Here is a 115,343-nt window from a genome sequence, read left to right on the forward strand (position 1 = left end):
CAGCACGAGGTTGACGACCAACGGCTGCACCCAGCGAACACCTTGGAAGAGGGTTCCCCACGTCGGCTTAGGCGTGTCAATCTCGCGGTACGCCAAGCGGTAGACGATCAAACTGATAACCAAGGCTAGGATGCTCACGAGAAACGACAGGAAATTAACAGTCAGACCTGTTTCCACGCTATCGCTGTCCTGCTGAACGATACTCAGAGAAATCTGCGGAACAACCTGAACGATTCCGACCACGAAGGCACCCAGAATCCAGAGCACCGGATTCTTCAGTGCAGCACCGAAGCCCCACTTAATAGCCTCGATAGCGCTCACTGGGCCGGTGTAGGCGGGGCCTGCCTGCGGGCCGGGGCCTGCGTAGCTGCCGTCCTCACCATAGTTAGCACCAGCGTAGCCTGGCTGGCCGGTGTTGTAGGCACCGTAGCCGCCATATTCTTGGCTTGCGCCATAGGCGTTCGCGCCTGGCTGTCCCGCACCTTGAGAGTTTCCACCGAAACCCTCATTCGAGCCATAGCCGCCGTTGGCGCCGTATCCGCCAGGTTGGCCGAAACCTGCCTGGTCTTCCGGGTGGTTTGTCGGCTCATAACGCGGCAAACCACCGTTGTTTCCAGCACCGTTGTTAGCGCCGTTGCCGAAACCGTTGTTGGAGGAATTGTCCTCCGATTTAGGGTCAAAGGGATTAGTCATTGTTCGTGTCCTTTACATCTTTGGTCACACAGACAACACGAGCGTACCAACAACTTCATGAAAATCCGTGAGCGAGTAGACTTTTAGGGCGATTATGACTGCAACTCGCGATGAACTCTATAGCGCTCTCACTAACGTTTCGTTGAGTGATGAACGCGCATTCCGCCGCCGCCTCCGTAAAGCCCGCGCCCCAAAGGCCCTCGAAGCAATTGGCGCAGATATTGCCGCAGCACAACAGCGCGTGGCCGCCATCGACGCTGGAGTGCCGGACATCACGTACCCAGAGCAGCTTCCCGTTACCTCACGTCGGGAGGACCTCGCCGAGGCCATCGCGAACAACCAGGTGGTCATTATTGCCGGTGAGACTGGTTCCGGTAAGACAACCCAGATTCCAAAGATCTGTCTGGAGCTAGGCCGCGGGCGCCGTGGTCTCATTGGCCATACCCAGCCCCGCCGTCTCGCTGCCCGCACGGTCGCTGAGCGCATCGCCGACGAGCTCGGTCAATCCATCGGGGAATCTGTTGGTTACGCCATTCGCTTCGATGACAAGGTGTCTTCCACGACCGCTGTCAAACTCATGACCGACGGTATTTTGCTTGCAGAAATGCAGCGCGACCGTTTCCTCAACGCTTACGACACCATCATTATCGACGAGGCCCACGAGCGCTCCCTCAACATTGACTTCCTGTTGGGCTACCTCAAGCGGCTTCTTCCTAAACGGCCAGATCTCAAGGTCATCATCACTTCTGCCACTATTGACCCAGAGCGCTTTGCCGCACACTTCGCTGACGCCGATGGTGAACCTGCCCCTATCATCGAGGTCTCCGGACGCACCTACCCGGTAGAGATCCGTTACCGTCCGTTGGAGATTGAATCTGGTGGCAAAACCATTGATATCGATCCCTTGGACGCCCTGTGTGAGGCCATCGAAGAGCTCATGACCGAGGGCGAAGGCGATATCCTTTGTTTCTTCCCCGGTGAACGCGATATCCGCGATGCTATGGAAGCCATTGAGGGCCGCCACTGGCGCGGTGTGGAAGTCACTCCCTTATTTGGACGACTGTCCAACCAAGAGCAGCACCGAGTATTTAGCCCGCATAGCGGGCGAAGAATCGTGCTCTCCACCAACATTGCCGAAACGTCACTGACTGTTCCCGGTATCCGCTATGTCGTGGACACCGGCACCGCGCGTATTTCGCGCTACTCCACCCGCACCAAGGTCCAGCGTCTGCCTATTGAGCCTATTTCCCAGGCCAGCGCCAACCAACGCTCTGGCCGTTGTGGACGTGTGGCTGACGGCATTGCCATTCGCCTCTACAGCGAGCAGGACTTCCTCTCTCGCCCCGAGTTCACTGACCCGGAGATTTTGCGCACCAATCTGGCCAGCGTCATTCTTCAGATGATTTCGCTACGGCTAGGCGATATTTCGGAGTTTCCTTTCGTCCAGCCCCCCGAGCCTAAAGCCGTACGCGATGGTTTGCTTCTCCTGCACGAACTGGGTGCGCTCCAGCAAAAAGAAAAAGATGGCCTTCCCGTCTTGACTCACGTGGGACGAGACTTGGCGCGCATTCCAGTCGATCCGCGGATGGCCCGCATGCTCGTCGAGGCCAATACATCAGGCTGCCTTACCGACGTCATGATCATTGTCGCCGCCATGACTATCCAAGACGTGCGCGAGCGCCCCCTAGACAAGCAAACTCAAGCGGACCAGTCCCATGCCCGGTTCAAGGACAAGACCTCAGACTTCCTGTCCATGCTCAACCTCTGGGACTTTGTCCAGGAAGCCCGCGAAGAAATGAGCGGAAATGCCTTCCGCAAACGCATGAAAGCGGATTTCCTGCACTATATGCGCATCCGCGAGTGGTTCGACCTCGTGCGCCAACTGCGTGACGTGGCCAAGCAACTGGGTTGGAAAGCTCAGGAAGGCACGGAACGACGCCCAGATGACATCCATATGTCTCTGCTTTCTGGATTGCTCTCCAACATTGGCGCCCGCGACGGCAATTCCAAGGAATTTATTGGCGCGCGGAATACCCGCTTCCTCGTCTTCCCTGGCTCCGCGCTGGCGAAGAAACCTCCAGAGTTCCTCATGGCCGCTGAACTAGTCGAGACCTCTCGGCTGTGGGCGCGCGATGTCGCCGCAATTGACCCAGCTTGGGTAGAAAAGCTTGCAGAAGACCTGCTTAAGCACAACTATTCTGATCCTACGTGGTCTCGCAAACGCGGTTCCGCGGTAGCGACGCAGCGTTCGACGCTGTACGGCGTCACCGTCGTGGCGGACCGCACGGTGCCCTATCACCATGTAGATAAGGCTGCAGCTCGCGATATGTTCATTCGCAATGCGCTTGTCGACGGCGACTGGACCACCCACCACCACTTCTTCCATGACAATAAGCGCAAACTCGCTGAGGCTTCCGAGTTCGAGGAGAAGGCCCGTCGGCGTGGACTCGTCGTGGATGAAGACACGTTGTTCGATTTCTATGACCAGCGCATCCCTGAAAATGTCACCACGGCGAAGCACTTCGACTCCTGGTGGAAGAAACAGAAGAACAAGCATCTTCTTGACTTTGACCCTACAAAGCTTCTCGACGATGACCATGACGTCACGGAAGAGGCCTTCCCAGATCGCTGGCTCAAGGGCAGTATTGATTACGACCTCTCCTACAAATTCGAGCCTGGTGATCCCCTCGACGGTGTCACCCTCATGGTCCCTGTGCCGCTGCTTGCAGGCCTCGACACCGAGGGTTTCGATTGGCTCGTCCCTGGCCTGCGACTCGAACTCGTTACTGAGCTCATTCGTTCCTTGCCCAAGGCGCTGCGCCGTACTGTCGTCCCGGCACCCGAATTTGCTGAGAGAGCACTGCCCAAGCTTTTGCCCTACGAAGGGCGCATTACCGAGCAGCTCGCAGCAGTTCTACAAGAGATGGGCGGGCAGGGCATCAATGCCAGTGATTTCCGTCCTGAACAGCTGGACCCGCACTTGCGTATGAATTTCGCTGCGGTGGACAAACGCGGCAAGGTCATTGACTCCGATCGTGATCTCAAGGCGTTAGTCCAGCGACAGGCAGGTCATATTTCCTCCTCGGTATCCCGAGTGGGCCGCAAATCTGAATCCAAGGCTGTCAAAGAGTGGTCCGACGACACTTTGGGCAGCATCGATGAGGAAGTTACCACCGTGGTAGATGGCCATGAGGTCACCGCTTACCCTGCGCTGGTGGCAACCAAGGAAGGCGTCGCCCTTAAAGTGCACCCCACTAAGGCGGCTGCCGACGCCTCCATGATCACCACTACACTCACTCTTCTTCTCCGTGAGATTTCCGTGAGCACACAGCAGATGGTCAAGGGTCTACCGCTGCAACAACGAGTTGCTGTTGATGCATACCCGCATGGAGGCGCTGATGGTCTGGTTAATGACGCCCGTGTCGCTGCTGTACGCGACATCATGATGGAAAAGGGCGGCCCTGTTCGCAGTCCAGCGGAGTTCACCGCACTTCTCAACGCAGTTAAACCAGAGGTACCAAGCCGTGTACGGCAGTCAGTAGTCGCGATTGCACCGGGCCTAGCAGAGTTTTCCAACCTCTCGGCAGAACTTAAGCACTGGGAAGGCCCGGCTATCGACGACATACGCGCACAGCTCGAGTTCCTGCTGCCGCCGAATGCTCTGACGATCCACGGTATTCAGCATTTGCGTCACCTCCCCCGCTATATTCAGGCCGCACGGATCCGTCTCGAGGACATGAACCTCGATCCGGACCGTGACGCTGACCGCCAGGCCGACGTTGATGAGGCCAAGGCTTACCTAGCCAATCGTCTCCGTAATCTCCCTGCCGGGCGAGAAAAGACGCGTGAGGTCAAGGACATCTACTGGATGATAGAGGAGCTGCGCGTATCGCTTTTTGCTCAGCGCTTAGGCACTGCTCACGCAGTATCGCTGCGCCGAGTACAGAAAGCAGCCGATAAGTTGCGTTAAAAAGAGTCCCTATCCCGACGGCGCATAAGACGAATCTCCGACTCAAAGTCGTCCGCGCTTTCAAAGGACTTGTAGACCGAAGCGAAGCGAAGGTAGGCAACCTCATCAAGGTCACGCAGGGGTTCTAGGATTGCCAAACCAATGTCATTGGCATTGACTTGGGAAGAACCGTGGCTGCGGATAGTTTCCTCAACTTCCTGCGCCAGCTTCTTCAGCGAATCGTCGCTGACGTCGCGGCCCTGGCAGGCTCGCTGCACACCGCGAATAAGTTTGTCGCGACTGAAGGGTTCCGCGAGGCCACTGCGTTTGACCACCAACAGAACGGCTTTTTCAACCGTCGTAAAACGGCCTTTACACGCAGTGCACTCTCGCCGACGGCGGATCGAGGTACCGCTATCTACTACGCGAGAGTCAATAACGCGCGACTGTTCATTGTGACAGAACGGGCAATACACGGCGCGGCATCCTTCCTCGGGGTCGTACACATGTGCCGCTCCGAGTGAACTAACCCAGAAAATGGGCCGTTGATTCTCATAAAACAAGGCGCGGCATATCGCCCCGTAGTCTACTCACTGCTTAACCGACTGGGTACCTACCAGTCCCGTTGTTGGCCCCTAGTGAGAAGATGCCACTGCAGAAGGCGACGATGCCGGCACAAACGACGCCTCACTGTCGATGCTCAGCCCTCCCCACACAGTGCCGACGAATACTGCTACACCAAAGACAGCGCCAAGGACATAGTTACCTACGTTCGAGCTACCCCAGCGTCGATTCGAGTCCGAATTCAGGGTAGAAGCACGAGAGCGAAGCTTTTCCCGGCTACGCTCCTGTGTTCTATCTATCGGAGATAAAGTTCGAACATCAGGAGAGTGACGCAATGATTGACGTGGTGCGGATTGAGGTGCCGCAGGTTCCCACACCATCGCTGGCGGAACAACTGCAGGTCGAGAAATTCCTACCTCGTCACGAGAGATTCCGCGCTTGTTCGGGGTGTTAAGTACGATAGCCATATTCTTCCCTTTCAGATTGCAATAACTCGGTAGCGATGATGACTAGAGTGTAGGAAACCAGTCCGACACTTTCGAACATCTCCATCGACCAATCGTTCGATTTGGTCTGTATGTTCGATTTATAACAGCCTCTCGAAAGTTTGTCCACATTTGCGTGGCAACTGTCGAACATTTTTTCTTTCCATGCTAAAAAGGAGACAAGCATTCGATATGCCCTACCCCGTTTACCCCACCCAATAAACGCGCCCACCGCCCTTCCCCGAGTCACAAGGAGAAAACATGGCCCGCAAACCGAAGAAGAGCGATCAACCCACTCTCGAATCTCTGTCCGCTCGCCAGCGTCGCATTCTCGAAGTCATCCACGATGCCGTAATGCTTCGAGGCTACCCACCAAGCATTCGCGAGATTGGGGATGCCACCGGACTTCAATCCACCTCTTCCGTGGCCTACCAACTCAAGCAGCTGGAGGAGAAAGGCTTCCTGCGCCGCGATCCCAACAAGCCGCGCGCCGTTGATGTTCGCCACTTCCCTAGCGCTGATGAGTCCAAGAAACCTGGCCGCAAGTCCGCCGCCACCATGAGCGTCGTCGAGCCTGCAACTGGAGATGTTCCTGAAGAAGCCTCGGCGCCGACATACATCCCAGTCGTTGGACGCATCGCCGCTGGTTCCCCCATCACTGCGGAAGAAAACATTGACACCTATTTCCCGATGCCCGATGACATCGTGGGCAATGGGGAGCTTTACATGTTGCAGGTTGTGGGTGACTCCATGCAGGATGCCGGCATCCTTAATGGCGATTGGGTCATCATCCGTTCCCAGTCCGTAGCGGAAGAAGGAGAATTCGTAGCAGCCCTCCTCGACGGCGAGGAAGCCACCGTTAAAGAGTTCCACCGTGACTCTTCAGGCGTGTGGCTCCTTCCGCATAACGACGCCTACTCGCCCATCAAAGGTGACGAAGCAGAAATTATGGGCAAGGTCGTCTCGGTGTTCCGCAAGCTCTAGCTGTCGCATACCCACAACTTTCTTTCCTTCCTCCATTTCCCCCGCTCGATTTTCCCTTCGCTCCACACTCAATGTGGACATATTGAGCGGGGACTATTTATGCTCTTACCCCCTTGTGTGTGTAGATGCCCGATTTATGCCCGCTTAGCGGCCAAGATCACAGATTCCCAAATTTGCTGGACAGAGCTAGGTTTGACGTGAGATTAAGCCTTTTTAATGTGTAGGTCTATTTGTTTAGTTCCGTTTTGCCCGCACGCAATGGGAGAATGGGAACATCACAGCAACACGTGTTGCTCCATCCGCTAAGCCGCCTCGCGAATTACTCCATTCCTACTTGGCGCTGCGACCAGACCCGATGGAGCCCCTCAAAGGGAGGAACTATGTACGCCGAAGAGCGCCGTCGTCAGATTGCCTCGTTGACCGCCGTGGAGGGACGAGTCAACGTCACCGAACTCTCGGAACGTTTCGATGTCACAGCCGAAACCATCCGCCGGGACCTTGCTGTCCTCGACAGAGAAGGTGTTGTCCACCGCGTCCATGGTGGCGCTGTGGCTTCCCAGTCTTTCCAGACCGCAGAGTTCACTTTGGACACGCGTCAACGATCTGCAACTGGCGCCAAAATGGCTATCGCACGGGCCGCTCTTGATCAACTACCAGATGGCGGAAGTATCTTCCTCGATGCAGGTACAACGACTAACGCCCTCGCCGACTTGATTGGGCAACGTTTCTCCGCCGGACAGTTCAGTATTGTTTCTAACAGTCTTCCCATTGCGCTTTCTCTAGCCAGCAATGGGGTGTCTGACGTCCAGCTGCTCGGCGGTACCGTTCGTGCCATTACCCAAGCCGTTGTTGGCGATACCGCCCTTCGCACTATGGCGCTTATGCGTGCCGACGTTGCTTTTATTGGCACCAACGCACTGACCATCGATCATGGGCTCTCTACTGCCGACTCTCAAGAAGCTGCGATTAAGTCAGCATTCGTAACTAACGCTCATCGTGTTGTTGTTCTCTGCGACTCTTCCAAGTTGGGCAATGACTACCTAGTCAGCTTTGCCTCACTCGATGACATCGACGTTGTCATTACTGATGCAGCTGCACCTGAGTCCTTCATCGAGGCTCTCAAGGAGCACGGTATCGACGTCATCATTGCCAAGGACAAATAAGAGGCTTCGCTAGGTCATAGGATTTTTATCCTTCGACGAGGCTTAGGCCTCCAGTCCAGCGATAACACAATCCGCCCCCAATCCTCGACTTTAAAAGTCAAGGGCTGAGGGCGGTTTTCGTGTCGCGCTAGAGACACACTAGAGACAGAGTGCGGACATCTAGAATTCCTCTAGCAAAGCAATTACTTTCGTACGGGCCTCGGACGGTCCCTCCGCGTTAACGGCGGCTTCCGCCATCTTCTCGCACTGCTCGAAGGTGAGCTCAGCCAGCTGTGCGCCAACGCCAGCAACGGCAGTCGACGCAGCCGACAGCGAGGTCACCCCCAAACCAGTAAGAACACAGGCCAGCATCGGATCAGCTGCTGCCTCACCGCACACGCCAACCGGAACGTTGTTGTCACGGCCCACCACACAAGTGTGTTGAATAAGGCGCAGAACAGCAGGCTGCCATGGGTCGGTCAAGTAGGCCAGCTGCGGTGACAGTCGGTCTGCTGCCATCGTGTACTGCGTAAGGTCATTGGTACCGATTGACACGAAGTCCAAGTGCGGCATGATGGTGTCGGCCATGAGGGCCGCTGCAGGAACCTCAATCATGGCTCCAGCAGTGAGTCCGCGCTCACGACACAGATCTGCAAACCACTTCGCCTCCACAGCGGTGGCGACCATCGGAGCCATAACCCACGTGGTTGCCTCCTCACCACGGTTGGCTGCAGCTTGAGCAATAGCGTCAAGCTGACGGGTGAGCAGTGCCTCATTATCGCGAGCCACGCGCAGTCCGCGCACGCCCAGTGCTGGATTCTCCTCAGAATCTAGGGTGGCGTAAGAAATTGGCTTATCCGAACCTGCATCGAGGGTGCGAACAACAACCTTGGATTCAGGGAAGGCATTGAAGACCTTTCCGTAGATTCGTGCCTGCTCGTCAACTGTCGGTTCCTCGCTCGCAGAGAGGAAGGAGAGCTCTGTACGATACAGGCCAATGCCTTCTGCCTGAGAGTCCGAGGCAATACGTGCAGCGTTTCCATCGGCGACATTGGCAAGCAACTGCACGCGGTGACCATCCTTGGTCTGCGCTGGGCCACGCCACTCAGCAACACGCGCAGCCTTCTCGCGGTACTCCGCCACTGCTTGAAGAGAGCTCTCACGGTCAGCACCAAGTGCAACCGTGCCCACCGAGCCATCAACAAAGACCTGGGTGCCAGCTTCGATTGTGCGCAAATCTGCCCCGACTGCCACGATGCAAGGAATATCGAGCTGACGGGCGATGATTGCCGTGTGGCTGGTCGGACCGCCGAGCTCAGTGACGAGAGCCTTGATGTGGGAGGTATCGAGGGTAGCGGTATCAGCGGGGGCCAAGTCGTCTGCAAGCAAGACAGCCTCGCCTTCAACCATGGGCAGACCCGGTTCCTGTTCACCACGCAGCTGCGCGATCACACGATCACGCACGTCCTTCAAGTCCGTCGTGCGCTCGGCCATAACACCGCCAGCGGCTTCAAACATCGTGACAAACTTGTCCGTGGCTCCCACGGTTGCGTATTCGGCGTTCTTGCCACCACGGATTCCTTTACGCACTGCCTTGTGCCAGCCACGGTCCTTCACCATGCCGGCCGTAGCGCCGAGCACCTCGGCAGCTTGTCCTTCGGCACCAGCAGCTCGCTGCTCTAGGCGGCTGGCCACAACATCGACGGCTTCCAGAAAACGGTCGTACTCAGCATCGCGCTTGTCCTCCGCGATGGTTTCACCGGCCTTAGGTAGTTCTGGACGGGGGCGGACCCACACTGCCTCAGCATATGCAACGCCGGCGACAACTCCGGTTCCTTTGATTGTGGATGGGGATGCGGTTTCCATGACACATTTCCTTAACGGAGACGATTGTTTCTCTACCCCAGATCATCACAAGTCGGATGAAAATGCAACGAAAACCACAGTGATTCTATTGACTTTCGGACACAATCAGACAACAATCGGAATAGAAGCAACATCTATTTGTCGCTGACTGGGGCAACCCGCGTCGTGGCACCAATCGCCGCGAAGCGCGTTGGCACCCAATATACGCACACTGCGAAAGGGGACGATTGTCCAGAATGATTCTTACCTTGACCCCCAACCCCAGTATCGACGCCACGATCTCTCTGAACGATTCCATACGTCCGGGTTCCGTTCACCGCGCCGAATCTGTCTCCCATGTCGCAGGTGGCAAGGGAGTCAACGTAACCCACGCGGTAACGATGGCAGGCGTCGACAGCCTTGCCCTCTTACCAGCGGCGGCGTCCGATCACTTCCTCGCTCTAGCAGCCGCAGACTCCATCCCTGTGCACGCAGTGCCTATCGACGGCACCGTTCGCACCAACACCACCCTCACCGAACCTGACGGTCGCACAACGAAGCTCAACGGCCCGGGCCCCACACTAACGGCAGAGGACCGCAGCGCTATCGCTGCTGCGCTGAAGGAACATGCCCCACAAGCCGAGTGGCTCGTCATGTCAGGCTCTCTTCCGCGGGGAGTTCCCACCGAGTGGTACACCGAACTGATGAGCGTTGCTCGCACCGCCAACCCTGAGCTCCGCGTCGCTGTGGATACCTCCGACGCCCCCATGGCGGCCTTGGGTGAGAACCTCAGCACCGCGGCCCCAGACCTCATAAAGCCCAATGGCCTCGAGCTGGGTCAGCTTGCGGGCGTCGATGGCGAAGCGCTGGAGGCCAACGCCGAAAATGGTGACTTTAGTGGTGTGGTGGAATCCGCAAGAGTCATCGTCGAACGCGGCATCCCTGAGGTGCTCGTCACCCTCGGCGGAGCCGGCGCCGTGCTCGTCACCGCAGATGAAGCATGGGTCGCTACTCCCCCGCCAATCAGCGTGAAGTCCACAGTGGGCGCGGGTGATTCATCCCTGTCTGGATACATCCTCGCGCGCCGAAACGGTTCCTCCTACGCGGAGGCGCTGCGACAGGCTGTCGCTTATGGTTCCGCGGCCGCTTCCCTGCCTGGGACTCAACTGCCTTCCCCAGAACAACTCGATATCGATCAAACTGCAGTTTCTGCAGTGCCCGCCCTATAGCACCTGTTAGGAGTGCATAAACATGGCATCCGATCTTATTACCACCGACCTCGTGGCGCTCGATGCCGACTTCGGTGACAGCATCGAATCCGTCATTACTAACCTCGCCACACTGGTTCATGATACCGGCCGCGCTAGCAGCGTCGATGAGCTCGCCGCACCTGCCATTGCTCGTGAAACCAAGGCTGGTACAGGCGTTCCCGGCGGCGTCGCTATTCCGCACTGCCGTTCCGCAGCAGTCACCGAACCAACTCTGGCCTTTGCCCGCCTGTCTCGTGGCGTCGACTTCTCCGGCCCCGACGGTGACGCACAGCTGGTCTTCCTCATCGCCGCGCCGGAAGGCGGTGGCAAGGCACACCTGAAGATCCTTTCGAAGCTAGCCCGCGCGCTGGTGAAGAAGGACTTCCTCGAGGCCTTGCGCAACGCAGAGACCAAGGACGAAATCGTCAAGGTCGTTCTCGACGTGGTCAACGCTGAAAAGCCCAAAAAGAAGGCTGTACCAGCAGAATCTGCGGCTGCCGGCGCCACTGTTCCCGCTTCTACTTCTTCATCCGCTTCCACGGACGAGGCCAAGGGTTCGAAGAAAACGCGCATCGTCGCTGTGACTGCCTGCCCCACCGGTATCGCGCACACGTACATGGCTGCTGATGCCCTTACCCAGACCGCCGAAGAGCGCGACGATGTCGAGCTCACCGTTGAGACGCAAGGTTCCTCCAACAACACCGCTGTGTCCGCTAACGTCATCGAGAATGCTGACGCCGTCATTTTCGCCGCCGACGTCGGAGTGCGCGACCGTGAGCGCTTCGCAGGTAAGCCGGTCATCGAATCCGGAGTCAAACGCGCCATTAACGAACCGGGCGTAATGATCGACGAGGCTATTGCTGCCTCGAAGAACCCGAACGCTCACAAGGTGTCAGGCACTGCTGGTGCCGCTTCCTCGAACGCTCAAGAGGAAGGCGAGGGCCTCGGCTGGGGCAAGCGCATCCAGCAAGCCATCATGACCGGCGTGTCCTACATGGTGCCCTTCGTCGCCGCAGGCGGCCTTCTCCTGGCGCTGGGATTCTTGCTTGGCGGCTACGACGTAGCCAACGGATGGCAGGCCATCACCACCGACTACTCGCTGACGAACCTGCCTGGCCATGACGTAGTGGTCGACGGCGCAACGATGACGTTCAAGCACTCAGGCCTTGGTCTCTACCTTGGCGCCGTGCTCTTCGCCATCGGCCAAGCGGCGATGGGATTCATTGTCGCGGCTCTCTCCGGCTATATTGCCTTCGCACTGGCGGGACGCCCAGGCATTGCGCCGGGCTTTGCCGGCGGCGCCATCGCCGTCACCTTGGGCGCCGGCTTCATCGGCGGTCTGGTCACCGGTCTTATCGCTGGTTTCGTCGCCATGTGGATTGGCAAGTGGAAGGTCCCGCGCTGGGTCGGCTCCCTCATGCCGGTCGTCATCATTCCGCTTCTTGCCACCATGATTACTGGTCTGCTCATGTACCTGCTACTCGGTGCTCCATTGGCCGCCATCATGAACGGTTTGCAGAACTGGCTCGCCTCCATGTCCGGCTCCTCCGCTGTGTTGCTGGGCATCATCCTCGGTCTCATGATGTGCTCTGACCTGGGCGGTCCGGTCAACAAGGCCGCTTACCTCTTCGCCACCGCAGGTCTGTCCACCGGTGACGAAGCTTCCATGAAGATCATGGCCGCTGTCATGGCCTCCGGTATGGTCGCCCCCATCGCACTGTCTATCGCTACCTTCGTGCGCAAGAACCTCTTCACCCCGGCGGAGCAGGAGAACGGCAAATCCGCATGGCTGCTGGGCCTGTCCTTCGTCTCCGAAGGTGCTATCCCGTTCGCTGCCGCCGACCCGCTTCGCGTCATCCCGTCCATGATGCTCGGCGGTGCGGTCACCGGCGCACTGTCGATGGCGCTGGGTGTCATGTCCCGCGCTCCGCACGGCGGCATCTTCGTCATCTTCGCAATCGAGCCTGCATGGGCTTACTTCGTGGCCATCCTCGCGGGCGTGGCGGTGGCGGCCATCGCTGTCATCGCTATGAAGCAGTTCTGGCCAAATAAGACCGCGGAAGAGGCTGCTGCGAAGGCAGAAACCGCCAAGGCTGCCGCATAAACTGCGCCGTCTTTCTTAGAAGGCGCGTACACTTGTAACCACGAAAAATCTTTAAGTCGAAAGGACTATCATCATGGCTTCTAGGACCGTCAAGGTTGGTTCCTCCGTCGGATTGCACGCACGTCCGGCTTCCATCATCGCTGATGCCGCTGCTGAGTTTGATGAGGACATTTTCCTGACCCTCGTTGGTGACGATGACGAGGATGAGACCGATGCTGCTTCTTCCCTGATGATTATGGCTCTCGGCGCCGAGCAGGGGGACGAGGTCACTGTGACCTCCGACAACGAAGAGGCTGTTGAGAAGATTGCTGGCCTCATCGAGCAGGATTTGGACGCCGAATAAAAGGTCCTAAAGCTGCGGCTCGTAATCTGCAGTAATTAGCAAGGAAATCCCGTCCACGCGGCGGGATTTTTGCATCTTTAGGCGCCGGCACGCCAGTGTCTAGGGCGCATCTGCGCCACGCTCGTCCTTGTCTGGAGTTGGCAAGAAGGCAGTCGCACTCGTGCCTAAGAAGACGAGGACAAAGAGCACCCATAGCCCTGGGGGAAGGTAAGGCAGCAGCGCCCCCGGGTACGCCGAGACTGCGACATGGACGGCGACCGTGTACCAGATGCCCACTAGGAGCGCTGTCAGCATGGCAACACAGTACGGAAAGAGGATTGCCCAGAACTCTGCTCGCTGGATCGCGCCTTGGGTACGGCCCAGAAGACGCAGTGGTGAGAAGAACGCATGCAAATTGGCCCGCTTGCCCATCACAGAGACCGCGAGGACCAGGCAGATCGCCAGCAGAGTGTAGGCCGCGGTGGGGACGAAGCCGGCGGTTCCGTCGCCGTGGGGTCCGTACATGATCTGGCTATCCATATCCACGTGCCGTACCCAATCCTGCGCGGACTCCACCCGGAGATGATCCGGTGCGCTAGCCGATTCTGCGACCACGGGAAGCCCCCATTCCGGTTTAACCGGAGACTCGCTAGAGATACCGGAGAACGGCACCATGAAGTCTGGGTAGAAGGGGCTGTGAGCTTTCACCGGCGCCGCGGGCGAGAGTAGCTGCCCTATCACGTGGTCATTCGATCCGGCCAGAGAATAGTCAGACGCCTTCTCCATCGGTACGGAGGTCTCCCCCGCGGATTCGAAGTCCGAAGGCTGCCAGTAGACCACCCCACGGCAGTCGTCACCGATCTCCTCGCATACACCGTCTGCTTCCTGCGCTTCCAGCAGGCGAAAATCTTGGCCAACGACGACTGGGACCGTTTGGAAATTCTGGGAGCCTACGTAATTTGCCGCCCATAACGAGGTCTGGGCACCTGTGAAGCCTGCCAGCGGAATGGCTACGAGCGCGGTAGCAAGCCCCACCCTCGAGGTCGTCCCGACGGTTTCGGAGGAGCGGATGCCTAGCGCGGGTGCCGACCATCCGCTCACCTTTTTGATCGCCGCGGCTGCCCAGCGAGCTAGCGCCTGGGCGAAGGGGCCGGCAAGTGTGACAGCGAGGAACGGCAAGGTGAAGACGAATATCAACACGACAGGCCCTGGCGGAGTCGTCACCATGCACCAGATACCCGCGGCAATATTGACCACTGCGAGCACTAGGCCAACCAGCCTCACCAAGGATGTGGACTTACCTACTGTCGCCGCTCCCCGATCCCCGGCTTTGGCCAGCACCTTGTCGACGTTGAGAATCCCCACGCCGAGGAGGTACAGAGGGACTAAGACCAGCAGTGACGACCAGGCAACGTCAATGGGCGAGCCCCAGTGATCTGGCAGCTGCTTGTTGAGCCCTAGCAGAATCACCTTGAAAAGCGGCGTCGCCAACAACCGTCCCAACACTACCGCCGAAACGCTTGCCAGAAGCGCCAGGCACGCCCCTTGCAGGAGCAGGTGCTTGGTGAAAAACGCCCTGCCTATGCCGAGAATCCGCAGCGCTTGCACGGTATTTCGGTGGTCAGCGATAAAATTCTGATGCGCCAACCGGACCCCGGCGAATGCCGGGATGATCGCAATCAGGCTCATATTCGTCACGCCGGCCTTGAAGTCGCTGCTTCCGCCAGTCGAGAATGCGACGTAAAGGATGGTGCCGACGAGCGTGCCTATTACTACCGCAGCCAGTACGATTCCCCCGATGAAGGGGCGCGCCGTCACCGACAGCTCTCTCCGGTAGGCGGCGGTGGGAGTCATGGTCTTCATGGGCTATGCCCCCATCTGCAGCAGCGTTTCTGCCTGCCCGTCGAAAAGCTCGCGGTGGGAGCAATAGACCACTATCGCTCCCCGCTTCGCCGACTGGCGCAACAAGTCCTCGACCACGGTGACATTCGCTCCATCAAGCGCGCTGACGGGCTCATCCACGAGCACCAGGTCCGGTTGGGAAGCTAGTGCCTGGGCCACCGCAACGCGCTGGCGTTGACCCCCGGATAGCTCCGCCGGCAGAGCTTCTGTGAAAGGCTGCATGCCCAACGTGCCAAGCAGCTCTTCCCTGCCCTGTGCGTCGAGGCCTCGTCCGGCGACGTGAACTGCCAGCTCGAGGTTCTCCCGGCAGTTGAGGCTAGGCAGGAGGGTCGGTGCCTGTGGTGCGTACCCGACGTGCGCGGCCCGCCACGAGGTTAGCTTCTTGGCCGCGCCCTTTCCGAACCGTTTACCGTCGATGGTTACCCTGCCTTCACTGGGTGAGCGCAGACCAGCTAACAGATCCAGAACCGTGGATTTACCGCTTCCTGATGGGCCCCGGACTTCGTAGATACCAGGCCGTGACAACGACAGCGCGGCATCCCGCAGAATATATGGCCCATATCTCGAGTATCGAAAAGAGATTTTATTCCAAGCTATTGCAACCATCACGATTCCTATCTTGTTAGATTGGCGGATCTCGCGCGTTATTTGTGTTATCTAGAACTTTGCCGAGACACTGGACACCGCACAAAAAGAGCCAAGGAACGACACCAAATCACGGGGATGAGGCTCACCTAATTTCCAACACCAGTATATTAACGTGCGGTGTTTACCTAATACTTCGCGTTCTGCCCCTCACCAACGGACTCGTAGAGCTTCTTCATGACTGGGTACAGCACGATGATGCCTACTGATCCCCAGGCGATGCCCTCCAAGGTGACACCGAAAACGTCGAGAGTGAGGTTACCAATGCCGGCAATGAGCGCCACAGCCGCAGCGGTGAGGTTGACAGGGTTGTTGAAGTTGACCTTGTTGTCCATCCAGATGCGCACACCGAGCATGCCGATGAGCCCGTAGAGCACCAGGCAGGCACCACCCAATACACCGGTAGGGATGGTGAAAATGAGCGCGCCAAACTTCGGGATGAAAGCCAGCGCGATAGCGGTGATGGCGGCAACCCAATACGCGGCCGTGGAATAAACGCGAGTTGCAGCCATGACACCGATATTCTCAGCGTAGGTCGTGGTGCCGGAGCCACCGAAGCCACCGGCTAGGGAAGTCGCGAGGCCGTCAGCAATAAGGGCATCGCCGGCCAGATCATCGAGGTCACGCTTAGTCATTTCGGAGACGGCCTTGACGTGGCCGACGTTCTCAGCGATGAGGACGACGAGAACCGGCAGCGCCGCCAGGATGGCAGAGACATGGAACTCTGGGGCATGGAACTGCGGGAAGCCAATCCAAGCAGCCTCACGAATAGATTCCACGGCGCCCTCCCCCAGGTTGCCGGTGACGGCCGCGAAAGCCCATCCCACAACAACGCCAATGAGGATAGACAGGCGCGAGACCATGCCACGGCCGGCCACAGTAGCCAAGATGATGACTGCCAGGGTCACGGTGGCCACGAGGGGCTGGCTAGAGAAGTTGGAAGCCGCATTAGGCGCCAGGTTTAGGCCGATGAGTGCCACGATGGCGCCGGTGACCGCGGGTGGCATGACTGCGTCAAGTACCTTGCGGCCAGCGGCCTTCACAGCGAAGCCGATGAGCACGAGAACCAGGCCGGTCACGAGAACCGAACCGGCCTGCGCACCGATGCCATACTGCTGCGAGGCGGTCAGTGGTGCAATGAACGCAAAGGACGAGCCCAGGTAGGAGGGCAAGCGGTTGCGCGTGATCATGAGGAACAGAATCGTTCCCAGACCAGAGAAGAGCAGTGTGGTGTTGACCGGGAAACCGGTCAGCGTGGGCACAAGCAGCGTCGCGCCAAACATGGCCACGACATGCTGCGTACCGATGCCAATGGTGCGGCCCCAGCTCAAGCGTTCTTCGGGCGCGACAACCGCACCCGGTTTAATAGTTTTTCCGTCCCCATGGACGTCCCAGGAAAAGATACTCACGAGCTTTTATTATGGCCCACCCGCGCGCCGAATCCTAAGCGGAATCCTCCACGCGGAACTCAGCTAGCTCGGCGGCGACAGAAGCTGGAAGGCGGACGTCGACTAGCGTGCCCTCCCCCGAGTACTCCTCGCTGCGCACGGTACCTTCAGCGTGGAGGCGCGCCACCACGTCACCGCGAGTAAAGGGGATAAGCAGCTGCACGTGTTCGTCGCGGGAGTTAAGGAAAAGCTCCACGCGTGCCGTGAGCTCGTCCACGCCCTCGCCCGTCTTTGCGGATACGTAGACCACATTGTCGCGATCGAGCACGTGGCGCAGCTCTGCCAGAACGAGTGGATCGGCTTGGTCAATCTTGTTAATAACGATGATCTCCGGCGGAGCTTCCTCGCCGGTTTCCTTCACGATGTCGTAGATAACTTGGTTCACCGCTTCAATCTGCTTGAGCGGGAACGGGTCAGACCCATCGACCACGTGCAGCATGAGATCTGCGGCGAGGACTTCTTCCAGCGTGGACTTGAAGGCTTCCACCAACTGCGTCGGCAAATGGCGCACGAAGCCGACGGTGTCGGTGAAGACGACCTGGCGACCGTCGGCAAGCTCGGCTCGGCGTGTGGTGGGATCCAGCGTGGCGAACAGGGCATCCTCAACCAGCACGCCTGCGCCCGTCATCGCGTTGATGAGGGAGGACTTTCCAGCATTGGTGTAGCCGGCAATAGCGATTTGCGGCACGGTGGAGCGCTGGCGCTTCGCGCGTTTGACCTCACGGGCGGTTTTCATCGCCTTGAGTTCTTTGCGCAGCAGCGCCATTTGGGTACGGATGCGGCGACGGTCCGTCTCGATCTTGGTTTCACCAGGACCACGCAGGCCCACACCGCCGTTGGAACCGGCACGGCCACCTGCCTGGCGCGAAAGATTGCCACCCCAACCACGCGTGTGCGTGTAGAGGTACTCCAACTGTGCCAGGGAGACCTGCGCCTTGCCTTCCTTGGACTTCGCATGCTGCGCGAAGATGTCCAAAATGAGCATGGTGCGGTCAATGACCTTGGTGTTGAGAGCACGCTCGAGGGCAGAGAGCTGGCCGGGGGTGAGCTCACCATCGCAGACGACGGTATCGGCGCCGGTAGCGGCCACAATATCTTTGAGCTCTGCGGCCTTGCCTGAGCCGATATAGGTACCTGGGTCGGGCTTCTCACGTTTCTGGTAGAGCGCCTCCACCACCTCGGCGCCAGCGGTTTCCGTCAAGGCTGCCAGCTCAGCCATCGTGGCCTCCACTTCGGCCACGGTTCCCTCGGTCCACACACCAACGAGGATCACTTGCTCCAGACGGAGCTTTCGGTACTCCACCTCGTAGCCGTCAGTAGTGTCTTCGGCACGGATGGTGGTCTCACGCGTCACACGGCGGAAGGCATTGCGCTCGGCAAGGTCCAAGTCACCGATCGTCGGATCCTGCGGCGCGGGGGCAGGCTCACCAAAAGCCTGCGCGAGGAGTTCATCATGGGTCTGTTTCGTCATATGCTCCCTATTCTTGCACGTCGACGCGCCAAAACGGGAATTGCGTGAGTGCGAAGAGTGAGGTGACTTACCTTCTCAAGGCTATTTTTGACTCCTCCACGCGGCGGATACAATAGTGGACATGACCGTCAACGAGAAGACCCACCCAGAGATGCAGGCCATTGGCCTGAACTACGAGCGCTGGCAGGACGCAGTGGAGGCCGCAATCTCCACGAATCAGCTAGCAGTGACCGGCGAGGTACGCGGCGGGCAGCTTATCCAGTTTGCGGATGCTTCCGGCGCGCAGCTCAACATTTTGGCGGTCGAGCCTTTCGCCACCTTCATTGGTTTCGACTCTGTCACCCAGGGCTTTGCGCACGTTTCCATGATTAATGACGTCCTCGCCTACCTCGACATCATCGATCCTTTCGGCACCGTCCTGGCGCAGGCCACCGCCAACTTGGCCCAGGGCCCGCTGCTTGTCGAAGAAGACACGCAGCAGTGGCAACAGGTTGAGCTCACCGCGATGGGTCTCGACGTTACGCACTTCGAAAACACTGAGGCTTATGAGTCCGAGAAGGGCTCCTTCCCTGCCGCGTTCGAGTCCGAGGGCGCACAGATTGTCGCTTCTGGTTCGGGGGCTACCGCCCCTACCCCGGGCTGCACCTTTGCTGCGCGAGTCATGGAATCAGAGTGGCGCCACAACCAGCTCACCGGACAACGCTTTATGCACTTGGTCATGGATGGTGTGTTCCCGTTTGACCTGTGCCTCCCCGAGAGCTTTGGTGAACTGCCAGCCAAGGATTCTGTGCTGGCAGGCACGGCGATGCTGACCGCGTCGATTGCGATGCCGACTGGCGGCTGTGGTGGCGAGGGCGGTTGTGGCTGCGGTTCCGGCGGCTGTGGCTGCGGCGGCCACTAAGCCACCGAGAGAACTAATGCCGTAAAGTTGTTGCCATGAACTTTTCCGCATCTCAGCGTCGCAGGTTTGCCCTGCTCCTCGCCGCGGTTACGGCCGTGGTGTTGGTGGTGACGCTGAAGCTGCAGGGAGTCATCCTCGCCATTCTTGTCTGCGGTGCGCTGTGGCTTATTGCCGGCGCCCGCCCGGATGCCTCAGAGCAATCAGCTCTACGCGCATCTATCGCCTTGACGGTCGAGGACATCACCGACGTCATTCAGGATTACACGACTTTTGCCACGAGCGAGGATTCTGATGCGTTGGCGGATCGCACGCTGCACCGCCCGGCGCTTGTCGACGTTGACTGCACCAACCCCTCCATCGAGGCCTTCCACTACGAGATGCATGGAGCACAGCGATTCCTTCGTCGGCTCACTGCGCGGGTTAACGCCCCCGATGTCGAAACCAGCGAGCTGGAATCCTTGCTCAAGGTAGCCGATGAACGTGCGGCGGAACTCAAGGAATCCTGGCTGGCTGCGCGCCGCGCTGCCTTGGCGCTGGGCACAGACTACAAATAGACGCCCCGTCTTAACTACAGCGACGTCTCTCCGGTCGCCACGATGCGCGATGGCCCAGTGAGCGTGGAGCCGTCCTCGGTAATCTCCACTGTGACCTCACCACCGGGGACAATGACGCGGACGGTGCCGGTTCCCCGGGAGTCGTCGGCAAGCGCGGCACGTGCAGCCGCCACCGTGCCGGTACCGCAGGAACGGGTCTCCCCGACGCCACGCTCAAATACCCGCATGTGAACAGTGCCTGCTTCCAAGGGAGTCACGATTTCGACATTCACTCCCGCCGGAAAGAACTCGGTATCAATTACCGGCGGTTCAAGGGTCTTGTCAGCCAACGCCTCCGCGCTCAGCCCTGGGATAACTGCAGCCAAATGTGGGTTTCCCATATCCACGCCCAGGCCCGCGAACTTCTCCCCCGCCATCGAGGCGGTGGACACACCGAGCACAGTGGCCGGGCCCATCTCCACACTGACCTCAGCATCGGTCTCAGTGAAAGAGTGAACGGTCACACGTTTGGCTCCGGCACGCGTACCCACCGTGAAGGTGTCCTTGTCCACCAGCCCACGGGAGCGCACCCAGTGGGCAAAGACGCGAGTACCATTGCCACACATTTCTGCTACTGAACCATCGGCATTGCGGTAATCCATAAACCAGTCCTGCGCATCAATGCCCGGCGCGAGCTCATCGATGTCACCAGCTTCCAGCAATTCTCCGGCGCGGATGACGCGGAGCACGCCATCGCCGCCGATACCGGCGCGACGATCGCACAGCGCCTGGACTTTCTCTGGTGGAAGGGGCTGGGTTCCTTCCACAATGACAAAGTCGTTCTCAGTTCCGTGTCCCTTGGCAAAGTTCATGTTTGTAGAGTCTAACGGCTCTCCAGGACACGTAAAGCTTGATCCCGTGTTTCGCCGGCGGCATCCAACCAAGAAATGCGCTTATCCCTGTTAAACCAGGCGCGTTGCCTACGCACATAACGCCGCGTGCCGGTGATGGTGCGCTCAATGGCCTCATCCCAGGTCAGCTCCCCGCGCTGAGCATCGAGGACCTGGGCGTAGCCGATGGCCCGCCCCGCTGTGGAGTCTGCGACCAAGCCCTGAGCCTGGAGCTTTTCAACTTCCTCGACCAGGCCGTTGTCGAACATGAGACGGCTGCGCAGATCAATGCGAGGATTTAGCCATTCAGCTTCAGTGCGAAGCCCGAGGATGCGCGTGCCCCACCGCGGCGGAGCATTCTTGGGCGGCTGGCTGGCTTTGAACGGCTTGCCGGTCAGCTCGATGACTTCCAGGGCGCGCACGGTGCGACGGGGGTCTTTGTCCTCGATGATTGCTGCTGCGGCAGGATCGATCTCGGCGAGCTCCGCATGCAGAGCATCTGTGCCAATCTCCTGGCGGCGGGCTTCAAAACGAGCACGAACCGCAGGATCGGTCGGCGGGAATTGCCAATTATCCACCAGCGACTGCACATACAGCATGGAACCGCCCACCAAGATCGGGGTTTTCCCACGGGAGAGAATGTCCTCCACATCAGCGATAGCAGCAGCCTGGTAGCGAGCTACGGACGCGGTGTCCGTCACCTCCCACACATCAAGTTGATGGTGCGGAATCCCCTCACGTTCTTCCAGGCTTAGCTTCGCTGTGCCAATGTCCATGCCACGGTAAAGCTGCATGGAATCCACGTTGACGACTTCACCGTCCAGCTCATGGGCAAGGGACACACCCAGCGCAGACTTTCCGGAGGCCGTGGGCCCCACCACCGCGATGGGGGTTGGCGCAGAGGAGTTCATCAGCGCTGCCACCCCGCTACATAGCGGCCAACGCCGAGGGTGGAATCGGCTGCCCGCAGCTCCGCATAATGTGGGTGCACAGTCGCCAGCTGTGCCCACAAGTCGGTTTCCAGAACTCCCGCTGAACGCAGTTTCTCCTCATCACAGTGAACGTCAGCTCCCGACAAGACCGATTCACACCACAAATGCGCATCGCGCGCGCCGTCTACCAAGGCAAGCGGGGCGCGGTCGGTCAATCCAGCAGAGCCGTCGATGCACACCACCGTCAGCCGCCCTTCCTTGATTTCCTCAATATCGGACCGTGAGTCCATGACCTCAAAGCCCTCTGTGCCCAGTGCCTGGCTAAGGACATAGCGAGCCATGAGCTCTGGGAGGTAATGCCCGCCACCGACGTTGACCTGTGGGGCGCCCCATGCGCGCAAGCTTCCCGGAAGCTCAGTGCGCCAGCGCGGATCGCGGGAGCCCACGATGTCTACCTGCAGTGGCGAGACGCCTCCAGTAATGACGCGTGCGGCATCACAAACCAACTCGCATGCGGCACGCAGGAGTGCGCGGGAAGCATCGTCGCCCGGTGAGAGTTCTTCTGCCAGCGCCGGTGAGGCCGGCATAATCATGAGATTCTGCATCAACTCCCATCCTATAAGGTCACAAATGTGGGGTTAACACGCGGCTGCGCGGCGGAAACGGTAGTGTTGTGTCACATAAGTTCTGGCAGCCGTGTCGCGCGGCGCGATTGTACCGAAGGTGGTTTCCTACCATGTCCGCTATCCCTAGCCCTGGAGCAATGCCCCGCAAAGGCGCTCGCCCCGGCCCTAAGCCCTCCGCACCGGCAGCACGCCCCGCTCAGCCCCCGAAGAATGACCCCGCCAAGTGGGGTCGCGTCGACGCTGATGGCTCGGTGTATGTCAACGCCCCTGAGGGCGAGCGCAAAATTGGTGACTGGCAAGCCGGCACTCCGGAGGAAGGACTCGCTCACTACGGCGCACGCTACGACGACCTGTCCACGGAGATCGAGTTGCTCGAGTCGCGTCTGAATGCCCACCCGGGGGATGCTTCCTCTATCAAGACCACCGCTGCGGAACTACGCGAGTCTCTCCCTACTCAGGCCGTCATTGGCGATATCGCCGCGTTGGACAAGCGCCTCGCAGCCGTTATCGAACACTCCGTTGAGGCCGGTGAGCAGGCCCGGGCGGATAAGGCCCGTCGCCGCGAAGAAGCCATTGCGAAAAAGGAGAAGCTCGCCGCTGAGGCAGAGGACATCGCCGCGAACTCCACTGAGTGGAAGGCTGCCGGTGACCGCATCCGCGCCATTCTGGAAGAGTGGAAGCAGATCCGCGGCATCGACCGGAAGACCGATGATGCACTGTGGAAACGCTACTCCCGCGCTCGCGACTCCTTCAACCGCCGTCGCGGCTCTCACTTTGCGGAGCTGGACCGCAACCGTGCGGCTGCCCGCGCTAAGAAGGAAGAACTGGTAGAGCGCGCCGAGGCCATCAAGGAGTCCACCAACTGGGGTGAGACTGCCCGCGCGTACCGTGATCTGATGACGGAGTGGAAGGCAGCTGGCCGCGCCCCACGCGAGGTGGACGATAAGCTCTGGGCCAAGTTCCGCGCAGCCCAGGACTACTTCTTCAATGCCCGCAACGCAGTCAACGACGAGCGCGATAAGCAATTCGCTGAGAATGCCGCAGCCAAGGATGCACTTATTGAGGAGTACGACTCCCAGATTGATCCGTCCAAGTCCATCGATGGGGCCAAGGCCAAGCTGCGCGAGCTGCAGGAGAAGTGGGAAGAGATTGGTTTCGTCCCGCGCAACCAGGTTCGCGAATACGAGGCCAAGATTTCTGCGCTGGAAAAGCGCGTGAGCGAAGCTGAGGACTCCGAGTGGCGCCGCACTGATCCGGAGGCCCAGGCCCGAGTGGCCCAGTTCCAGTCCAAGGTCGATGACTTCACCGCCCAGGCAGACGCTGCAGAGGCGAAGGGAAACACTAAGAAGGCCGAGGAACTTCGCGCCCAGGCAGCTCAGTGGCAGGAGTTTGCTGACGCTGCCGCGGCTGCTGTCAACGACAAGTAAACGCCTTCATCAACCACCACTGAGGTGTTTGTTCAGATTGTCGCCCCGCCGGGCTCAGCCCATGCTGAACCGGCGGATTGTCTGCGAAGTTTCGTCTTTGATGCCAACCTTGCAGCCCAAGAAGCCAGCGGTGATCCGGCTGCAAGTGGCTCCCCGCGCCGCGTACTCCAGCGCCTCCAAGGTTCGACGGAATCCCGCACCTTGCTTTTTGGGTTGACTGATTCCGCGCTGGGTGAAGCCGGTGAGCTCGGGCTTCCTGTAATCTCCGCGGCGGAGCCCAGCCCAGAGATCGATTTCGATGGATTCATCCATATTTCCTTACCGCTGCTGGAGGAAACCGAAAACGCCGATATCGAATGTGTTCTGTCGGCGGAACTCCTGCCCCTGCCCGGGGAAGAGCTGGAGCCGGATGCCCTCGAGGTAACGCGAGTTCTAGCGCAGCAGGCCCTGCGCTTGACCCGCCAGCTCGGTCGCCGCACCGCTCAGGTGGGAATGCTGTACCCGCCGGATGCGGACTATACCTACGATCCGATGTCGCAGGCCTACCTTGAGCTGGGTTTTAAGCGTAAGCACGCCGAGCATCAGCTGTATGTCGACATCAGGCCTACTCCCCCAGTGCTCGGCGCGCAGGTGTGGGCGGACTATGACATCCCAGAGGAGTTTCTCGATGACGTCCTCCGGCTGCTTACTATCGCCTCCACCGACGCCATCTTTGGTGACCTAAGCGTGGAACCTATTTTCTGGACGCGCCAGCGCCTCGCTGAGGCGCATGCACGGCTGCGCTCTCGCGGGGCGCACACGCTGCTCGTCGGGCTCATTGAGAACGGCAGCGTCGTCGCCCTTACGGAGCTTTCCCGGCATGGCGATGCTGACCCAGAGGTCTGCGAGTGGACGCTCACGGTCACCGACCGCGAACACCGTCGCCGCGGGCTCGCCACGCGTGCCAAACAGCATGCTCAGCATGCGGTAGCGCAGCACTGGCCCGATGTGCGCCGCGCCTACTGCTCCGTCGCGGATGCCGATCCCGCCATGAATGCGCTATATGCGCGGCTAGGCGCACACGCTATTTCTGCCAGCAGCACCTACGAGCTGACCGTGTAGAAGGGATAGTCGGTATAACCGCGCTCACCGCCGGTATAGAACGTGGACTCGTCCGGTGCGGTAACTGGCCCAGCGACGCACGAGGTCTGGGTTAGAAATGACCAAACGGCCAACGGCCACAGCGTCTCCATGCTGCACGAGCGTTTCGGCTTCCTCTCGCTGGGTCACGTTGCCAAAGCCCGAATTAAGGATCACGCGAGTGCGCCCGTTAGCGCGGGTGCGTGAGCTGAGTTCGCTGATGAGCTCGCCCGTCGGGTCCGCATGCAAGAAGGACACGTAGGCCAAGCCGAGGTCCGCGGTGGCGTCGAGAAGCCCGCCATACGTAGCGAGTACGTCATCGGCGTCCCGTTCCTCGATACCTTGAATGTTGTTCTGGGGTGAGAGGCGAAGAGCAACGCGGTCTGCGCCAATCTCCCCGGCCACAGCGCGCACAATCTCCTCAACGAGCCGGTAGCGATTCTCCGGGGAGCCGCCGTAGGCGTCCTCGCGGTGATTCGAGTTTGGGGAAAGGAATTGGTGGAGAAGATAGCCGTTCGCGCCATGAATCTCCACTCCGTCCAGTCCAGCGTCAATAGCGTTGCGCGCTGCGTGTCGGAATTGCTCGACGATGCCCGGCAGTTCAGAGCTGTCGAGCGCTCGGGGCACTGGGCACTCCTTCCGAGACTCAAAGTCACGCACCGCAGTACCGGAGGCCAACGCTGATGGTGCGACAGGTTCAGCGCCATCCTGCAAGCTAGCATGGGATAGACGCCCGCCGTTCATTACTTGCATGAAGATACGTCCGCCGGCCTCGTGGACAGCATCTGCTACGCGACGCCAACCCGCGATCTGTTCCGGAGTTTCAATGCCCGCTTGGCCTGGGAAGGTACGGCAGCGCACCGCAGGAAAAACACCTTCCGTCACGATTAATCCCAGAGAGGCACGCTGTGAATAGTAGGTCTCGTGCAACTGAGTTGGGATGCCATCACGACCAGCACGCGAACGAGTCAGCGCCGCCATAGTCACGCGGTTCGGCAGGGTTAGTCGTCCAAGGTCGAGTGGTTCAAAAAGCGTAGCCATGCCGTCCACGACGAGGGAAGACGAGCAGCTATTCCACACGCCTTAGTTGTCGTCAGAGTCTTCCTGTTGACGGCGGTGGCGGGAGGCCGCTTGGGAGCGACGGTTATCGATGAGCAGCGGATTTTCTTCGGCCGGCACATCTGTTGCGGCCTCCGATTGGAGAACACCTACGTGATCCAATTGTCCAGAAACCTCGCGCACGCGTTCAGCGGCTGCGAGCTGTTCTGGGCTGCGGCGAAGCGCCACTTGGCAGTAGACGATAAAGGCTATGAACGTAGACAGCGCGCCCACGTACATGCCGATTTCGGCTCCGTCCGCTGCGCTGTGGCGGTACCAGAACCCCCAGAGGTTCGCGAAGAAGGAAACCGTAGTCATCATCCAAGCGACGAGCGCTAGAGCGGTGCGCCGCATCACGATGGTGGCGGTCGTGAGCACTCCCACGCCAAGCAATGCCAACCACGCGCTGATTGCCTCTACGAGCGAAATCTTGACCCCCTCAGAGGTTGTTCCCAGCATGAGTGCTTCCCAGCCACGAGCCTCACCGGCATACGGAAGGAGCAGATACGCTATCCACAACACCACCGAGACGATGAGCGCATAGCGGTGAGCACCGAGCTCGATAGTCTTGGCAGCACGACGCTCAGCGGCAACGGCGTCCTGCACGGCATTCAGGTCATCACTCATGTACGTGGAGCCTACTCCCCCTAGCAACCACACGCGTCGGCTGACGCGGCTGGGGCGCTAGGCTTGCCGACGCCCGGCAGACCCAACCCCACACCAATCGGTGCGGTAGTAGGCGTTTGACCAGCCGCGGACATGTCACCAGCCGTAGTGCGGCGATGCTCGGTTACTCCGGAATCGGCGACGAGGAAGAAGGAACCAGAGTCCGTCACTGTGGTGTGGACGACATCGCCAGCGCGAATGTCAGCAGAGATGTCCTTCCCCGTGGCGTCGACAGGCGCGAAGTGCACTAGGCGGCCATCGCGGGCACGGCCAGACATGCGGTGCGTTTCGTCGTTCTTGCGGCCGCCCTCGGCTTGGACCAGCAGCTCAACGTCCGTACCCACAAGCTTGGCATTCTCTTCCGCCTGAATGGAGTCTTGCAGGGCCACGAGGCGTTCGAAACGCTCCTGGACAACCTCCTTGGGGATCTGATCCTCCATCTCAGCTGCCGGGGTGCCCGGGCGAGGCGAATACTGGAACGTGAAGGCGGAGGCGAAACGCGCGCGGCGCACCACATCCATGGTGGCCTCGAAGTCCTCTTCGGTCTCCCCTGGGAAACCCACAATAATATCGGTGGTGATGGCCGCATGCGGCATCTTCTCGCGCACCTCATCGAGGATGCCGAAGAACTTCTTCGTACGGTAGGAGCGGCGCATGTCTTTCAGTACCTTGTCCGAACCCGATTGCAGCGGCATATGCAGCTGCGGACACACAGACGGGGTCTCTGCCATCGCATCAATAACATCTGAGGTGAACTCCGCTGGATGCGGCGAGGTAAAGCGCAGACGCTCCAAGCCTTCAATCTTGCCCACTTCACGCAACAGCTTGGAGAAAGCAAAACGATCACGTGGCATGTCCGGATCCGCGAAGTTTACGCCGTAGGCATTGACGTTTTGGCCAAGCAAGGTCACTTCAGATACACCCTGATCCACGAGCGCCTGGACTTCAGCGAGGATATCGCCGGGTCGGCGGTCCTCTTCCTTACCACGCAAAGAAGGCACGATGCAGAAAGTACAGGTGTTATTGCAGCCCACTGATACCGAAACCCAGCCGGCATAGGCGGACTCTCGTTTGGCCGGCAGTACGGAGGGAAAGGCCTCGAGGGAGTCAACGATCTCCACCTGGGCCTCATCATTGTGACGGGCGCGCTCCAGCAGTGTCGGCAGGGCCGCCATGTTGTGGGTACCGAATACAGCATCCACCCAGGGCGCGTGATCGAGGACCGTGTCCTTATCTTTCTGTGCCAAGCAACCACCAACGGCAATTTGCATACCCGGGTGGTTTTCCTTGGTCTTCTTCAACGCGCCGAGTGTTCCGTACAAGCGCTTATCAGCGTTTTCTCGCACCGCGCAGGTGTTAAAAACAACGAGATCCGGTTCAACGTCAGCAGGTGCGGCGATGTAGCCGGCCTCTTCAAGAAGGCCGGAAATACGCTCAGAATCATGCACGTTCATCTGGCAGCCAAAGGTGCGCACCTCATAGGTGCGGGGCTGGTGTTCAGTTACAGGGGTGCTCACGTGGGGACATTCTAACGGCCACGTCCCACTACTCATAATGCCTCGCACGCAGCCAAGCGTTATACATTCGTTACCCAAAGTTCCATCATCCCCTTTCCCCACCCCTTAATCTTCTACCTATGATTCAGTTCACTTTCACGAAGGGGGTGTGGCATGTCTGACATGAAGTGTCCCATGATTGAAATCTCCGGAGTCAACAAATACTTCGGCGATTACCATGCTCTCCGCGATATCAACTTGTCGATCGGCCGCGGAGAGGTGGTCGTCGTCCTCGGCCCCTCCGGTTCCGGAAAATCGACGCTTTGTCGCACGATCAACCGCCTCGAAACCATCGAGGAAGGGAGCATCTCCATCGACAGCGCCCAGCTCCCCGAAGAAGGCCGTGAGCTAGCCAAGCTGCGCGCCGACGTGGGCATGGTCTTCCAGCAGTTCAATCTCTTTCCGCACAAGACCATCAAGGACAACGTGACCTTGGGTCCGATAAAAGTGCGCAAGATGAAGAAATCGGAGGCTGAGGACCTCGCCATGCAGCTGCTGGAACGCGTGGGTATTGCCAATCAGGCAGAGAAATACCCCGCCCAGCTTTCTGGTGGCCAGCAGCAACGCGTGGCTATTGCACGCGCTTTGGCCATGCGCCCCAAGGTCATGTTGTTCGACGAACCTACGTCCGCGCTGGACCCAGAAATGGTCAATGAGGTCCTCGACGTCATGACTGACCTCGCTAAGGAAGGCATGACCATGGTCGTGGTCACACACGAAATGGGCTTCGCGCGCCGGGCTGCTGACCGCATCCTCTTCATGGCGGACGGAAGCATCGTCGAAGATACCGATCCTGAATCTTTCTTCACCAACCCGCAGTCGGATCGCGCCAAGGACTTCCTTGGCAAGATTCTGCAGCACTAAACGTCACTACCTCATACAACTTTCCATCTCACTCTATTCAAGGAGAATCTCATGTCCCGCACCTTTACCCGCGTCACCGCCACTGTTGCTGCCCTCGCTGCTTCGAGCTCGCTGCTCGTTGCCTGTGGTGGCGATTCCGCTGATTCCGCCGGTGGCGGTGAAGGCCTGCTTGCTCACATTGAGGCAGGTAACGTCACGCTCGGAACCAAGTTCGACCAGCCAGGTCTGGGCCTGCGCGAGGGCGATGGCTCCATGACCGGTCTCGATGTGGACATCGCGACCTATGTGGTAAACCACATCGCCGAGGCCAATGGCTGGGAAGAGCCAGAAATCGAGTGGCGTGAGACCCCGTCTGCACAGCGTGAGACCCTTATTGAGAACGGCGAGGTCGATCTCATTACCGCTACCTATTCCATCAATGCGTCACGCGCCGAGAAGGTCAACTTTGCCGGCCCATACCTCGTTACGCACCAGGCACTGCTTACCCAGGAAGATAACTCAGACATCACCGGCCTGGATGGACTCGACGGCAAGATTCTCTGCTCAGTGACCGGCTCGACTCCAGCCCAGAAGGTCAAGGAAGCCCTCCCCAGCGTTCAGCTGCAGGAGTACGACACCTACTCCTCCTGCGTGGAGGCTTTGAGCCAGGGCAACGTGGACGCCATGACGACGGATGCCACGATTCTCAATGGTTACGCGGCTCAGAACCCAGGCAAGTTCAAGGTGGTTGAGCTGGAAAAGGACGGCAAGCCGTTCACTGACGAATACTACGGTGCAGGTCTGAAGAAGGACGACCAGGAAGCTACCGACGCCGTCAATAAGGCATTGGAGGAGCTGCATTCCTCTGGTGAATTCGACAAGCTCGTGTCTGAGAATTTGGACAAGGGCGAAGGTATCGACGAAGCCACCATCGGTGACCTTTCCTTCCTCGAATCCTAAGCACTAGTCACCTACGCCTTTCCCGTAGTCTGCGCCGAGGCCACTCTGTTCCTCGGCGCAGACGTGTTCCTAGGAGAATCTTATGGACTCCATGTGGGCTGCACTTGGCCCTAATCTTTGGCCGGCCTTTTGGCTCACCATCCAACTGACTTTCTGGTCCGCCATTGGCGCGATGATTCTGGGCACCATTCTCACCGCAATGCGTGTCTCCCCGGTCAGCATCTTGCGGTGGATTGCCACTACGTACATCACAATGGTGCGCAATACCCCACTCACGCTCATTATTCTGTTCTGCTCTTTTGGTCTGTACCAGAACCTGGGGTTAGCGCTGGCGAGTAGGGACTCTGCGACATTCCTTGTGGACAATAACTTCCGCCTCGCCATCTTGGGCTTCATCCTCTATACCTCGGCTTTCGTAGCGGAGTCGCTGCGCTCCGGTATCAACACCGTGGACTTTGGTCAGGCTGAAGCAGCGCGTTCATTGGGCCTGAGCTTTACACAGACGTTCAGCACCATCATTCTCCCGCAAGCAGTCCGCGCAGCGATCGTCCCACTGGGCAACACGCTTATCGCGCTTACTAAGAACACAACTATCGCGTCAGTAATTGGCGTAGCCGAAGCGTCACTGCTCATGAAGTCCACGATTGAGATGCATGCGAGCCAGCTGTTCCTCATCTTCTTTATCTTCGCGGTCGGCTTTATCCTCCTGACCCTGCCCATGGGACTTGGACTGGGCAAGCTTTCTGAGAGTCTGGCGGTGAAGAAATAATGTCTGTACGTGCAACAGTGCTTTACGACGCCCCTGGCCCCAAAGGCAAGCGCCGCAACCTCATCTACACCATTATCACCTTCGTACTTTCTGCAGCGGTTCTTTATTGGGTGCTGTCCACCTTGCATGAGCGTGGCCAGCTCGCGTCTGAGTTATGGACCCCGTTTCTCAATAGTCAGACGTGGACGACGTACCTCATCCCTGGCTTACGGGGAACTATCTTCTCCGCAGTGGCCTCGATTGTCTTCGCCATCATCTTCGGCGTGATTTTTGGACTTGGCCGCTTGAGTGAGAACGTCATCCTCCGCACTGTGTGCGGAGTGGTCGTCGAATTCTTCCGTGCCATTCCCGTGCTGCTGCTCATGATTTTCGCCTACCAGCTTTTTGCCATTTATGACGTCGTGCCGTCTAAGTACCTAGCTTTCAGCGCCGTCGTCTTTGCTCTGACTCTGTACAACGGCTCGGTGGTGGCAGAAATTCTTCGCTCGGGCATCAAGTCCCTACCCAAGGGCCAAACGGAGGCTGCACGCGCGCTGGGCCTTTCACACAATCAAACAATGCTCACCATCCTGCTCCCGCAGGCAGTGGCCGCTATGCTGCCGGCATTGATTTCCCAGATGATCATCGCGCTCAAGGACTCTGCCTTCGGCTACCAGATTGGCTACGTCGAGGTGGTGCGCTCCGGTATCCAATCGGCGTCCTATAACAAGAACTACCTAGCCTCGCTCGTTGTCGTCGCCATCATCATGATTCTCATCAACTGGGGGCTCAGCCTTCTGGCCGAGCGCATCGAGCGCCAGCTGCGCGCTGGTCGTGCCCGCAAAAACATTGTGGCGAAGGTCCCTGAGCAGCCGGACCAAGGCCTCGATACCAAGGACAACGTCAACGTGGACTGGCACTCGAAGGGTTACACGGAAATCCGCAACCCCGCCGAGTAAACCTGTTGATCTACAGCAGTTAGCGGGGTGCGGCTCAGGCCAGTTCAGCGATGCGGGCATCCAACGCCTCGATGGATATCCGCATCGTCAGGCTGTGGCTGTAGCCGCGGCGTGCCAGCGTCCCCACTATCCGTCTGAGGAACTTATCGCGCTCATGTCGGTCCGCGGGCACCTTCTTGATCGTCCGCGCTTTCTTCTCCGCCACCTTGCGGGCAGTTGCTTCTTCCGATTCCTCGGTGATTTGTTCCAAAGCCACCGCACGGTCAGCAGCATCGACGCCTTTATCCTTGAGCTCCATGTTCAAGGCGCGTGCAGATTTGCCACGACGCACATGCCGTTGACGTACCCACTCGCGTGCGAAGCTCTCGTCATTAATAAGGCCCACACCCGCAAGGTCATCGAGGACTACATCGATAACATCCGGCTCGAACTCTGCCGCGAGGAGGCGTTCGCGTAGTTCTTCGCGCGAACGCGCTCGCTGGTCAAGAAGCCGTAGTGCTCGGGAGCGCACTGAGGCCTTTGCCTCCTCGGCCTCAGCATCAATGAGCTGTCCGCCCGCAGCACCCGATTCATAGTCTTCGAGTGCTTGGCGCAGCTTCTCTATCTTCTCCAGTGAGGGTTGGACCATCTCCGACGCGGCTTAGTCGTCGTCGAAGTCGACGTTCGGGACCAAGCCGACAGACTCATCGGTCAGCGGATCATCTGCGCCCGGAACATCCATGGCTACGTCATCCCCTGCCTCAGCAGCGGCTGGCCCTACACCAAGCTTGACGAAGATCTTCTTCTCAATCTCATCCGCCAAGTCTGGGTTTTCCTTCAAGAAGTTGCGGGCCTTCTCTTTGCCCTGCCCCAGCTGGTCACCTTCATAGGTGAACCACGAACCGGACTTCTTGATGAAACCGTGCTCGACGCCCAGATCAATGATGGAGGATTCGCGTGAAATACCTTCGCCATACATGATGTCGAATTCCGCAATCTTAAACGGCGGGGAAACCTTGTTCTTCACGATCTTGAGTTTGGTGCGGTTACCAATGGCGTCCTGGCCATCCTTTAGAGTCTGAATGCGGCGAATGTCGCAACGCACGGAGGCGTAGAACTTCAGCGCCTTACCGCCGGTGGTGGTCTCCGGCGAGCCGAACATCACGCCAATCTTCTCACGCAGCTGGTTAATGAAGATGGCGGTCGTCCCAGAGTTGTACAGTGCACCGGTCATCTTGCGCAGTGCTTGGGACATCAGGCGAGCCTGCAAGCCTACATGGCTGTCACCCATCTCGCCCTCGATCTCCGCCTTCGGCGTCAGTGCTGCTACGGAGTCAATGACGATGATGTCAATAGCGCCGGAACGCACGAGCATGTCCGCAATTTCCAGTGCCTGTTCACCCGTGTCCGGCTGAGAAACCAACAGGTTGTCTGTATCCACACCCAACAGACGTGCATACTCAGGATCGAGGGCGTGCTCAGCATCGATGAAAGCCGCGATTCCGCCTTCCTTTTGTGCGGAGGCAATAGCGTGCAGAGCCACCGTGGTTTTACCAGAGGACTCAGGGCCATAAATCTCCACGATACGTCCGCGCGGGAATCCTCCCACGCCCAAGGCAATATCGATGGCAGTGTTACCGGAAGAAATAGCCCGGATTGGCGGGCGATCATCGTCACCCAAGCGCATAACAGCGCCTTTGCCGAAATCCTTTTCAATCATGGACATTGCGGCGTCAAGGGCTTTCTGACGATCGTCACCCTTGCTTGCTGCCGAGGACTTCTTCTTCGTAGCCATTTATTTCCTCACTACTTTGTCGAGTGTTTTACGATGAGCAATAACTGGTGTGATAGCTGATTATTAATGTGGTTTTCGTGCCGCTGACGCGGGAGTCACCAATTTAGACTGCCGCACAGAGGCTTCGGTTCCCAGGTCTGTCAACAACTGCGGTTTCGCTTTTGTTTCACACCACGACGGTACTCTAACGCCCCTAGCGGACTCCCCTCACACAATACACACACAAGTGTTCGATTTGCGACTCTCCACCCTGGCATGTCGAACACTTATTGCTTCACCCAGGGGCCATCCTGTTCGGAGCGCACAAAGGTCACTTCTTCGCTTGCCGGCAGTACGGCAACGACACCGCCCATGTTTCGACACACATCAAGATCGTCTTCGGGAGCGAAAGTGGTGACATACTTGGAAAATCCCGAGCCTTCAGTGTCGCGATAAATCTCCACGGTGCCACGCGATGGCGGATACCACTCATCATCTTCATCAGAGCCTCCCTGCCAGGTTCCGCCACTCGCTTCATCAACATCGGATTCAGTGGCACCTGAGCAAATAAAAATCACGCGCTGATACTCGGTATCGAAGATATCGCCGACAGGCATCGTGACCTCTCCCACTTCACCGTCGGCCACGCCTGCAGCGGCATCGATGTTCTCAATCACGTTTGCCGAGTTAATGAGCGAACACCCCGACACCACCACCGAAGTCGCAACGATGACAGCACCGCTGCACGCGACCTTTATTGCCCGTAGTTTAGTCATGCCCAGAGAGTACCCCGTATGGGGTAGTTTCGCCGCCCAAAAGCCAAGCTTGAACGGTGTTCAAAAGTGCCCATTTGCTGCTAACTTCTCCTACTAGATAAACTTTGGCCCATGAAAAAGAATTCTGTTGCTCTCGACATCGCCTACGTCGCGGTCTTTACCGCACTCATCATCGTTTTCGCGTTTGTGTCTATCCCCACCCCAACCGCGGGCGTGCCGATCGTCATCCAGAACGCCGTCATTATTCTTGCCGGCCTCGTCCTGGGCGGTCGCCGTGGCTTCTTCGTTGGCCTCCTCTTTATGGCCCTCGGCCTGGTAGGCCTTCCTATCTTGGCCGGTGGCCGCAGCGCGCTCAGTGCCATCGCCGGCCCCACCGTGGGATACCTCGTCGGCTACATCATTGCCCCCGCCATCGCGGGTCTCATCGCCTACCGCGCACCGCGGAATAAGGGCGGCATGATTGTCACGCTCGCTATCGCCGGCATCATTGGCCTTGCTATCCAGTATCTCTGCGGCAGCCTCGGTCTCATGGTTCGCTCTGATATGTCCTTTGGCGCCGCGATTCTGGCCCAAGGACCATTCATCGTTCCGGACCTCATCAAGGTAGCCATCATGGTCGCCATCGCAGCCGGTGTCCACGCCGCTTTCCCGGATCTCATGGGGCGCCGCACTCAGAAACCACAGCTACAAGCCCAGAACTAAACTGCCGCCGTGCCTCAGATTGATTTTCAGAACGTTTCTGTTTCCTTCGACGAAAAGAAGGTCCTTGACAGTGTTTCGATGACGTTGACCGAACAGCGTATCGGCATCATCGGCGCCAATGGCGGCGGCAAATCTACCCTCGTTCGCCTCATCAACGGCCTCGGGGAGCCTACGGAAGGAAGCGTGCTGGTGGACGGGGTGGACGTCGCCAAGCACGGCAAAGACGTTCGCCGCAAGGTGGGTTTCGTCTTCTCCGATGCAGAGAACCAAATCGTCATGCCAAATGTACGGGATGACGTGGACTTTTCACTGCGCAGGCTCAAACTATCCAAGGAGGAACGAACTGCGCGGGTCGATGCTGTACTTGATCGCTTTGGATTGACCCCTCTGTCTGACCAATCTCCCCACACACTGTCGGGCGGGCAAAAGCAGCTGCTCGCCCTCGCTGCCGTCCTCGTCATGGAACCCACCGTCATCATTGCCGATGAACCCACGACATTGCTGGATTTACGTAACCGCGACCGCATTCGCCGCGAATTCGCAAGCCTCGAACAGCAACTGATTGTGGTGACGCACGACCTCGATTTTCTCTCCGACTTTGACCGCATGCTATGCATCGATAATCATCACGTCGCCGCTGATGGCCCTCCCGATGAGGTCATCCCCTTCTACACCGAACTCATGGCCTCACGCCCGCTCTAGGAATATGCCCAAGAACATCCCACTCGGCTTTTATGTCGACGCAGACACGATTATTCACCGCATCCCTGCTGCGGTGAAGTTCCTCGCCCTTATCGCTTTCATCCTCGTCACCTCGTTAGCGGTGAAAACGGTTGCGTGGGCAGCCTTAAGCCTTGCTATTCCTCTTGTGCTCTTCCCTGTCGCTCACATCCCCCTCCGGGTGGCAGTAGGTCAGCTCGCTCCCCCGCTCTATTTGTTGGTTGCGCTCGCGGCGTTTCAGTGGTGGCAAAAAGATCTCACCTCGGCTGCGATCATGTTTCTTACGGTCTATGCGGCCGTCACTGCGGCCGTGCTGCTAACCCTCACCACGAAGGTTTCGGAGATGATGGATTCCTTCGACCGCGCTCTCGCACCTCTTGGCAAACTGGGTGTGCCCGTAGAGAACATCACGCTGGCGATGTCTCTCACCATCCGCCTCCTGCCACTCATGCTTGGCACTGTCCTCGAAGTGCTTGACGCACGAAAAGCCCGGGGTGCCACGGCCTCACTGACCGCATTCGGTACCCCGGTTATCATTCGTTCTATTCGCCGCGCCCGCGCTATGGGCGAGGCCCTTCACGCACGCGGCGTCGGCGACTAGAAAATCTCAGCTCTTACTCGCCACGCAGCTCACGCAGGCGGGCCTGGACAGCATCATCGGCCGCGCTCGGCTGGGCGTTGTTCTCACCCGCACCAATAGCCTGCTGAGAGTTACCCTCCACAGCCTTGGTGCTGTTCATCTCTGCGCGAATCTGCTCGAGGCGCGAGTGGCCAGCCAGTTGCACGCCTGCCTGCTCAATTTCCTGCATGCGGTTAGATACGGAGTTCTCAGCCAGCTCTGCCTGGCCCAGCGCCTTGGAGTAACGGCGCTCGATCTTGTCGCGCACAGCATCGAGGGACGGAGAATTGCCGTTAGCGGTGAGCTCGTTCATCGAGTTCAGAGACTCGGAGACCTTCTCCTGCATCTTGGCCTGCTCCAGCTGGGACAGCAGCTTCGAGCGCTCATTGACCTTCTCACGCAAGGCCATGCCATTGCGCTCGACTGCCTTCTTAGCCTGATCTGCCTGCTGTAGTGCCTGATCGTGCAGCTTCTTCGTGTCTTCCACGGACTGTTCTGCAGTCACGAGCTGGGCGGCGAAAGCCTCAGCGGCATTCTCGTACTCCGTAGCCTTCTGTACATCGCCCTCAGCGCGGGCCTTGTCCGCGAGGTTCAGGGCATTGCGGGTATTCTGCTGCAGCTTCTCAATTTCGCTCAAGCGACGGTTGAGCTGCATCTCCAGCTGACGCTGGTTACCAATGACCGCAGCTGCCTGCTGGGACAGCTCTTGGTGCTGACGCTGCGCTTCTTCGATGGCCTGCTCGATCTGTACCTTCGGATCCGCGTTCTCCTCAATCTTGGAATCGAAGAGAGCCATCAAGTACTTCCACGCCTTTACGAATGGGTTCGCCATGACAGAAGATGCCTTTCTCAGCAGTTAGGAATGTTCACGTTGATAATTTACGCCACTCACCGAGTGGATGTTCTACCCGCCCAATAGTAGCGAAGCCAATGGAAATGCGTCGCCGATTAAATCCAGATGTGGGATAGGGCTTAAAGTTCCGATGCGGCCGGCGCAGTGGAGGCTAGCTCTTCATCCATCGACGGCAATGCCATGTATCCGGCTGCCTCAATGAGGACATCAGACACGCTGACATCAAGCGCATGGCACACCGATGCCAGAAGCTCAGAGGAAACCTCTTTGCGTCCGCGCTCCAACTCCGAAAGGTACCCCGGGGACACACGTGCCACACCTGCGAGTTCACGCAAGGTCACGCCTTTATCCGCACGGAAGGCTCGCAGCGTCAACCCCAGCGCCTCACGAAGAAGCGGCTCTGGAGCTCGCTCTGCGGTCCGCGCAACTGCCGGAGTGGGTTTTTCAAGAAGTGCAACTGAAGTGTTCATCACTCGGTATAACGGCCGAGCGCCCCTTCTTGTTCCCACAATCGCCTACTTTTCTTGAAAAGTTGATAGAAGCAGGCTCAAGGCCGCCTCCACAGCGGCCGAACGAATGGCGTTTCTTTCGCCCTCATCGAGTTCGATGAGAACGCCGCGCTTAACGACGTCCCTCCCGTACAGCCCCACATACACCGTCCCCGCGGGTTTTCCCTCCTGCAGGTCTGGCCCAGCCACGCCGGTAAGCCCGATGCCCCAGTCAGCGCCGGTTTCCATACACGCTGCGTGTGCCATCTCCACGGCCGTGTCTGCGGAGACAACTCCCTGTTCTTCGAGGCAGTCTACCGACGTGTGAAGGAAGTGCGCCTTCACCTCAGTGGCATACGTGACCAACCCGCCGCGCAAAACTGCAGACGCCCCAGGCACGCTAGCTACACTCGCCGCTGCGAGACCGGCAGTGAGGGACTCACAGAACGCCACTGTCTCCCCGCGTTCGCGAAGTACTGCGACAAGGTCGCTCTCAACGCCCATTGGCGTGCCCCGCCTTGTTTTCTTTGTAGCCGTCGACGAGGTACTGAATACCCGTGACGACGGTGACGATGACAGCGGCGATCATAACGATAAAGCTGGGGAGGTCCATCCAGCTAGGCAGCGGGCAAAGGTAGAGTGCCACCGCCAATGTCTGCAGTGCCGTCTTGAGCTTTCCACCTTGGGAAGCCGGCACGACCTTACCTTGACGCAGCAGGACAAAGCGCCAGATCGTAATGCCAAACTCACGAACGAGAATCAGAACGGTCACCCACACCGGCAACACGCCAATAATGTTGAGGCACACAAAGGCCGCGGTCATGAGCGCCTTATCCGCAATGGGATCAGCAATCTTTCCAAAGTTGGTGACAAGACCCCGCGACCGCGCAATATCACCGTCCAGCTTGTCCGTGATCATAAGAAGCACGAAACAGCCGAAGGCCCACCAGTCGTGCCCGCCAAGCACGAGCCACACGAAAAGTGGGATGAAAAGGATTCGCACACTCGTCAGGATGTTAGGCAGGTTCCAATTGGATACCTCGGGGTTAACATCCGTGGCATGAGATTGGTTTTGCGCATCCTGGGAATTCTTCACGCCCATCATCCTACCGTGAGCACCTCGTACTCAGTGCCACAACGTCACAATCGAGGTATCACGGCCTCCCCCACACACTTAACCGCCTTCTCGCGTATGCGGGGCGCACTAGCATGGACTACATGAAGTATTTCGCAGTGTCCTATGAGTACAACCCCAACAACCCGATCATCGCCCAGACCCGACCTCAGCACCGCGAGTTCATCGGCGCGTTGCAGGAGAAGGGCCAAATCTGTGGTTCCGGCCCGTTCACCGATTCCAAGGGTGGCGCACTCATCGTGCTCCAATTTGAAGATGAGTCCATCGAGGTAGCTCAGGTCATCGAGCTCATGGACCAGGATCCCTTCTACACGGAAGGCGCGGTCACCGGCCGAGCCTTCCGCGAGTGGAACCCAGTCATTAATTCCTTCTAGGTCCCACGTCGAGTCGGTCATACCTGGAGCGTCGGTCTTGGCTGACACGCCTCATTAGGGCAGCTCAGACTTCGGAAGCTCGTCCGCCTTGCCGACGAGCTCACCCTCCTTGTTGCGGACGATCTTGTTGCCAAAATCATCCCAGTCGTAGTGGTTGTGGGAAATAACCACACCACCCTGGGCTTGGTCACGCTTGTCTCTCCACACCGAAAGCAACACCGTGATGCCGAGAACTCCGACGATGACCAAAAGTGAGGTAAGAGTCGTAATCTCCGGAACCGCGCTGACGTTTTCGCCACCGTTAATGAATGGCAGGTTGTTTTCGTGCAGGGCGTGGAACAGCAGCTTGACGCCGATGAAGAGCAGGATAATACCCAGGCCATAAGGTAGGTAAACAAGGCGGTCCAACAGGCCATCAATGAGGAAGAACATCTGGCGCAGCCCCATCAGGGCAAACGCGTTGGTGGTGAATACCAGGAAGGGCTCCGACGTAATGCCATAGATGGCGGGGATGGAGTCGAAGGCAAACATGACGTCGATAAGCCCGATGGCCGCCAAGGCCACAAAGAGTGGTGTCAAGGCAAACTTGCCCTTCTTTTCACCGGACTCTTCGCGGTGAGTGAGCTTGTCGCCGTGGTAGCGCGGGGTCACGTGTACCACCTTGCGCAGCCACTTAACCACCAGCATGTCATTGGGATCGGTCTCAGGCGTGCCATTTATCTCATCAATGAGCAGCTTCACCGCTGTGTAGATGAGGAAGATTGCGAAGATGTAGAAGACATCAGACCAGGCAGCGATGATAGCCGCGCCCATCAAAATGAAGGCGAGTCGGAAGATCAGCGCCAGCACGATGCCAATGAGCAGCACCTTCTGCTGGTACCTGCGCGGGATTTTGAAGGACCCCATGATGAGAGAGAAGACAAACAGGTTGTCCACACTCAGCGCCTGTTCCGTTACCCAGCCGGTGTAGAACTGCGCTGCATGCTCGCTATCCCACAACACCCACACGACACCGCCAAAGACGACGGCCATCGCCATGTAAAACAGGGTCCAGCCGCCGGATTCCTTAATGGTCGGCTCATGTGGTGAACGAACATGACTGTAGAAATCGAAGATAAAGAAGCCCAGGATCACAGCGATGGTGATGGCCCAGACCCATAGTGGTACGTGCATAGTGCCCTATCCCTCCGGTCGGCGTGGCTACAAGGACCGGAGGTCTCCCCCGCTAGCAGCCTCCATACGGAGGCAGTGCTAGCCGACGCGACCGGGAACTGTCTCGCAGTTGCCGTGTTGACGATCAGCGCCGAAGAGTGGGGTACTCCCCTCCAAGACTTGTCCTATCCTACACGGAATCTAGAACGCACCTGCAGAGGGGTTGGCGTTGATCTGGACGGTGCGTGTGTCGTCATCGCTCGAGGCATCTGCACTATCACTGTCAGCCTCGGCGTCCTGAATCTCCTTCGGAGCCTCGGCAGGATCAGCGCCCTTGATCATCCAGATGATGGTGTCGAGCTCTTCCGGCTTCACCAGAACCTCGCGAGCCTTCGAGCCTTCCGACGGCCCCACTACTCCGCGGGATTCCATGAGGTCCATGAGGCGACCTGCCTTGGCGAAGCCGATACGCAACTTGCGCTGCAGCATAGACGTCGAGCCCAGCTGGGAGGTGACTACAAGGTCGACGGCCTCGAGGAGGTCGTCCATGTCCTTGCCGATCTCCTCGTCAATCTCCTTTTTTGCCTCGGAGGTCTTGTCGTCCGTCACGCCCTCGGTGTAGTTCGGGGTGCCCTGGGCCTTGGCGGCGTCGACAACTGCCTGCACCTCTTCGTCGGAAACGAAGGCACCCTGCATACGCACCGGGCGTCCGCCCTGCGGGATGAAGAGGCCATCGCCCATACCAATGAGCTTCTCTGCGCCTCCCTGGTCCAGGATGACGCGGGAGTCCGTAAGCGAGGAGGTTGCGAACGCCAGACGGGAGGGCACGTTGGTCTTGATAAGGCCCGTCACCACGTCCACGGACGGACGCTGCGTTGCTAGCACCAGGTGGATACCCGCCGCACGTGCCTTCTGAGTGATGCGGACGATGGAATCCTCAATCTCCTTCGGAGCCGTCATCATGAGGTCAGCCAGCTCGTCGACAACGCAGACGATGTACGGGTAGGGGCGCATCTCTCGCTGCGATCCGGCCGGCGCCTGGTACTCTCCGCTGCGAACCTTGCGGTTGAAGTCCTCAATCTTGCGCACGCGAGCTGCCTGCATATCCATGTAGCGCTGCTCCATTTCCTCCACCAGCCACTGTAGAGCGGCCGCAGCCTTCTTCGGCTGCGTAATGATCGGAGTGATGAGGTGCGGAATACCCTCGTAAGGCGTGAGCTCCACCATCTTCGGGTCAACGAGGATGAGGCGCACATCTTCCGGCGTCGCGCGCGTGAGCAACGAGACGAGCATGGAGTTCACAAATGCCGATTTACCGGAACCAGTAGCACCGGCGACAAGCAGGTGCGGCATCTTCTTCACAGAGAAGGACGTGTACTCGCCTTCGATATCCTTGCCCAAACCAATAAGCATGGGGTCGTGGTCAGCCCGCAACGCTGGGGAATCGAGCACATCGCGCAGGCGCACCATCTCGCGGTCAGCGTTCGGCACCTCGATACCGACGGCAGACTTGCCCGGGATCGGCGTCAACAGGCGCAGGTTATCTGTTGCCACGGCATAAGCCAGATTGGACTGCAGGTTCGTGATCTTGGAAACCTTCACGCCTGGGCCCAGCTCGATCTCGTAACGCGTGACTGTCGGTCCACGGCTAAAGCCAGTGACCTGGGCGTTGACCTTGAACTCCTCGAAGACCTCAGTGATGGCCTCGATAATACGGTCGTTGGCTTCGGTACGAGCCTTGGCTGGCTTTCCGGCAGTGAGCAAGTCCGTCGTCGGGACGTCGTAGCCTCCGCCGAGTGCTGTGTCTTCAGCACCGATGGGTTCTGCCGGGGTTTCCTGCTGTGCCGGCGGCTCTTCATCTACCTTGGCGCCGGTCGTTGCATCGCGTCCAGAACGCTGCTGGAAGAGGCGCACGGCTTCTGAATGCGCGTCGGAGACGACATCACCGCTAGCGGCAGCCTTTTGGGCCGCGCTTGCCGACGTCCCCGCTGCCGCCGCACCGAGCGCCGCACCGGCTGCCCCGCCGACATCCACACGCGGACGCTTCTTGGGAGCAGGCTTCGGTGCCGGAGCCGGTTGAGGTTCTGGCTCCGGAACAGCAGGGAACTCATCAGTGTCATCAATCTGAGCCGTGCGCTCAGAGTCGAAGGACGGACGACCGTGTTGGATTGGCTCTTGCTGAACCGGCTCGTTCTGCACCGGCTTTGCGGACGCCGCGGAATCGAAGGGCACCGTGGCATTCTCGTCCGGCTCCGCTACTGGATAAGCCTGTGCGGGGCGCGGACGCGGTCGAGGACGCGGAGTATAAGACTGGCGTTCGGGGCGCTCGCGCCCCTCGGCAATCGCATCGATGTCATCGGTGACGTAGCCGTAATCATCCTCGGGGACGTCGTCAAGCAGCTCCTCTTCCCTGCCCTGCTTGCGGTTACGAACACCATCGACTAGGCCGGAGAACTGCGCTGCCACGAAGTCATAGGCTTCACGCAGAGTAATGCCGGTGACGTTGAGCGCTCCATACACGATGAGCAGGAACAACAAAGGCACGGCTACATAGCTGGAAAAGGCCGCGACGAGCAGCTCACCGATTCCGAAGCCGATGGCGCCACCTGCTTCACCGGCCGCATTATTCTTCCAGGTTAGGTCAGGGAGGCCAGCGAAAATATGAATCAGGCTCAGCATGCACACGATGATGAGCGACGTTCCGCCCACGACACGCGGCTTAAAATGTCCGGCAGGGCCTGAAAAATCCATCATGAGCGCGATGGCGACCGCCAGGAGGCCCACAGGCAGGACATACGCACCCGCGCCAATGACGTAGCGCACGGCATCGGTCAGGTATTCACCGATGATGCCCGCGACCTGGAACCACGTGGCACAGGCCAGAATGATGGCGATGCCGATGAGCACTAGAGCCACAGCATCTGGGTTTGAGATGCGGATGCTCTTCTCCGTTGACGTCGGGCGATCCATGACAGTGGTAGCTGCGTCCCCATCAACGTCGCGCGCGCGGGTCACTTTGCTCTTCTTCGACGCTGCCTTAGCCGCTGCTTCATGTGTGGTGTTCGTAGCCTTCTTGTTTTTCGCGCGCCCAGAAATTGCCCCTGACTCCCTCAACTCGTCGTAATCCTCGTACGCTTCTGCTTCATAAGCGTCATAGGCATCATAGTCACCGTCGTAGACATTCTCGTCTCGATCACTGTATTCAGCCGGTTTCAAACCAGCCAAGCCATGGCCGACGCCTCTCGCCATGCCACCCATTCCGCGGGCGGTTGCGCCAAAAACGGTTCCTAAGCCTCGCCCTACGGCACGAAAGGCGCTGCCGGTCCTCTCTTCGGAGGTCTCAGCAGCGCGAGTTGCAGACGTCAGCGAGTAACTGCTTCGGCCGGACGGCCGCGAGCGATCGGCGGCACGACCTCGACCGGAAGCGCGAGACGGAGCGTTTTTGACAGACATGTCTGCCACTCTAGTAGCAAATGCACCATTAACAACATAAGCCACACGCGTGTGGCGAAATTTCCAGGAGGTTCAGCCTAGAGACTTGACCTGGTGATGGCGCTCTTCTCCCCCACAATCTCGACGTGCGCAGCATCGCGCCCAAACGCCCACAACAAGATTTCGGACACGGTGCCACGCACACGAACGACAGCGTCGCCCTGCTCCGCGACACCATGTTTATCCGCTGCCACGATGGGCGGAAAACCACTCGGTTCTAGTACCACGGGAAGACTCGACTTTGATAGCAACCCTGCCCCCATCGTCTTCAAGGTAAGAAGCAGTTCTTTCTGCGCAGCATGGGAAAACTCACGCGCTTCGGTGCGTCCATTCGCGCGGCGAATGTCCTCGTGATGCACAAAGTGCTCAGCCGAGTTAACGAGCTTGTCGGCGTAGCGGAAAGGGTTAAGTTTGCTTGCCCCACTCCCCCAGTCATCCACCAGCTCGTCAAAATCGCGTTTTAGCGCTTCCTCCGTCGCCTTCTCAAGGCGCGAAGAGAGAGCCGGAACGAAGAGCCCAGCGGAAGCATCAAGACGGTTTTCGCGCACCCACAAGTGTGCAGCGAGATCACGGGTAGTCCACCCTTCACACAGCGTGGGCACGTCGGGGCCTAACTCATGAAACAGCGCCACCATCTTGGCGCGCTCAGCAGATGAAAACGACATGCGCCCCAGCATACCTACCGATGGCAGGAACGCTGGGGCGCAGTTGTAGCTGTTTTAGAGCGACTCGCGGGAGGCGAGCACCTCGTCGTCGTCCGGCAACAGGATGTCCGAGTTGGTCGGAACGATCGTCGGCAGGATAACCGGCTCACGCTTGTACTTCGAAGACATGAGCTTCGCTACCTTGCGGCGAATCTTCTGCACCATACGGTAGGTATCATTCTCGCCCTCTGCGGCGAGATCGTTCATGGTATTCTCCACCATCTCTGCGACCTCCGGCACGATGCCACGGTCGTCATCAGAGAAACCGGTAGTGGATACCGTCGGGTGCTCGAGCAGACGCGAGGTGCGGTTGTCGATGACACAGGTAATCGACACCACGCCTCCTGCACCCAAGTTGGTGCGGTCTGCCAAGGTGTCCGCGTCGACGTCACCCATGGACACGCCATCGACGTAAAGGTTGCCCACCTGGATCTGGCCGACGACCTCGGCGCGGCCATTGCGCAAGTCAACCACGACACCGTTCTGGGCAAGGACTACGCGATCACGGGCAACACCCGTGGAGATTGCGAGCTCCTTGTTCGCGCGCAAGTGGCGCCATTCGCCGTGAACCGGCATGGCATTCTTCGGGCGTGCTGCGTTGTACAGGAACAGCAGCTCACCACCGTAGCCGTGGCCGGAGGCGTGAACCTTGGCTTCCTTGTTGGTGATAACTTCAGCACCAATCTGGGACAGCATGTTGATGACACCGAATACTGCCTCCTCATTACCCGGAATGAGCGAGGAGGAGAAGATGATGAGGTCACCATCACGGACCGTGATCTGACGGTGCTCGCGACGGGCCATGCGGGACAAAGCAGCCATCGGCTCGCCCTGGGTACCCGTGGTGATGAGCAGAACCTTGTGCGGAGCCATCTTGGCTGCCTCATCGATCGGAATGATGGTGCCGCGCGGAACCTTGAGGAAGCCCATCTTTTCCGCGATTTCCATGTTGCGCATCATGGAACGCCCGTTGAAGGCCACCTTTCGGCCGGCAGCCACGGCAGCGTCGATAGCCGCCTGCACGCGGTACACGTTCGACGCGAAGGACGCGATGATCACGCGCTGCTTGGCTCCAGAAACCAAACGCTTAAAGGTCGCCGGAATGTCACCTTCAGAGGCAGAAACACCCGGGATGTTGGCGTTGGTGGAGTCACACAGCATGAGGTCCACGCCCTCATCACCGTAGCGCGACAGTGCCGGGAGGTCAGTCGGGCGGTTATCCAGCGGGGTCTGGTCCAGCTTGATATCACCGGTGTGAATGATATTGCCTGCCGGAGTACCAAGCATGACACCAAGTGCATCCGGGACCGAGTGGTTCACCGCCCAGAAGCGGCAGCGGAACGGGCCGTAGTTCACATCAGACTTCTCGTTGACTTCCACGAACTTCGGCTTCTGGCGGTGCTCCTTACACTTTGCAGCGATGAGCGCGATGGTGAAGCGCGATGCCACGATCGGGATATCCGGGCGCAGCTTCAAAAGCCACGGGATAGCGCCAATGTGATCCTCGTGCGCGTGAGTCACCACGAGGGCCTTGACCTTGTGAATCTTCTTCTCAATCGGACCAAAGTCCGGCAGGATAAGATCCACGCCCGGCTCACCGGAGGACGGGAAAAGCACACCGCAGTCGATGATGAGCAGTTCATCTTGGTACTCAAAGACGGTCATGTTGCGACCGATCTCAGAGATACCACCCAGAGCGTAAATGCGCAGGGCATCCTTTTGCTGCTTTGGAGGTTCCGGCAAACGCTTGGTCAGGTCCGCGCCCTGCATGGATTTAGGCACATTGCGGCGACCACGGTTGTTATTCCGGTTGCGGCCGTTGTTGCGACCACCATTGTTATTGCCGTTGTTACCGTTGTTGTTAGCGCCGCCATTGCCACCGCGGTCGCGGCCACGGCCGCCGCGGGAACCACGGGAGCGGGAGCGGCGGTTGCCGTCCTCAGAATTTGAGTTATTCGAGTTATCAGACTCGTTCGAATTAGTGCCAGTCGCAGCCGATTCATTCGGCGCTTGGAAAACCGGCGAAGCCGCCTCATTCGAGGCGGTCTCAGTCTCCGCAGGCGGGCCCGCCTTGCGGGTTACCTTGCGGGAGCGGTTACGGGATTCAGTCATTCTTAAAGGACTCCAGCCTTCTCCAAATCGTGGCGGAGAGCCTCAACCTCCTCCGCGTCAGCCGCGGATACCGGAAGGCGAGGGTCCCCTACTTCAATACCCTGCAGACGCAGGGCAGCCTTAACAAGAGTTGCTCCGCCCAGACGGCCTTGCGCCTGGATGAGCGGGGTTAAAGTTTTCGCGTTAATCTCTCGTGCACGTGCGATATCACCTTCATCGAAGGCCACGTAGAGATCAGCCAGGGCGCGCGGTGCGAGGTGACCAATCACGGAAATGACACCCGATGCGCCAAGGGCTAGCCAGGGCAGGTTGAGGCCATCATCCCCGGAGTACCATGCCAAACCGGTCTCCTGGATAAGCGGTGCGGCCGCAACAAGGTCGCCCTTAGCGTCCTTGACGGCCTGAATGTTCGGCACCTCCGCGAGACGGAGAATCGTCTCCGTTTCGATCGGGATGCCCGAGCGGCCAGGAATGTCGTACAGACAAATCGGAAGATCCACGGCGTTAGCCACGGCAGTGAAGTGCGCGTACACACCGGCCTGGGAGGGCTTGGAGTAGTACGGGGTAACCACCAAAAGGCTATCCGCACCTGCATCAGCAAAGGCGCGTGCCGCCTCGACGCTGGTAGCGGTGTTGTTGGTTCCCGCACCAGCACAGAGGGTGGCTCGGTCCCCTACCTCTTCCTTCACAGCCGCAAACAGCTCCAGCTTTTCATCCAACGACGTCGTAGGTGACTCGCCCGTAGTACCCGACAGGATCAGCGAGTCGACGCCGTTATCAACGAGATGAGCTGCTAGGCGACGCCCCGCAGACACGTCTAGCGCACCGTCCTGGTCAAACGGGGTGACCATCGCTACGCCCACGCGTCCGAAAGTGTCGACGCCTGTCTGTGCTGTCATACCTGTGCTCATAGGCGTCAAGATTACCCGCTTTGCACCTTCTTAGCTGAATCGGGGCGTTGCGCGAGTCTTAAATTTCTCCTTAGGCGTAAGGACTCGACGCCATTTCGGTGCCATCGCTCAGGGTGGTGATATTGAAATCGTCGAAAAGCACCGGCGATTGCTTCCTCAACAGCTTCAGACATGCCACCGCTAGCTGCCGCATCTCCGTATCCGCCTGTTCCGTCGCCCGCGCGCCGATAAAGTGACGCCACGCCCGGTAGTTGCCGGTCACGACGATGCGAGACTCCGTCAGGTTGGGTAGCACTGCACGGGCGGCCTGGCGTGCCTGCTTCTTGCGCAGCAATGCATTCGGTTCCTGCTCGAGCTTCGATTCAAGAGCATCGAGGAGCTCTTCATAGACAAAACGAGCATCGTCCGCCGCCTGCAGAGTCAGGCGTGTGAGCTGTTCATCCTCCGCGATGAGTTTCGGCAGCACCACTTCAGCCTCTTCAGAATGAACAAAGCGCTGCGAGAGTTGCGAAAAAGAGAAATGTCGGTGGCGAACTAGCTCGTGTGTTGCGGAACGCGACAAACCACGGATATACAGCGTCGCGGTTGCGTGCTCGAGCAGTGCATCATGCCCAACCTCGAGGATGTGATGCAGATAAGCCTGGTTCGAAGCAGTTCGTGGGTTCGGCTTATCGAAGGACTCGTAACAAGCTCGCCCAGCGAACTCGACAAGAGCCTCGCTTTCCGACGCCTCCCCGTCCACCTCCCAGTCCACTCCCTGCGGCGCGTGGAAAACAGTGGCCGCGATGAGCTGGACATCAAGCTCAGTGACCTTAGCCATTACAGCTCCAAGTACTTTTCCAGGCCCACGGTAAGCCCCGGGTGGGACGCGATTTCCCGCACACCCATGAGCACGCCTGGAGTGAAAGAGGAACGGTCATAAGAATCTTGACGGATCGTCAGCGACTGGCCCTGGGTACCGAAGATAACTTCTTCATGCGCCACCATTCCTTGCATGCGGACTGCGTGAACATGGACGCCGTCAACATCCGCGCCGCGTGCTCCGTCGAGGGACTGCTCGGTCTTGTCCGGCATGGCATCAAGACCTGCTTCCTTGCGTGCATTCGCAATACCTTGTGCGGTGTGAACTGCGGTGCCGGACGGCGCATCGAGCTTGTTCGGGTGGTGATACTCAACCACCTCAGCGCTGTCGAAGAATTTCGCAGCTTGCGCCGCGAAGACCATGGTCAGCACAGCCGAAATAGCAAAGTTGGGAGCGATCAACACGTGGCCCGCACCGTCCTCCTTCGTCCATTCCTCCACTTGCGCCAGACGCTCGGCGTCGAAGCCCGTGGTCCCCACGACGGCGTGAATGCCATGCTGAGTACAGAATTCAAGGTTGCCCATAACGGAAGCAGGCTGGGTGAAGTCAACGGCTACCTGCGCGCCAGCTTCGACTAGCTTCTCAAGCGGAGTATCGCGATCGATTTCAGCAACAAGCTCCAGATCCTCTGCAGTGTTGACGCCCTCCACGATTGCTTGTCCCACGCGGCCCTTAGCGCCGAGGACACCCACCTTGATAGTCATTCACAATCCCTTCATCTGTGTTCGTTCTGTTAGCCATGACCAGTCTATCCCTGTCGACATCCAGGGCTCAGAACGGGGCACGCGGCGCTAACTCCCCTCGCCTACACCATTCACCTACCCCCGTTGTTGTGTATGAGTAAAACCTATACCCCCAGTTCGGTAAGAGTCGAACACACAACCTAAAGCACTGCTTGACACCCCCACGTATCTTGATTTGTGAAGTTTATCCCCGCAGGCTATAGACCTCGAAATGCGTTGGCACTAGGATTGGGTTTAGAACACTTCTTCTAACTAGATTATTTTCGGGGATACGTCAATGAGCACCACCACCATCCTGCCGGACGCCTTCTTTAGTATTACCAACCCTCATAACCCACACGCCGTTGCCCGCAGCATTGCCAGGAAAGCCACCTACCAGGCCTGGCTTAGTGGTAAACCACAGCTTGAAGACGATATCGACACCACAGCACTGAGCCTCGTCAACGCCTGGGCACTAACCGAAGGACACATCAAAGCAGGCCTTAGAGCCCTCCACCGGCTGGATACCCTGCCGAAGGTCAAGGCCGTGCAAGAAGAGCACTATGTGCTTGATATCGAATCGCTTATCGCTATTGACCAACCCATGTCAGCCCTTGCCGGGCCTACTACTGCCACATTTACGCTCATTGATGGCATGCTGGCAGACTATTTCACCCCCACCAAACCCAACCAGGCTTTTCCTACCCGCGCCCAAATAAGACGCAAAGTCCGCGACTTATGCAAAGCACTCGATGACACCATCGCCTATCGGGACACCCGCCCGAAAGATACCTACACGTTTTACTCCAATGGCACTACTGCGTGGCTTGAACTTGGAGTCGATGAGAATACCGGCATCAAACTCGATGCCTTCATCCGTAAAACCGCCGCCCATAAAGGCCTAAGCCTTACCGAGGCCGTAAAGAAACTTCTCAGCGGTGAAATCACCCCACCGGCAACCGTTATCCTCAATACTTATAGAGCCTGCGATGTTGACAACGCCCCAACCTATGTTGAGGGTTTTGGGTGGAAAGCCACCCCCATGCCACACGATAAACAACGCGACCTTTCTAAACCTAGTGAGGAAACAGATTCCTATCGCCCGGGTGTGGGAATGCGCAAAGAAGTCGAAGGCAGAGACGGCACCTGCCGCATCGACGGATGCACTGAACCAGCCCACCACACTCAGCTTGACCACCGGCACAACTATGCCGATGGTGGTGCCACTCACCCCAGTAACTTGGCGTGTTTGTGCCAGAAGCATCACAACATGAAAACTGATGGCACTCTTCACTACCTTCTGGACCCAAATAGCGGGGATATTATCTGGCTATTTCAAGACGGCACCTGGTGTATCACCGAGCCAGAAGGACCCCTAGCACCTAAACAAAAACGCTGGGCCCAAACCGTTGGCCAACACATCACCACCACCCGCAAGCGCATTAGAGAAGAAGCTCAAAGACTCAAACAAGCTCTCGACGACTACCACCAACAACAAACCCAAGCAGAAGAAACAGAAGCTCAAACCGGCGAAAACACTGACACCACCGACGACATCCCCTTCTAAACCCCAGCCGTCGAATGAAACGACGAAGACAATCCGAGAACTTGCTCAATAGCTCAGGACTCGAAAAAGTCTCGTCGAATCAAACGACGAAGGGTCGCGGGAGCCGAGGGCCGGAGGGAGATAGAGAAAAGCCTCCCTAACGGTAAAAAGTCGGCGCAGATTCTTGGGCGGAACTTTTAAGAGTTAGGGAGGCTAGCCGGCCGGAGAATGCCCGGCGGGATGTTAAGCAGGGATGCCTACGTGCTGCTGCTCATTATGATGGTCTAGGAAGCTGGATCCTACTGTCACAGCTGAAGGGAAAATATGACTCGCTCTATTGCACCGACCACCGTCATCGGGGTCATCATTGCCGGATGTGCGTTGACCATCACCGCATGCTCTGATGGTGGTTCGGACACCACAAATTCACCTGCCTTTAGTTCGGTTGAATCCAGTCCGCGAGTTGCTGAAGCTCCAGCCAGTGAAAAAGTGACCCCAGAGGACTCGGGAGCGCAAAGCAGCTCGCAGGCAACGACTTCAGCACAGTTTGCGGGCATGGGTACAGCAGCGCTGGAAAATCAGCATCACATGCCCGAACGCCTGGGAGATCTCACGCCTACTAATGTGCGTGTGGGTGCCCACGATGGGTTTACCCGCGTAGTCATTGATCTCGAAGGAAACGGCGAACCGGGCTGGTTTACCACCTACACAGACAGCCCAACTCAACAGGCCTCCGGTTACCCGGTTGAGGCAGAAGGAAATGCTTTTCTCGACGTCGGAATCGAGGGAACTCCTTGGCCATCTACGCCTGAACTCGAGGAACGGCATATTCAGCAGGGAACTACTCCTGGAACTGGAGTCGTGAGCGAAGTGGTCTACACCACCTCATTTGAGTCACAATCGCAATTCATCATTGGTCTGCAGAAGAGGACTCCGTACTCGGTGACATTTCTCGAGGACCCCAAACGACTTGTACTTGATTTCCAGGACTAGCAGCTAGCACCCAACAAGCTAAGAGCCCCGCCATCGCAGCCCATGAACGAGCTGGAGAGCGGGGCTCTGGCTTATGAGGTTTGGGAATTAGTCTTCCTCAACCGGGACCAGGGAAATCTTGCCGCGGTTATCGATGTCCGCGATCTCGACCTGGATCTTGTCGCCGACGTTGACCACGTCTTCGACCTTTTCGATACGCTCATCGCCGCCCAGCTTCGAGATGTGCACCAAGCCGTCGCGGCCCGGGGTCAGGGATACGAAGGCGCCGAAGGCCACGGTCTTCACCACGGTGCCGAGGAAACGCTCGCCGACCTTGGGTAGCTGCGGATTGGCAATGCTGTTGACGCGCTCGATGGCGGCCTCAGCAGCCTCGCCGGTAGCAGCGGAGACGTAAACGGTGCCGTCTTCCTCGATAGAGACATCAGCGCCGGTTTCCTCGGTAATGGTGTTGATGGTCTTACCCTTCGGACCGATGAGCTCACCAATCTTGTTGACCGGGATGGTCACCGAGGTGATACGCGGGGCAAGGCCAGACATCTCGTCCGGTCCTTCGATAACCTCAGCCATGGTTTCGAGGATGGCGGAGCGGGCATCGCGGGCTTGCTCGAGGGCGTCGGCAAGCACGTGCGATGGAATGCCATCCAGCTTGGTGTCCAGCTGCAGAGCGGTGATGAATTCGGAGGTACCTGCGACCTTAAAGTCCATGTCGCCGAAAGCGTCCTCGGCGCCGAGGATATCGGTCAGCGCAACGAACTTCTCCTTACCTTTAACCTCACCGGAGACAAGGCCCATGGCGATGCCCGCCACCGGAGCCTTGAGCGGAACACCTGCGTTGTACAGGGACAAGGTGGAGGCACACACCGAACCCATGGAAGTTGAACCGTTGGAACCCAGAGCCTCGGAGACCTGGCGGATAGCGTACGGGAAGTCCTCACGGGACGGGATAACCGGCAGCAAAGCACGCTCAGCCAGCGCACCATGACCAATCTCGCGGCGCTTCGGGGAACCCACGCGGCCGGTCTCACCCGTGGAGTATGGCGGGAAGTTGTAGTGGTGCATGTAGCGCTTGGACTCCACCGGGGTCAGGGAGTCAATCTGCTGCTCCATCTTGAGCATGTCCAGGGTGGTGACACCTAGGATCTGAGTCTCGCCACGCTCAAATAGGGAGGAGCCGTGGGCACGCGGGATGAGATCCACCTCCACGCCGAGGTCACGCAGGTCAGTAACACCACGACCATCAATGCGGAAGCCTTCAGTGAGGATCTTGTTACGGACGATATCCTTCATCACAGCGTTGAAGGCGTTACGGATCTGCTTGGAGGCATCCGCCTCCTCAAGGTCATCGAACTCGTCAAGGAGATCGGCTTCAACCTGCTCCATGTACTCGTTCGTTGCATCATCACGGTCCTGCTTACCCGGAATGGTGAGCAGCTTCTGCAGCTTCTTGGAGGCTGCCTTCTCCACTGCCTCGTATACATCCTCGCTGTAGGCCGGGAAGAGCGAGAACTCCTGGGTCTCCTTCGCGGCGCGCTCAGCCAAACCTGCCTGAGCCTCACACAGCGTCTTAATGAAGGGCTTGGCAGCTTCCAAGCCCTCGGCCACGGTGGATTCCTGGGGTGCCGGGGCGCCTTCCTTGATGCGTTCAGCCACGTTCACGCCGGCGCCTGCCTCCACCATCATGATGGCGACATCGTCCTTGTTGCCCTTCTTGACAATGCGGCCGGCAACGACCATCTCAAACAGGGCGCGCTCATGCTGCTCGTTGTTCGGGAAGGCTACCCACTGGCCCTTCGGGTGCTTGTCATCAGCAATGAGTGCCATGCGCACACCTCCCACAGGACCGGAGACCGGCAGGCCGGAGAGCTGGGTAGAGGCAGAAGCACCATTGATGGCAACCACGTCGTAGTACTCTTCCGGGTCCATGGAGAGAACCGTGACGACAACCTGAACCTCGTTGCGCAGGCCCTTCACAAAGGTCGGACGCAACGGGCGGTCAATGAGGCGGCATGCCAGGATAGCCTCAGTGGAGGGGCGGCCCTCCCGGCGGAAGAAGGAGCCTGGGATCTTGCCTGCTGCGTACATGCGCTCCTCGACGTCCACGGTCAGCGGGAAGAAGTCGAAACCTTCGCGCGGCTGGTTGGAAGCCGTGGTGGTGGACAGGAGCATGGTGTCCTCATCCAGGTACGTGGTTACGGAACCACCGGCCTGACGGGCGAGCTGGCCCGTCTCAAAGCGAATGGTGCGGGTTCCAAAGTCGCCATTGTCCAGTGTGGCGATGGCTTCGGTAATGCCATAGTCATCGTCGATAGCGAATTCGACGGTGTTGTTGGCAGTGTGCTTGGTGTTTTTAGCGTTTCTAGCGCTCATGTTTGTGACTCTCCTTGGAGGTGTCCTGGCGATCTTCGGTGCCGCCTCTTCGATTCGGTATTTCTGACAACGCCCAAGGATTTTACCAGATGGCATAAGAAAACCCCCGCAGGGAGTGCGGGGGTTGAACTGGTGCGTGCTTAGCGACGCAGACCCAGACGAGAAATCAGGTCACGGTAACGATCAACGTCGTTGGACTCCAGGTACTTCAGGAGGCCGCGACGACGACCCACCATGAGCAGCAGGCCACGACGGGAGTGGTGGTCGTGCTTGTGGCCCTTGAGGTGCTCGGTCAGGTTGTTGATGCGGGAGGTCAGCAGGGCAACCTGTGCCTCGGTGGAACCGGTATCGGTCTCGTGCAGGCCGAACTCCTTGAGGATTTCTGCCTTCTTCTCGGTGGTCAAAGCCATGGAAAAATCTCCTATTGTATTTCAGTCCACATGAAATAATGCGCAATCAAGCGCTGCTAGTGACTACTGTGGACCGCAGTCAGCAAGCCGAAGTAGAAGTATAGAGGCTGGTGAGCTTCGACATCAAATCATCAACGAAGCGCGGAGCATCCACGCCAACCGCGACACGTGTCGTCGCAGGAGCAGATAGGCGTTCGGGGTCGCCGATAGTGCGCCCATTCTCCTCGCACCGAAGGTTGAGATCGATGCATTCAACGATTGACGGATCAGCGGCGACAGCTACGGCAAGGGGGTCGTGGAGCCCACAGCCACCTAAGTGCGGCGATGTCGTGGCATAGGCACCGATGTAATAGTCCACGATGTCGGCATATACCCGCCCTACATGGGTAGTGCGCCACTGCGCGGTGTGTTCTGTAGTGAGAAGCGTGCGCAGCGTGACGTCGAGCCCCACCATGGTGAGGTCCTGTGCATGACGGAACACATAATCTGTGGCCTGCGGATCTTGGAAGACGTTGGCCTCCGCGAAGGGAGTGACATTGCCCGGCACGGTAAGCGCTCCGCCCATCATGACAATGCGAGCGTTGCGCGCGAAATCCGGGTCCTGCTGCATAGCAGCCGCAATGCTTGTCGACGGCCCCGTGGGCACAATCACCAGCTCTTCCCCATGTTCCCGGACGGATTGGATGAGGAAATCCACAGCGTCGCCCTGTGCGGTACGCCGCGGCGGGGGCAGCAGGATCTCACCGAGGCCATTATGTCCGTGGATAAAGGCGGAAATCGGCGCTACGGTGAATCCCTCCCGCGTTGGTCCGGTGTAGACGGGGACGTCGTCAGCACCGAGCAGCTCCAAGAGGGCAAGTGCGTTGCGCACGCCAAGCTCTACAGGCACATTGCCATAGGTTCCGGTAATACCGATGAGGTCGAGGTCGGGGTGCGCTAGGGCATACGCCAAGGCCAAGGCGTCATCAATGCCGGTGTCGAGGTCAAGGATGATCTTCATTTAGGACTCCTGGGCAAGAATCTCACGCACACGTGCGACGTCGCGCTTCATGGCGGTGAGCAGCTCATCAACAGAGTTGAACTTTTCCATGTCACGTACATGATCCACGAAGTGGACGGTGGCCTCGTGCCCGTATAGGTCAGCATCACGGTCGAGGACGAAGGACTCGACAGAGCGCTCTTCATCTCCAAAGGTAGGATTCGTGCCCACAGAAATAGCTGCCGGGTAGGGCACGCCTGGCTCCATATCGCCTTCAACGGGTGCATCGGTGGGCTCAATGACAAACCAACCCGCGTAGACACCATCGGCTGGAATGGCAACGGACTCCGGGAAGTACTGGTTGGCCGTCGGAAAGCCCAGCTCCTTGCCACCACGCCCGGCGCCGCGGACGACAGGACCGGTCACCGAGAAGTGGCGCCCCAATGCCCAATTCGCGCGGGAAATATCGCCACGATCAAGTGCGGCACGAATATTCGTAGAGCAGATGCGCTCGCCGTCGTCATTCAGCAGCGGCACGATATCGACATCGAATCCGAACTCAGCGCCAAACTCTGCCAGAGCACTCGCCGTCCCCGCAGCCCCGGCACCAAAAGTGAAGTTCTCCCCCACCACAATATGCTTCGAATGCAGGTCGCCAACGAGCAAGTCTTCCACGTACTGACGGGGCTCAACGCCGCGCAACTCCTGGGTGAAGTCGATAACGAGCACAGCGTCGATGCCCATCTCTTCAGCCAACTGCATCCGGCGCTCAAAAGTAACCACGGCCAGCGGTGCACGTTCTGGGAGGAAAACCGACACCGGGTGCGGATCGAAGGTCACCATTACTGCACGGTAGTCATTGGCACGCGCATGGTCGACGGCCCTAGTAATGAGCTGCTGGTGGCCGCGGTGCACGCCGTCGAAGACGCCGATGGTCACCGTGGTCGGCCCGAGGTCCGCGGGGATGTTATCGATTCCGTACCAAATATCCACGAGCACCATGCTATCCCACAACTGCCTGTGGCTTAGACTACAGGGCATGACTGATCCGCTCGCACGTTCCGGCCTCGTGGTCGTCGATAAGCCTGCAGGTATGACCTCCCACGATGTGGTGGGAAAACTCCGCCGCTATTTCCACACACGCAAAGTTGGTCATGCGGGCACGCTCGACCCCATGGCCACCGGCGTTCTGGTGGTGGGGTTGGAGCGCGGTACCAAATTCCTGGCCCACCTGGTGGCCTCGACGAAGGCGTATGACGCGACGATCCGCCTGGGCATGGCCACCCACACCGACGATGCGGAAGGAGACCGCACCTGGGGTGAATCAGCAGGGAACCTGAGCGAGGAAAGCATTATCCAGGAGATCAGCAATCTCACTGGTGACATCATGCAGCGCCCCGCCGCCGTCTCTGCCATCAAGATTGATGGCAAACGCGCGCATGAGAGAGTACGTGCCGGCGAGGATGTGGAGATCCCCGCTCGCCCAGTGACTGTCAGCCGCTTCGATGTCACGGAACTGCGCCGCGAGGGGGACTTCGTTGACCTCGACGTGTCTGTGTCGTGTTCCTCGGGAACCTACATTCGTTCCCTCGCCCGCGACCTCGGTGAGGCCCTCGGTGTGGGCGGTCACCTTACCGCGCTGCGCCGCACGGAGGTCGGACCTTTTACGCTTGACGACGCCCTCCCCCTCCCCACCCTTGAAGAAAACCCCGTATTGTCCTTGTCTCTCGATGAAGCGCTGGCTCGCAGCTACCCAGTCCTCGACGTCACTGAGGACGAAGCTCGCGCCCTTGCTATGGGTAAGTGGCTTCAGCCGCGTGGGTTGAAAGGAACCTTTGCCGCCGTCGATCCAGAAGGCCGTTCCATCGCGCTGGTAAAGGAAAAGGGCAAGCGCTTGGCCACGGTGTTTGTCGCACGTCCTTCGACGCTTTAAGCTACCCCGCTACTTATCGAAGTTGAGCGCGGGCACCGAGGTGGCCACGATGACATAGCCTTCCCGGATAATCCAGCGACCAGTGATAAACGGCACTGGGGTGGGTCGTGCCAGGATATAGGAGATGAGCGTGCCATCAAGGCGCAGATCGATTTCGGCTTGGTCGAAGTCGAGCCAGCGCCGCGTCATGGGGAACCACGTCTTATACGTGGCCTCTTTGGCGCAGAACAACAGCCGGTCAGGGCACGTGACGCCAGCCTCCTGCAGCCGGGTTAACTGCGGCATCTCCCCTGCCCGGGCAATCATGGTCAAAACATGTTCCGGCAGCGGCTCAGCAGGTTCGGCATCGAGGCCCATCGAGCGCACATGGGTCGTAGGTGCAGCTACCGCAGCGCGTAGGCCCTCTGTATGCGTCATCGAACCTGTAAATCCTTCGGGCCATAACGGCATGCCACGCTCCCCGCGGAGAATGGGTTCGCCACGGGTGTAGTTCAATTCCTCAAGGGCTCGGTGTGCGCACCAGCGGGCATCACCGAATTCGGCCTTGCGGATATCAACGGCTTGGGAAACCACCGAGCGCTCCTCTGGGGAGAGGTGGTTGTAGTTGAGCAGGTCCGTAAACGAGTCATCGGTACGCACGTAGCAGTAGCGGGCGGCTTCTGGGAACAGGAAAGGCTCAAGCATGGTCTGCCCTCCCCGTCTTTTCATCAATCGCTAATACTGGATACGGCCAGGGCTGTAGCCCTCCGTGCGCTTGCCATTCACGTGGATACCCTAACGACACCTCAATGTGATCAACACCGTCAATGTTGGTGCGGTTCGGCATATGGAGGTGGCCGTAAATAACAGCTTTGGCATTGTAGCGCCGCGGCCACGCCCTCGTGTGGCGGGTACCGCACCACAAGGCCACCTCTGGCCAGCGCATGTACAGCGTTGGTTCCTGAACCAAAGGCCAATGATTAACCAGAACGGTTTCTCCCTCCACGCGTGAGAGTCGCTTAATGGAATAGGCCAAGCGGTCCCAGCACCATGCGCGGACATCCACAAAAGGTGCGATGGCGAATTCGTCTGTCATAACAATCTGTTTTTGCTTGGCGCTAGCCAGTGCGTGTTCCACCGTGGTTCCGGGTGGACGGAAGCTGTAATCGTAGAGAGTAAACAGTGGAACTACGGTGACCCCGCCAAAAATTGGGAAAGGATCCTCTGGTGTGATGACACCAATTTCACGGCACCCTTCAACGAGGCGGTCGTATTTATCTCGGCCCTTATAAAGGTCTTGTCCCCGGGAAAACAGCTCATGGTTACCGGGAGCCCAAATAACGGTGGCATAGCGGTTCTTCAGGCGAGCGAGGGTGCTGAGAACCAAGTCGATTCGCTCGGCAACGTCGCCCGCCACGATTAACCAGTCACGGGGATCAGGAGGAACCAGTTCATCGATGCGGTCGCCGTTAACGCGTACAGCGGCATGGAGATCGGAGACGGCCCATAGGGTGGTCATGGCGCCTCCTTCACATAAATATTCCCTCTACTTTTACCACAGGGTTAGACCCGTGCCCACCGCATCGAGTAGAAGCGCCACATCACGCCCACCATGCGGATAAGGATAAATGCTGCAATACCGCCCCAGACCCCAGCCAAACCGGCATTGAGGGCATAGGCCAACCACACTCCAGGTAGGAAGCCCAAGAGTACAGACGCCAGTGTCAGCGTGCGAAGGAAGGCGGCATCCCCCGCGCCCAAGAGCACACCATCGAGAGCGAAGACCACTCCGCCGATCACGACAAGGAAGGTCATGACCCACCAAGGGCCAGAAATAACGTCAAGAACTTCTGGACTGGTGGTGAAAATACGCGGGATAACACCGGAACCCAATGCCAGGATCGTGGCAAGAGCAAGGGAGAAAGTCGTGGAGTACACCGTCACCTTCGTGCCCACCGTGCGGGCATAGCGCGCGGAACCGGCACCCAAGGCAGCGCCAGTTAGCGCTTGGGCCGCAATGGCAAGAGAGTCCAGCACGAGGGCGAGGAAGTTCCACATCTGCATCATGATCTGATGTGCGGCAAGTTGCGCAGTGCCAATTCGGGAAGCCACCGCCGCTGCGGAAAGAAAAGCCACTTGGAAGCTCATTGAGCGCACAATGAGGTCGCGGCCAAGGACCAATTGGCGGCGCACGACGTGCCACTTCACCTCCCATGAGCCTGTGTGCTCACGGCGCAGTTCCCACAGGAAGAAGGCAGCAATGATGCCCATTCCCATCACCGTGGCAGCGGCAGAGCCCGGCAACCCCCACAAATGAACGAAAATGGGTACCGCGATGGCACCCGGGATCATGCCAGCGAGGGTGAAGTACAGAGGCTTGCGAGTATCTTGCACGCCTCGCATCCAACCATTGCCCGCCATCTCAACGAGCGTGAGAGGAATAGCGAAAGCCGCAATGCGCAACCACTGGGCTGTTCCTTGTGCAGTTTCCGGATTACCAGTCAGCCAGGTTGCAAAGACACCCGCGAAGAGCCACATGATGGTCGCCAAAATCATTCCGGCGCCCACTGCGACCCACGTGGCCTGTACGCCTTCGGCCACGGCCTCTTCGCGTTTGCCTGCGCCGAACAGGCGTGACGACCGCGCGGTCGTGCCATAAGAAAGGAAGGTGAGCTGGGTAGTGACTACCGAATGCAGAGTGGCCGCCGCGCCTAACGACGCCAATTGGGAGGCACCAAGGCGTCCCACGACCGCAGTATCAAGCAGAAGGTACAGCGGCATAGCCGCGAGAACACCGAGTGCGGGAATGGCGAGGCGAAAAACCTCGCCGGCGGTTACCTTGACTGGTTGCTCTGGCTCCATTTAGGTCAGTGCACCTACCAGCTGCGCAGTGACCTCCTCAGGAGTTCCGTGCGCGGTGTAGCCGGCTGCCGGGACGTGCCCTCCACCGCCGAACGTGAGGGCCACATCGGCACAGTTAACGGCGGACGATCGCAGGGACACCGCCCACACCTGGGGGGCCTGTTCCTTAAAGACGACGCCGATATCGGTGCCTTTCAAGGCACGGACGTAATCCACGAAGGATTCAATGGCAGAATCTGCGTGGGAGATGACTTCCTCGTAGGGCACGAAAAGCACGGCGAGGCGGTGCTCGCCTGCTTCCTTGATGGTAAGCCCAGAAAGCACACGGCCGATCATCTGGAGGTCGTCGGCAGTATTGGAGTCCATGAGCTCAAGCGCGATGTTCTTGGTATCAAGCCCGTAGAGCATAAGGCGCGCAGCAATGTCATGCATGGCGGGGCGCCCCCAGCGGAAGTTTCCGGTATCGGTCACAAGCCCCGCATACAGGCAGTGCGCAATGACCCGATCAATCTGGACGGAGATTCTATCGAGGATATCGAGCAAAACGACCGTCGTGGACTCGCACACCGGATCCACCACGTTAATCGAGCCGAAGCCCTCGTTCGAGGAGTGGTGGTCGATACACAGAACACGGCCGGCTGCGGCCAACTCTGCGATGCTGTCCGCTACCGAGCCTGTACGGTCCAACGAGCCACAGTCCAGGGTGACGTACAGGTCATAGCCCGTAGGAAGCTCATCTACCAACTCGATCTCATCCACGGTCGGAATAGAAAACAGGTTGGCGGAAATATCACGACGCTGACCAATGACCGTGCGGGTTTGCTTCCCGCGTTGGCGCAGGGCCAGAGTCAGCGCCGCTGCCGAACCTACTGCATCAGCATCGGGCCGCAGATGTGTAATGATGCAGACGCTGCTGGCTTGGACCAGCGCATCTACTGCAGCTTCGTAGTTGGTCCGTGACACTTAGTCCTCTTCCCTGTCCGAGGTCTTGTACGGGTTAGCATCACCGGCCGGCTTCGCATTCTCCTTCAACTTCGCCAGCTCCTCGTCTCGTGCGCGGGCGCGAGCAAGGAGGTCCTCCATGTGCGCCGAAGCCTCCGGAACGGTATCAAGCTCGAAGGACAGTGTCGGAGTAAACCGTACTGAGAGCTGGTCGCCCACAATCTTGCGAAGCTGGCCCTTGGCTCGGTTGAGGGCTTCAGCAGCTTGGTCGAAGTCAGGCTCCGCGTCAATATCCTTACCGCGGACGGTGTAGAACACGGTGGCATCATGCAGGTCACCGGTAACGCGGGCGTCGGTGATAGTCACCAATTCAAGGCGGCGATCTTTAATCTGGCGTTCGATAGCACTGGCCACGATGGCCTGGATGCGCTTGGCCATGCGGGCAGCACGTGCGTGATCAACCATGGTGATGCTCCTTTGAGTTCTGTTCGTGATAACTAGTCTAGGATACCGATCCGACACGGCCTGCCGAAACCGCACCGAAAGAACGACGAAGCCCAGCCAGAAATACTGGCTGGGCTTCAATCACAGACGAGCTTGTTGCACGCGATTAGTCGCGTGGGACCTCGACCTCTTCGTAGGCCTGGATGATATCGCCTACCTGGATGTCCGGGTAGGACAGGACCATACCGCACTCGTAGCCGGCATTGATCTCGTTGGCATCATCCTTTTCGTGACGTAGCGACTCAATCTTCGCATCGCTGGTGACGACGTTGCCGTCACGCACGAGGCGAACCTTGCCGTTGCGCTTGACCTTGCCCTCGGTAACCATGCAACCAGCGATGGTGCCGACAGCGGAGGACTTGAACAGTGCGCGGATCTCTGCGGAACCGGTATCGCGCTCCTCGTAGATGGGCTTAAGCATGCCCTTGAGAGCAGCCTCGACCTCTTCGATAGCGCGGTAAATCACCGTGTAGTAGCGCACATCAACGCCCTCGGCGTTTGCTTCCTCGGTGGCCTTACCCTCAGCGCGGACGTTGAAGGCAATAATGACGGCGTCGGAAGCGGCTGCCAAGGAAACGTTGGTCTGAGTGACGGCACCAACACCACGGTCGATGATGTTGAGCTGTACCTCGTCGTCGACGTCGATCTCCAGAAGCGCATCCTCGAGGGCTTCGACCGAACCGGCGTTGTCGCCCTTGAGAATAAGGTTGAGCGTCGACGTTTCCTTGAGCACTGCATCCAGATCCTCGAGGGACACACGCTTGCGCGCCTTTGCCTGGAGTGCAGAACGCTTACGGGCGTCGCGCTGTGCTGCGATCTGTCGTGCCACGCGGTCGTCTTCAACGACAAGCAGGTTGTCACCAGCTCCCGGCACGCCGTTAAGGCCCTGAACCTGAACCGGACGGGACGGGCCGGCCTCTTCGACGTCGTGACCAAACTCATCAAGCATGCGGCGTACACGGCCGTGCGAGTCACCGACGACGATGGAGTCACCGATGCGCAGCGTACCGCGCTGAATGATGACAGTAGCCACTGGGCCACGGCCGCGGTCGAGGTGTGCCTCGATAGCAGCACCCTGGGCGTCCATGTCTGGGTTCGCGGTAAGCTCCAGCGCAGCATCAGCAGTCAGGATGACAGCTTCCAACAACTCATCAATGTTGATGTTGTTCTTGGCAGAGATGTCCACGAACATGGTGTCGCCACCGTACTCTTCCGGTACGAGGCCGTACTCGGTGAGCTGACCACGAATCTTGTCCGGGGATGCCTCTGGCTTATCAATCTTGTTCACTGCCACCACAACCGGGATATCTGCGGCCTTGGCGTGGTTGATTGCCTCAATGGTCTGCGGCATCACGCCGTCATCAGCAGCAACCACCAGGATGGCCAAGTCGGTGGACTTGGCACCGCGGGCACGCATAGCCGTGAAGGCCTCGTGACCAGGGGTATCCAGGAAGGTAATGGTGCGCTCGCCATCCTCAAGGTCGACGGTGGTCTGGTAAGCACCAATGCCCTGGGTAATGCCGCCAGCCTCATCCGCACCTTCGTTGGTCTTACGGATGGTATCGAGCAGGCGGGTCTTACCGTGGTCAACGTGACCCATAACGGTCACGACCGGCGGACGCTTCTCCAAAGCCTCTTCGCCGCCCTCGTCCTCACCAAACTGGAGGTCGAAGGACTCGAGCAACTCACGGTCCTCGTCCTCTGGGGAGACGACCTGAACCTCGTAGTTGATCTCAGAGCCAAGCAGCTGCAAGGTGTCCTCGGACACGGAGGCCGTTGCGGTCACCATTTCTCCAAGGTTGAACAGTGCCTGTACCAATGCCGCCGGATCGGCACCGATCTTCTCAGCGAAGTCCGCCAGGGAAGCACCGCGACGCAGGCGTACAACCTTGCCGCCACCGTCAGGCAGGCGTACGCCGCCTACCTCGTGCTTCTGCTGCTCTTCAAACTCATGGCGCTTCTGACGCTTCGACTTCTTGCCACGACGAGGAGCGCCACCAGGACGGCCGAACGCACCGGCAGTGCCGCCGCGACGACCGCCGCGACCACCACGGAAGCCACCAGGGCCGCCGCCGGGTCCACCGTGGCCCGGGCCACCGCGACCACCACGACCACGACCGCCGCCACCGCCACCAGGTGCCTTCGACGGCATGCTGGCCGGGTTCGGGTGAGACGGCATCATGGCCGGCGACGGACGGCGACCTCCGCCACCCTTGTTTCCTTCACCCTGCGGGCGTCCGCCGCCCTTGCCACCGCGGGTATCGCCCGGCTTAGCGCCCGGACGCTGACCCTTAGAGCCACCCGGACGGGGTCCCGGGCTGGGGCGATCGCTGGAGCCGCCCGTGGAGAACGGGTTGTTGGCTACGCGGCGAGTACCGCCCGGCTTCGGCATAGAACGCGGCGTAGCGCGTTCGCCGCTCTTAGCCGAGCTCTTCTGCTGAGCGCCCGGCTTCGGAGCACCACCCGGCTTGGGTGCGTTTGCTCCCGGCTTCGGGGTTCCGCCTGGCTTCGGGGCAGCTGCACCCGGCTTCGGAGCACCGCCTGGCTTCGGGGCATGAGATCCCGGCTTCGGAGCACCGCCTGGCTTCGGCGCGGACGTAGCAGATTGGTTGGCTGCCGGCTTCTTCGCGGCAGGCTTCTTCGCACTCGAGCCGGATGCGGCGGGCTTATCCTTCTTCTCCCCGCCCTGGTCTTCCTTAGCTTCGTAGTGCGCACGCATCTTCTTAACCACCGGCGGTTCGATGGTCGAGGACGCGGTTTTAACGAACTCGCCCTGTTCCTTCAGCGTGGCGAGTAGTTCCTTGCTGGTTACACCGAGCTGCTTTGCCAGCTCGTGTACACGTAGCTTTCCGGGCACTTGTCTCCTCTTTAATCGTCCTAGGAGCCAAGACCGCGGAAATACGGCTTGACCCCTAGTTAATGGCTATGGACTTTCATCGCTGATGCTGCTTCATGGTTGTGCGCTCATCAGTGTTCGGTCTTCCTTTTTAACTCTGGGCCGCACGGGCTAACACCCGCCGACTGCACCTGCTGCTGTGCAGCAAGGTACTCACGTACGTGACCTGTGTCCACATCAGTGGACAATCGGAGCGCGCGCCTGAAGGCACGTGTTCGCTCCGCCAGCGCTACTGCTTCCAGATTCGGCGTAATCCACGCTCCCCTTCCGGGAAGCCTGCGACGCGGGTCTGGAACAACACGGCGACCTTCAGGATCGTTCCTATCGGCAACAACTCTGAGCAGTTCCGTGTCGGGATGCTTCTGGCGCGTGGCGATACAAGTACGGAGTCGTTGTCCCTGAGACATCCAACTCCTTACGTTGCGCCGCCACTGTTACTACGCCACAGCATTCCTGCATGTGGGCCGTTGTCTAGTCTACGCGAAAACGGGCCAAACCTTTAATTCCGGCGCGGTTTAATCGCGTGCAGCGTCCGAGTGAATATCGATCTTCCATCCGGTCAGACGCGCTGCGAGGCGGGCGTTCTGGCCTTCCTTGCCGATGGCCAGCGAAAGCTGGTAGTCCGGCACGGTGACTTTAGCCACCTGCGCCTCTTGATCGAGGACCTCCACGCGGACAACTTTGGACGGTGCCAAGGCATTGCCGACGTAAATGGCAGGGTCCTCATTGAAATCGATAATGTCGATCTTCTCGCCGCCAATTTCCCGCATGATGTTGCTCACGCGTGCACCTTTCGGTCCGATGCACGCACCTTTGGCGTTGAGCCCCTTAGCGTGTCCCACAACGGACACCTTGGAACGGTGTCCTGCCTCGCGAGCGATGGCGATAAGTTCTACGGCGCCGTCAGCAACTTCTGGGATCTCCAGCTCGAAGAGGCCACGCACCAGTTCTGGGTGCGTACGCGACAACGTGATCTGAACCTTGGCACCATTACGGTTGACACCCACAACATAGGCCTTCACGCGGTCGCCGTGCTCGAGTTTTTCACCCGGCAGCTGTTCAGCTGGCAGCAAAATAGCGTCCTGCGAATCATGCTCGGTGCCCAATTGCACCACGACGACGCCTCGTTTATTGGCGTGGATATCGCGCTGCACCACGCCCGATACGACGGTTCCGATGAGCTCAGAGTAGGAGTCGTAGGTCCGCTCAGCCTCGTCCTCGCGCAGTTTACGCAGGATGGCATCACGCACTGCCTGGGCACCGATGCGGCCGAAATTCTCCGGGGTGTCATCGTATTCGCTGATGACCTCACCAGTCTCCGGATCGCTCTCTGTGACGATGACGGCCACGGCGCCACTGTCAGCATCGATGTCCACGCGGGACTTCGTGCCGGCCGCCTTGGTCTCGGCAGACTCAGTGCGGTAATCCAGATAGGAATACAAAAGGGCACCCGCGATGGCTTCGAGCAGGTCCTTGACGGGGACGCCACGCTCGCGCTGAATTGTACGGAGTGCCTCTAGGTCAATATTCACTTATTAATCCTCTCGGGTTGCCGAGTTCTGCTCGGCGAAGTCAAACGTCTGCATAGCCGCCTCCAGCTCCTGTGCTGAAGGTTGAGCAAATTCAATTTCTACCACCGCGCGGGTGATGTTTTCCAATCGCTGGGTCTGGTACTGCACCTCCTTCTTCACAGTCGTGATGAGCGCCACTGATTCTTCATCGTCGGATACGGCGCCGATGCGGGCGACGTGGGTGGTATCGGGGGCGTCGACAAGCGCAAAGCCCACGAGACGCTGACGGTTTCGGCGCCAATGCCGGGCAGCAGTGAGTGGGAAATCCACGCCTGGAGTTGAGACCTCAAGGGTGTATCCAGCACCAAAGTTGAGCTCGCCGGCCTCTTCCTTCGCATCGAACAAGGCAGAAATGTCCTGCGACAGCTCCTCAATGACATCCGAGCTTGGGCGCTCGTCACCGTCGACACGGATGATGACCTGTGATTTCTTTCCTGCCCGCGTGGTCTTCACGTCCTCGACGTCAAGGCCACGACGCGCGGCGACCGGCTGCAGGATGTCAGTAAGTTGTGCGGGTGTTGGGAATGCCATGCGCTCTAGACTAGGCCACACGGGTAGGGTCTATCGCGTGAACCGCCGAGTAGTAGTACCTGCCTTGTTCCTCTGTGCCGCGCCATGGCTGAGTGGCTGCCAAGCCACCGATGCCGTCGTCGATTATTTTGGGCCGCACGCTGACCCAGCCTTGGCCTCGCTGGCGCAGGCAGCAAGCGCTGATGCTGAGGCACTAAAGGAGCTCGATGTCGATGCCGCCTCGCTGCGCGCGCAGCAGGCTGAGGAGCTCTACGCGGAGATTGATCGTCTATGTGGCCGCAATGAGGAGGGCGAGGCCCCGCGCTCTTGCGAGGTCGACCACGATGTCGAGCCGCGGGAAGCTGCAGATGTTTCGGCCGTGCTGGGCGACGCCTCCGCTGCCACCGAGGAGCAGCTCGACCACGTCGCACCTGAGTCCCGAGCACTCGTCGTGGCACAAGCCATTGCGCTCGAAGCGCGGAACGGCAAGGAACCGGGGGACGCGCCTGAGCTCACCACCGCGGAGCAGGATCAGGCGGCGGAGCTACTCGAGTGGGAATACCAGCAGGTATATGCCCTTGACTTCGCGCGCTCCTACGCCGCACCAGACCTGGAGGAGACTATCGACGAACGCCTCACCGTGCATGAGCACCGCGTCCTAGAGCTGCAGACAGCCTTAGAAAAGCTCGGCGCCGTACCTCAGCCCGCGGCGGCCTATGATTCTCCTGATGGTGCATTACCTCACGATGGCGACTCAGCACGCGACTTCATCGACATCATAGCCCACAATGACACTCTGAAGTGGACCGATGCTGCCACGCGGGCCGCGGCGACTGCAGAAAGCGATAGCAAGGCTGAAGCCACATCCGCCTGGCGGCGGTGGCTTATCGCGGTTGCGGCGCAATCGCACCGCTTCCACACCGCCTAAGCGCGTGGCCTAGTTCTTGTCCGCGTACAGCGACCAGGCGTAGCGCATAACAGGAATCTGCAGCGGCAAGCGCACCGCGTGATAGATCTTCTTGCCAGTGGACGCCTTGCCACTCGAAAGATCCTTGTACGCCTGATAGAAGTTCGCAGGCCACACCGCTGCCAGCAAAGCAAAGGCGGACAGGCCACCAAGCTTGCGCGTCGAGGGGTTGGCCAGCAGCCCACCGGTCACCACCTCCCAAGCACCAGAGGTGAAGTTGTAGAAGCGAGCCGACCCCGGCAACTGCGGCGGAATGATCGACTCGAAAGGCTCCGGCTTAGCGAAGTGCATGATGCCCATGGCGGAGAGTGCTCCGGCCATCGGGTACGTCAGTGCGGGTTTGTGTGAACTCATGCCCGCAAGCGTACGCTTCCTGTCAGCTAGCCGCGGATGAGCTTGGTGAGCGTATCCACGATCTCGTCCGCCGGAACCTCGCGGGTCTCTCCACCGCGAATGCGCAGCTCAATGATGCCGTCGGCGAAGGAGCGACCAAGGATTGCAATAAAGGGCATGCCGAGTAGTTCGGCGTCCTTGAACTTCACGCCTGGGGAGACCTTGGGGCGGTCGTCGAAAAGCACCTCGATGCCCGCACGGTCCAAATCCTCCACAAGCTTCTGACCGGCTTCCATGGCGGCAGCGTCCTTATTAGCCACAGCCACGTGTACCTGGTACGGGGCTACGGCCACAGGCCAGTTGAGGCCCTTCTCATCGTGGCGCTGCTCTGCCAAAACAGCGAGCATTCGGGTCACGCCGATGCCGTAGGAGCCCATGGTGGGAACGGCGCGCTTGCCGTTCTCATCGAGAATCTGCACGTCAAAGGCTTCGGTGTACTTGCGACCCAACTGGAAAATGTGGCCCAGCTCAATGCCGCGCTCCAGGGTCAGCGTGCCCTGGCCATTCGGGGCAGGGTCGCCTTCCTTGACCTCGGCGGCCTCAATGAACTCGTCCACGGTGAAGTCACGGCCAGCCACGCAGCCGACGACGTGGCGGTTCGGGGCATCTGCGCCGGTAATCCAGGACGTACCAGAAACCACGCGCGGATCAGCATAAACCTTGACGCCGTTGGCGTTGAGCGCGCGCGGGCCAACGTAGCCCTTGACCAGGAAGGAATTCTTCTTGAAGTCTTCCTCCCCTGCGAGCTCGAACTCAGCCGGCTCGAGTGCAGCCTCAAGGCGCTTCTCATCGAGACCACGGTCACCCGGGATAAGAACGGCAGCTAGCTCCCATTCCTTCTCTTCTTCCGTGGCCGCGGGGCCGGCTACCTTGATCATCATGCACTTGAGGGTGTCCGCTGCGGTGACCTCGTGGTCGCCGACAGTAATGCCAGCACCCTGTGCCCACTCCACCAGAGACTCAATGGTCTCAGCGTCCGGGGTGTCATGCTCCTGTGCTTCCGGCACACCATCGAAGGGGATTTCTTCCGGCGCCTGGGTTACTACTGCTTCCACGTTGGCGGCGTAGCCGCCTTCGGTAGAGCGCACGAAAGTATCTTCGCCAACCTCGGAGACAGCCAAAAATTCCTCAGAAGCCGAGCCACCCATCGCACCAGAGGTGGCCTTACAGATCGCGTAGTCGATCTCTAGTCGGTCGAAGATATTCTGGTAGGCCTTGCGGTGACGGGCATAAGACTCATCGAGCCCCTCGTCCGTCATGTCGAAGGAATAGGAATCCTTCATGGTGAACTCTCGTCCGCGAAGCACGCCGGCACGGGGGCGCTCCTCATCGCGGTACTTCGTCTGAATTTGGTAAAGCGTGACTGGGAAATCCTTGTAGGAGGAGTACATGTCCTTCACTGCGGTGGTGAACATCTCCTCATGTGTGGGGCCTAGCAGCATGTCCGCACCTTTGCGGTCCTTGAGACGGAAGAGATTATCGCCGTATTCCGTCCAACGGTTGGAGGCCTCATAAGGATCACGCGGCAACAGGGCTGGGAAGAGAACTTCTTGACCGCCGATGGCGTTCATCTCCTCACGGATAACGTCCTCAATCTTGCGCATGGCGCGAAGACCAAGCGGCAGCCACGTGTACACGCCCGGCGCGACGCGGCGCACGTAACCTGCACGGACGAGAAGCTTGTGGCTGGGTACTTCGGCATCAGCCGGATCCTCACGAAGAGTACGGAGGAAAAGCTCAGAAAGACGTGTCATCATGGTTGCTCAGTCTACATCGCTAGCATGTAGCCATGCTGATCATCCTCCCTCCTTCTGAGACAAAGGCCCACGGCGGCAACGGCGCCGCCCTCAACTGGGATGGGCTCTCCTTCCCAGCGCTTAATCCCATCCGGCGTGAGATTGCCGCAGAGCTTCAGTCTCTCGACGTTGATGAAGCCCTCGAGGTACTGAAGATTTCGGAGAAATTACGCGCGGAGGCCGAATCTAACCGCCAGTTGGAGAACTCGCCCACCATGCCTGCATTGGAGCGCTTTACCGGAGTGCTGTACGACGCCCTCGATGCCCCTTCCCTTCCCCCAGAAGCGCGGCGCTACCTCGCCGTGGGCGATGCATTATTTGGTCTGGTGCACGCCGATGACCTCATCCCGCACTACCGGCTCTCCGGCGGCACGAAATTGGGTGGGAGGACTCTCAAGTCACGGTGGGGCACTGCCATTAGCGACGAGCTGCGCGCGCTTGCCGAAGACGAACTTGTCATCGACATGCGTTCTGGCACCTACCAGCAGCTGGGCAAGCTCAAGGAGGCAGCTACAGTCCGGGTGGAGTCCGTCCAAGAAGACGGCTCACGCAAGGTGGTCTCCCACTTCAACAAGCACTACAAGGGGAAACTTGCCCAAGTACTCGCGCTCCACGGCAGCGAGGTGGAGTCCATCGACGATGCGGCACGGGTTGCTAAGGCTGCTGGTATGAGCACTGAGCTTCGTGGCAGTGAGCTAGTCCTCGTGGTCTGACTTATCCATTTATCCATTTATCCAGCCCCTGCAATTTATCCATTTATCCATTTATCCAGCTGGGGTATCATTAGCCACATGACTGGAAACCCGTTTCGTCCTACATTCGGCGCCAGCCCCCTAAAATGGGCTGGCCGCAACGCGGTGCTCGATGACTTTCGAGCAGGGCTCAATGGCGGCGTGGGAAACCCAAATCGCGCCATGCTCATCAGCGGCCACCGCGGGATGGGAAAGACTGTTTTGCTTACCGAACTCGAGGATATCGCCGCACAGCAGGGTTGGGTCATCATCAGAGTGAGCGGACGCAGCGACGCTATCAAGGAACTTGTCGAATCCATTATTCCCTCCAAAATCCAAGAACTTACTTCCCCTTCAACTCGCCGTATCAAAGAAATTCGTATCGCAGGCGTCGGCGGTATAGGCACCGAAGAAACGAGTGTTCCACCAGTGCCAACGCTCGAATCGAAGCTCAGAGAACTATCCGGCCACCTTCATGAAAGCGGCATCCTCATCACTATGGACGAGGTTCAAGACGCTGATCCATCAGATCTCGAGCGCATCGCCGTAGCCTTTCAGCACCTCGTACGCGACGAATTCACCGTGGCTATAGTCATGGCGGGTCTCACTGCTGGCGTGGACCAACTCTTACACTTGCCCGGAACTACATTTTTGCGCCGCGCCCGACGTTTCCGGCTAGGACCAGTAAACTCTACTGCCACGCTTGCCGCATTCACGGACACTTCTGCCCTTACGCATATCCACTTCGATGCCGACGCAGCTGTAACCGCCTCCAACGCCAGCCACGGCTACCCTTTCCTCATCCAGCTCATTGGCTATCTAGCGTGGAAGTCAGCAGCAACTGCCAACCATGCTGTGATCACCACATCGACGGTGAAGGATATTATCCCTGAAGCAGTCTCGATGATGGGCGAGCAAGTTCATGACCCCGCAGTACGCGCACTAACACCTCGGCAAATGGACTATCTTTACGCTTTAGCACGCGTGGCAGACAACGCGGGGGAAGCCCTATCCCGAGCGGTGGCTGAAGAATTGGAGTCTTCAACGACGTCGACTAGCGAAGTGAGGGCTCGCCTCCTAGAACAGGGGCTTATCGATGCTCCTCGCCACGGCACGGTCGCACTGGGGCTGCCCTATCTGCGTGAGTATTTAAGCTCTGGTGGTGAGCAAACGCTCGTAGATTGACGCGCTACACCAACGGGTTATAGCGCAAACTGTTGCGCTTAAGCTCGCACTCCGTGGCAATGGCAATGCCGGAAGCAATTTCGCCTCGTTCGCGCAGGCGGAATAGCGCATCCACGACTCGGTCACGCAGACCCCAAGGATCGATGGTGTTGATATAGACCTTGGTGCCGCCCTCAAATCCGGCGAGTGTGGATACGCGCAGCTTGATCATGACGCGCCACGGCTGTGGCAAGTCCACACTAGGTGGGCGGTGGTGCCACTCTTCGTTGCAGGCCACGTCTGGTCCGACTGCCGCATGGGCAGCGTGGATGAGATCCGACATGCCGCGAACCTCTCCTGGAGTTTGTTCCCATGGCTCACAGCGCGGCGACTTGGAAAATATTTCCAGAGTGGGATAACGGTGACCAAAACCTGCGAAGAGCACTGCATACTCATTTTCCGCAATAACGAGATTGCGCTTAGCGGCGTAGCCTACTGCCCAGTCGTTGTACATGTTTGGGTGCCCGCGCAAGATCGCGTTCTCCTGGTTAGCGGCCATGCCTAGTGCGTCGATAGCCACAAGCTGCTTGTGCAAGTGGTCAAAGGACGCGCCGGCCGGGGCTAGCCAGTTCTGGAAGACAGCCACGTAGGCAGCGTAACGGTTACGTTGGTAGAGCTCACGGGTCGAATCAGCAGTAAAGGTCGTAAGCAAAAAGTGCTCATCAGGACTCAGCGTGCCCGAGGAGGCCAGCTGGCTATCGTCCGTGGCGCCGTCGACGAAGTGGCGCGAGCCGATAATGACGTCGTGGCAGCCGCCAAAGAAGCCGTCGGCGAGGGCGAGCAGGGATTCGTCGTCAAGCTCGGCGTCCTTTCCCGCCGCCGTGAGCTTTGTGCGCACCACGTTCAGCACGTGCGCACGCCCCGCTTCATCGGCCTCATAGCGTTCCTTATGTCGCGCCAAGTCGTCATCCATGGTGAAACCATAATTGTCATGCCAATAGTCGTAGGAGACGATTTCAAACAAGTTCGGAACGCGTCTGAAGGCGGGACATGAACTATCGAGCTCATGGGGCAAAAGGCCGCGTTGAATCTCCCCGGAGGGAAGAATGCGGGACTTCTCAGGAGGGGTATCCAGCATGCGGCCGGAGCAAAAGGCACAGGTGTGAGAAAAAGCGTCACCGGTCAACGGTTGCGGGTCTTTCGCTGGGCGCGTGAACGGGCGGTTACCGCGACCTGGCACCGTCCACACCTCAGTTCCGGAAAAGGGGTTGACCTGTTTTACAGTGCCATCCGCCATGGTCTGGATTGGCTCGACGCGGCTAAAGAGTGCTTGGCTCATGCAGCCCAGCGTAGACCTCCGCAGATATCCGTGCGACTAGACTGGGAGCCTATGCAGCACCGATTCTTCGAAGTAGATGTCTTTGCCACCGGCCCATTCAGTGGCAACCCGTTGGCCGTCATTGCTGATGCAGATGGCTTAAGTACCGAAGAGATGCAGCGCATCGCGCACTGGACCAACTTCTCAGAAACCACCTTCCTGTGCTCACCCACCGATCCGGCTGCCGATTACCTTGTCAGGATCTTCACTCCCTACGAGGAATTCCCTTTTGCTGGTCATCCGACGCTGGGCAGCGCACGCGTCGCGGCGGAGCTCTCCGGCAAGAGTGGAACCTTGATACAAGAATGCGGAGTGGGCCTGGTGACTGTTCGCCAGGAAGAAGGCCGCTTTGCCTTCGCTACCCCACCTCTCGTGCGGGAGGGAGCGTTGTCAGAAAAGGAACTAGGCGAGGCAGTGTCGGCATTGGGTATCTCCACAGACGAGGTGGTTGATTCCGGGTGGGTCGACAACGGCCCCGGCTGGCGCCTTGTCCAACTCGCCTCCGCTGACGCCGTGAGAGCTCTTACCCCCACGCCGACCCCAGGCGTCAAGGTTGGTGTCGTGGGGCTTAGCTCCAGCACCGATAAGGCCGAGGGCCCAGCCTATGAGGTCCGCGCCATCACTGCCCAGTTCGAGGACCCCGTCACCGGTTTCTTCAACGGCGGTGCAGCGCAGTTCTTGCGTGCGAAGGACGCCGTTCCCGCGCAGTACACGGCGACCCAGGGTAGCCAGGTGGGCCGCGATGGCCGCGTCTTCATCGAGGACGACGGCACGAGTATCTGGGTTGGCGGCGAAGCCCACGTGCGGGTGCGCGGAACACTGGAGTCCTAGAATGCCTGACTCAACTCTCCCCATTGAGCTCCACCATGATTTCGCCGCCCACCTGCCCAGTATGGTTGCCGCTGCCCGCGGCGAAGAACAGCCTGCGGCACGTCTCATAGCACTCAATGAGGAGCTCGCCGTCGAGCTGGGCCTCGACCCCGACTGGCTGCGCAGCGAACAGGGCCTCGAATTCCTTCTTGGGCGAGGCCCAGACACTGCCCATGCCATGGCTTATGCTGGGTTCCAGTTTGGCCAGTACAACCCCTCCATGGGTGATGGTCGCGCGCTTCTTCTCGGCGAAATCAGCGGGCCCACTGCCCCACAGAACCCAGCCGGCCTATGGGACCTCCACGCCAAGGGAACCGGCGTTACCCCTTACTCGCGCTACGGTTCCGACGGCCGCGGCACCCTGCGCTCCATGTTGCGCGAGTACCTCTTCTCTGAAGCTATGCATGCGCTCGGTGTGCCAACGACGCGGTCATTAGCTGTTATTGCTACTGGGCGGCCCATCCAGCGCCAGACTGTTGAGGAAGCCGGCGTGCTCGTGCGCGTCGCATCGAGCCACATTCGCGTCGGTTCCTTCCACTTTGCTGCCCACTCCCAGCAGCCTGGGTTGCTGCAAAAGCTCGCGGATTACACAATTGCACGCCACTACCCCGGTGCGGGTTATCGTGAACTCTTCACTCGCGTCATGGATGCGCAAGCAGCCACCGTGGCTGGTTGGATGCAGTTAGGCTTCATCCACGGTGTCATGAATACCGATAACACCACGCTCTCTGGTGAAACTATCGACTATGGCCCCTGCGCCTTCATCGAAAACTACGACCTCAACGAGTGTTTTAGTTCCATTGATACGCAGGGCCGCTATCGTTTTGGCCGCCAGCCGGACATGGTGGGCTGGAACCTAGCGCGTCTGGCAGAGTCGCTGCTGCCGCTTTTCGACGACTCCCCCGACACCTCCCTCACGTGGGCGCAGGAAGCTATCAACTCCTTTGGCAAGCGCTATGAACAGGCACGCCGGGAGGAAGCCTCACAACGGCTACAGTTGCCGGACGCGCTTTTCACCGACTACACCACTGCGCTCACCACCGCTGGGCCCGACCTCACGCTTGCGCACCGCGCCCTCGTGGCTGCCGCCACTGGTTACCACGCAGCGGCGTACGAGCTCTTTGGGGACGAGGGGTTCGTCGATCGGTACTGCGCTAGCTCCCCCGGTGTCGCGACGCTCGAAGGGTCCGTTCCGCGCGTGGTTCCTCGCCCGCGATTCGTGGAAAAAGCGCTCACTGACAGGGCCGAGTTTTCCCGCTTCTATCACGCCGCAACCCACCCCTATGATGCGACACCTGAGTATGAAAAGCCTGGTGGTACCGAAGGCTATCTCACGTTCTGCGGCACGTAGAAACACACCAACGCCCCGAGGTCTCCGCAGGAAAGGGAACGGAGTCTCTCGGGGCGCCGGTGCGTCTCTATCTCTCACTGCCACGCTCCCGGTCGGTTTCTCAGGCCGACCGCCCCGCGTGGCTGGGGTTCTCTCTATCTCTCGCATGCGCTCTCTCAAACGCACAACATAAGTATGGAGCTTGTGCCTTGAGGAAGCATTCCATCGCACTGAACGCTTCCTGCGAGTTACTGAGAGTTAGCTGAACACCTAGTTTTGCTCAAGCTGCAGGGTCTTCTGGGTGTACTCCCACATCTCGTTGTAGAGCTTCTTGTCCTTGGAGAGCTTGACGCCGTAGGACGGGATCATTTCCTGAATCTTGTCGCCCCACTGGATCATGCGCTCGCCGAAGCAGCGCTCGAGCAGCTCGACCATCACGGCCGGAGTAATCGACGCACCCGGGGATGCGCCGAGCAGACCGGCGATATTGCCCTCCGGGTTGTTGATAAGAGTAGTACCGAACTCGAGGGATCCGAACTGCGGTGCACCGGCCGGCTTAATGACCTGAACGCGCTGACCAGCAACGACGGTCTCCCAATCGTTCGGATCCGCATTCGGAACATATTCCTTGAGGGTTTCGACGCGCTTGTCGAAGTCTTTGAGAACCTCCGACACGAGGTACTTCGTCAAACCGAACTCCTGTGCAGCAACACCCAGGTAGGAGGTCAGGTTGTCAGGACGGATGGACTTGAACAGGTCCAGGTACGAGCCCTTCTTGAGGAACTTCGGGGACCAGCCACCATATGGACCAAACAGCAGACCCTTTTCGCCGTCGATGACGCGGGTGTCCAGGTGCGGCACGGACATCGGCGGAGCGCCGACAGCAGCCTTGCCGTATACCTTGGCGTTGTGCTGCTCCACCAGTTCCGGGTTCTTGGAGCGCAGCCACAAACCAGACACAGGGAAACCAGCGAAGCCGGAGACCTCACGCACGCCTGCCTTGCGCAACAGGTCCAGAGCGTAACCGCCAGCACCCACGAAAACGAACTTGGCGTGGACAGCCTCGTAGTCGCCGGTGTGCAGGTTCTTGGCCGTCACGCGCCACTTGGAGCCATCACGCTTGATGTCAACCACCTCGTGGCCGTAGCGGATCTCAGTACCAGCGGCTTTCGCGGCGGTAAAGAACTGCTTAGCAAGTGCGCCAAAGTTGACGTCGGTACCAGCATCGGTCCACGAAATAGCCACCTTCTGTGCATTGAAGTCACGGCCCTCAGACATGAGCGGCAGATTCTCCTGGAAGGTGGCATCATCATCACTAAACTGCATGTTCGGGAACATGTGGTTGTCCTTGAGCGCATCGAAGCGGCGCTTGAGGTAATCCACCTGAATGGAGCCCTGCGCAAAGGACACATGCGGAACCTGGTTGATGAACGCACGCGGGTCCGTAAGAATACCGTTGTTGAGCTGGTGAGACCAGAACTGGCGAGAAATCTGGAACTTCTCGTTAATGTTCATAGCCTTGGAAACGTCAATGCGGCCGTTCTTCTCTGGGGTGTAATTCAACTCGCACAGTGCAGAGTGACCGGTACCAGCGTTGTTCCACGGGGAGGACGACTCAAGCGCGGGACCATCGAGGCGCTCAAAGACCATCTGGGTCCAGCTCGGCTCAAGTTCACGGAGCATGGCTCCGAGGGTGGCGCTCATAATACCCGCGCCGATGAGGGCAACCTCAACCTCGTCTACTACTTGTGCTGTCTTCTTGTCGGAGGACACTGTACTTATTACCTCTTTGAGTCGATATATTCGATGTGGTCAAGTGCCCTGAGCAGGAACTACACAGGGCGGGGTGCAAAAGCGCTCGACGATGCTAGAAACCAAGCTGGCACGCAGGTCCACACATGGTAGACCCGTCAAGCATTACCTTCACCTTACGCCCCCTGTGATGAAATAGGCATTCCTAAGGAAAGAAATGCCCGATCCGCTGCGAGTTACCCCTTTTGTGGTGCATGCCATAAGCCTTCGTGAACACAGCCCACAGCACCAAGTTAGTTTCACGCCCTATTATGTGGGCCATGACTATTAATAATCGCGCATGGACCGACGACATACTTGGACCGGATTTCCAATCCACCCCACTTGAGCTCGGCGTTGACCCCGATGGTGAGGGGGACGTGCGCGCTACGCTGGTGCGCTACTGCCCTGGCGGCGAGGAATCTGCCGCTCACGATGATCGCCCAGCCATCGTGTGGGTCCACGGCATGACGGATTATTTCTTTCACACCCACGTCGCCGAATACTTCTATGAGCTGGGCTATGCCTTTTATGCCGTGGATCTGCGCAAGTGCGGACGCTCCCGGCAGGAAGGCCAAGCCTGGCATTACATTAGCGACCTCCGGTATTACGACGCCGACCTGAACGCAGCGCTCGATGCCCTCCCCAACCCCTCCGTGGTTATTCTGGGCCACTCAACGGCAGGCACGATTGTCGCCTTGTGGCTCGACCGACTGCGCCGTACCGACTCCGCGCGGTTCGCGCGTATTGCGGGCGTTATTCTTAACAGCCCTTGGTTGGCCATGATGGGAATTTCGGATACTGCCTATGAAGCTGCCAAGCACGTGGTTTACGCTGGCGCGAGAATTGCTCCGCGATTCGCCATTCCCGGCGGCGACCTCACTGCGTATGGCGAATCGGTACATGCGAGCCACCATGGCGACTGGGATTATGACCTGACGCTGAAGCCCCTAGGTGGGCACGAGAAATACCTCGGCTGGCTGGCAGCCGTCTTCCGTGGTTTCGATGCTATCCACTCCGGCCACGTCAACATTGGCGTGCCGCTGCTGACGATGACCTCTCACAGGTCGGAATTGGGCAAGGAGTATTCGGAATCGTCGAATACGGCAGACACGGTCGTCGATACGCGCCAGAGCCAGCGCTGGGCCAAGGAATTAAGTCCTCACTACTCCCTCCACGTGGTCCGCAACGGCCGTCACGACCTCTTCCTCTCCCGCCCCGAACCGCTTGACGACGCCTTCTCCGCCTCCGCCGAGTGGCTGCGTACCGTCGTGCCGGCTGAGTAGTGAGCGGTTGCCTAGAATGGCGCCATGACTTCCGCACAACACTTCGACCTCGTCATCATCGGTACCGGATCGGGAAATTCCATCCCTTCTCCAGAATTTGATGACAAGAGCATTGCCATCATCGAGAAGGGAACCTTCGGCGGTACCTGCCTCAACGTCGGGTGCATTCCCACCAAAATGTACGTGTACGCCGCCGACGTGGCTCTAACTGCACGTGAAAGCGAACGCCTCGGGGTCAGCGCGCATGTGGACTCTGTGGATTGGGACGCTATTGTCTCCCGCGTCTTCCACAACCGTATCGACCAGATTGCCCAAGGCGGCGAGGCCTACCGCCGTGGCGAGGAGACGCCGAATATTACGGTCTTTGACCAACATGCCCGGTTTATTGGCCCGAAGACGCTGCGCTGCGGCGAGGACACTATTACCGGCGATCAGATTGTCATTGCCACCGGTTCACGCCCAGTTCTCCCCGAGCCCTACGCCAGCGCCGATGTCCCCGTTCACACCAACGAGGACATCATGCGTTTGGAGCAGCAGCCGCAGAGCCTCATCGTTGTGGGCGGCGGATATATCGCCATGGAGTTTGCCCACGTCTTTGATGGCTTGGGCACCAAGGTCACCGTGGTCAACCGTTCTGAGAAGCTCCTTCGCTTCCTCGATGAGGATCTGAGCACGCGGTTCAATGACATTGCCCGTAAGCGTTTCGATGTCCGCATCGGCACCGGCACAGCTCTCGAATCTACAGAGAACGGCGTGCGACTCACGCTTGATGACGGCACCGTACTGGAAGCAGAGGCCATTCTCGTCGCCACCGGGCGAAAGCCCAATGGCGACCAGATGGATCTGTCCACCAGCAACATTGAGATGCATGAGGATGGGCGCATCAAGGTCGATGACTTCGGCCGCACCACGTGCGACGGCGTGTGGGCACTGGGTGATGTTTCCTCGCCCTACATGCTCAAGCACGTCGCTAATGCTGAACAGCGCGCAGTGCAACACAACCTCCTTCACCCAGAGGACTTGCAGCATATGCCGCACGAGCACGTTCCCTCCGCTATCTTTACCCATCCTCAGATAGCCACGGTGGGCCTTACCGAGGCCCAGGCACGCGACAACGGCTTCGACGTCGCTGTCAAGGTCCAGAACTTCGGAGATGTCGCTTATGGCTGGGCCATGGAGGACTCCACGGGAGTCTGCAAGCTCGTGGCCGACCGGGCGACCGGAAAGCTTCTTGGCGCGCACCTCATGGGCCCGCAGGCCTCTACGCTAATCCAGCAACTCATCACTGCGATGGCTTATGACATCGATCTGCGCGACTTTGCTCGCTCGCAGTATTGGATCCATCCGGCTCTACCAGAAGTCGTGGAAAATGCTGTTTTAGGTCTGGAATGGTAATTAGATTCACGGATGTGACGCATTTCACTTTTGATGCAGCGCCGCCCGGCACAATCAGCTAAACCGCACCGTAAGGGACTCTTTACACGGACAACATCTCACAGCTTGCATCCAGCTGCCTACTTATTTTGGGGGTAGTCTCCCCGCGAAGGAGTAGGAATATCACAACCGGCGTGCATTTTGAGTGGCCGTTGGCTACGTTTTATACAGACACCGGAATGAGTCGATGCTCTCACCGGCTCAGTGTGTTTTGGGGATACCAAACCAATCCCTATTCCAGTGAATCAAGGCTCCTCTGTTTGGATGCCTTGCACGTACGACATTAAGGACATTTGATATGCGTATCCGCAATGCAGCCCTCGCCGGCGCTACCGCTCTCGCAGTTGTTTTCGGCGGCACCACCGTTGCCACCGCAGCCACCTTCGACGGCTCCAACACCACCGAAGCTGTCGAAGACGCAAAGGGCGGTCAGCCTTACGACAAGGAGGGCGGTTCCCTGTCCTCCAAGGTCGGCGGTTGGTTCAACATCGATGAGGACGACAACATCGGCACCGAGGCTGACGGCCGTGCCATCTTCGGTTCTTCCAAGACCGACTACAACAAGGACAACGCTGACGAGAACGGCGAGCTCGAGACCTTGGAAGGTCAGCCAACCTGGGCCAAGACCTTCTACGGCGTGGGCATCGCCAGCGCTGTGGCTTCCGTAGCCGGCCTCATCGGCATTGTTTACAACTTCTTCGTCCACGGCCCGTCCTTCTAAGCCGTCTCCCTCACACACTTTTCCGAAAGGTTTTAACTTCATGCGTAACTTCCGCACCGCCGCCGTTGCTGCTGCAACCGCCGCTTCCGTTGCTTTCGCTGGCACCTCTGTAGCTTTCGCTGCTGAGACCGAGGAGACCACCCTCTCCTCCGAGCTGTCCTCCGCTAACGACGAGGTCAAGGAGAACGACAGCGACCAGACCCTGTCCTCCAAGTGGGGCGACGCTACCGGCGCTGACAAGAAGGTCGCCGGCGCCGACCTCTTCGGCGAGAACACCGCTGATGGCACCACCAACGAGACTTGGGCCGAGATCTGGCGCGAGGGCACCTACGCTGCCCTGGGCACCGCAATTGCAGGCGCCTTGGCCGCTGCCTACAACTTCGCTGTGTACAACCACATCGTTCCGGCACACGTTCTGGATCCGTTCTTCCGCCGCTAATTCCTTAGCGCCGTAAAAGCGCCCCACTCCATTCAGGAGTGGGGCGCTTTTACTCTTCAAGGCCCAAAGTAAGGGCCCTCTGACGCAGATCTTGAACTCGCCGCCAAAATCTAGCGGATCTGCGTCAGTTAGGGCCCTTGGGTTACTTAATTGGTTTGGTGTGCCAGCGGTTAGCTCTTAGTCAAGCTCCCCCGGCAGGGTGAGGATCTCGTTACCGTCCTCAGTGATGACGATGGTGTGCTCGAACTGTGCCGTGAACTTGCCATCGGTGTTTTGTACGGTCCAGCCGTTATCCCAGATTTCATAGTCAAGGGAGCCAAGGTTGATCATCGGCTCAATGGTCAAGGTCATGCCCGGCTCCAGGATGTCGCGGTAGGTCATGGAGTCGTAGTGCAGGACGACGAGTCCGTTGTGGAAGGTCGGGCCCACGCCATGGCCGGTAAAATCCGTTACCACGTTGTACCCAAAGCGCTTGGCGTAGGACTCAATGACGCGGCCAATAACGTTAATCTCACGGCCTGCCTTCGCCACCTTGATGCCGCGCATCATGGCTTCCTTGGTGCGCTCCACAAGCAGCTTGTGCTCCTCAGAAACGTTGCCAGCCAAGAAAGTGGCGTTCGTATCACCATGGACTCCGTTCTTGAAGGCGGTGACATCAATATTGACGATGTCACCGTCCTCAATCACCGTCGTATCCGGGATACCGTGACAGACAATCTCGTTGAGCGACACACAGCACGACTTCGGGAAACCCAAGTAGCCCAGCGTGGAAGGGTAGGCGCCATGGTCACACATATACTCGTGGGCCACGCGATCCACCTCATCCGTGGTAACACCAGGCGCCACGGCCTTGCCAGCTTCCTGGAGGGCGTTGGCCGCGATGCGTGATGCCTCACGCATCGCCTCGATGACCTCCGGGGTCTGAATGAAGGGCTCGCCTTGAGCCTCCTGTACGGTGTCCTTCCACACGTACTCAGGACGCTCGATGTCCTTCGGAACTGTGCGGATAGGAGTATCTTTTTCTTGCTTCAGCTTCGCGCGCGTAGTCATGACTACCCATGGTAGCCCTCTGTCCTCAAGGCTCACAAAGGCGGCTGCTGTTCCCCGGCCACGGGTACGTCGCCGTGGCCTTCAGCGCGATACTCATCAAGACGCTGGAGGAAATTATCCGTGATGTTGACCGAAATAGTTGAGCCACCGCCCAGCACTACCAGCGTGGCGAACGCGATGTCATCGTCACGGTATCCGGTGAACCACGCGTGTGATCCTTCGTTAATTTCCGCCTCACCGGTCTTGCCGTAGATAGTGCCCCCGGCTTGCATACCCGCAGCTGTACCGCCCACAACCACTTGGCGCATCATGTCGCGTACTTGGTTAATCGTTTCTGGACTGGGTGGTTCTACCTGTTCCGAGGTCTTTGTCTTGTGAGACTCAATAAGGGTCGGCGTAGGCGTCTTGCCCGCCGCCACGGTAGAGGATACGAGCGCCATACCGAAGGGAGAAGCAAGGTCTAGGCCCTGGCCGTAACCGGCCTCGGTACGATCCAGAGGAGTCTCCCCTTCTGGAATGGAACCCGTCATTGTCGACAGGCCAGGAATCTCATAGTCGATGCCCAGACCATACTGCTTGCCAACCTTCTGCAGCTCGCCCTTATCCATGTTCGTTGAGATTTCGGCGAAGGTCGTGTTGCACGATTGAGCAAAGGCTTGGCGCAGCGGCACCGAACCCAGCGAGAAACCGTTGTAGTTCGTCACAACGCGCCCGTACAGGTCCATGGTTCCGGGACACGGCACGATGGAGTCGGGGTTGAGCCCGTGCTTATCGACGCCCGCCGCGGCCGTAATAATCTTAAACACCGAGCCCGGGGGGAACTGGCCCTGCAGGGCGATATCGCCCTTCTTATCAGCTTCAGGAGTTTGGGCCACAGCGAGAATCTCGCCGGTCGAGGGACGCATGGCCACGATCATCGCTTCATACTCAGAACGCAGATTTACTGCTTCTTGGGCTGCGCGCTGCACGTCATAGTCCAGCGATACCTTGATAGACGGGGCGGCCTCGGGTTCGTGATATTCGACATCAGACAGCGCTGCGCCATGTTCATTGACCACGGAAACGGACCACCCGTTGGTGCCATTGACCTCCTCGGAGACCAAGGAACGGACACGGGAGAGAATGTCTGGCGCGAGACCAGTATCGCGGGTGATGAGTGCCGGCTCTTCATTGAAGCGAATGCCTTTTTGATTCTCTAACGCCGAACGCACGCGGTCTACTTGGGCATCAGTGAGCATGGCAACGGAGTAGGAACCGTCGACCCCTTCCAGCTTTTTGCTGAGCTCACCTGCATCGATTTCGGGAATCGAATCATCATCACGGTGGGCTTGGCTCAAAGCACTCGAGATCTTGGCCGCGACTGGGCGCACATCACCCGCCGCATCAGTGTCGACAACCAAGCGGTACTGCAGTCCCGGAGACATAAGTTCCACACCGTCGGAGGAGACCACGCCTGCCCGCTTCGGGGCTATAGAGCGCAGCTCAAGGTGCTGGTGAGCACCCAAATCGGGATGCACAATGCTGGGCTGCCAGCGCACCGTCCATTCCTTATCCTTGCGAGTCAAGGCCATGGACGTGTCATAGCGCAAAGTACGGTCACGCGGCAGAGTCCATGTCACGGAATAATGAGCGGTGGCGCGGGCATCCTCTTGTTCCACACCAGTCAGCTCCACGTCGAGCCCCTCTGCTTGGAGGCCAGCGAAGGTGGCATCGAGGGTTGAGGTGGCGGTCGAGGGTTCGTCGATAAGCGCGGCGAGTTCCTCGTTGTTGCGGGTCTCCATGTCCTCGAGGAACTGCTCGGCCACAGGCTCCGCCGAGACCGGCTTCGGGGTGCAGGCAACCACTGAGGACGCCGCGATACTTGCTGCGCCCAGCAGCGCCACCAACCTCTTCATGTTTGGGCAGCGTAGCAGGTGGAGGCGACACGACGGTCGCCCCACACCGCGAAAGGTGCCTACTGCGTGACGCGAACCTCAGCCTTAGCGCCCTTGACGGCTTCAAGGCCCTGTTCCTCTGCGAGGCGCATTGCTTCCTCAATGAGGGTTTCTACAATCTTGGACTCGGGCACGGTCTTAATGACCTCGCCCTTGACGAAGATTTGGCCCTTACCGTTGCCGGAGGCCACACCAAGGTCGGCGTCGCGCGCCTCACCTGGGCCGTTAACCACGCAGCCCATGACGGCCACGCGCAGCGGGAACTCCATACCGTCAAGGCCCTCAGTCACCTCGTTGGCCAGCTTGTACACGTCTACCTGGGCACGGCCACACGACGGGCAGGAAACAATCTCCAGTTTGCGGGGGCGCAGGTTCAGCGACTGCAGAATCTGATCGCCGACCTTGATCTCCTCGACCGGGTCAGCGGACAGGGATACGCGGATAGTGTCACCGATGCCTTCCGCCAACAAAGCGCCGAAGGCAACAGAGGACTTGATGGTGCCCTGGAAGGCCGGGCCCGCCTCAGTGACACCGAGGTGCAGCGGATAGTCGCACTGAGCGGCCAGCTGGCGGTAAGCCTCCACCATGATGACAGGGTCATTGTGCTTAACGGAGATAGCGATGTCACCGTAGCCGTGCTCCTCAAAGAGGCTAGCTTCCCACAGAGCGGACTCGACAAGTGCCTCCGGGGTGGCCTTACCGTATTTGTCCATGATGCGCTTATCCAGCGAACCGGCATTCACGCCGATGCGAATCGGGATTCCTGCATCACCGGCAGCTTTGGCTACTTCCTTAACGCGGCCATCAAATTCCTTGATGTTGCCCGGATTAACGCGAACCGCGGCACATCCGGCGTCAATCGCGGCGAAAATGTACTTGGGCTGGAAGTGGATATCGGCAATAACCGGGATGGGAGACTTCTTCGCAATCGCTGGCAAGGCATCAGCATCCACTGTCTTCGGGCAGGCGACGCGAACAATGTCACAGCCGCTGGCGGTAAGCTGCGCGATCTGCTGCAGGGTGGCGTTAACGTCGTGTGTCTTCGTCGTCGTCATCGACTGCACCGAGATGGGGTGCTCTGAGCCCACGCCTACCTGGCCGACCATCAGCTGGCGCGTCTTACGGCGCGGCGCCAAGGTGGGAGGTGGGCCGTCAGGGATTCCAAGACCGATGGGGGTCGACATGTGCGCTCCTTGGATAATCGAGGTTTAACGCCCCCACTCTAGCACCGAGTGCGCCTAGCCAAAGAGGCGTACCGGGTTCACCACATCCGCGACAATGATGAGCGCACCTACCGCCATTAGAAGGAACGCGAGCGCGTAAGTAATCGGCATGAGTTTGGTGTAATCCGCCGGACCCTTCGGTTCCTTTCCCATGAGGCGGCGAATTCCGTCACGCAGCTTTTCGTACAGGATGACGGCGATGTGTCCACCGTCGAAGGGCGGAAGCGGGATGAGGTTGAACAAGGCAAGGAAGAAATTCAGCGAGGCCAGCATCATGAAGAAGAACGACCATAGGCTGCGCTCCACGAGCTCGCCGCCCACACGCGAAGCACCGACGACAGACATCGGACCATTAACATCGCGTTCCTGTCCAAAGATGGAGGCGACCACGCCTGGGATTTTGGCCGGGAATTGTGCGATGCCTTGCACCGTCGCGTCGAGCACGAAGCTGGTATAGCGCGCCGTTGCTGGGAAGGCTTCTACAAAGGAGTAGGTCTCCACGATGTCAATGAGCTGGTTGGTCATGCCAATAGCACCAACGCTGACGAGCTCACCTTCCGCGTTGAGGCGAGTCACCGTGGCGAGAGGGATCTCAAAGGAACGTTGAGCGCCATCACGTTCCACTTCGAGTGTCACGGTCTCACCTGGATGCTGCATAACGGTATCCCGCAGCTGCGCAAAGGAGTCCACAGCCTCGCCATTGAGGGCCAGCACGATATCGCCTGGTTCCACGCCCGCCTCCCCTGCTGGGCCCAAGCCTTGGCAGGGTTCGAGTTCACCATCGGCTTTTTGATCAGACGTGCAGGATACTTCGCCCACGCGCGGGCGCACATCCGCATCCGGATTCGGCAAACCCGTAGTCATGGCGATGATGAGCAGGATAATAAAGCCCAGAAGCAGGTTGACCGTGATGCCGCCAGCCAACACGATGATGCGCTGCCACCATGGCTTCTTATACATGGCATGCGGTTCCTCTTCTTCAGTGAGGAACTCATCCTGGGCAGTCATACCGGCAATATCGCAAAAGCCGCCCACGGGGAAGGCTGCGAGACCGTATTCGGTATGCCCGCGGCTTACTGAGGCCACTTTAGGGCCAAAACCGATAAAGAAACGGCGCACACGCATGCCAAAGGCGCGGGCAGTGAACATGTGTCCGGCTTCGTGCAGGGCAACAGTAATGCCGATTCCTAGAGCGAAGAGAATAATGCCCAGGACATTTGCCATAGGTGAAGGGGCTTTCTATCGAGCGAGTGAATCCACCAGCGCGTTCGCGCGGCGGCGGGCCTCACCTTCCACGGCGAGGACGTCATCGACGGTAGAGGGTACACCAGCGAACTGCGTCGCTTCACCCAAGACGTGGCTAACCACGTCAACAATCTCCGGAAAGTGGATACGCCCCGCCAAAAATGCAGCGGCTGCCTCCTCGTTGGCCGCGTTGTACACCGCAGCATGGGTACCGCCCGCGGCGGCCGCCTCGCGCGCTAGCCGCACCGCAGGAAACGCAACATCGTCGAGGGGCTCAAAGCGCCATTCGTGAGCAGTCGAAAAGTCCAAGGCCGGTTGGGCGCCTGGCACTCGGTGCGGCCAATCCAATGCCAAGGAAATGGGCAGCTTCATCGACGGTGGGGAGCACTGCGCCATCGTGCAGCCGTCCGTGAAGGTTGCCATGGAATGCACGATGGATTGGGGGTGAACGGTGACCTCAATGCTTTCCGGTGGAACGTCGAAAAGCAGGGTCGCTTCAATCAATTCAAGGCCCTTGTTGATCAGCGTGGCCGAGTTGAGCGTGTTCATCTGACCCATGGACCAGGTGGGGTGTTGGGCTGCTTGCTGCGGGGTCACCTCCCACATTTCTTCGCGCGTCCACCCTCGGAAGGGGCCACCCGAGGCGGTGAGTACGAGGTGATCGAGCTCAGCGTCACTTCCTCCGCGCAGACACTGCGCCATGGCAGAGTGCTCAGAATCCACGGGCACGATCTGCCCCTCCGACGCCAACCTGGTAACAATTGATCCACCGGCCACGAGGGATTCCTTGTTGGCCAGCGCCAGTACTTCACCCATCTCCAACGTTGCAATGGTGGAGGCTAGCCCCATGGACCCGACAAGGGCATTGAGCACCTTATCTGCTTGCACTGCGCGAACGAGCTGTTCGGCTGAATCCGGGCCGGAGAGCACAGTACCGCCGAGTGCTTCGGAGACCTCTCGTGCCGCCTCAGGCTTGGCGACGGCCACGTGGTCAAACGAAAGATTGAGGGCGCGGGCCTGCTCAATAACCAGCTGGGGGTTCGAACCGCCGGCAGCAATGCCGACGACGGTGAATTTCTCCGGGTTATCTGCGATAACCTCCAGTGCCTGGGTGCCGATAGAGCCAGTAGATCCGAGGATAAGAATGCGTTGGGTACTCACTCTGTTAACCCTAGTCGGAGTCGCGCGCACAGCGACGACAAGGTTGCGGGGGTGTTTAATCGCGGTTAACGTCGGGATGCTTTAAACTACTACACAGAATAACTGGCATTTTCGTGCGCTCACGCAGGTGAGCTGCGTGTACAGACAAAGGAGAGCAAGTGTCTTCCCACAAGCCGGCATCGCAGGTTTTCGACGGCGTATCCACCGATGACGTCCCGTCCGCAGGTTTCGGTTGGTCCCGCATCAGCCGCTCGGGTGTTCAGATCGCTGGCTGGACTTCCGTCCTGTTCCTGCTGGCCTACAACTTCGGTAACCACAAGGGCCACGTGGAGACCGTCTGGCTCATCGCCCTCGCTATCCTCATTGCCCTCGGTTTGGTGATTTACGCACTGCAGCCGAAGCTCTCCCAGGTACGTACCCTGACTGCCCGTAACAAGCCGGTAGGCCACCAGGAGCCGGACTGGGCCTATGAGCAGAAGACCGTTCACAACGTCTACGCTGAGCTGACTGATGATGAGCTGCGCGCCCTCAACATTGAGCCGTCCCGCATCGCTCACCTGCGTGGCGCTACCACCGCAGGCGTCAACGCTACCCCGGTCACTGGCCGCCACGCTGCCAAGCCGGTGTCCAACTAAGGCTTTAGGCCTCTTCACCAGCTTTAAAGCTCCCCGCTCCACATGCAGTGGACACGGGGAGCTTTGTTATTTGTGCTTGCAGGAAGGGATACACAAGCCCACACGCACGGAGTGTGCGGGCTAGCTGACGTAACGGTCAACCTTGGCGTAGATTTCGGGGGCGTGCGTATCAGCGTAGTTTCCGGCACTGCGCCAGACCACGGCGTACACCGCCGCGGGTAGCAATAGCGATACCAGAGGTCCGATAACCAGCGGCCAACCGTGGTCATAGGCCATCCAGGAGACGATGATGCCGGGCACCACTGGCATCCATGAGAGAAGTAGACCAGCAAAGGCAGCGACAAAGGCAGCGCCCGAGTAACCAGATTTGTCGTTCCAGCGGCTGGCACCAGGCTCCGACAATGGATAAGGATTCAGCACGGTTAGTCCCATGCTGATGGCGCAGGTAGCAATGAACATACCCACGCTTGCGCTGACGGCCAGGACTGCTACCTGAGTGTCCTCCGCAAAGATAATGACGATGAGCGCCAGCACAAGGTAGCCCACGAAAGGAACCACCAAGTGAGCTAGATGCCGGGCATGCAGAATCACACGCGGGGGAACAGGAGCAACCATGCTGACCCAGTTGGATGGGCCGTCAAAGCCGTAATCATTGGACAGAGCGGAGGACATCATGACCGCGCTGAAACACAACATGAAATAAGCCACGAAGTCATCGCCGCGCCACAGCTGATAGATAACGAGCACCGCGAACATGGGCATCGCCAACAGTAAGCCCATCAGGCGCTTATCGCGACGAATATAACGCAGAGCGCGAGTGAATTCCATGGCGGCCGGGCTCGAGTAGGACCAGGAACCGATCTCGAATGCGGTAACCCCCTCCCCTGTTACCTCCGCTGCGTGATTCTTCCCGGCATCAGGGTTGCGCATAGCCTGGGCTACCTGGTGCATCCACAGCCACATCACTGCCGCAGCGGTGAGAAGGGCGATGAGAAGTTGGGCTAGGGCGGTGACAAAGTGGCCGGCGGCAAGCGAAAGTGCCCATCCCACCGCGGCACCAAACGGCGACCACGCGGCGATCGAACCCATGGCCCCCACCGACGGTAGATTCTCCAGCACTGACTGCAACTGAAGGACGCCGAAAACAAGCAATCCCAGGACAATCATGACGGCTGCCTGCGCGCCGGACTTTTCGGAATTAGCGATGGCAGTGCCGAGGAACCCGACGCACTCCCCCAAGACGATGGTGGTCAGGCACGCCACAACCATCCCGAGTACGAAAGGCACCGCGTAGATGCCGGCGCCCTGAAGCGAAAGAATGATGGTCCCGGCTACCGCGTAGATGGTGGAGAAAAGTACCGACAAGATGGCGCGTGTGGTGAGCATACTGGACCACAACAGGCCGGGGTACACCTCTTGTGGCGTTAAAGGAAGTGCACCCAATGTCGAGGGTGAAAGCTGGTTCTCCCCCGCCGGCATGAAGATGGCGAGCATGACATAAATAAGCATGCCGCCGGCAACGCCCAGCGTGAGGGACTGAAAGCCGTGCCCAGGCTGTTCAATATCCGCCCACGCCATAAAAAGGAGGCTGACAAGACCGCCGAAGCCGTACAAGGCCATGAGAAGTGCCGTCAAAATGGACGAGGCGTTGGAAGCCACGCTACGCCGCCACAAGGTGCGGTGAAGGCGGAACAGTGTTGAGGTCATTACTCAGCACCTTCCGTGCCCAGCGATCCCTCTGCCGAGGTTCGCAACCAGCCAAACTTCGACGCATCCAAGTCTCGCCCACCCACGGCTGCAATGAAAAGATCGGAGAGGCTTTGTCCCTGGCGCACATCATCGACGTGGCCAGAGGTGATCACCTGGCCGCCGTTAATGATGGCAACGTGATCGCAGAGGCCCTCAACGAGCTCCATGACGTGAGAAGACAAAATGACAGTGCCACCACGCGAGGCATAAGCGCGCAGCAGCTGTTGAATGAGGCGTCCAGAAACCGGGTCCACGGCCTCCAGCGGCTCGTCGAGAATGAGCACCTCCGGATTGTGGAGGACAGCACCGGCCAGCAAAATCTTCTTCGTCATGCCGGCGGAATAGTCCACGATGCGTTTGTTGGCGGCGTCGGTAAGCGAGAGGGCGTCGAGAAGCTCCTGCGCACGACGCAACGACTCCCCACGGTCTAGCCGCCGCAGCGCGCCCAGGTAGTGGAGGTACTCAGCGCCAGTCAGCCGGTCAAAGACCGGCGCACCGTCCATGAGCAACCCCATGGATTGCTTGGCCGGAATGGGATCCGCCCACACATCGTGCCCAGCGATGAAGCTCTGCCCAGAATCAGGGCGCTGCAGACCACACGCCATGGTGAGCATCGTGGTCTTACCTGCGCCGTTGGGCCCCACGACACCATAAATGGTGCCTCGGGGGACATCCAGGTTGAGATGGTCAACAGCAGTCTGGTTACCAAAGGTCTTGCACAAGCCGCGCACGGCCAAGGCCTGGGTGCGCGGGTCCGGTGCAAGCGCCTCACGATAAGGATGAGTCATAACTGTTAACGGTATCAAGACCCGTTAACACTGGAAGAACGCTCACGCCTGCCGGGAAAAGATTGTTAGGAAACTGTAAGCGGTCTGCTAAGCAGTTTCGCGCTCATCAGCGGCGAGCTGGCCACAGGCCGCGGCAATCTCATCGCCCTTGGTGTCGCGCACCGTGCACGGCACACCTTGAGCAATGACGCGGCGCACGAACTCGTCCTGGCGGGCCTTAGGCGCTGCGTCCCACTCGGAGCCAGGCGTGGGGTTAAGCGGAATGACATTGACGTGGACCTTGGAACCGAGCGCTGCGTGCAGCTTCTGTCCCAGCATGTCTGCGCGGAAATCCTGGTCATTCTTGTCCCGAATAAGCGCGTACTCGATAGACACGCGGCGGCCAGATTTATCGGCGTAGTAGCGGGCAGCGTCGAGCACGTCATCGACCGGCCAGCGGTTATTGACCGGCACGAGGGTATCGCGCAATTCATCATCCGGGGTATGCAGGGAAACTGCCAGAGTGCAGGAGAGATCCTCATCCGCCAGCTTGCGAATAGCTGGAGCCAGGCCCACGGTGGAGACGGTGACGTTGCGCTGGGACAGGCCGAAGCCAGTCAAGTCCTGTCCGGTGATCTGACGGACTGCCTGGACGACGCGCTTGTAGTTCGCCAGCGGCTCTCCCATGCCCATAAACACGACGTTGCTCAGGCGGCCGCCTTCTGCCTCCATGAGGCGTGCGGCGTGGCGGAACTGCTCCACAATCTCCGCCGTGGACAGGTTACGGTCAAGGCCGCCCTGGCCGGTGGCGCAGAACGGGCACGCCATGCCGCAACCGGCCTGGGAAGAAATGCACAGCGTAGCGCGGCCCGGGTAGCGCATCAGGACCGACTCCAACAGCGTGCCATCGTGCAGGCGCCATAGGGACTTGGTGGTCTCGCCATCATCCGTGGAAGTCTGGCGGATAGGCGTCATAAGCTCCGGGAAGAGCTTTTCCTGGACAGCATCGCGGGAAGCAGCCGGGATGTCGGTCATCTCGGAAACGTCGGCGGTGTAGTGAACGTAGTAGTGCTTGGCCAGCTGCTTTGCTCGGAACTTGGGCAGGCCAAGTTCGGCGAGCGCTTCAATGCGCTCGTCCTCGGTCAAGTCCGCGAAGTGCTTCGGGGGTAGCCCGCGACGCGGAGCGGAGAAGTTCAATTTCAGTGGTTCAGCCATGGTGAGGCCCATTTTTCCACGTTTTTGGCCACATTATCCAATCGAAGCTCCGCTGGAGTGGCGAAAGTGACATGTTGACCTATTTAATAGGTGTATGACGAATCCAGAACATAGCTCTGAAAATCTCCACTCAACCTCCGGCCCTTTCGCTGACAACGAACCGAGCACAAACTTCGACGCGCAGCCTGACAACACTGCCTACGAGACCACCCCGGATACCACGGGGGCTGTCGAACCCGCCGGCACGACGACTGATAGCACTACTACGGGGACTTCCCCGGCAGCGACCACGGACAAGAACAACGGCAAGGTTAAGGGCTCTTTTGCCGCCAGCACCTGGATCGCCCTCATCGTGGGCTTCTTGCTGCTGATTGTGCTCATCATCTTCATTCTGCAGAACCAGCACGAAGTACCGCTCAACTTCCTCAACTGGTCTGTCGAATTCCCGGCCGGCGTTACCTACCTCATCTGCGCCATTGCCGGTGCACTCATCATGGCGCTCGTCGGCGGCTGGCGTATGTTTGAGCTGCGCCGCCAGGTGCGCAAGCAGGCTCGACGCTAGGCGTCCGAGCACTCCCTAGGGGGTAAGGGTGGCCAGGAAACTCATGGCCACCCAGGTCACCATTGCTGACGGCAACATGCCGTCGAGTCGGTCCATAAGGCCGCCGTGGCCCGGCAACAGGTCCGACATATCCTTGATACCCAGCTCGCGTTTGAATTGTGATTCCACGAGGTCACCCAGCGTGGCACAGAATACGAGTCCAAGGCCCATCAGTGCGCCAACCCACGGGGTATGGTGAAGCAAGAAAGCAAAGCACAGCGCGCCAGTGACGGTGCCGAACACGACAGAGCCAGCGAAGCCTTCCCAGGACTTCTTCGGGCTCACGGCAGGGGCCATGGGGTGCGAACCAAACATGACGCCCGCGATGAAGCCACCGGTATCTGACGCCACCACGCAGAGCATGAAAACAACAATGGACGCCGCTCCGGATGCAAAAGGCGTCTCAACACGGGAGAGCATCGCCGCGAACGTACCGAAAAGCGGAATCCACGTCAGAACGAAGATGCCCACGGACATATCGCGCAGATAGTTAATCGGCGGGCGATGTCGACCATTGTGGAACAGACGCCCAAACATGAGGGCTAGCACGGCCACGACATAGACCGCTACGAGTCCCGGAGCGTTCAGGAACCACGAAACCCACACCATCGCTTGCCCCAAGACGATAAGCAGCGTGCGTGGCACGTAATAAGAGTGCTCGCGCAGGCGTGTCAGCACCTCCCACATGGCCACGCCAAGCGCTGCTGCGACCACCAAGTACCACACAAAAGGCCCTGCCCACACGGCGAAGACAACCAGCGCACCAAGTCCAACACCCACGCCAATGGCAGCGGGCAGATCTCTGCCCGCATTGTTCTTCGGCTTAGGCATCCGGCGAGTGTGCCGTGAGTGCTCAGTGGTCACGCTAACTCCTTCACACGTAATGGAATGTCATCGTGGGGTCCTACACAGAAAAATGCCGCCGTGCTGGTCGGTGCCCTTGGCGCGGCGGCGGTTCGGAGTTCATAGCAGGAGGCTAGACCTCCATGAGCTCCTCTTCCTTGTTGGCGACGAGCTTGTCTACCTGCTCGATGTAGCCGGAAGTAATCTTTTCCATTTCCTTCTCAGCGGCGATAACCTCATCCTCGCCCGCGTCGCCATCCTTCTGCAGTTTCTTGAGCTGCTCCATCGCCTTGCGGCGAATGTTGCGGATAGCAATCTTGCCATCTTCGCCCTTGCTCTTAGCCATCTTGACCATGTCGCGACGGCGCTCCTCCGTGAGCTGCGGAACAGTCACGCGCAATACCTGACCGTCATTGGTCGGGTTTACGCCGAGATCCGAGTTGCGGATAGCGTTCTCAATCTCACCAATCATGGACTGCTCGTAGGGCTTGATAAGCAGCATGCGCGGCTCCGGGACAGAGATAGTGGACATCTGCGTAATCGGAGTCGGCACACCGTAGTAATCCGCGACCAAGCCGTTGAACATGGACGGGTTCGCGCGGCCGGTACGGATGGTGAGGAGCTGCTCGCGGGCATGCTCCACTGAGGCGGTCATGTGCTCTTCTGCTTCGAGCTGGATCTCGTCGATCATGAGGGTTTACAACTCCCTTGCAATAGTTAAAAGTTCTGGGAAAGAATCTAGCAGGTCGCGGCCGGTTTGTACTAAGACTGGACCAGCGTGCCGATCTTCTCACCATTAACGGCACGCTTAATGTTGCCGTCGGTCAGGAGGTTAAACACCAAGATCGGCATGTTGTTGTCCATGCACAGGCTGAATGCGGTGGCATCTGCTACCTTCAGGCCCTTCTCAATGACCTCACGCGGGGTGATTTCGGAGTACAGCTCAGCATCCGGGTTGGTGCGCGGGTCAGCGGAATATACGCCGTCCACGGCCTTGGCCAAGAAGAGCACCTCCGCCCCAATTTCGAGCGCGCGTTGTGCGGCAGTGGTGTCGGTGGAAAAGTACGGCATACCCATACCTGCGCCGAAGATGACGACGCGACCCTTCTCCAAGTGGCGGTCTGCACGCAGCGGCAGGTACGGCTCTGCTATCTGGGCCATGTTGATGGAGGTCTGCACGCGGCAGTCAATGCCTTGCTGCTTGAGGAAGTCCTGCAGCGCCAAGGAGTTCATGACGGTGCCCAGCATGCCCATGTAGTCAGAGCGTGCGCGGTCCATGCCGCGCTGGGAGAGCTCAGCACCACGGAAGAAGTTGCCACCGCCGATGACCACGGCAATTTCAGTACCCTGGTTAGCCACCTCGGCGATCTGACGTGCGACGTTTTCCACTACATCCGGGTCGATGCCAACCTTGCCTCCGCCAAACATCTCACCGCCCAGCTTCAGCATGACTCGCTTGTATCCGGTTCGCTTCGGTCCAGGGGTCGTCACGGCCTTCATCGTCTCCTTCACGCATGGCGGTGCTCCACATTGAGCATCCGAGTTGAGCACTTCACTTTTTCTGTTCCATCTTAACCATAGCCGCGTCCGTCATAAATATTCACCCACGGCTGTGCGTGAGCAGTGCTTGACGACGTCCCCAAAACGCAAACGTCCCCCTCTCCTACCCCTGTACATCGTGGGGAGGGAGAGGGGGACGGTGAGTCAGCGCGTCGCGCCCAAATGGCGTTTAGGCGCCTACCTCGTAGCGAACGAAGTTGGTGATGGTGGTGCCAGCCTCGTCAGCCACCTGCTTGACGGTCTTCTTGGAGTCAGACAGGGAAGCCTGCTCAAGCAGGACGACGGACTTGTAGAAGCCATTGAGGCGGCCTTCCACAATCTTCGGCAGCGCAGCCTCCGGCTTGCCCTCCTCGCGGGTGGTAGCCTCAGCGATTTCGCGCTCCTTCTCGACGACCTCAGCCGGAACATCCTCGCGAGTGAGGTACTCGGCGTTCATGGCAGCAATCTGCAGGGCTACTGCGTGTGCGCCCTCAGCGTTGCCCTCGTAGGACACGAGAACGCCCACTGCCGGCGGCAGATCAGCGGAACGCTGGTGCAGGTAGACAGCAACGTTGTCGCCCTCGATGGTGACTGCGCGGCGTGCCTGCAGCTTCTCACCGGTCTTTGCGGACTCTTCGTCGACGACCTCAGAAACCTTCTTGCCATCGATCTCGAGGTTGTTGAGCTCCTCGCCGGAGTTAACCTTGGCCTCGCCAGCAGCCTCAGCAATCTTGGCAGCGAAGGACTTGAAGGCCTCGTTCTTAGCCACGAAGTCGGTCTCGCAGTTGATCTCGACCATGGTGTTGCCGGACACGGCAATCAGACCCTCGGTAGCCTCGCGCTCAGCACGCTTGGACACGTTCTTTGCACCCTTGATGCGCAGGTACTCGACAGCCTTGTCGTAGTCACCCTGGGACTCGTCGAGAGCCTTCTTGCAATCGAGCATGCCGGCGCCGGTGGCCTCACGCAGTGCCTTAACGTCTGCAGCAGTGTAGTTCGCCATAGTTGGAGCGTTCCTCCTTGGAAGTAAACGGTATTCGATGAAACAGCGTAGCTGAATCGCTTCCACCACGTCGCGTTGAGGGGGTGTTAGTGATTCTCAACTCCCCCGCGAGGGTAACGCGCACGACACCGCGGTGCCCGTTGACGGCGTGGTGGCGTGTCACACGCCATGATGTGGCGCGTGAGAAAAAGCCCCCATCGCCGCGGGTCTGTATGTACCGCGCGGTGCGGGGGCTTTTGGGCAGTGCAGATTACTCTGCGGACTTCTCGGCGTCCTCAGCCTTCTCGGCGGAAGCCGGGTCGGAAGCAGCGGCAGCCTCAGCGGCGTCGCGAGCGTCCTTCTCAGCAGAATCGCCGGCAGCTTCCTTAGCCTGAGCAAGCTGGCGTTCTTCGCGAGCTTTCTTGCCCTCTTCCACTGCGGTGGCAATGATGCCGGAGAGCAGCTTGGTGGCGCGGATAGCATCGTCGTTGCCCGGGATCGGGAAGTTGACCTCATCCGGGTCGCAGTTGGTATCCAGAATGGCTACAACCGGGATGTTGAGCTTGTGAGCTTCCTTGACCGCGATGTGCTCCTTGTTGGTGTCAACGATCCACAGTGCGGACGGAGCCTTGGTCATGTCGGAGATGCCGCCCAGGACGCGCTCGAGCTTAACGCGCTCGCGGGTAAGCATGAGGACTTCCTTCTTGGTACGGCCCTTGTAGCCGTCCTCTGCAGCGTCCATAGCCTGCAGTTCCTTCATGCGCTTCAGGCGCTTGGACACGGTCTGGAAGTTGGTGAGCATACCGCCCAGCCAGCGGTGGTTGACGTACGGCATGCCAACGCGGGTTGCCTCTTCGGCAACAGCTTCCTGAGCCTGCTTCTTGGTACCAACGAAGAGGATGGTGCCGCCGTGTGCGACGGTCTCCTTAACAAACTCGAAGGCCTCATCGATGTAGGTCAGCGTCTGCTGCAGGTCAATGATGTAGATGCCGTTACGGTCGGTGAAGATGTAGCGCTTCATCTTCGGGTTCCAGCGACGGGTCTGGTGACCGAAGTGGACACCAGCGTCGAGGAGCTCGCGCATGGTTACAACTGCCATGATTCGCTCGCTTTCTATACGTTGTTTCGGTTTTGCAAAAATTGTGCGGTATTTTATCCCGCACCCTAGCAACGAAGGCCCAGGTCAACACCCCGACTCAACGGGGACCGCGTTAACCACAGACTGTCTCTTCCTTAACCCAGGAAGCGACGACTTCGCCGCGCGTAGTCAATCCAGAGTTCCACTCTTCATGCACCTCGGACAGGGAGCCCGAAGGACAACACAAGAGCAGTGAACACAGACTGCTGACGGCCAGCTTAGTACTGCACGCGCGAGGATTCCAAAACGACAGACCCTAAACTCACAGGGACTTTGTTGACATCCTCACCTAGCTTCCCCACGGCTGAAACATACGTTTCTTCTTTAACAGGTTATCCACACCTCACTTTCTCCCCCTTCCCACGACAATCTCAAGCATCAATGCTGGAATCATGCAGCACCGCCCTCACATCACCACCGTTCTTGCGACCGTCGCCGTCCTGGCTCACGTTGCCGTAGTCACTGTTCCGCAGGCCCTGTCTTACGTCGATCCGACGACCGGTTTTCCCACAGCTACTCAGGTATTGCGGGGATTCGAGCCTCCCGAGCAGCGCTGGCTCTCCGGTCATCGCGGTGTTGACTTAGCCCTGCCAGTAGGCGGCTCTGTGCGCGCGGCCGGGGATGGAGTGGTGCACTTCGCGGGTTCGGTCGCTGGTAAACCCGTGGTATCCATCAAGCATGACGACGGGATTCGCACGACCTATCAACCTGTCTTTGCGAGAGTCAAAAAAGGTGACCACGTCACAGAGGGAGACATCATTGGCACGCTGGCGCCGTCCGTCGACGGCTATCCGGGACTCCACTGGGGTGCCGTGGAAGGACGTGAGGACTACATCGACCCATTAGGGCTGTTGGGCGAACCCGTCATCCGGCTCAAGCCCGTGGGTGGGAACGCGCGTAGACGTCCTTAAGCCTCTGCGCTGAGACGTGGGTATAGACCTGCGTGGTCTGCAGCGAAGAGTGTCCTAATAGCTCTTGGACCATACGAAGGTCAGCGCCGCCTTCTAGAAGATGTGTGGCGGCCGAGTGCCGGAGGCCGTGTGGGGTCAGGCCCGACTCCCCTGTCACTTGTGCGGCGCGCTCCACAACTCGTCGCACCTGGCGGGCATCAATACGGCTGCCACGAGTCCCCACAAATACAGCCTCAGTGTCACCCGCTAGCTGGCCGCGCCCAGAACTCAACCACGCCTCCAGCGCCTCTGCTGCTGCTGCCCCAAAAGGCACTACGCGTTGCTTATTTCCTTTACCGGTGACGCGTGCGGTTCGGCGCGCGAGGTCAACATCGCCGATATCCAGCCCAACCAGTTCCGCGACACGCACGCCGGTGGCGTAGAGGAATTCCAGCATGGCGCTATCACGCAGGAAGTGAACCTCATCAGTGGAGACTGCATTGCCCATCAGCTCACCAGCGGCAGAGGGCGACATGACCGTGGGCAGGTGCTTGCCCACCTTCGGCGTCACCAGACGTTGAGCCACATCCGTGGTGAGATAACCTTCACGTGCTGCCCAGGCTGAGAACGCGCGCAGTGAGGCGGTGCGCCGCGCCAGCGTGGACCGAGACTTCCCTTCCTCGACTGCGCGGGCCAACCATGCGCGCAGCGCAGTCAACGTGAAGGAGGCAAAGTCAGGCACGCTGTCACTCAGCAAGCGCAGGTCTGAGCAGTATCCGCGAACGGTGGCGGATGAGCGGCCACGGACAACACGCTGGTGTTCAGCGAAGTCCTCTATTGCTTCCTCCAGCTGCGCCCCAACGCGCCGCCCACCATTTTCACTTGCGCCACTCATAACTCAAGAGTGTACTCACGTACGCTGCCATAGCGATCCGGTACGGCTTATCACCCCCATCTTCTGCATCGCCACCAGCAGGTGCACTGTCAAGGCCACGCGCATGCCTGCCGCCGCGGCAATGTCTTCGGCGCTCGCTCCTTCCTCCGCGGTTTCAGGAGGCGTGGAGTCATACACCTTGAGCTCGTTTCGAGAAAGCCGCTGGACCGCCGTGGGCTGGAACTCCAACTCGTATTGTCCCGCCGCGTCCACGGCACCGACTTGGCCAACCAAACCTCGTACCTCATCAGCAGAAGCCACCAATTGCGCGCGACCCTCCTGGATGCGCTGGTGACAGCCCAATGAACCCGACGTTGTTATTGGCCCCGGAACCGCCATAGCTACCCTGCCCAGAGCTTCCGCCCAATTCAACGTGTTAAGCGCACCCGATCTGAAACCAGCCTCCACAACCACGGTGCCCGCCGTCATCGCTGCCACCAGCCGGTTACGAGAAAGAAATCGAAAGCGCTGCGGCCGGGTTCCCGGCGCGAACTCCGAAACAACGCAGCCTGACGCGGCAATCTTCTCAAAGAGCTGTGCGTTGCGCGCCGGATAGGAAATGTCGATGCCGCAGGCGGCCACCGCCACTGTCTGGCCGCCTGCGTCCAAGGCGCTTTCGTGAACAGCAGTGTCCACACCAACCGCGCCGCCAGAGACAATTGTCCACTGGTGGGTAGCTAAGCCGCCTGCTAATAACCGGCTTGCTTCCCAGCCGTAGCGGCTAACTGCACGAGTGCCGACCAGAGCAACAGACTGCGCTACGGCCTCACGCAGATTACCGCCGCGTACCCACAAACTATGGGGAGGGACGGCTTGGTCATCGAAGGTGGCGGGTGCATCGACAAGCCCCTGTTGATAGAAACCGAAAGCACTGGAGAACTCCTCGCCCGGCCACTCATTGTCGTCTGGGGTAATCAACCTCGCCCCAACTGCTTCCGCGGCAGCTAGGTCTTCGTCTTGACGCAACCAATCACGCCGCGAAGCCGTGGACTGGCGCAACGGACCGATCCAGTCCTCTCCCCTATAAATGCCGTGAGCAATCTCTTCTGCGGGGTAGTGAGTGAGCAATCCATGCAGCTCAGGTGAGGGTCCCTCCACCACGCGGTTGAGATAGGCCCAGGTGTGCTGGGGTGTCGATAGATTGAGCTCACTCATGCCGCCAACCTTTCGATTGTCCCCGCGCCACGCAGGTCAAGTGCCCGGCTGACGTGGTCGAGGTCTGGGCGGGCTGCGCCATCAAGATCCGCCAGCGTCCAGGCCAATCGCAAGACTCGGTCCACGCCACGTTGGCTGAGCTCTCCTTCAGCCAAGTAGGCTGCCAGCATGATCATGGCGGATTCAGCTGCGGGACGATGACGCCGCAGATACGAGGCCGAAACAGCACCGTTATTCACCACGCCTAGACCGTCGTTCTCCCATCGAGTGGTCATGCGTTCACGGGCTTCGGCTACGCGCTGCGCAATAACAGCTGAGGTTTCCTCGCCTTCGGCATTGAGCACTGCGGACTGGCCGGACAAGGAGATGATAATGTCGAGGCGATCACGCAAGGGGCCCGAAAGGTTGGAGAGGTAGTTCATCCGGTCCACCGACCTGCATTCACAGCGTGCTGGATCTTCTGTGCCGCAGCGGCAGGGGTTCGCCGCGAGCACCAGCTGAAAACGTGCAGGGAATGTAACCTCCCGGCGCGCCCGGGCCAAACGCACCTGCCCTTCTTCCAACGGTGCGCGAAGGCCGTCCAACACCTGGGCAGGTACCTCACTAACTTCATCCAGGAAGAGAACTCCGTGGTGAGCTAGGCTCACAGCGCCCGGCCGCGGGCGGCCCGAGCCACCACCGATAAGCGCGGCTCTGGTCACTGAGGCATGCGGGGCGATAAAGGGGGCCCGGGAAATGACTGTCCCCACTGAGCCTGCCACCGAATGAATAGCGGTAGCTTCAACTGATTGGTCGGTAGTCAACCGCGGCAGAATGCTGGGCAAGCGGGAGGCAATCATGGACTTTCCAGACCCAGGTGGGCCGACCATCATGACGTGATGCCCGCCGGCTGCCGCGACCTCTGCTGCCCACTTAGCTTCCTTCTGGCCGGCCACTTCGCTGAAGTCGGCTGGCTCTTCGCGCAACGCTACGACGTCGCGTGCAACAAGCTCCGCTGCGGCAAGACAATCGCTGCCACAAGCCCAGGCAAAAGCATCCCACAGTGTCTCGGCGACAAGGACCCGCATTCCCGGCACGAGAGCTGCTTCCGCGGCATTGCCCGGCGGGATGATGAGAGTGTCATAGCCCTGGGAGCGTGCTGCCAGAAGCGCGGGGATGATGCCAGATACCGGCCGAACGCGGCCATCAAGCCCTAGTTCGCCCAACACGATTGTCCCGTCAAGACGGCTATTGCCCGCCTGCCCCGCCGCCAGAATGGCAAGTGCCATGGGCAAGTCGAAATGGGCTCCAGCCTTGGGCAGCGACGCCGGGGACATCGACACCACGACTTTGGTCTTGGGCCAGGGCAAGTGAGAGTTGCTCACCGCTGTGCGGATGCGGTCGCGCGACTCAGAAATCGCGGCATCGCCCAAGCCCACCACGTGTACTCCCGGGAGTCCTGGCCCGACGTTGGCCTCCACCTCAACGACTTTGGCAAGTACACCGTCGAGCGCAATCGTGTCGCACCTACCGAGCGCCATGTTCCACCCCCTGGAAGTACTCCACATCGAAGTCGGCGCCAGATTGTACGAGGCCGAGGACGTCAAAGCGGACCTCGGAAAGCGGTTTGCCATCCAGCCAGTAGGCGGCAGCCTTGCGCAGGCGCTGCAGTTTGCGCTTCGTCACCGCCTCTGCGACGCCGTAATTGCGCGTGGCGCGGGTCTTGACCTCGACGAAGACAATTGTCCCATCCCGCTCGCGTACAACGAGATCTATCTCCCCCACGGAGTACTGCACATTCGCAGCTATTACCTGGCTGCCGCGTGCCCGGTAGAAGTCGGCGGCGAATTGTTCACCCGCTCGCCCTAAAGCGTCTTGGGGGCGGATGGTCTGGCCCGCGGCGGGCGAGTTCAGGGTCCCTGTTCGAGTAGACGTTGCTGAAGTTCTGGTCATGGAGGTGCTCCTTGGACTGGTCGTGTTCTCTACACGCCGCAAGCACGACACAAGCCCAGTCCTTGTGCCGTAGACCTCACGGCACTATCCAGAACACCCCAGGCACCTATCTCCTGGCGAGGGGCCCACAGCCCCACACGGCATATCTGTGGATAACGAGTCCGGGGTCACCCCACACCCTCGGGGTTATCCACAGCCTGGGCTAGTCCGGAAGCACGAAGTCCGGCTTGTCCAGCTCCTCAATGTTGACGTCCTTGTAGGTGATGACGCGAACGTAGCGCACGAAACGTGCGGAGCGGTACATGTCCCACACCCACGCATCCGACATGCGCACCTCGTAATAGACATCAGGTCCGGACGTGTGCGGGATAAGTTCGACGGCGTTGGCCAGGTAAAACCTGCGTTCGGTCTCCACCACATAGGAGAATTGGCTGACCACATCGCGGTACTCGCGGTACAGCGACAGCTCGACTTCAGCCTCGTAGTTATCGAGTTCCTCAGCGCTCACGGTGTGCTTCTCCTTCGCTCACGTCTCCGGTGGTTGTCACGTGTTGTGACAGAACGTGCCTCAGCTTACTTCCCGCACAGCGTTGAAGCGCTCAGGCGCGCGCGAGGAAATCCGCATGGGCGCCAGCAACATTGCGATAACTCATCCGGTGTTCCGGTGTTGCCCCCAAAAGAGCAATAGCCTCCTGGTGCGCGACGGTGCCATATCCCTTGTGACTGCTCAGCCCGTAGCCCGGGTAGCGCTGCTCAAGTTCCGCCATGAGACGATCCCGGGAAACCTTGGCCAAGATACTCGCTGCTGCAATACACCGCGCGGCGGCATCGCCACCGATGATCGGCAGCTGCGGGGAAGGGATACCGGGGACTGGGAGTGCGTCGGTAAGCACATAGCCCGGACGGACCTCCAACTGCGCCACCGCGCGGCGCATGCCGGACACATTGGCGTGTTGGATTCCAAAGGTGTCGATTTCTCGAGCCTCAATGTGCACCACGGACCAGGCGAGAGCTCGCCGTTTAATGATCGGTTCCAACTGGGCACGTGCAACAGGGCTCAGTTTCTTGGAATCATCAAGGCGCTCAAGCCCCGGGAGGATACGTTCCGGAAGGATGCAGGCAGCAATGGTCACCGGGCCACAGCAGGCCCCTCGCCCAGCTTCATCCACGCCCGCCACCGGCCCCAGACCCGCCTTTGACAACGCCACCTCATACGTGCGCTTTTGCTTCAGCCGCCTCATAGTTCTGGATGGTCGATCGGGTGCGCGCGGCTGACCGGCAGGACCACGGCTTCGACTTTGCCTCGCACATTCTCGACGGGGATGGTGCCCTGCAGCTTATCGCCCAGATGCGCGCGGGAGTCGAGGGAATTGGTGCGGTTATCCCCCATGACCCACAGGTGACCGTCCGGTACCGTGACCGGACCAAAGTAGGCACCGCCGCACGCTTGTGAGGCCCCGCTACTATCGATGGGAATCTCGGGAGGGTCAAGGACAAAATCCTGGCTCGTTGCATGCCCGTCCACCATGATGGCAGGATCGCCTTCCTCGCAGGACACGGTCTGCCCGCCTGTGGCGATGACACGTTTGACCAGGATGTTGTCACCGTTGGGCACCAGCCCCACCACAGCGCCTAGGTTTTGCAGCCCGCGCACAACAACGTTGCGGGAACGTGCGACGTCAAACGAGGTATTCCACGAATCTGGTCCGGAAAAGACCACGACGTCTCCCGGCTGCGGGTCAGAGAAATAGTAGCTGACCTTCTGCACGACGATGCGGTCGTTCGCGCACCCAGGGCAGCCATGCAGGGTCGGTTCCATCGAGGACGATGGAATAAGGTACATCCGCCCCACAAAGGCTTGGATGAGAGCCAACACAGCAAAGGTCACCGCAAGCGCCCACACCACGTCGCGTGTGCGCAGGCGTGCGGCTTCCTGGCTGCGTTTAGGACTGGATGTCCGGGTCATCGACCCCACCGATGCGGTTGAAGGGGAAGAACACGAACATGACCTTGCCACGCACGTTCTCCAGGGGGATGGTGCCCTGGTACTCATCCTGCATGTGGTAGCGCGAGTCCGCCGATGCCGTGCGGTTATCACCCATCACCCAGATATTGCCTTCCGGTACGGTCACCGGACCAAAGTAAGCACCGCCGCAGGCATAGGAACCGGTAGTTTCGTCCACCTGGTAGGTGGGCGGGTCCTGAACATAGTCCTGCTCAATGGGCTTGCCATCTACCATGACGGCTGGGTCGCCCTCCTGGCAGGACACAGTCTGCCCACCGGTAGCGATAACTCGCTTGACCAGGGTGTTTTCATCCGGCGGGGTAAGCGAGACATAGCTCAAAGCATCCTGAATGCGGTGAATCACCGGGTTATCCGAGCGCGGGGATTGCCAGTTGGTATCCCAATCCTCGGTGCCCTTGAAGACGACAACATCACCCGGCTCTGGGTTCTTGTCGCCGTAATACGAGACCTTCTCGGTGAAAATACGGTCATTGTTGCAGCCGGCACAGCCATGCAGGGTCGGCTCCATCGAACCCGAAGGGATGACGTACTGGCGGCCCACAAAGTTCTGGAACACACCGACCACCGCGAGTACGCAGACCACGACGATGACGGTCTCCAGGAACCACGGCATCTGCTTCTTTTCTTTCTCCTGCTCCTTCGCAGACAATGCAGTGCTTGGCGACGTCCCCCCTACCGCCGCATCCACGTTCTTCTCTGCGCCCCGCTCACCGCTGGTGACACCGTCGGCGAGGTTCTCAGAGACACCTTTAGTCATGTCCTTGTCTTTATCCACGTGCTAAATCCTAGCAATGTGCAACGACATCCTCGGTATGTGGCTCGGCAGGAGCAGCGTTGTAAAGCACAAAGCCCTCCGCCTTTCCCACCAGGAAAGGTGGGAAGCGGAGGGCTGAGCAGAGCAGCTAGAACTAGCGACGCTCCTTGATGCGGGCCTTCTTGCCGCGCAGGTCGCGCAGGTAGTACAGCTTGGCGCGGCGAACGCGGCCACGACGAACTACCTCGATGGAGGCGATGTTCGGGGAGTGAACCGGGAAGGTACGCTCCACGCCGATGCCGAAGGAGACCTTACGGACAGTGAAGGTCTCGCGGATGCCGTCGCCCTGGCGGCGAATGCAGACGCCCTTGAAAAGCTGGGTACGCTCGGTGCTGCCCTCGATAACCTTGACGTTGACGTCGAGGGTGTCACCCGGGCGGAAGGACGGGATATCGTCACGCAGCTGTGTTGCGTCAACCTTGTCAATGAGGTTTGCCATTGAATGTTTTCCTTTTCAGTTTAAGACAGAGGACCCTAGCGCCACCTTTCGGTAGCTGACCGGTTCGTGCCTGTTACATAGAACAACGTCATCTTTCCATATCCCACCCCCACCGGCCAAATTGTTCCAAACGCCTGACATGGCTGGGATTTACCCTCTATGGTGGGAAACGCACTGATACCCCACGGGTGCCCGCAGGAAGTGGGCTGAGAGTGGCGCTGACACCGCGCCTGCACCGTTCGAACCTGTCTGGTTAGCACCAGCGAAGGAAGAGAGGAGCAGCCATGACGGCTACCCATAACCCTATCCAGTCCTCCGTCTCCGGAGAGATCCACCCCAAGCACTCCTACTCCCCCATCCGGGAGAAGGGCCTCGAGGTGCCTGAGACGGAAATCCAGCTGGATGATTCCCCCACCGGCCCCAACGAGCCTTTCCGCGTATACCGCACCCGTGGCCCGGAGTGTGAGCCTGAGGTGGGCCTGCCGGCGCTGCGTGCAGAGTGGATTGCCGAGCGCGGCGATGTAGAGGCCTACGAAGGCCGTGCCCGCAACCTGGCCGATGACGGCCGCTCCGCCGAGCGCCGCGGTGCGGCTTCCCAGGAGTGGAAGGGGGAGCGTCGCCAGCCGCTGCGTTCGAAAGAAGGCAAGCGTGTGACCCAGATGCACTATGCGCGCCAGGGCATCATCACCAAGGAGATGGAGTTCGTGGCCCTGCGCGAGCACTGCGACCCGGAGTTTGTACGCTCCGAAATTGCCCGCGGCCGCGCCATCCTGCCCAATAACGTGAACCATCCGGAATCGGAGCCGATGATCATCGGGCGGAAGTTTCTCACCAAAATCAACGCCAACATCGGCAACTCCGCGGTGACCTCCTCCATTGCTGAGGAAGTCTCCAAGCTGCGCTGGGCCACGCGCTGGGGCGCGGATACCGTCATGGATCTCTCCACAGGCGATGACATCCACACCACCCGCGAGTGGATCCTGCGCAACTCACCGGTCCCGATCGGAACCGTGCCCATCTACCAGGCCCTGGAGAAGGTAAACGGCGTGGCGGAGGACCTCACCTGGGAAATTTTCCGCGATACCGTCATCGAACAGTGCGAGCAAGGCGTGGACTACATGACTATCCATGCCGGCGTACTGCTGCCCTACGTGCCGCTCACTACGGACCGCGTGACGGGCATTGTCTCCCGTGGTGGTTCCATCATGGCGGGCTGGTGCCTGGCGCACCACAAGGAGTCCTTCCTCTATGAAAACTTCGATGAGCTCTGCGAGATTTTCGCGCGCTACGACGTCGCTTTCTCCCTGGGTGATGGTCTGCGTCCCGGCTCGCTGGCGGACGCCAACGACACCGCACAATTCGCTGAGCTCAAGACTATCGGCGAGCTCACCCGGCGCGCCTGGGAGTACGACGTTCAGGTCATGGTGGAAGGCCCCGGCCACGTGCCGCTCAACATGATTCAGGAGAACAACGAGCTTGAGCAGGACTGGGCCTCAGATGCCCCCTTCTACACGCTGGGCCCGCTGGTTACCGATATCGCGCCGGGTTATGACCACATCACCTCCGCCATCGGTGCGGCGAACATCGCCATGGGTGGCACGGCCATGCTGTGCTACGTCACCCCGAAGGAGCACTTAGGACTACCCAATCGCGATGATGTGAAGACCGGCGTTATCACCTATAAGCTCGCAGCCCATGCAGCCGACGTGGCCAAGGGCCACCCGGGTGCACGCGCTTGGGACGATGCGATGAGCAAGGCCCGCTTCGAGTTCCGCTGGCACGATCAGTTTGCACTCTCCCTCGACCCGGATACCGCGCAGGCCTACCACGATGAGACTCTGCCCGCCGAGCCAGCGAAGACGGCGCACTTCTGCTCGATGTGCGGCCCGAAATTCTGCTCGATGCGCATCAGTCAGGATATTCGCGATACGTTCTCCGATTCCCTCGGCATGCCCAGCTTCCCGGGCCAAGGCTCCGTCGATCCTGACGTTATCGCTGCTGCCCGCGCAGGTGAGGAGCGCAAATCGAAGGAGTTTAAGGCACAGGGTTCGCAGCTCTATCACGAGGAAGACGGCGTCAATGCCTGATCTTCGCTGTTACTTCGTCACGGGCGCGGGCTCGCATGCGGACGTCGTGCGCATCGCGGCTGCCGCAGCGCGCGGCGGGGCGGGGGTCGTGCAGGTACGTTCTAAGCCGATTTCTGCCCACGACCTCTACCTGCTGGGCCGCGACGTGGCGCGTGCGGTGGCAGAGGCCAACCCAGAAACGCGTGTGCTTATCGACGACCGCGTGGACGTCGCCGCTGCCCTCCGCCGTGACGGCGAAGCAATCCACGGAGTGCACCTTGGTCAAGACGATCTGCCCGTGGCAGCCGCCCGCGCACTGTTAGGGCCAGAGGCGATCATCGGGCTAACCACGGGCACCCGCGAGCTTGTCGCGGCCGCCAACGAGGTGGCTGAGTATATTGACTACATCGGTTGCGGCCCCTTCCGTGCCACCCCAACGAAGAACTCCGGCCGCCCGCCGCTGGGTCTGGGCGCCTACCCGGAACTGGTAAAGCTCTCCCGCGTTCCCCTCGTGGCCATCGGGGATGTCACCGCTAACGATGCTGCGGACTTGGCTGCGACCGGCGTGGCCGGCCTAGCTGTCGTGCGCGGCATCATGCATGCCGAAAACCCAGAAGCCTACTGCCGCGAGCTGTTGTCCGGCTTCGATGAAGGTACGCGATGAGTACCGCCACTGATTCTTCCGTCATCATTGTCGGCGCAGGTGTAGTGGGCCTAGCCACCGCAGTGGAGCTGGCTTCCCGGGGTCACGAGATCACCGTGCTCGATCCCGCGCCGGCATCCGGTGCCACGCACTTCGCCGGAGGGATGCTCGCCCCCACCGCTGAGGTGGTGTATCAGCAGGATCCGCTCTTTCCCTTGATGCGAGCCTCCGGCGAGTGGTACCCGGAACTTATCGATCTGGTGGCATCCCACACGGAGGTTCCCACCGGCTACCGTGATGAAGGCACCTTCGTCGTCGCCGCTGACCGGGCGGATGCCCAGCACCTTACTGAGTTAACTGACTATCAATCTCTCCACGGCATGGAGGTCGAGCGCGTGCCCGTGCGCGAGGCCCGCCGCGCCGAACCGCTTCTTTCCCCGCGTCTCGCCGCTGCCGTGAGCATCCCCGGTGATACCCAGGTTTTTCCCCGCCAGTGGGCCGCTTCGCTGCTGAGCGCAGCCCAAGAACTCGGCGTGCGTTTCTTTCGTACGGCAGCGCAGTCGGTTGATGCCGCTAGAGGCGTGGTCAGCACTCCCGCTGGTAACTTCCACGCCGATGACGTCGTTCTGGCTGCTGGCCTGGGCGCCCGCGACGTCGACTGGGCACGCTCGGCGGGATTAGAACGCTCTCCCCTCCAACTACGCCCGGTGTACGGCGACATCGTGCGCCTGCGCGTGCCAGAGCACCTGCAGCCGCTGCTTAACCGGGTCGTCCGCGGCTTCGTGGAGGACCGCCCCATCTACCTCATCCCTCGAGCCGATGGCACCTTGGCCGTTGGCGCTACCTCCCGCGAGGATACTCTCACCACGGCCCAGGCCGGCGGGGTCTACGCACTGCTTCGCGACGCCATCCGCATCCTCCCCGCCGTCGAGGAGTGCGAGTTCCTCGAGGCCAGCGCAGGTGCTCGTCCCGGCACACCGGATGACCTGCCTTATCTTGGCCGCGTCAGCGACCGGCTCGTCATCTCTACCGGCTATTTCCGCCACGGCATCCTGCTCACGGCCCTGGCCGCGCGCTGTACCCGCGAGCTCATCGAAGGCACTGATCCCAGCATCGATCTCACTGCCTGTCATCCCCTGCGACACCTCAAGGAGCACCAATGATCCTCACTCTCAACGGCCAGCCCTATGACACGGCGGCCAGCACCGTTGCCCAACTGCTGGAGGAAAAAGGCATTGCTGCCGACGGCACCGCGGTAGCCGTCGCCGAACAGGTCGTGCCCCGCTCACAATGGCAAGACACCCCACTGACCGAAGGTGCGGACGTGGAAATCCTCACCGCAGTACAGGGAGGCTAGAAGCTACATGCTCACTATTGCCAATACCACCTTTTCCTCGCACCTCATCATGGGCACCGGTGGGGCCACCAGCCACGAGGCCCTTGAGCGAGCACTCATCGCCTCCGGAACCGAGTTGACCACCGTGGCCATGCGCCGCCACGCCGGCACCAGTGACGGTGAAAGTATCTTTGAACTGCTGCGCCGCCTCAACATCGCGCCGTTGCCCAATACCGCCGGCTGCCGCACCGCGCGCGAGGCCGTTCTCACCGCCCGCATGGCCCGCGAGGCGCTGGGCACCTCGTGGGTGAAGGTAGAGGTCATCGCCGATGAACACACGCTACTACCCGATGTCGTAGAGACCCTCGACGCCACCGAGCTGCTCAGCGCCGAAGGATTTACCGTGCTGGCCTATACCAGCGACGACCCCGTGGCAGCCCAGCGCCTCGAGGATGCAGGCGCCGCGGCAGTCATGCCGCTCGGCGCCCCCATCGGCACCGGCTTGGGCATCCTCAACCCGCACAACCTCGAGCTCATCTGTTCGCGCGCCTCGGTGCCCGTGCTTGTCGACGCCGGCATCGGCACCGCCTCCGATGCCACCCTCGCCATGGAGCTGGGCTGCTCCGGCGTGCTGCTGGCCAGCGCGGTCAACCGTTGCCAGAACCCGGAAGCCATGGCCACCGCCATGCGCCACGCCGTCGAAGCAGGCCGCCTTGCACGCAGCGCCGGGCGCATCCCCCAGCGCGAACACGCCCAGGCCTCCTCCACCTTCGAGGGTCTGGCCAACTGGGCTGATCAGGTCCTGTAGCCCACCACCGCCCCTTGTAGAAGGACTGCCATCATGCTCAGCGAGACCGAACTCGCCCGGACCGCGCGCCAACGCCTCTTGCCCGGCTTCGGCGACGTCGCCCAAGAACGACTCAATTCCGCGCACGTGCTCGTCGTGGGCGCCGGCGGGCTCGGTTGCCCCGCCCTTCAGCAGCTGGCCGCCGCAGGAATTGGCCGCATCACGCTCATTGATTCCGATACCGTCGACATCAGTAACCTGCACAGGCAGGTGTTGTTTGGCGCGGGGGACGTCGGCAAGCCCAAGGCGGAGGTCGCAGCCGCACGCGCCCGTGAACTCGCCCCCGAGCTCACCATCACCGCGCTTCAGCAGCGCCTCGAATCTTCCAACGTCCTCGAGTTATGTGCTGCCGCTGACCTCGTCCTCGATGGCTCCGATACCTTCGACACGAAATACCTCGTCGCCGATGCCTGCGAAATCACCTCCACCCCACTGGCCTGGGGAACCGTGCTGCGCTATGGCGGGCAGTCCGCCCTGTGGCACTCCGGCCACAACTGTGACGACGGGCGCGGGGTGGGCCTGCGCGATCTTTTCCCCGCCCCGCCCACCGGTGAATCCCTCGAGTGCTCCACAGCTGGCGTTCTCGGGGCCACGACGTCGGTGGTTGCAGGGCTGATGGCCACCGCGGCGCTAGGCTGGCTGGGCAAGCTGCCGCACTACGAGGAGCTTCTTGGCCGTGTAACCTCCTACGACGCTCTCCCCGGCAGCTTCCGCTCGCTGCGCGTGGGCGCCGACTCAGACCGTCCACTCGTAACTGCATTGTCCGGCCAGCCCACCTTGCCGCCAGAGCTTCGCGACGGCCACGCCGCGCTCCTCGACATCTCCGAACACCCCACCCCTTCTGCTGGTGCGGTGTCACTTCCCTGGCATACCGTCATAGATGAGGACTCTGTGCGCCGCGCACTCGCCTCCTGCAACTCAGACTTGGTGTACGTGGCCTGCCCCTCCGGCGGGCGCAGCACCGGATTTGCCTTGCGCTACGCGGACCTCGCCGCCGACATGGGCATCGAGCTGCGCAACCTCCCCGGCGGGCTCAATGCCTACAGCTTCTAGGCGCTCGCCGCGACCTTCGAGCGGAAGAGGTGCTCATCCAGGATGCGAGCCGTGCCGTGGTGGCGGGCTCGGAACACCACGCAGGAGGCCACCAGTGCCAAAGCGGTCACGATGAACAGAACGGCGATACCCGCCCAAAAGGTTCCATCGTGGATACCGTCCGTAGCTCGGGTAAAGGCATTCTTCGCATACGACATCGGGTGGAATGGATGCAGCAGACTCAGCGGGCGTGGAATGGCAGCTACCGGCCACACACCTCCAAAGACCATGATCCCGAGGGCAAAGGCGCCGACGGAAAAGATTGCTCCAATTTTGCGGCCGAACGTGACCAGGAAGAACTGGTACGTCGCCGCACCGACCGCGGCGATCGCAGCAATAACGAGAAGCATCATCGGCCAGCTGGCTGGGGACCACCCCACCGTGGCTGACATGAAAGCCATGAAGCCCAGAACCAGGAAGTTGAGACCTGCCACCACACCGAACGCTGCCAGGACGCCACGAACCGGGCTGGACGCGGCCCCACTGCGCCGCCCCAGATAGTACGGCAGCGTCATCGCTAGAAGCAGCATTACGAGGAAGCCAAAGACCAGCACGAAGAGCATCGATGCTCCGCCCGTAATGTTCTTGTGCGTCGGGTCGATCGGGTTAACCACAGTCTGCACCGGGTGAACATTGGATGAGGTGAAGTTGATGGGCACCGCCATGTTTTGTGCAGAGGTATCTGGTTGGCTGATGGAGGGAGCCTTCGCTGCGCCATCGGCCAACTTGGTGGCAAGTTCGTTGGAACCTTCCTTGAGTTGGTCCATACCTGCCTTCAACTCTGTGCCACCGGACGTCAACTGGCTTGTTCCATCTTTGAGCGTGCCTGTGCCCTCATGAAGACGAGAAGCACCATCGTGGAGCTGGACGGCACCACTGCTGAGCTCACCCACACCGTTGCGCAGTTCTTGAGTTCCTCCGGCCAGACGGTGGGCGCCGTCGTTGAGCGCCGTCATGCCGCCCAGGTATTCCGAGTTCGGGTCAGACAAGTTGTAATAAAGCTGGCCAGTTCCGGCGGACAACTTTTCTAATTGGGCCACCATATTGCCGCTCGTTGCCGGGTCAAGTTTGGAGACCAAAGAGTACAGCTGCTCGGCCTGCTCGGTCATGTTGAGGTTTCGAAGGACGTCGACAAGCTGCAGCAGCGCAGGTACAACAGCCTGAGCCTGCTTGAGAATTGGGATAAGCATGCCTGTGAGCTGATTAACACCGCCATCAATCTGGCCTGCACCATCAGCAAGGCGCTCGGTGCCAGCGAGCAGTTTATCCGAGCCGTCTGCAAGCTGAGCAGCACCATTATCCAGTTGGGCGGCGCCAGCACTCAGACGCCCGACACCATCGTTAAGTCGCGTCGTGCCATCCAGAAGCTGACCCGTACCGTTATTGAGCTCAGTCGCACCGGAGTCAAGTTTGGCAATGCCCTCAACCGCGCGGGCACCGCCGTCTTGGAGCTTGCCCGCACCCTCGTCCAAGCGCCCAGCGCCTTGCGCCGCCGTTCCCAAGCCATCACTAAGCTTGTTGAGTCCCTCAATGACCTGGTCGGCATATTTCTTGGAAATTGCATTCTCCACACTGGTTTGTACCTGCGGGATGAGGCTCGACGAAATCACCGAGCCATTCGTGCCGTAATAGTCATTGGTGGCGAAGTGAATCTCCGGCTTTACCGGCTTCTCACTAATAATCGTCACGGCCTGCTCGGAGAAGTTCTTCGGAATGGTCACGACCATGAGGTACTTGCCCTTAAGCAGCCCCTCATCCCCGTCGCCCTTGCTGACCTCGGCGAAATTGAGATACTCCGTTTCCATGAGGCCCTCGACGACCTGATCACCGTAGTTGGTGTACTTGCCTTGCTTCTCGACGCCCACATCCTCATTCACCACCGCCAAGTCAATATTGCGCATGTACTTGGAGGGATCCCACATGGCCCACATCATGGTGCCAGCGACGACGATGGGGGCGACGAGCAGAAAGACAATTAATACTCGCGACAGTGTGCTCCTCGGCCGCCAGTCCAGAACGCGGTGCCACCCCATCGCCTCGCTACTGTCAGCTCTCCCGTCCGACTTTGTCGGCGAAGCATCATTCGCTGCATACGCAGTACTCGTTTTAGTCGCTTGGCTCATGCCCGTCTCCTCATAGTGATAGTTCAGGTCCGCTTGCAGCCGTCCTTCCAGGAATTTCCACCCAAAGGGCAAACGTGAGCGAGGCCACTATGTCGTTTGTTTCAACAAACATACCACCACTTGAGTTACTGGCGTACACTTACAGTCATTCGCATTCCGTGTGTCCCGCACTCCCCTTCCGGTTGCGGGGTTGGGTGGGGTGCTTTAGTGTTCTGGGTCATGGGGGATTTAGAAACCTATTTCTCCTACCGCAACTCGGGGATCACACTGGTGGAGCAAGCGGTAGGAGGCGAGAAACGTTTACGCGCACTCGGCGCTTCGCCTGCCGATGCCGCCGAGCTGGCACGCCTGAACCACATTTACTTCGGCGCCACGAAATTCACGGGTAAACAACGACAAGCTCGCCACCGGGCCGCAGAGCAAGGCCACGACTTAGCCACGCTCAGCCTGATTGAGTCCTACACCGCCAAGCTGAAAAATCAGCTGCATGCCTGGAACCTACGCCTCAAGCTTGCCGGCACGCCCGCCCACAGCATCCCCGCCGTGGCGGCCAAACGGCTCAAAGAGCTCAAGCCCAAACGTGTCCCCACACCCGGGGTGCGCATGACCTACCGTGCAGACGGGCCACACTCGCTAACAATTACCGATGATCCCATGACCGTCACCGAGATGCGTGGCGTGCTGGAATCCATCAATAAGGACAACCTGCTCGACGCCTCCCGGCACGTTTTCTTCAATAAATCTCACGGCGGTACCAAACCTGCTGTTCTCACCAGCGTGGTGGTGACCTTGGATAAGCTCGACAAGATTGTTAGCGGCGACGGTGATGACATCGTGCTGGAGCTCACCAACGGTGGCCGTATGACTGGCACGCAGTTTTTGAACTACAAGTTTGCCGAGATCGGCTACGTCACCCTGGTCCATCCCACGATTGGGCCGGTGTGGCTGCACCGCATGAAACGCTTAGCCGGGTTTGAACAACGCATGATGGCTAGTGCTGAGCACCCCACCTGTGCCAGGAAGGGATGTAATAAACCGGCTGATTATGCCCACGTGCATCACCTGGTGCCATGGAAGGCCGGTGGTACCACCGACCCGCCGAATCTAACAATGCTGTGTGCCTATCACAACGGGGTTAATGATGATGACCCGGAGAAACCCACCGGAGCCGGCTACGTCTTCCGATCACGCGGAGAGGTGGACTACATTCCACCCTGGGCAGAACCAATCACCGCCCAAGCTGCCTACCAACAAGCCCAACAAGCTACCGCACGAGGACCAGACAAACCCGACTAAACCCCAGCCACGCCACGCGGACGCCCACCACCGGGCCTCCGCGACATCGGCGATCCCACATCCAGGTTGGACGCTAAAACGGGTAAACCCCCAGACCGTTTGATCGATCGGGGGTGGTTAAGCCTGATTAGAAGCCGGCTTTCTTCAGAGCGTCAGCCATCGAGCCGCCGCCGCGGTCGGCGCGGCCGCGGTCGGAGCGCCCGCTGCTACGAGCGGAAGTGCGGCGCGAGTTCTTTCCACCCGAGCGGCCACCATCGTTATTCCCATTTCGGCGCTTGGGGGCGGGCTGGCCGGGTTCGTCGTCAAGCCGCAGCGACAAGCCAATGCGCTGGCGCTCCACGTCGACTTCCATGACCTTCACCTTGACAACCTGGCCCGAACGAACCACATCGTGCGGGTCGGAAACAAACTTGCGGCTCATGGCGGAGACGTGGACGAG

Annotated in this window: 106 protein-coding genes, 2 pseudogenes and 1 riboswitch (2 of these 109 cut by a window edge); of the genes and pseudogenes, 40 read left to right on the forward strand and 68 right to left on the reverse strand. The window is 59.4% G+C overall.

Annotated features, from left to right (window positions below):
- Window positions 1-693 carry the 5' portion of a hypothetical protein gene (locus tag NX84_RS08335; protein ID WP_039675774.1) on the reverse strand. Its footprint begins 432 nt before the window's first position, so only the first 693 of its 1,125 coding nucleotides appear in the window; it begins with the start codon at window positions 691-693; the stop codon falls past the left edge of the window.
- Window positions 694-787: 94 nt separating this feature from the next.
- Here NX84_RS08335 and hrpA point away from each other — a divergent pair, with 94 nt between their 5' ends.
- A complete protein-coding gene (hrpA, locus tag NX84_RS08340; RefSeq protein WP_039675776.1) occupies window positions 788-4,663 on the forward strand; it encodes an ATP-dependent RNA helicase HrpA in 3,876 nt (1,291 codons plus the stop codon).
- On the opposite strand, the gene nrdR is transcribed toward hrpA, so the two are convergent.
- Window positions 4,660-5,118: a transcriptional regulator NrdR gene (nrdR, locus tag NX84_RS08345; protein ID WP_039675778.1), complete on the reverse strand. Its 459-nt coding sequence runs from the start codon at window positions 5,116-5,118 to the stop codon at window positions 4,660-4,662. The genes hrpA and nrdR overlap by 4 nt on opposite strands.
- A gap of 834 nt (window positions 5,119-5,952) precedes the next feature.
- On the opposite strand from nrdR, the gene lexA reads away from it, so the two are divergent.
- Complete coding sequence (gene lexA / locus NX84_RS08355) at window positions 5,953-6,675, forward strand: transcriptional repressor LexA (protein WP_039675782.1); 723 nt, start codon at window positions 5,953-5,955, stop codon at window positions 6,673-6,675.
- 380 nt (window positions 6,676-7,055) lie between these two features.
- Window positions 7,056-7,838: a DeoR/GlpR family DNA-binding transcription regulator gene (locus NX84_RS08360; protein WP_039675784.1), complete on the forward strand. Its 783-nt coding sequence runs from the start codon at window positions 7,056-7,058 to the stop codon at window positions 7,836-7,838.
- Between the two features lie 159 nt (window positions 7,839-7,997).
- On the opposite strand, the gene ptsP is transcribed toward NX84_RS08360, so the two are convergent.
- Window positions 7,998-9,683, reverse strand: a complete 1,686-nt coding sequence (gene ptsP, locus NX84_RS08365; RefSeq protein WP_039675785.1) for a phosphoenolpyruvate--protein phosphotransferase — start codon at window positions 9,681-9,683, stop codon at window positions 7,998-8,000.
- Between the two features lie 236 nt (window positions 9,684-9,919).
- On the opposite strand from ptsP, the gene NX84_RS08370 reads away from it, so the two are divergent.
- The 3 genes from NX84_RS08370 (at window position 9,920) to NX84_RS08380 (ending at window position 13,359) form a co-directional block, all read left to right on the forward strand.
- Window positions 9,920-10,891 (forward strand): 1-phosphofructokinase family hexose kinase, encoded by a 972-nt coding sequence (locus NX84_RS08370; protein WP_039675787.1) that lies wholly within the window; start codon window positions 9,920-9,922, stop codon window positions 10,889-10,891.
- Between the two features lie 22 nt (window positions 10,892-10,913).
- The gene (locus NX84_RS08375; protein WP_039675789.1) at window positions 10,914-13,016 is read left to right on the forward strand and encodes a PTS fructose transporter subunit IIABC; all 2,103 of its coding nucleotides are present in this window, start codon (window positions 10,914-10,916) and stop codon (window positions 13,014-13,016) included.
- A 73-nt stretch (window positions 13,017-13,089) separates the two neighbouring features.
- The gene (locus NX84_RS08380; protein ID WP_039675791.1) at window positions 13,090-13,359 is read left to right on the forward strand and encodes an HPr family phosphocarrier protein; all 270 of its coding nucleotides are present in this window, start codon (window positions 13,090-13,092) and stop codon (window positions 13,357-13,359) included.
- 99 nt (window positions 13,360-13,458) lie between these two features.
- Here the strand turns inward: NX84_RS08380 and NX84_RS08385 are convergent, their stop codons facing one another.
- From NX84_RS08385 to hflX, 4 genes are all read right to left on the reverse strand, one after another.
- Window positions 13,459-15,201 carry an FtsX-like permease family protein gene (locus tag NX84_RS08385; RefSeq protein ID WP_039675793.1) on the reverse strand — a complete coding sequence of 581 codons (1,743 nt, stop codon included), beginning with the start codon at window positions 15,199-15,201 and terminating at the stop codon, window positions 13,459-13,461.
- Between the two features lie 3 nt (window positions 15,202-15,204).
- Window positions 15,205-15,846: an ATP-binding cassette domain-containing protein gene (locus NX84_RS08390; RefSeq protein WP_052319725.1), complete on the reverse strand. Its 642-nt coding sequence runs from the start codon at window positions 15,844-15,846 to the stop codon at window positions 15,205-15,207.
- 167 nt (window positions 15,847-16,013) lie between these two features.
- Window positions 16,014-17,294, reverse strand: coding sequence for a uracil-xanthine permease family protein (locus NX84_RS08395; protein WP_039675795.1), 1,281 nt, complete (start codon window positions 17,292-17,294; stop codon window positions 16,014-16,016).
- Window positions 17,295-17,328: 34 nt separating this feature from the next.
- Window positions 17,329-18,804 (reverse strand): GTPase HflX, encoded by a 1,476-nt coding sequence (gene hflX / locus NX84_RS08400; RefSeq protein WP_039675797.1) that lies wholly within the window; start codon window positions 18,802-18,804, stop codon window positions 17,329-17,331.
- Window positions 18,805-18,925: 121 nt separating this feature from the next.
- Here hflX and NX84_RS08405 point away from each other — a divergent pair, with 121 nt between their 5' ends.
- Complete coding sequence (locus tag NX84_RS08405; RefSeq protein ID WP_039675799.1) at window positions 18,926-19,705, forward strand: hypothetical protein; 780 nt, start codon at window positions 18,926-18,928, stop codon at window positions 19,703-19,705.
- Window positions 19,706-19,740: 35 nt separating this feature from the next.
- Window positions 19,741-20,259 carry a hypothetical protein gene (locus NX84_RS08410; protein WP_039675801.1) on the forward strand — a complete coding sequence of 173 codons (519 nt, stop codon included), beginning with the start codon at window positions 19,741-19,743 and terminating at the stop codon, window positions 20,257-20,259.
- 14 nt (window positions 20,260-20,273) lie between these two features.
- Here NX84_RS08410 and dapF read toward each other — a convergent pair whose 3' ends face one another.
- The 3 genes from dapF to NX84_RS08425 are packed head-to-tail and all read right to left on the reverse strand — an operon-like array spanning window position 20,274 to window position 22,665.
- Window positions 20,274-21,110 (reverse strand): diaminopimelate epimerase, encoded by an 837-nt coding sequence (dapF, locus tag NX84_RS08415; RefSeq protein ID WP_039675803.1) that lies wholly within the window; start codon window positions 21,108-21,110, stop codon window positions 20,274-20,276.
- An 11-nt stretch (window positions 21,111-21,121) separates the two neighbouring features.
- Window positions 21,122-22,039 (reverse strand): tRNA (adenosine(37)-N6)-dimethylallyltransferase MiaA, encoded by a 918-nt coding sequence (gene miaA / locus NX84_RS08420; RefSeq protein ID WP_039675805.1) that lies wholly within the window; start codon window positions 22,037-22,039, stop codon window positions 21,122-21,124.
- The gene (locus tag NX84_RS08425; protein ID WP_039675807.1) at window positions 22,039-22,665 is read right to left on the reverse strand and encodes a hypothetical protein; all 627 of its coding nucleotides are present in this window, start codon (window positions 22,663-22,665) and stop codon (window positions 22,039-22,041) included. Before NX84_RS08425 ends, miaA begins: the two co-directional genes overlap by 1 nt.
- Before the next feature lie 131 nt (window positions 22,666-22,796).
- On the opposite strand from NX84_RS08425, the gene NX84_RS08430 reads away from it, so the two are divergent.
- Both NX84_RS08430 and NX84_RS08435 read left to right on the forward strand, forming a co-directional pair.
- Window positions 22,797-24,113, forward strand: coding sequence for a DUF349 domain-containing protein (locus NX84_RS08430; protein ID WP_039675809.1), 1,317 nt, complete (start codon window positions 22,797-22,799; stop codon window positions 24,111-24,113).
- Window positions 24,114-24,137: 24 nt separating this feature from the next.
- Window positions 24,138-25,214, forward strand: coding sequence for a GNAT family N-acetyltransferase (locus tag NX84_RS08435; protein ID WP_039675811.1), 1,077 nt, complete (start codon window positions 24,138-24,140; stop codon window positions 25,212-25,214).
- Here the strand turns inward: NX84_RS08435 and NX84_RS08440 are convergent.
- The 3 genes and pseudogenes from NX84_RS08440 to miaB form a co-directional block, all read right to left on the reverse strand.
- Window positions 25,196-26,273: pseudogene (locus tag NX84_RS08440) on the reverse strand (alkene reductase). The gene NX84_RS08435 and the pseudogene NX84_RS08440 overlap by 19 nt on opposite strands.
- Window positions 26,274-26,315: 42 nt before the next feature.
- Window positions 26,316-26,957, reverse strand: a complete 642-nt coding sequence (locus NX84_RS08445) for an Rv2732c family membrane protein (RefSeq protein WP_039675813.1) — start codon at window positions 26,955-26,957, stop codon at window positions 26,316-26,318.
- Window positions 26,958-26,977: 20 nt separating this feature from the next.
- Window positions 26,978-28,549 (reverse strand): tRNA (N6-isopentenyl adenosine(37)-C2)-methylthiotransferase MiaB, encoded by a 1,572-nt coding sequence (gene miaB, locus NX84_RS08450; RefSeq protein WP_082013940.1) that lies wholly within the window; start codon window positions 28,547-28,549, stop codon window positions 26,978-26,980.
- Window positions 28,550-28,687: 138 nt separating this feature from the next.
- Between miaB and gluA the strand changes: the two genes are divergently transcribed.
- The 4 genes from gluA to NX84_RS08470 all read left to right on the forward strand — a co-directional run bounded on the left by gluA (window position 28,688) and on the right by NX84_RS08470 (window position 32,062).
- Window positions 28,688-29,416 (forward strand): glutamate ABC transporter ATP-binding protein GluA, encoded by a 729-nt coding sequence (gluA, locus tag NX84_RS08455; protein ID WP_039676249.1) that lies wholly within the window; start codon window positions 28,688-28,690, stop codon window positions 29,414-29,416.
- 51 nt (window positions 29,417-29,467) lie between these two features.
- Window positions 29,468-30,355 (forward strand): glutamate ABC transporter substrate-binding protein, encoded by an 888-nt coding sequence (locus NX84_RS08460; protein ID WP_039675815.1) that lies wholly within the window; start codon window positions 29,468-29,470, stop codon window positions 30,353-30,355.
- An 82-nt stretch (window positions 30,356-30,437) separates the two neighbouring features.
- Window positions 30,438-31,124, forward strand: a complete 687-nt coding sequence (gene gluC, locus NX84_RS08465) for a glutamate ABC transporter permease GluC (RefSeq protein WP_039675817.1) — start codon at window positions 30,438-30,440, stop codon at window positions 31,122-31,124.
- The gene (locus tag NX84_RS08470; RefSeq protein WP_039675819.1) at window positions 31,124-32,062 is read left to right on the forward strand and encodes an amino acid ABC transporter permease; all 939 of its coding nucleotides are present in this window, start codon (window positions 31,124-31,126) and stop codon (window positions 32,060-32,062) included. The genes gluC and NX84_RS08470 overlap by 1 nt, the downstream gene beginning before the upstream one ends.
- A gap of 34 nt (window positions 32,063-32,096) precedes the next feature.
- Here NX84_RS08470 and recX read toward each other — a convergent pair whose 3' ends face one another.
- The 3 genes from recX to NX84_RS08485 all read right to left on the reverse strand — a co-directional run bounded on the left by recX (window position 32,097) and on the right by NX84_RS08485 (window position 34,591).
- Entirely contained in the window at window positions 32,097-32,690 is a 594-nt protein-coding gene (gene recX / locus NX84_RS08475; RefSeq protein WP_039675821.1) for a recombination regulator RecX, read from the reverse strand.
- A 12-nt stretch (window positions 32,691-32,702) separates the two neighbouring features.
- Window positions 32,703-33,836, reverse strand: a complete 1,134-nt coding sequence (gene recA, locus NX84_RS08480; RefSeq protein ID WP_039675824.1) for a recombinase RecA — start codon at window positions 33,834-33,836, stop codon at window positions 32,703-32,705.
- A gap of 266 nt (window positions 33,837-34,102) precedes the next feature.
- Complete coding sequence (locus tag NX84_RS08485) at window positions 34,103-34,591, reverse strand: hypothetical protein (protein WP_126297612.1); 489 nt, start codon at window positions 34,589-34,591, stop codon at window positions 34,103-34,105.
- 111 nt (window positions 34,592-34,702) lie between these two features.
- Between NX84_RS08485 and NX84_RS08490 the strand changes: the two genes are divergently transcribed.
- The 3 genes from NX84_RS08490 to NX84_RS08500 are packed head-to-tail and all read left to right on the forward strand — an operon-like array spanning window position 34,703 to window position 36,614.
- A complete protein-coding gene (locus tag NX84_RS08490; protein ID WP_039675827.1) occupies window positions 34,703-35,293 on the forward strand; it encodes a biotin transporter BioY in 591 nt (196 codons plus the stop codon).
- Window positions 35,294-35,302: 9 nt separating this feature from the next.
- The gene (locus tag NX84_RS08495) at window positions 35,303-35,995 is read left to right on the forward strand and encodes an energy-coupling factor ABC transporter ATP-binding protein (protein ID WP_039675829.1); all 693 of its coding nucleotides are present in this window, start codon (window positions 35,303-35,305) and stop codon (window positions 35,993-35,995) included.
- Window positions 35,996-35,999: 4 nt separating this feature from the next.
- Window positions 36,000-36,614 carry an energy-coupling factor transporter transmembrane component T family protein gene (locus NX84_RS08500; protein ID WP_039675831.1) on the forward strand — a complete coding sequence of 205 codons (615 nt, stop codon included), beginning with the start codon at window positions 36,000-36,002 and terminating at the stop codon, window positions 36,612-36,614.
- Between the two features lie 13 nt (window positions 36,615-36,627).
- Here NX84_RS08500 and NX84_RS08505 read toward each other — a convergent pair whose 3' ends face one another.
- The 4 genes from NX84_RS08505 to pgsA form a co-directional block, all read right to left on the reverse strand.
- Entirely contained in the window at window positions 36,628-37,464 is an 837-nt protein-coding gene (locus NX84_RS08505; RefSeq protein WP_039675832.1) for a PspA/IM30 family protein, read from the reverse strand.
- Between the two features lie 140 nt (window positions 37,465-37,604).
- Entirely contained in the window at window positions 37,605-37,955 is a 351-nt protein-coding gene (locus NX84_RS08510; RefSeq protein ID WP_039675834.1) for a helix-turn-helix domain-containing protein, read from the reverse strand.
- A gap of 45 nt (window positions 37,956-38,000) precedes the next feature.
- Window positions 38,001-38,477 (reverse strand): CinA family protein, encoded by a 477-nt coding sequence (locus tag NX84_RS08515; protein WP_039675836.1) that lies wholly within the window; start codon window positions 38,475-38,477, stop codon window positions 38,001-38,003.
- Complete coding sequence (pgsA, locus tag NX84_RS08520) at window positions 38,467-39,075, reverse strand: CDP-diacylglycerol--glycerol-3-phosphate 3-phosphatidyltransferase (RefSeq protein ID WP_169744713.1); 609 nt, start codon at window positions 39,073-39,075, stop codon at window positions 38,467-38,469. Before pgsA ends, NX84_RS08515 begins: the two co-directional genes overlap by 11 nt.
- 116 nt (window positions 39,076-39,191) lie before the next feature.
- Between pgsA and NX84_RS08525 the strand changes: the two genes are divergently transcribed.
- A complete protein-coding gene (locus tag NX84_RS08525; protein ID WP_039675838.1) occupies window positions 39,192-39,482 on the forward strand; it encodes a YciI family protein in 291 nt (96 codons plus the stop codon).
- Between the two features lie 54 nt (window positions 39,483-39,536).
- Here the strand turns inward: NX84_RS08525 and NX84_RS08530 are convergent, their stop codons facing one another.
- The 7 genes from NX84_RS08530 to dapB form a co-directional block, all read right to left on the reverse strand.
- Window positions 39,537-40,655, reverse strand: coding sequence for a TerC family protein (locus NX84_RS08530; RefSeq protein WP_039675840.1), 1,119 nt, complete (start codon window positions 40,653-40,655; stop codon window positions 39,537-39,539).
- Window positions 40,656-40,835: 180 nt separating this feature from the next.
- Window positions 40,836-44,087: a DNA translocase FtsK gene (locus NX84_RS08535; RefSeq protein WP_039675842.1), complete on the reverse strand. Its 3,252-nt coding sequence runs from the start codon at window positions 44,085-44,087 to the stop codon at window positions 40,836-40,838.
- 77 nt (window positions 44,088-44,164) lie between these two features.
- The gene (locus NX84_RS08540) at window positions 44,165-44,803 is read right to left on the reverse strand and encodes a TIGR03085 family metal-binding protein (protein ID WP_039675844.1); all 639 of its coding nucleotides are present in this window, start codon (window positions 44,801-44,803) and stop codon (window positions 44,165-44,167) included.
- Between the two features lie 42 nt (window positions 44,804-44,845).
- Window positions 44,846-46,942: a ribonuclease J gene (locus tag NX84_RS08545; protein ID WP_082013941.1), complete on the reverse strand. Its 2,097-nt coding sequence runs from the start codon at window positions 46,940-46,942 to the stop codon at window positions 44,846-44,848.
- A 2-nt stretch (window positions 46,943-46,944) separates the two neighbouring features.
- On the reverse strand, window positions 46,945-47,853 hold the full coding sequence (gene dapA, locus NX84_RS08550; protein WP_039675845.1) for a 4-hydroxy-tetrahydrodipicolinate synthase: 909 nt from the start codon (window positions 47,851-47,853) through the stop codon (window positions 46,945-46,947).
- Between the two features lie 70 nt (window positions 47,854-47,923).
- Complete coding sequence (gene thyX, locus NX84_RS08555; RefSeq protein ID WP_039675847.1) at window positions 47,924-48,673, reverse strand: FAD-dependent thymidylate synthase; 750 nt, start codon at window positions 48,671-48,673, stop codon at window positions 47,924-47,926.
- Window positions 48,673-49,419: a 4-hydroxy-tetrahydrodipicolinate reductase gene (gene dapB / locus NX84_RS08560; RefSeq protein WP_039675849.1), complete on the reverse strand. Its 747-nt coding sequence runs from the start codon at window positions 49,417-49,419 to the stop codon at window positions 48,673-48,675. Before dapB ends, thyX begins: the two co-directional genes overlap by 1 nt.
- A gap of 316 nt (window positions 49,420-49,735) precedes the next feature.
- Here dapB and NX84_RS08565 point away from each other — a divergent pair, with 316 nt between their 5' ends.
- Both NX84_RS08565 and NX84_RS08570 read left to right on the forward strand, forming a co-directional pair.
- Window positions 49,736-51,004: an HNH endonuclease signature motif containing protein gene (locus tag NX84_RS08565; RefSeq protein WP_039675851.1), complete on the forward strand. Its 1,269-nt coding sequence runs from the start codon at window positions 49,736-49,738 to the stop codon at window positions 51,002-51,004.
- Between the two features lie 303 nt (window positions 51,005-51,307).
- Window positions 51,308-51,976 (forward strand): AMIN-like domain-containing (lipo)protein, encoded by a 669-nt coding sequence (locus tag NX84_RS08570; protein ID WP_174519866.1) that lies wholly within the window; start codon window positions 51,308-51,310, stop codon window positions 51,974-51,976.
- Window positions 51,977-52,063: 87 nt separating this feature from the next.
- Here NX84_RS08570 and NX84_RS08575 read toward each other — a convergent pair whose 3' ends face one another.
- The 4 genes from NX84_RS08575 to NX84_RS08590 all read right to left on the reverse strand — a co-directional run bounded on the left by NX84_RS08575 (window position 52,064) and on the right by NX84_RS08590 (window position 56,734).
- Window positions 52,064-54,343, reverse strand: coding sequence for a polyribonucleotide nucleotidyltransferase (locus NX84_RS08575; protein ID WP_039675853.1), 2,280 nt, complete (start codon window positions 54,341-54,343; stop codon window positions 52,064-52,066).
- Window positions 54,344-54,483: 140 nt separating this feature from the next.
- A complete protein-coding gene (gene rpsO, locus NX84_RS08580) occupies window positions 54,484-54,753 on the reverse strand; it encodes a 30S ribosomal protein S15 (protein WP_039675855.1) in 270 nt (89 codons plus the stop codon).
- Window positions 54,754-54,832: 79 nt separating this feature from the next.
- A complete protein-coding gene (locus tag NX84_RS08585; RefSeq protein WP_039675856.1) occupies window positions 54,833-55,753 on the reverse strand; it encodes a nucleoside hydrolase in 921 nt (306 codons plus the stop codon).
- Window positions 55,754-56,734, reverse strand: a complete 981-nt coding sequence (locus NX84_RS08590; protein ID WP_039675857.1) for a bifunctional riboflavin kinase/FAD synthetase — start codon at window positions 56,732-56,734, stop codon at window positions 55,754-55,756.
- A gap of 37 nt (window positions 56,735-56,771) precedes the next feature.
- Between NX84_RS08590 and truB the strand changes: the two genes are divergently transcribed.
- Window positions 56,772-57,665, forward strand: a complete 894-nt coding sequence (gene truB, locus NX84_RS08595; RefSeq protein WP_039675858.1) for a tRNA pseudouridine(55) synthase TruB — start codon at window positions 56,772-56,774, stop codon at window positions 57,663-57,665.
- Window positions 57,666-57,674: 9 nt separating this feature from the next.
- On the opposite strand, the gene NX84_RS08600 is transcribed toward truB, so the two are convergent.
- The 9 genes from NX84_RS08600 to rimP all read right to left on the reverse strand — a co-directional run bounded on the left by NX84_RS08600 (window position 57,675) and on the right by rimP (window position 66,950).
- On the reverse strand, window positions 57,675-58,349 hold the full coding sequence (locus tag NX84_RS08600; protein ID WP_039675860.1) for a 4'-phosphopantetheinyl transferase family protein: 675 nt from the start codon (window positions 58,347-58,349) through the stop codon (window positions 57,675-57,677).
- The gene (locus tag NX84_RS08605) at window positions 58,342-59,163 is read right to left on the reverse strand and encodes a metallophosphoesterase family protein (RefSeq protein ID WP_039675862.1); all 822 of its coding nucleotides are present in this window, start codon (window positions 59,161-59,163) and stop codon (window positions 58,342-58,344) included. The genes NX84_RS08600 and NX84_RS08605 overlap by 8 nt, the downstream gene beginning before the upstream one ends.
- 44 nt (window positions 59,164-59,207) lie before the next feature.
- The gene (locus NX84_RS08610) at window positions 59,208-60,506 is read right to left on the reverse strand and encodes an MATE family efflux transporter (RefSeq protein ID WP_039675865.1); all 1,299 of its coding nucleotides are present in this window, start codon (window positions 60,504-60,506) and stop codon (window positions 59,208-59,210) included.
- Window positions 60,507-61,469 carry a DHH family phosphoesterase gene (locus tag NX84_RS08615; protein WP_039675868.1) on the reverse strand — a complete coding sequence of 321 codons (963 nt, stop codon included), beginning with the start codon at window positions 61,467-61,469 and terminating at the stop codon, window positions 60,507-60,509.
- Window positions 61,470-61,913: a 30S ribosome-binding factor RbfA gene (rbfA, locus tag NX84_RS08620; protein ID WP_039675870.1), complete on the reverse strand. Its 444-nt coding sequence runs from the start codon at window positions 61,911-61,913 to the stop codon at window positions 61,470-61,472.
- Between the two features lie 145 nt (window positions 61,914-62,058).
- Window positions 62,059-64,809, reverse strand: coding sequence for a translation initiation factor IF-2 (infB, locus tag NX84_RS08625; protein WP_039675872.1), 2,751 nt, complete (start codon window positions 64,807-64,809; stop codon window positions 62,059-62,061).
- Between the two features lie 110 nt (window positions 64,810-64,919).
- Entirely contained in the window at window positions 64,920-65,255 is a 336-nt protein-coding gene (locus NX84_RS12665; RefSeq protein ID WP_082013942.1) for a YlxR family protein, read from the reverse strand.
- 108 nt (window positions 65,256-65,363) lie between these two features.
- A complete protein-coding gene (gene nusA, locus NX84_RS08630) occupies window positions 65,364-66,380 on the reverse strand; it encodes a transcription termination factor NusA (RefSeq protein ID WP_039675875.1) in 1,017 nt (338 codons plus the stop codon).
- Between the two features lie 3 nt (window positions 66,381-66,383).
- Complete coding sequence (gene rimP, locus NX84_RS08635) at window positions 66,384-66,950, reverse strand: ribosome maturation factor RimP (protein ID WP_039675877.1); 567 nt, start codon at window positions 66,948-66,950, stop codon at window positions 66,384-66,386.
- A 37-nt stretch (window positions 66,951-66,987) separates the two neighbouring features.
- Here rimP and NX84_RS08640 point away from each other — a divergent pair, with 37 nt between their 5' ends.
- Window positions 66,988-67,857: a hypothetical protein gene (locus NX84_RS08640; RefSeq protein ID WP_039675879.1), complete on the forward strand. Its 870-nt coding sequence runs from the start codon at window positions 66,988-66,990 to the stop codon at window positions 67,855-67,857.
- A gap of 9 nt (window positions 67,858-67,866) precedes the next feature.
- On the opposite strand, the gene NX84_RS08645 is transcribed toward NX84_RS08640, so the two are convergent.
- Window positions 67,867-68,250, reverse strand: coding sequence for a DoxX family protein (locus NX84_RS08645; RefSeq protein WP_039675881.1), 384 nt, complete (start codon window positions 68,248-68,250; stop codon window positions 67,867-67,869).
- A 26-nt stretch (window positions 68,251-68,276) separates the two neighbouring features.
- A complete protein-coding gene (locus NX84_RS08650; RefSeq protein WP_039675883.1) occupies window positions 68,277-70,046 on the reverse strand; it encodes a proline--tRNA ligase in 1,770 nt (589 codons plus the stop codon).
- Window positions 70,047-70,078: 32 nt separating this feature from the next.
- On the opposite strand from NX84_RS08650, the gene yaaA reads away from it, so the two are divergent.
- On the forward strand, window positions 70,079-70,798 hold the full coding sequence (yaaA, locus tag NX84_RS08655; protein WP_039675885.1) for a peroxide stress protein YaaA: 720 nt from the start codon (window positions 70,079-70,081) through the stop codon (window positions 70,796-70,798).
- Between the two features lie 78 nt (window positions 70,799-70,876).
- Window positions 70,877-72,001 (forward strand): ATP-binding protein, encoded by a 1,125-nt coding sequence (locus tag NX84_RS08660; protein WP_039675887.1) that lies wholly within the window; start codon window positions 70,877-70,879, stop codon window positions 71,999-72,001.
- A gap of 4 nt (window positions 72,002-72,005) precedes the next feature.
- Here the strand turns inward: NX84_RS08660 and NX84_RS08665 are convergent, their stop codons facing one another.
- The gene (locus NX84_RS08665; protein ID WP_174519865.1) at window positions 72,006-73,319 is read right to left on the reverse strand and encodes a DUF4921 family protein; all 1,314 of its coding nucleotides are present in this window, start codon (window positions 73,317-73,319) and stop codon (window positions 72,006-72,008) included.
- A gap of 51 nt (window positions 73,320-73,370) precedes the next feature.
- Here NX84_RS08665 and NX84_RS08670 point away from each other — a divergent pair, with 51 nt between their 5' ends.
- Both NX84_RS08670 and NX84_RS08675 read left to right on the forward strand, forming a co-directional pair.
- Complete coding sequence (locus NX84_RS08670; protein WP_039675889.1) at window positions 73,371-74,189, forward strand: PhzF family phenazine biosynthesis protein; 819 nt, start codon at window positions 73,371-73,373, stop codon at window positions 74,187-74,189.
- Between the two features lies 1 nt (window position 74,190).
- A complete protein-coding gene (locus tag NX84_RS08675) occupies window positions 74,191-75,579 on the forward strand; it encodes a protein adenylyltransferase SelO family protein (RefSeq protein ID WP_039675891.1) in 1,389 nt (462 codons plus the stop codon).
- Window positions 75,580-75,828: 249 nt separating this feature from the next.
- Here the strand turns inward: NX84_RS08675 and mqo are convergent, their stop codons facing one another.
- Window positions 75,829-77,331, reverse strand: coding sequence for a malate dehydrogenase (quinone) (gene mqo / locus NX84_RS08680; RefSeq protein ID WP_039675893.1), 1,503 nt, complete (start codon window positions 77,329-77,331; stop codon window positions 75,829-75,831).
- Between the two features lie 299 nt (window positions 77,332-77,630).
- Between mqo and NX84_RS08685 the strand changes: the two genes are divergently transcribed.
- From NX84_RS08685 to NX84_RS08700, 4 genes are all read left to right on the forward strand, one after another.
- The gene (locus tag NX84_RS08685) at window positions 77,631-78,635 is read left to right on the forward strand and encodes an alpha/beta hydrolase (protein WP_039675895.1); all 1,005 of its coding nucleotides are present in this window, start codon (window positions 77,631-77,633) and stop codon (window positions 78,633-78,635) included.
- Window positions 78,636-78,659: 24 nt separating this feature from the next.
- The gene (mtr, locus tag NX84_RS08690) at window positions 78,660-80,030 is read left to right on the forward strand and encodes a mycothione reductase (RefSeq protein ID WP_039675898.1); all 1,371 of its coding nucleotides are present in this window, start codon (window positions 78,660-78,662) and stop codon (window positions 80,028-80,030) included.
- A gap of 337 nt (window positions 80,031-80,367) precedes the next feature.
- Entirely contained in the window at window positions 80,368-80,790 is a 423-nt protein-coding gene (locus tag NX84_RS08695) for a hypothetical protein (protein ID WP_039675899.1), read from the forward strand.
- A gap of 40 nt (window positions 80,791-80,830) precedes the next feature.
- A complete protein-coding gene (locus tag NX84_RS08700) occupies window positions 80,831-81,229 on the forward strand; it encodes a hypothetical protein (RefSeq protein WP_039675900.1) in 399 nt (132 codons plus the stop codon).
- Between the two features lie 177 nt (window positions 81,230-81,406).
- On the opposite strand, the gene map is transcribed toward NX84_RS08700, so the two are convergent.
- The 5 genes from map to dxr are packed head-to-tail and all read right to left on the reverse strand — an operon-like array spanning window position 81,407 to window position 87,842.
- The gene (gene map / locus NX84_RS08705) at window positions 81,407-82,279 is read right to left on the reverse strand and encodes a type I methionyl aminopeptidase (protein ID WP_039675901.1); all 873 of its coding nucleotides are present in this window, start codon (window positions 82,277-82,279) and stop codon (window positions 81,407-81,409) included.
- 32 nt (window positions 82,280-82,311) lie between these two features.
- Window positions 82,312-84,174, reverse strand: a complete 1,863-nt coding sequence (locus tag NX84_RS08710; RefSeq protein WP_039675902.1) for a penicillin-binding transpeptidase domain-containing protein — start codon at window positions 84,172-84,174, stop codon at window positions 82,312-82,314.
- A 59-nt stretch (window positions 84,175-84,233) separates the two neighbouring features.
- Window positions 84,234-85,397, reverse strand: coding sequence for a flavodoxin-dependent (E)-4-hydroxy-3-methylbut-2-enyl-diphosphate synthase (ispG, locus tag NX84_RS08715; protein WP_039675904.1), 1,164 nt, complete (start codon window positions 85,395-85,397; stop codon window positions 84,234-84,236).
- A 54-nt stretch (window positions 85,398-85,451) separates the two neighbouring features.
- Window positions 85,452-86,660 (reverse strand): M50 family metallopeptidase, encoded by a 1,209-nt coding sequence (locus tag NX84_RS08720; RefSeq protein WP_039675906.1) that lies wholly within the window; start codon window positions 86,658-86,660, stop codon window positions 85,452-85,454.
- Window positions 86,661-86,675: 15 nt separating this feature from the next.
- On the reverse strand, window positions 86,676-87,842 hold the full coding sequence (gene dxr, locus NX84_RS08725) for a 1-deoxy-D-xylulose-5-phosphate reductoisomerase (protein WP_039675909.1): 1,167 nt from the start codon (window positions 87,840-87,842) through the stop codon (window positions 86,676-86,678).
- A 158-nt stretch (window positions 87,843-88,000) separates the two neighbouring features.
- Here dxr and NX84_RS08730 point away from each other — a divergent pair, with 158 nt between their 5' ends.
- Window positions 88,001-88,477 carry a DUF2631 domain-containing protein gene (locus NX84_RS08730; protein WP_039675911.1) on the forward strand — a complete coding sequence of 159 codons (477 nt, stop codon included), beginning with the start codon at window positions 88,001-88,003 and terminating at the stop codon, window positions 88,475-88,477.
- A 120-nt stretch (window positions 88,478-88,597) separates the two neighbouring features.
- Here the strand turns inward: NX84_RS08730 and NX84_RS08735 are convergent, their stop codons facing one another.
- The 3 genes from NX84_RS08735 to rlmN form a co-directional block, all read right to left on the reverse strand.
- Window positions 88,598-90,184, reverse strand: coding sequence for a hypothetical protein (locus tag NX84_RS08735; protein WP_039675913.1), 1,587 nt, complete (start codon window positions 90,182-90,184; stop codon window positions 88,598-88,600).
- A complete protein-coding gene (locus NX84_RS08740) occupies window positions 90,184-91,014 on the reverse strand; it encodes an ABC transporter ATP-binding protein (RefSeq protein WP_039675915.1) in 831 nt (276 codons plus the stop codon). The genes NX84_RS08735 and NX84_RS08740 overlap by 1 nt, the downstream gene beginning before the upstream one ends.
- Window positions 91,015-91,101: 87 nt before the next feature.
- On the reverse strand, window positions 91,102-92,208 hold the full coding sequence (gene rlmN / locus NX84_RS08745; RefSeq protein WP_039676256.1) for a dual-specificity RNA methyltransferase RlmN: 1,107 nt from the start codon (window positions 92,206-92,208) through the stop codon (window positions 91,102-91,104).
- 94 nt (window positions 92,209-92,302) lie between these two features.
- Between rlmN and NX84_RS08750 the strand changes: the two genes are divergently transcribed.
- Window positions 92,303-92,770, forward strand: coding sequence for a LapA family protein (locus NX84_RS08750; protein ID WP_039675917.1), 468 nt, complete (start codon window positions 92,303-92,305; stop codon window positions 92,768-92,770).
- Between the two features lie 15 nt (window positions 92,771-92,785).
- On the opposite strand, the gene NX84_RS08755 is transcribed toward NX84_RS08750, so the two are convergent.
- The 5 genes from NX84_RS08755 to rpsB all read right to left on the reverse strand — a co-directional run bounded on the left by NX84_RS08755 (window position 92,786) and on the right by rpsB (window position 97,272).
- Window positions 92,786-93,640 carry a phosphatidate cytidylyltransferase gene (locus NX84_RS08755; protein WP_174519867.1) on the reverse strand — a complete coding sequence of 285 codons (855 nt, stop codon included), beginning with the start codon at window positions 93,638-93,640 and terminating at the stop codon, window positions 92,786-92,788.
- 145 nt (window positions 93,641-93,785) lie between these two features.
- Complete coding sequence (frr, locus tag NX84_RS08760) at window positions 93,786-94,343, reverse strand: ribosome recycling factor (protein WP_039675919.1); 558 nt, start codon at window positions 94,341-94,343, stop codon at window positions 93,786-93,788.
- 71 nt (window positions 94,344-94,414) lie between these two features.
- The gene (gene pyrH / locus NX84_RS08765; RefSeq protein WP_039675921.1) at window positions 94,415-95,152 is read right to left on the reverse strand and encodes a UMP kinase; all 738 of its coding nucleotides are present in this window, start codon (window positions 95,150-95,152) and stop codon (window positions 94,415-94,417) included.
- Between the two features lie 229 nt (window positions 95,153-95,381).
- Window positions 95,382-96,194 carry a translation elongation factor Ts gene (tsf, locus tag NX84_RS08770; protein WP_039675923.1) on the reverse strand — a complete coding sequence of 271 codons (813 nt, stop codon included), beginning with the start codon at window positions 96,192-96,194 and terminating at the stop codon, window positions 95,382-95,384.
- Window positions 96,195-96,444: 250 nt separating this feature from the next.
- On the reverse strand, window positions 96,445-97,272 hold the full coding sequence (gene rpsB, locus NX84_RS08775; protein ID WP_039675925.1) for a 30S ribosomal protein S2: 828 nt from the start codon (window positions 97,270-97,272) through the stop codon (window positions 96,445-96,447).
- Window positions 97,273-97,703: 431 nt separating this feature from the next.
- Between rpsB and NX84_RS08780 the strand changes: the two genes are divergently transcribed.
- Entirely contained in the window at window positions 97,704-98,222 is a 519-nt protein-coding gene (locus tag NX84_RS08780) for a M23 family metallopeptidase (protein ID WP_039675927.1), read from the forward strand.
- Here NX84_RS08780 and NX84_RS08785 read toward each other — a convergent pair.
- From NX84_RS08785 to rplS, 9 genes are all read right to left on the reverse strand, one after another.
- Window positions 98,185-99,096, reverse strand: coding sequence for a tyrosine recombinase XerC (locus NX84_RS08785; protein WP_039675929.1), 912 nt, complete (start codon window positions 99,094-99,096; stop codon window positions 98,185-98,187). The genes NX84_RS08780 and NX84_RS08785 overlap by 38 nt on opposite strands.
- A gap of 15 nt (window positions 99,097-99,111) precedes the next feature.
- On the reverse strand, window positions 99,112-100,290 hold the full coding sequence (gene dprA, locus NX84_RS08790; RefSeq protein ID WP_039675931.1) for a DNA-processing protein DprA: 1,179 nt from the start codon (window positions 100,288-100,290) through the stop codon (window positions 99,112-99,114).
- Window positions 100,287-101,810, reverse strand: a complete 1,524-nt coding sequence (locus NX84_RS08795) for a YifB family Mg chelatase-like AAA ATPase (RefSeq protein ID WP_039675933.1) — start codon at window positions 101,808-101,810, stop codon at window positions 100,287-100,289. Before NX84_RS08795 ends, dprA begins: the two co-directional genes overlap by 4 nt.
- Window positions 101,797-102,222 (reverse strand): YraN family protein, encoded by a 426-nt coding sequence (locus tag NX84_RS08800; RefSeq protein WP_039675935.1) that lies wholly within the window; start codon window positions 102,220-102,222, stop codon window positions 101,797-101,799. Before NX84_RS08800 ends, NX84_RS08795 begins: the two co-directional genes overlap by 14 nt.
- A 202-nt stretch (window positions 102,223-102,424) precedes the next feature.
- Window positions 102,425-102,730 (reverse strand): DUF2469 domain-containing protein, encoded by a 306-nt coding sequence (locus tag NX84_RS08805; protein WP_039675937.1) that lies wholly within the window; start codon window positions 102,728-102,730, stop codon window positions 102,425-102,427.
- Between the two features lie 91 nt (window positions 102,731-102,821).
- Window positions 102,822-103,463: a ribonuclease HII gene (locus tag NX84_RS08810; protein ID WP_039675939.1), complete on the reverse strand. Its 642-nt coding sequence runs from the start codon at window positions 103,461-103,463 to the stop codon at window positions 102,822-102,824.
- Complete coding sequence (gene lepB / locus NX84_RS08815) at window positions 103,460-104,188, reverse strand: signal peptidase I (protein WP_039675941.1); 729 nt, start codon at window positions 104,186-104,188, stop codon at window positions 103,460-103,462. The genes NX84_RS08810 and lepB (NX84_RS08815) overlap by 4 nt, the downstream gene beginning before the upstream one ends.
- Window positions 104,166-104,861 carry a signal peptidase I gene (gene lepB / locus NX84_RS08820; protein ID WP_111689415.1) on the reverse strand — a complete coding sequence of 232 codons (696 nt, stop codon included), beginning with the start codon at window positions 104,859-104,861 and terminating at the stop codon, window positions 104,166-104,168. Before lepB (NX84_RS08820) ends, lepB (NX84_RS08815) begins: the two co-directional genes overlap by 23 nt.
- 295 nt (window positions 104,862-105,156) lie before the next feature.
- Window positions 105,157-105,501 (reverse strand): 50S ribosomal protein L19, encoded by a 345-nt coding sequence (rplS, locus tag NX84_RS08825; RefSeq protein WP_039675943.1) that lies wholly within the window; start codon window positions 105,499-105,501, stop codon window positions 105,157-105,159.
- Between the two features lie 174 nt (window positions 105,502-105,675).
- Window positions 105,676-105,790, forward strand: a riboswitch (TPP riboswitch).
- On the opposite strand from rplS, the pseudogene thiC reads away from it, so the two are divergent.
- From thiC to NX84_RS08855, 6 genes and pseudogenes are all read left to right on the forward strand, one after another.
- A pseudogene (gene thiC / locus NX84_RS08830) lies at window positions 105,786-107,442 on the forward strand (phosphomethylpyrimidine synthase ThiC); the annotation flags it as partial. Its footprint overlaps the riboswitch before it by 5 nt.
- A 138-nt stretch (window positions 107,443-107,580) precedes the next feature.
- The gene (locus tag NX84_RS08835; protein WP_039675945.1) at window positions 107,581-108,231 is read left to right on the forward strand and encodes a thiamine phosphate synthase; all 651 of its coding nucleotides are present in this window, start codon (window positions 107,581-107,583) and stop codon (window positions 108,229-108,231) included.
- Window positions 108,228-109,373: a glycine oxidase ThiO gene (thiO, locus tag NX84_RS08840; RefSeq protein ID WP_039675946.1), complete on the forward strand. Its 1,146-nt coding sequence runs from the start codon at window positions 108,228-108,230 to the stop codon at window positions 109,371-109,373. Before NX84_RS08835 ends, thiO begins: the two co-directional genes overlap by 4 nt.
- Entirely contained in the window at window positions 109,370-109,567 is a 198-nt protein-coding gene (gene thiS / locus NX84_RS08845; RefSeq protein ID WP_039675948.1) for a sulfur carrier protein ThiS, read from the forward strand. The genes thiO and thiS overlap by 4 nt, the downstream gene beginning before the upstream one ends.
- 7 nt (window positions 109,568-109,574) lie before the next feature.
- Entirely contained in the window at window positions 109,575-110,354 is a 780-nt protein-coding gene (locus NX84_RS08850; protein WP_039675950.1) for a thiazole synthase, read from the forward strand.
- Window positions 110,355-110,387: 33 nt separating this feature from the next.
- Window positions 110,388-111,446, forward strand: a complete 1,059-nt coding sequence (locus NX84_RS08855; protein WP_039675952.1) for a ThiF family adenylyltransferase — start codon at window positions 110,388-110,390, stop codon at window positions 111,444-111,446.
- Here NX84_RS08855 and NX84_RS08860 read toward each other — a convergent pair.
- Entirely contained in the window at window positions 111,443-113,608 is a 2,166-nt protein-coding gene (locus NX84_RS08860; RefSeq protein ID WP_039675953.1) for a YhgE/Pip domain-containing protein, read from the reverse strand. The two genes, NX84_RS08855 and NX84_RS08860, sit on opposite strands and share 4 nt — an antisense overlap.
- A gap of 219 nt (window positions 113,609-113,827) precedes the next feature.
- On the opposite strand from NX84_RS08860, the gene NX84_RS08865 reads away from it, so the two are divergent.
- Entirely contained in the window at window positions 113,828-114,904 is a 1,077-nt protein-coding gene (locus NX84_RS08865; RefSeq protein ID WP_231913811.1) for an HNH endonuclease signature motif containing protein, read from the forward strand.
- A 127-nt stretch (window positions 114,905-115,031) separates the two neighbouring features.
- Here the strand turns inward: NX84_RS08865 and NX84_RS08870 are convergent, their stop codons facing one another.
- Window positions 115,032-115,343: the 3' portion of a Tex family protein gene (locus tag NX84_RS08870; RefSeq protein ID WP_039675955.1), read on the reverse strand. Its footprint extends 1,998 nt past the window's final position; the window shows 312 of its 2,310 coding nt (coding positions 1,999-2,310); the start codon falls outside the window, past its right edge; it ends in the stop codon at window positions 115,032-115,034.

Origin of the sequence: Corynebacterium minutissimum (genome assembly GCF_000805675.1) — a bacterium.
In the GTDB taxonomy this organism is placed as follows: Bacteria; Actinomycetota; Actinomycetes; order Mycobacteriales; family Mycobacteriaceae; genus Corynebacterium; species Corynebacterium minutissimum.

Coding starts and splice junctions, on each gene's coding strand:
- hrpA (WP_039675776.1), top strand. CDS start 788: ATGACTGCAACTCGCGATGAACTCTATAGCGCTCTCACTAACGTTTCG.
- lexA (WP_039675782.1), top strand. CDS start 5,953: ATGGCCCGCAAACCGAAGAAGAGCGATCAACCCACTCTCGAATCTCTG.
- NX84_RS08360 (WP_039675784.1), top strand. CDS start 7,056: ATGTACGCCGAAGAGCGCCGTCGTCAGATTGCCTCGTTGACCGCCGTG.
- ptsP (WP_039675785.1), bottom strand. CDS start 9,683: ATGGAAACCGCATCCCCATCCACAATCAAAGGAACCGGAGTTGTCGCC.
- NX84_RS08370 (WP_039675787.1), top strand. CDS start 9,920: ATGATTCTTACCTTGACCCCCAACCCCAGTATCGACGCCACGATCTCT.
- NX84_RS08375 (WP_039675789.1), top strand. CDS start 10,914: ATGGCATCCGATCTTATTACCACCGACCTCGTGGCGCTCGATGCCGAC.
- NX84_RS08380 (WP_039675791.1), top strand. CDS start 13,090: ATGGCTTCTAGGACCGTCAAGGTTGGTTCCTCCGTCGGATTGCACGCA.
- NX84_RS08385 (WP_039675793.1), bottom strand. CDS start 15,201: ATGAAGACCATGACTCCCACCGCCGCCTACCGGAGAGAGCTGTCGGTG.
- NX84_RS08390 (WP_052319725.1), bottom strand. CDS start 15,846: ATGGTTGCAATAGCTTGGAATAAAATCTCTTTTCGATACTCGAGATAT.
- hflX (WP_039675797.1), bottom strand. CDS start 18,804: ATGACGAAACAGACCCATGATGAACTCCTCGCGCAGGCTTTTGGTGAG.
- NX84_RS08405 (WP_039675799.1), top strand. CDS start 18,926: ATGACCGTCAACGAGAAGACCCACCCAGAGATGCAGGCCATTGGCCTG.
- NX84_RS08410 (WP_039675801.1), top strand. CDS start 19,741: ATGAACTTTTCCGCATCTCAGCGTCGCAGGTTTGCCCTGCTCCTCGCC.
- dapF (WP_039675803.1), bottom strand. CDS start 21,110: ATGAACTTTGCCAAGGGACACGGAACTGAGAACGACTTTGTCATTGTG.
- miaA (WP_039675805.1), bottom strand. CDS start 22,039: ATGAACTCCTCTGCGCCAACCCCCATCGCGGTGGTGGGGCCCACGGCC.
- NX84_RS08425 (WP_039675807.1), bottom strand. CDS start 22,665: ATGCAGAATCTCATGATTATGCCGGCCTCACCGGCGCTGGCAGAAGAA.
- NX84_RS08430 (WP_039675809.1), top strand. CDS start 22,797: ATGTCCGCTATCCCTAGCCCTGGAGCAATGCCCCGCAAAGGCGCTCGC.
- NX84_RS08445 (WP_039675813.1), bottom strand. CDS start 26,957: ATGAGTGATGACCTGAATGCCGTGCAGGACGCCGTTGCCGCTGAGCGT.
- miaB (WP_082013940.1), bottom strand. CDS start 28,549: ATGAGTAGTGGGACGTGGCCGTTAGAATGTCCCCACGTGAGCACCCCT.
- gluA (WP_039676249.1), top strand. CDS start 28,688: ATGATTGAAATCTCCGGAGTCAACAAATACTTCGGCGATTACCATGCT.
- NX84_RS08460 (WP_039675815.1), top strand. CDS start 29,468: ATGTCCCGCACCTTTACCCGCGTCACCGCCACTGTTGCTGCCCTCGCT.
- gluC (WP_039675817.1), top strand. CDS start 30,438: ATGGACTCCATGTGGGCTGCACTTGGCCCTAATCTTTGGCCGGCCTTT.
- NX84_RS08470 (WP_039675819.1), top strand. CDS start 31,124: ATGTCTGTACGTGCAACAGTGCTTTACGACGCCCCTGGCCCCAAAGGC.
- recX (WP_039675821.1), bottom strand. CDS start 32,690: ATGGTCCAACCCTCACTGGAGAAGATAGAGAAGCTGCGCCAAGCACTC.
- recA (WP_039675824.1), bottom strand. CDS start 33,836: ATGGCTACGAAGAAGAAGTCCTCGGCAGCAAGCAAGGGTGACGATCGT.
- NX84_RS08485 (WP_126297612.1), bottom strand. CDS start 34,591: ATGACTAAACTACGGGCAATAAAGGTCGCGTGCAGCGGTGCTGTCATC.
- NX84_RS08490 (WP_039675827.1), top strand. CDS start 34,703: ATGAAAAAGAATTCTGTTGCTCTCGACATCGCCTACGTCGCGGTCTTT.
- NX84_RS08500 (WP_039675831.1), top strand. CDS start 36,000: ATGCCCAAGAACATCCCACTCGGCTTTTATGTCGACGCAGACACGATT.
- NX84_RS08505 (WP_039675832.1), bottom strand. CDS start 37,464: ATGGCGAACCCATTCGTAAAGGCGTGGAAGTACTTGATGGCTCTCTTC.
- NX84_RS08510 (WP_039675834.1), bottom strand. CDS start 37,955: ATGAACACTTCAGTTGCACTTCTTGAAAAACCCACTCCGGCAGTTGCG.
- NX84_RS08515 (WP_039675836.1), bottom strand. CDS start 38,477: ATGGGCGTTGAGAGCGACCTTGTCGCAGTACTTCGCGAACGCGGGGAG.
- pgsA (WP_169744713.1), bottom strand. CDS start 39,075: ATGGGCGTGAAGAATTCCCAGGATGCGCAAAACCAATCTCATGCCACG.
- NX84_RS08525 (WP_039675838.1), top strand. CDS start 39,192: ATGAAGTATTTCGCAGTGTCCTATGAGTACAACCCCAACAACCCGATC.
- NX84_RS08530 (WP_039675840.1), bottom strand. CDS start 40,655: ATGCACGTACCACTATGGGTCTGGGCCATCACCATCGCTGTGATCCTG.
- NX84_RS08535 (WP_039675842.1), bottom strand. CDS start 44,087: ATGTCTGTCAAAAACGCTCCGTCTCGCGCTTCCGGTCGAGGTCGTGCC.
- NX84_RS08540 (WP_039675844.1), bottom strand. CDS start 44,803: ATGCTGGGGCGCATGTCGTTTTCATCTGCTGAGCGCGCCAAGATGGTG.
- NX84_RS08545 (WP_082013941.1), bottom strand. CDS start 46,942: ATGACTGAATCCCGTAACCGCTCCCGCAAGGTAACCCGCAAGGCGGGC.
- dapA (WP_039675845.1), bottom strand. CDS start 47,853: ATGAGCACAGGTATGACAGCACAGACAGGCGTCGACACTTTCGGACGC.
- thyX (WP_039675847.1), bottom strand. CDS start 48,673: ATGGCTAAGGTCACTGAGCTTGATGTCCAGCTCATCGCGGCCACTGTT.
- dapB (WP_039675849.1), bottom strand. CDS start 49,419: ATGACTATCAAGGTGGGTGTCCTCGGCGCTAAGGGCCGCGTGGGACAA.
- NX84_RS08565 (WP_039675851.1), top strand. CDS start 49,736: ATGAGCACCACCACCATCCTGCCGGACGCCTTCTTTAGTATTACCAAC.
- NX84_RS08570 (WP_174519866.1), top strand. CDS start 51,308: ATGACTCGCTCTATTGCACCGACCACCGTCATCGGGGTCATCATTGCC.
- NX84_RS08575 (WP_039675853.1), bottom strand. CDS start 54,343: ATGAGCGCTAGAAACGCTAAAAACACCAAGCACACTGCCAACAACACC.
- rpsO (WP_039675855.1), bottom strand. CDS start 54,753: ATGGCTTTGACCACCGAGAAGAAGGCAGAAATCCTCAAGGAGTTCGGC.
- NX84_RS08585 (WP_039675856.1), bottom strand. CDS start 55,753: ATGAAGATCATCCTTGACCTCGACACCGGCATTGATGACGCCTTGGCC.
- NX84_RS08590 (WP_039675857.1), bottom strand. CDS start 56,734: ATGGTGCTCGTGGATATTTGGTACGGAATCGATAACATCCCCGCGGAC.
- truB (WP_039675858.1), top strand. CDS start 56,772: ATGACTGATCCGCTCGCACGTTCCGGCCTCGTGGTCGTCGATAAGCCT.
- NX84_RS08600 (WP_039675860.1), bottom strand. CDS start 58,349: ATGCTTGAGCCTTTCCTGTTCCCAGAAGCCGCCCGCTACTGCTACGTG.
- NX84_RS08605 (WP_039675862.1), bottom strand. CDS start 59,163: ATGACCACCCTATGGGCCGTCTCCGATCTCCATGCCGCTGTACGCGTT.
- NX84_RS08610 (WP_039675865.1), bottom strand. CDS start 60,506: ATGGAGCCAGAGCAACCAGTCAAGGTAACCGCCGGCGAGGTTTTTCGC.
- rbfA (WP_039675870.1), bottom strand. CDS start 61,913: ATGGTTGATCACGCACGTGCTGCCCGCATGGCCAAGCGCATCCAGGCC.
- NX84_RS12665 (WP_082013942.1), bottom strand. CDS start 65,255: ATGTCTCAGGGACAACGACTCCGTACTTGTATCGCCACGCGCCAGAAG.
- rimP (WP_039675877.1), bottom strand. CDS start 66,950: ATGGCATTCCCAACACCCGCACAACTTACTGACATCCTGCAGCCGGTC.
- NX84_RS08645 (WP_039675881.1), bottom strand. CDS start 68,250: ATGAGTTCACACAAACCCGCACTGACGTACCCGATGGCCGGAGCACTC.
- NX84_RS08650 (WP_039675883.1), bottom strand. CDS start 70,046: ATGATGACACGTCTTTCTGAGCTTTTCCTCCGTACTCTTCGTGAGGAT.
- yaaA (WP_039675885.1), top strand. CDS start 70,079: ATGCTGATCATCCTCCCTCCTTCTGAGACAAAGGCCCACGGCGGCAAC.
- NX84_RS08660 (WP_039675887.1), top strand. CDS start 70,877: ATGACTGGAAACCCGTTTCGTCCTACATTCGGCGCCAGCCCCCTAAAA.
- NX84_RS08665 (WP_174519865.1), bottom strand. CDS start 73,319: ATGAGCCAAGCACTCTTTAGCCGCGTCGAGCCAATCCAGACCATGGCG.
- NX84_RS08670 (WP_039675889.1), top strand. CDS start 73,371: ATGCAGCACCGATTCTTCGAAGTAGATGTCTTTGCCACCGGCCCATTC.
- NX84_RS08675 (WP_039675891.1), top strand. CDS start 74,191: ATGCCTGACTCAACTCTCCCCATTGAGCTCCACCATGATTTCGCCGCC.
- NX84_RS08685 (WP_039675895.1), top strand. CDS start 77,631: ATGACTATTAATAATCGCGCATGGACCGACGACATACTTGGACCGGAT.
- mtr (WP_039675898.1), top strand. CDS start 78,660: ATGACTTCCGCACAACACTTCGACCTCGTCATCATCGGTACCGGATCG.
- NX84_RS08695 (WP_039675899.1), top strand. CDS start 80,368: ATGCGTATCCGCAATGCAGCCCTCGCCGGCGCTACCGCTCTCGCAGTT.
- NX84_RS08700 (WP_039675900.1), top strand. CDS start 80,831: ATGCGTAACTTCCGCACCGCCGCCGTTGCTGCTGCAACCGCCGCTTCC.
- map (WP_039675901.1), bottom strand. CDS start 82,279: ATGACTACGCGCGCGAAGCTGAAGCAAGAAAAAGATACTCCTATCCGC.
- NX84_RS08710 (WP_039675902.1), bottom strand. CDS start 84,174: ATGAAGAGGTTGGTGGCGCTGCTGGGCGCAGCAAGTATCGCGGCGTCC.
- ispG (WP_039675904.1), bottom strand. CDS start 85,397: ATGTCGACCCCCATCGGTCTTGGAATCCCTGACGGCCCACCTCCCACC.
- NX84_RS08720 (WP_039675906.1), bottom strand. CDS start 86,660: ATGGCAAATGTCCTGGGCATTATTCTCTTCGCTCTAGGAATCGGCATT.
- NX84_RS08735 (WP_039675913.1), bottom strand. CDS start 90,184: ATGACCTCAACACTGTTCCGCCTTCACCGCACCTTGTGGCGGCGTAGC.
- NX84_RS08740 (WP_039675915.1), bottom strand. CDS start 91,014: ATGACTCATCCTTATCGTGAGGCGCTTGCACCGGACCCGCGCACCCAG.
- rlmN (WP_039676256.1), bottom strand. CDS start 92,208: ATGGCTGAACCACTGAAATTGAACTTCTCCGCTCCGCGTCGCGGGCTA.
- NX84_RS08750 (WP_039675917.1), top strand. CDS start 92,303: ATGACGAATCCAGAACATAGCTCTGAAAATCTCCACTCAACCTCCGGC.
- NX84_RS08755 (WP_174519867.1), bottom strand. CDS start 93,640: ATGCCTAAGCCGAAGAACAATGCGGGCAGAGATCTGCCCGCTGCCATT.
- frr (WP_039675919.1), bottom strand. CDS start 94,343: ATGATCGACGAGATCCAGCTCGAAGCAGAAGAGCACATGACCGCCTCA.
- pyrH (WP_039675921.1), bottom strand. CDS start 95,152: ATGAAGGCCGTGACGACCCCTGGACCGAAGCGAACCGGATACAAGCGA.
- tsf (WP_039675923.1), bottom strand. CDS start 96,194: ATGGCGAACTACACTGCTGCAGACGTTAAGGCACTGCGTGAGGCCACC.
- rpsB (WP_039675925.1), bottom strand. CDS start 97,272: ATGGCAGTTGTAACCATGCGCGAGCTCCTCGACGCTGGTGTCCACTTC.
- NX84_RS08780 (WP_039675927.1), top strand. CDS start 97,704: ATGCAGCACCGCCCTCACATCACCACCGTTCTTGCGACCGTCGCCGTC.
- NX84_RS08785 (WP_039675929.1), bottom strand. CDS start 99,096: ATGAGTGGCGCAAGTGAAAATGGTGGGCGGCGCGTTGGGGCGCAGCTG.
- dprA (WP_039675931.1), bottom strand. CDS start 100,290: ATGAGTGAGCTCAATCTATCGACACCCCAGCACACCTGGGCCTATCTC.
- NX84_RS08795 (WP_039675933.1), bottom strand. CDS start 101,810: ATGGCGCTCGGTAGGTGCGACACGATTGCGCTCGACGGTGTACTTGCC.
- NX84_RS08800 (WP_039675935.1), bottom strand. CDS start 102,222: ATGACCAGAACTTCAGCAACGTCTACTCGAACAGGGACCCTGAACTCG.
- NX84_RS08810 (WP_039675939.1), bottom strand. CDS start 103,463: ATGAGGCGGCTGAAGCAAAAGCGCACGTATGAGGTGGCGTTGTCAAAG.
- lepB (WP_039675941.1), bottom strand. CDS start 104,188: ATGACCCGGACATCCAGTCCTAAACGCAGCCAGGAAGCCGCACGCCTG.
- lepB (WP_111689415.1), bottom strand. CDS start 104,861: ATGCCGTGGTTCCTGGAGACCGTCATCGTCGTGGTCTGCGTACTCGCG.
- rplS (WP_039675943.1), bottom strand. CDS start 105,501: ATGGCAAACCTCATTGACAAGGTTGACGCAACACAGCTGCGTGACGAT.
- NX84_RS08835 (WP_039675945.1), top strand. CDS start 107,581: ATGCCTGATCTTCGCTGTTACTTCGTCACGGGCGCGGGCTCGCATGCG.
- thiO (WP_039675946.1), top strand. CDS start 108,228: ATGAGTACCGCCACTGATTCTTCCGTCATCATTGTCGGCGCAGGTGTA.
- thiS (WP_039675948.1), top strand. CDS start 109,370: ATGATCCTCACTCTCAACGGCCAGCCCTATGACACGGCGGCCAGCACC.
- NX84_RS08850 (WP_039675950.1), top strand. CDS start 109,575: ATGCTCACTATTGCCAATACCACCTTTTCCTCGCACCTCATCATGGGC.
- NX84_RS08855 (WP_039675952.1), top strand. CDS start 110,388: ATGCTCAGCGAGACCGAACTCGCCCGGACCGCGCGCCAACGCCTCTTG.
- NX84_RS08860 (WP_039675953.1), bottom strand. CDS start 113,608: ATGAGCCAAGCGACTAAAACGAGTACTGCGTATGCAGCGAATGATGCT.
- NX84_RS08865 (WP_231913811.1), top strand. CDS start 113,828: ATGGGGGATTTAGAAACCTATTTCTCCTACCGCAACTCGGGGATCACA.